Genomic DNA, 106,823 nt, shown 5'->3' on the forward strand with positions numbered 1-106,823 from the left:
TAGTCAAACAACTGGAATCCAATGCCCGCGCGGCCCTGGAATGGATCGATATCTATGGAGACCGCAATGGCGATGGCTATGTCGAATACAATCGTCGCAACAAAGTAACGGGACTAGTGAACCAGTGCTGGAAGGATTCCTGGAACTCCATCCTCTTCGCTGACGGCACCAACTCACGCCTCCCGCGTACGCTCTGCGAGATCCAGGGCTACGTCTACGATGCCAAGAGACGCTGCGCCCGCCTGGCGCGCGACATCTGGGGTGATCCAACCTTTGGCGCGCAGTTGGAGCGCGAGGCGGCCGAACTGAAGGAGCGCTTCAATCGCGATTTCTGGCTTGCGGACAAGGGCTACTTCGCGCTCGCCATCGATGGCAATGGACGCAAAGTGGATTCCTTGACCTCAAACATTGGCCACCTGCTCTGGAGCGGCATCGTGGACGACGACAAAATCGAATCCTGTGTCCGGCACTTGATGGGTAAGCGCCTCTTCTCAGGCTGGGGCGTGCGCACCATGGCCGAAGGCGAAGGCGGCTACAACCCCATCGGCTACCATAATGGCACCATCTGGCCCCATGATAACTCTATCATTGCCTATGGACTGGCGCGCAATGGCTATTGGCAAGAGGCCAGCCAGATTGCCATGGGTATTTTAGAGGCGGCCATCTACTTCAATTACCGGCTGCCCGAAGCCTTTGCCGGCTACGAGCGGTCCATCACCGACTATCCAGTTGAATATCCAACGGCGTGTAGTCCACAGGCCTGGGCCACGGGGGCGCCATTACTGCTACTGCGCGCCATCCTCGGACTTGAGCCAATCGGCGACCATCTGATCGTCAATCCGCACCTCCCCGAGGAATTGCAGGAATTGATGATCTTCAACATTCCAGGTCGTTGGGGAAGGGTTGATGCCTTTGGTCGCAGCAAAGGTAACGATCTACACATAAAGCGGGGCTTACACTCCTTGCGGCATACGTAAACCCGTGGAGTCCGCTCAACCGAAACCAGAACTTGTAGGTGCGCCCCTTGCGGGCGCTTAACTACTTCACGCTCAAAAAACCGCTCCTAAAATGCGATTGCGAGCGGTTCGAATCGATATATAATGTTATCATTGTTTGTTTTTCAAGCGCGAAGGGTAAAAAGCGCCCGCAAGGGGCGCACCTACGGGTTTCATCTTTCTTGTTACTTTATCTTATCATCTTCGCCTAAATCTCATCGCACAGAACTTCTGCTATGATATACTCATTTCATTACACATCTTTTACAGGAGCTTATTTTATGTCAACTGACCAGGGAAGGTCGCTTTCAATTATCAAAATGCGGGTTGAAGAACTACTGACGGAGGTCTGGGGTAACGAGGTGCAACTTGCTCCGAATGCCGCTGATCTTAAGGCCAGTGGTCGCACCCAGGTTTATCGCTTCTCGTTCCTTGAAAAGCCGGTTGATGCCCCGCAGCACGTTATTGTCAAAGCCATGCCTATGATGGAAGGCATATCCGAAGCCTCCAACACAGCTCCAGAAAATTCTTTTCAGCTCTTCTTCAATGATTGGGCTGGATTACAGTTTTTAAGTGAGATCACACCTCATACAGCTCTGGCGCCGCGCTTCTATGCTGGAAACAAAGCGCATGGACTGATCGTCATGGAGGATCTGGGAACAGGAAACGGGCTGCACCAGCTGCTGCTCGCGGATAACCCTGAGGCGGCAGAAGAGGCAGCCGTACAGTATACAGCTACCGTGGGTAAGATGCATGCCGTCACGATTGGTAAGCAAGAGGCTTTCTACCACATTCGTCAGGAGCTTGGGCCAGTAGATATCCCCGACTATGCCTGGATTTCGTCAGCATTGTGGGAGACCATTCATACACTGAATGTCGTACCAGCTGCTGGCATCAAGGATGAATTGAAACAGCTTACTTCCATCATGGAAAATCCAGGGCCATTCTCAGCGTATACGCATGGCGATCCCTGTCCCGATAACATCCTTATTGGCACATCCGGAAAGTTGTTGGACTTTGAATTCGGAGCGTATCGTCACGCACTCATCGAAGGTGTCTATGCTCGCATGCCATTCCCTACCTGCTGGTGCGTCAGTCGGCTTCCTGCTCACATCATTCATCGTATGGAGACAAGTTATCGTATGGAACTGGCAAAGGGCTGCCCCGCAGCACATGATGACAGGCTATTTACGCAGGCCGTTGCTGCTGCCTGCGCCTACTGGACAATCGATGATTGTCGCTTTCTGCATCGTCATCTGGAGCAAGATTGGCAGTGGTCGCCAGGCCTTGCAACAGCTCGGCAGCGTTTCCTGCTGCGCTTCAATGTGGCAAGAGAAGCCATTGAAGCCAGCGAGTACTTGCAAGCTATTGGTGAGACATTTGAGCGGATTGCGAGCAGATTGCGTCAGCTCTTGCCTCTCGAAGCAGATCAGATGCCTTATTATCCAGCATTCCGCTAGCAATGATCATTGACAGACAAGTAGGCTTTTGGGGGTGTGGCCTACCTCAATCATCTTCGACCAGGTTAAAAGCATTGGGCACATTACCCGACGCAATCGGGCCCAGAGCAACGTTGACGGCAGGCTGCCATCCTGGAAAAAGCTCAGAAAACCGCTGTAGTTAGTGCTAACGCGACGTAGCTCAACAGATCACAAATTTTCTCGCATAAAATCAAGCAATAATGGAGACGGCGCTGAAGAAAGGCAGCGCAAGGGCTGTGTTGCCCTGGGTGCTGGCCCGGGCAAGGGCCTGTTCTCTGGTGAGTCCTTTGGTGAGCAGGCACCAGGTCGTTTGTTGATCAATAGTGATGATGGCGGCAGGCTCAAAGGCTGTGTCCGTGAAAAGGGACCAGGCGGAATGATTGCGCATCAGGAACCAACTGCGTCCAGCCTCGCCGGTTATGCTTAGCTGGATGACCGTGTGCTCAGGCGCTTCGATGGCGCGAAACGTGTAGGGCAACGCCCGCATAAAAGTGTCCAGGACCGGCGTGAGAAAGGCTGCTTCGGTCAGCCCTGGTTGCTGAAGTGCTTCCCGAATGTGCTGCTGATGGTGCCAGCGCTCAGTGTACTCGCGGGCCACATCGAGCCAGATAGGAGCTGGTTCAGGACCCGCCCAGCTAACCGGACCTCCCATTTCCATCAGCGGACGGCTTTTGAAGTACTTCACAACCTCGTGTCCGGTACTATCCAATAACTCGCAGAGCAACGGAGTACTAATGCGGCGCGTAGCTTCCACCCAGAGGGCATTATGTTCGTTAATGCGGCTAACAAGGTCAGGGCCAGGCTTCAGGCTATATGAAGTATCTTTATCGCGACCTCTGGAGAGCTGGCCCATCTCATCACCCAACAAGTGCAGAGCAATATCCTTGACGCTCCAGCCCTCACAAGGCGTAGGGCGTTGCCACTCAACTGCCGAGAGCTGGCGCAGCAACAACAAAAGGCGATCAAGCAATGGCTCAAACAGGTCCACCACAATAATTGGTTCAACTGGCTGCATAACACTTTCCTTCCCGGATACACAAAAAATAATTGATACAGATCACGCTCAATCACATTATGCATAGAAAGGCAGATACAAATCAAATACATATTTAAGCCGCGTTGATGTTTTACGCCAACACGCCCTTGAATCGCCCCCGTTTTTATGTGTCGGTGGGAAAATCGGACGCAAGGTTCGGACCTTGGCATGTGTGCGTTGGTGGTTTTACGGTTCCATCATCACATGGCGCCGAACGAAACATCGGCCATCGAAACGCATCAAGAAAAGGGATATCCATAGGTTCGGCCCTTGCGTCCGATTTCATCATCCACGCACGTAACGTCACCTATCGAATGTTTCGAGACGAAAAGCCAGGGCCGAACCTATGGATCGCTTTTATTGTTGCTTTTACGTATTGAAACAGAAAATCGGACGCAAGGTCCGAACCTATGATTCACCTTTATTGTTGCTTTTGCGTGTTGGAACGGAAAATCGGGGGCGAGCCCCGAACCTATTTTTGTTAATTGTTTTGCATGGTGAAGGTGCCCTTTTCGTTGTGGAAGAGGACGTGTGTGCTATGGAATGAGATTTCCATGTCCTTCTGTTTGCTGTTGGTGGCTGATGGTACGAAGCTGATGTTGATCGGGACCAGGTCGGCGTTATCGCCCCAGATTTGCGGGCCCATGAAGATGCGTGAATGGGCGGGATCGCCTCCGAGGAACTCGATGATTTCAATGCGGCCATGGTCGTTAAGGGCGATAAAATGGCTAGGCGTCTGGCCGCTCTCATGTCCCACAAAGGCATCTGCTTGTACGGTGCGCGGACGTCCATAGAGCATGTCATCATATGCTGTCGTACACCAGTTGATTGCCATTTGTCCCAACCAGAATACGACGAGCATCCCGAGCATCGCTAAACCTGCTGGAAGGGACCAATGCATAGCGCTCAGGGGCCGCGCCGGCGGCTGTTGTAGCTGCCTGGTTTTGGTCAACTTATTGACGGCGGGAGGGCCGCCTGTCGTATGCGGCTCATGCTTGGTGCGCGTCAGCGACGCCCGTGGCTGCACGAAGCGCACCTCTTCAGTCGCAGGCGCGATCGGTCGATGGCGTAACGCGCTTTGCGGCGTAATCTCCGATGTCTTCATGGTTGTTTGCATAGCAATTCTCCTTCTTGATACACATAAACATAGATGTGCGCGCTGAAATAAAGTAGAAAACTCGGAGATGTCCGCATGAACAATTTCTATAGAGGAGTATAGCGGATCAGCCTGCACGGTCACTAGAGGCTTATCCACAACTTTTACAGCAATTGTGTGGAAGCTTTGTGTATAAGTGGCTGGCAGGTGTGTATAAACACCGCAACGCTGTGGATAACCTTATCATATGAGGAGAAAACAAACGATTATAACTGCGGCGGTAGCATAGTGTTCAAACAGTCCCATTGAAGGGATGAGCGATGGATCAATTGATCCATCGCTCAAACGCTTTTTAGCCATCCGCTCGACGTATGTGCAGATTCAGAGTGGCTGAGAGGGCAATCAGCATCAGGCCGCCCGTAATGAGGAGGATGGTGAGCGTCGTACCAGCATTCTGGAGCAGAAACCCGGTTAGGGCCAGACTCACGGGGTTAGCACTAAAGACAATCAACCGGTATACACTATTGATGCGACCCTGCAAGGCATCAGGGATCAGCTCCATACGCCGGCTGCGCTGCACGACATCAAAGATGGGGAAAAGAAAAAAGATAAGGACGAGAATGGTTCCAAGCCAGAACAGGTTGGGAGCCAGGATCAGCAAAGGCGAGAGAATAGCCTGTGCCCAGAGGGTGACGATGGTGATCACAAAGAAGCTCAGATGGTGCTTGAGCCGCGGTGCTATCAGCGATCCTAGCACACCAGCAACGCCTGCGACGGCAAACAGGACACCAAGATCTACCGTCGAGGCATGCACGTGCTGGGACAGCACGATGCAAATCAACGTCATTCCCCCGTTCATCAGATTGAGGCCGCAAAGGATCAGTGCCAGCGAGCGAATAAGCCGCTGCTCCCATAGCCACTTCAGGCCCTCTTTGACCTCTATCCCCAAAGCGCGCGTGGTTCCTGTACGCTCCTGTTGAAACGGGGTCCGAATGAAGAGGAGCGTGAAGACAGAGCAGAGATACGAGACGGTATCGGCGAGAAAAGGAAAGAGCCGACCAGCACTATAGAGGAGGCCACCTAGCGGTGAGCCAAGCAGCATCGCAATATTATAGGTCGCGATATTCTGTGCGCTGGCGGCAGGTAACTGCTCCTTCGAGACGACCTGGGGCAGGCTGGAGACCTCAGCAAGATCGAAGAAGACAAAGAGGATCCCTTCAAGCAGGGAGACCAGATACAGTTGGACAATGGTCAGATGGCCAAGAAGCAGAGCCAATGGGATGCTTGCCATACACAGGAAACGCCCAAGGTCGCAGAAGATCATCACCTGCTTACGATTCCATCGATCCAGCAGGGCGCCTGCGGGCAAACTAAGAAGCAGATAAGGAATGGTACGCAGCGCTGCAGCGATGCCTGCCTGAGCAGGTGAATGCGTTAGTGCAAGAATCAGTAGAGGAAAGGCCAGTTGCGATACCTGTGAACCAGTCACCGAGGCTACCTGACCGCCCCAGAGCAGCAAATAGTCCCGGTTACGCCACATAGGCAGAGGCGTGCTGACTGCTGTTATCTCTTCATTGATCTCGATTTGATCTTGATTACTTATCACGAGAACCGTTCCTTTTTTATAGATAGATAGATAGATAAATATATAGATCGGTAAAATTGTACAGGAATATACCGTACATAGAGTGTTTGTGGAATGCGAATAATAGCGTGGTTGATGCATCTAAAATCAGGCCGATCTGAGGGCTGATAGGATTCCAGACCGAGGACAGCTCAATGAGGTGAACGTGCAGGGATGTCTTAGCAAGTTGCTGGCGTGCCCAATCAGGAAAGGATGCACCAACTTTTGATATATGAAAATTGCTGCATAGTAGTGCCCCTTTCTATTGGATAGATAACGTTTTCATGACGCAGTATAACATATTAGCTCGTCCATTACCAGGGTATAGGAGGGCGTGCCTGGCATTGTGATCCTGGTGTGGATATATGCAGGGCTTACATTTAGGACATGTGAGGGGTTAAAAGATTGACAACTATTTTTATGGCGTGTTATTGTTAGTGCGCTATTAAAATCATTTATTTCTTTAAATGAAACGAATTAATATATGAATGCTTCTGTACGGTTTTGCGATAATTGCGGGACGACGAATCGGCCCGATGCAAAGTTCTGCTATGCGTGTGGTCAGCCACAGATTTCGTATGCGACTACTAATACAGTTACGGGCCTGCTGACTTCTGCTTATGAATTAAAACAGCGCTACCATATTCTACAAAAGCTGGGGCAGGGCGGATTCGGGGCGATCTATAAAGCGGCTGATCTGCTCTTTAATGATACTCCCCGGGCGGTGAAGGAGATGGGTATGCGGGGTCTGGATGAGCAGGAGACAAAAGATGCCATCGTGGCTTTTCGCAATGAGGCGACGTTGCTGGCCAATCTCTCTCATCCCAATCTGCCGCGCATCTATGATCATTTTGAAGAGCATGGTCGCTGGTACCTGGTGATGGATTATATCGAGGGCGAGACGTTGGAGAAGCGGCTGGAGCAAGCTCCGGGCGGCTATCTGCCACTCAAAGAGGTGGTGGAACTGGGTATACAGCTGTGTACGGTGTTGAGCTATCTGCATAGCCATGAGCCGCCGATCATCTTTCGCGATCTGAAGCCGGATAATGTGATGCTGACGGCGGATGGGCAGGTCTATTTGATCGATTTCGGTATCGCGCGCTTTTTTAAACCTGGACAGACCAAGGATACGATGAATCTAGGTACGCCGGGCTATGCAGCTCCTGAACAATATGGACGTATGCAGACCACGATTCGATCAGATATCTATAGTCTGGGCGCCACACTCTACCAATTGATCTCCGGTATTCATCCAGGTCTGACACCATTTCTGCAGCAGCCGCTCGATCTGGATGCGTCGCAGCCTGCCAATGTGGCCCTGGAGAAGTTGGTGATGCAGATGCTGGAGTTGAAAGAGGATCAGCGGCCCCGCGATGCCCAGGTAGTCAAGCAAGAGCTACAGAACGTGCAGCAGATGTTGCAGAGCGCCAGCGTCAAGCGTATCGTTCAACCCATTGCAACAGCCATCCCGGCGAGCACGACGACCGCGCTCAGCCAGGCTACCAGGCTGCTAGCAACGCAAGAACCTCGGCCGAGTATTGTGGTAGCTCAACAGGGCGGCGACTATACCTCGCTGAGTGAAGCAATACAGCAAGCCGAGCCGGGCAGCTTTATCTTTGTACGCGAAGGGCTCTATAAAGAAAATATCATCCTCGATAAGCCGGTCGAGATTATTGGCAATGGACCACGCGCTCAAATTATACTTGAAAGCAGCAACACCGACTGTATCGTTATGCAAACTGCAGCCGCTACCCTGCGCGGCCTGACTATCCGCTGTCTAGCCGGCTCAATGGGCAAAGCAGCCTATGCGCTGCATATTAGTCAGGGCGAGCTCTTCATCGAAGATTGCGACATCACATCCTCCTCATCTGCCTGCATCTCCATCACCAGCGTCAACGCCAATCCCACTATTCGCTACTGCACTATCCATGATGGAGCGGGATATGGCATCACCATCTCGCAAAATGCGCGGGCCACCATCGAATACTGTGAGATCTTCAATCATCCCCGCGCCGGGATACATATCACGACCGGGGCCGATCCAATCCTGCGCCACTGCAATATCTCTAACAGCGAGCGCTACGGCCTGTTTATCATTGAGCAGGGGCGCGGCACCTTTGAGGACTGTGATATTCATCATCATGGCTATGCGGGCGCCACGGTCAGTACGCTGAGCAATCCACTGTTGCTGCGCTGTCAGCTACACGACAACTTGAAATACGGCGTCGAGGTCCTGCAAGAGGGGCAGGGCTCCTACCAGGACTGCGAGATCGCGGGCAGTGGCGTCGATAATGTGTCGATCACAACTGGCAGCACGCCCTACTTCTACCTCTGCCGCATCCACGAGGCGCAACAGCACGGCGTCAAGGTCAGTGACAATGGTCGCGGCATCCTGGAATACTGTAATATCTCTGCCTGCCAGCAAGCAAACGTCGCTATCAGCAGCGGAGGCGACCCACAGCTCCAGCGCGACACGATCAGCCACAGTCAGCAGTATGGCGTCGCTGTCTTCGACGGTGGGCACGGCACGATCGAGCACTGTATCTTGACCGATAACGCCCGGGGCGCGCTCTCCATTGAGCGGGGCTGCGAGGTCGTCAACAAACAAAATACCCTGCACTCAATGGCAAACAGGCATCCGTAGGTTCGAGGCTTGCCCTCAATTAAGCAGGAAATGATCAAAAAGATGGCATATAAATCGTCGTTTCATCGCGTAAAAGCTCCAATAAGAGCGATTACATAGGTTCGGGGCTTGCCCCCGATTGTCGCCCGCCGCAGCGTGGCGACCCGGTTCCCGCACCGCTCGGTACCTATTACATCGACACCTTGGTCCACGCGGTGCCCAATTGGAACCTTCCCCTCCAAACGATATCGCATTAAAATCGACGTCATCGTGGGGGGAGGGGAAATCGGGGGCAAGCCCCGAACCTATGGAGAGGTACGGAATCAATGAACCCGAATCTATACCCGCACCTGCTACAATGTTGGAAGAAACCAAGACAAGCGCTGCTGGTCCTGGCCCTCCAAATTATTGCTATGCTTACCGCATTTGCCCCTGTTTTCTTCCTCAAATTATAGTTTCAAGCTCAACAAGCTGGCTTCACCTGATCGATCAACAAAGGAACAAGGAGTTGATCCGGCTGGTTGTTCCCGGTTTGTTGATACGCAGCATATTGCGTGTGCCAGGGTGTCATGTGAGGTTGACAGGGCCTGCCTCATCCTTTATTATATCCGCATATGATATATCGCAGTCGGATATAGTGAGAGAGAGAATATGGCACAATCTGAAGAACGCGTATCGTTCAGAGCTTCTGTCGCGCTGTTGAAGACCTATCTCAAGCCCCAATGGTTGAAGGTGAGCCTGCTGGCACTGCTGCTGTTTGCGAGCCTGGGGCTTGAGATTCTGGCGCCGCAGTTGTTGGGACGATTTATTGACTCGATTCAGGGTAGTATGGCTGTGCTTATGTATCTTGCCCTGTTTTTTATTGGTCTTGTGATCGCCAACCAGCTTGTGACGGCCTTCGCCGGCTACATCAGTGAGGACATCAGTTGGAAAGCGACCAACGCGCTGCGGACGGATCTTGCGCTGCACTGTCTCAATTTGGACATGTCTTTTCACAAGAAGCACACGCCGGGCGAGCTGATTGAGCGGGTCGATGGCGATGTTGCTCAACTCTCTACATTTTTCTCACGCTTTGTCTTCTCCGTGCTCGCACGGGTGCTGCTCTTGATAGGGGTGGTAGCGCTCACGTTCGCAGTTGATTGGCGCATCGGGCTGCTCCTGCTGGCCTTTACGCTACTGATGATCGGGCTACTGCGCCCGTTACAGGGCATCGCGGTGCCACACTTTCGCGCGGCGCGGCAGGCGAGCGCTGAGTTCGCGGGCTTCTTAGAGGAGCGCATTTCCAGTCGAGAGGATATCGTCGGCAACGGCGCTCAAGCGTACGTGATGCTCAGACTGAGCCAGTTGGCGCGCCGCATGCTGCATACCGCGCGTTTGAGCAGCGTCACAGGGCTGTTCTTCTCCAGCGCCATTGAGATCACGCTGGCGCTGGCGGTCGCGGCCGTGCTGACATTGGGAGCCTACCTGCTACGCGGCGGCCAGATGAGCGTGGGGACGATCTATGTCACCTATTACTATACAACCCTGATCACACAGAGCCTCTATGCGATTACCTATCAGATTGATCAACTGCAAAGCGCGACGGCCAGCATCCAGCGCATTACCGAACTGGCCCATATGCCCAGAGCCATCGTTGATGGTCCTGGCGTGCCGCTGCCAGAAGGGCCGCTGGCCGTTCGCTTCAATGATGTCTCCTTTGGCTACACGCCAGATAAAGAGGTGATACAACACCTCTCTTTTGCGCTAGAGGCTGGCAGAACGCTTGGATTGCTTGGAAGAACTGGCAGCGGGAAGACGACCCTGACCCGTCTGCTCGCCAGGGCCTACGATGTGCAGCAGGGAGCAATTCGCCTGGGGGGAGTCGATGTGCGGCAAGCAACGCTCGACGAGTTGCGCAGCCAGATCGGGGTGGTGACACAGGAGGTGCAGCTTTTTCACGCGAGTTTGCGAGACAATCTGACCTTCTTCGATCCAGGCATTTCGGACGAGCGACTAGAGCAAGTGATAGAGAATCTCAATCTTGGGCAATGGTATGCTTCCCTGCCCGCAGGACTCGACACGCGGCTCGCTGGAGATGGAATGGCGCTCTCTTCTGGCGAGGCGCAACTGCTGGCTTTCGCGCGCGTCTTCTTGCGTGATCCGGCGCTTGTGATACTTGACGAAGCCTCTTCGCGTCTCGACCCGGTGACGGAGCAACTGCTCGAGGGGGCCATTGCCCGGCTGCTGGCGGGCCGGACAGGAATTGTGATCGCGCATCACCTGAAAACCGTACAGCACGTCGATGATATCTTGATACTGGAGGATGGGAAGATCTGTGAGTATGGTGAGCGGGCGAAACTGGCAGCGGACCCCAATTCGCGTTTCGCGCACCTCTTGAAAACCGGACTGGCGGAGGTTGTAGCATGAACTTGCGTAAAGCGCTCTGGCAGATCATTGCATTTACTCCCTGGCTGCATGCATCCAATATCGTCTTGCAGCTCTTTCGCAGCCTCTTTCTGCTGTTACCTGGGCTGCTTATATCGGCCATCTTTAATATGATCAGCGCCAACAGGCCGGTTGGTTGGGATCTCTGGACGTTGGGCGCGCTGCTGGTGGGGGTTGCCATCGCGCGTGGCGCGGTGAGGCTGTGTAACAATGCAACGGATGCAACGTGTGTTGGATACGCAGGCACCCTGATTCGGCGCAACATCTTTCAGCAATTGCTCACGAAACTGGGCGCGCGGGCGCTTCCGTGTTCGTCGGGCGAACTAATCAGCCGCTTCAACGTTGATATTACCACTATCACAGAAACAATTAGATACGCGAACGTTGTGTTTGGGTCCGCTGTTCAGGCGGTGGTAGCGGTGGTGATCCTGCTGACGATAAACCCGCTGATCACGCTCGTCATCTTTCTACCCCTGGTGGGAGCAAGCGTAGTGATGAACAGGATGAGCATCAAAATTCAGAGGTATCATCGTGAGAGCCGCAAGGCAGCGGGCGAAGTCAGTTCTTTCATTGGAGAGATATTTAACACGACCCAGGCCATTCAGTTCGCCAACGCGCAGCAGCGGGTCATAGCGCACCTGAACAAGTTGAACGACGAGCGCCGGCAAACAAGTCTCAGGAGTCTTTTCTTGACGGATGTGGTGCTTAACTCTGTCGTGCAGAATGCAGCGAGCCTGGGGACGGGGGTGCTGCTGCTACTGGCGGCGCAGGCAATGAAAAGTGGCGCTTTTTCCGTTGGCAGCTTCGCGCTCTTCGTGTCCTATCTTGACGAGTTCGCCATTTTCAGCGGGCTGTTTAGCCATAATCTCGCGCTGTACAGGCAGGCGTTGGTCTCTCTTCAGCGGCTCCAGGCGGCACTGCCGGTTGAAGTTCCCCAGGAGACAGTTGTAGAGCACGCGCCAGTATACCTGAGAGGGGCATACCCGTTGGTGAGGGAGCCACAGAGGCAGGCTGATCCTCTTGAGCATATGGAGATTCGGGGACTCACCTATCGTTATGAGCAGTCGGGCGGAGGGGTAGAGGCGATTGACCTGAAGCTGCGGCGCGGCACTTGCACAGTGATTACCGGGCGGATTGGCTCAGGAAAAACAACGTTGTTGCGTGCGCTGCTAGGATTGCTGCCCAGACAGGCAGGCGAGTTTTTCTGGAATGGGCAGCGGATCGAGCGGCCTGAGCAATTTTTTGTGCCACCGCAGAGCGCCTACACGCCTCAGGTTCCGCGTCTGTGCAGCGAGTCGCTCAAAGATAATCTGCTGCTAGGATATCCTGAGGAGCAGAAGAAACTTGCAGCCGCCATTCGGGCCGCCGTGATGGAACAGGACATACGGGCTCTGGAGAAGGGACTGGAAACCCTGGTGGGGCCGAAGGGGACAAAACTCTCAGGCGGGCAGATTCAGCGGGTAGCAGCCGCAAGGATGTTTCTGCGCGACCCCGACCTGCTCATCTTTGATGACCTCTCAAGCGCGCTTGATGCCGAAACGGAGCAGCAGCTCTGGAAGCAACTATTCGCCAGGCAAGACCGCACCTGCCTGATCGTCTCCCATCGCCGCTATGCCCTGCAGCACGCCGATCATATTCTTGTGCTGAAGGATGGACGGATCGTGGCGCAAGGAACGTTGCAACATCTGCTGGAGACCAGCGACGAAATGCAGAAGCTCTGGCGAGGCGAAATCGAAGGGAGTCCAGAATAGATAAATAGGCAAGAATATTTATTATCCCTTTTACATATAGAGATTGATCGCGCAAGCTTTGCGCGCTTTTTAAATTTATGAAAATCGATTGAATTTTCAATGCATTTCGTTTAAAATGCCCATATGATCAATAAAACATGTATTGCTTATTGATCTCATTATCACCGAATATGTGGAGGAGTCGCAGAACGTCATTAAGTTTCCATTAAATATTATCCGGCTAATACTTCTGCCACGAATATTTCCGCTTTTTGCATCCATGTCTGGAATAATACTTGTAAGCGCAAATTCATAAATTATGCGCTGTTACAAATCAAAGAGCCAGTCCGGCAAAGCAGAATAGAATCGAGTATAGTATTGTCGCAAACAGCATACAGTATCAGAACATGACTACCCCGCACGCTCACCCTTCAGGGAAGCGCGACATCTGTCATCCCCACACACTATCCCCCCGTGCATACAACACAGTAGAAGGAGTTTACAACAATGAAAACTACATCCTTAAAAAGACTATATGACCAGCCAGCTGGCTCAGACATCGATAAGTGGGAACGAATCGATGCTAGCAGAAAAGAAGTCCTATTGAAAATTTGCTCGTCCGGCGTGGTCGCGCTATACAAAAAGATGCTGATGCAGGCCACTATTGAGCATACTGCCGAGCAAGGAATCATCGCCGTGCTGACATGTTCCACCATACGGGCGCTGGCTCGCTCGTTACATCAAGGCTATGACTTCATCCTGCGCTGCATCTCCATTTTTAAGGCGCTGGGCCTGCTGCAACATGTTACCAGTCGTAAGCACGGCACCCGCCTCCATTTTCCCCTCGGCTCATATCTGCCGCTGGCCTCGTTGGCGACCCTCAACAACTTGATTGTGAGTACGCGCAACAGGCTTAGCCGACTGGCCAGACAAACCAAAAATCTCTATATTCAACATTATGGAGATCCCGAGCGCTCTAGCTATTCCAACACCATCCAGCAACTCAAGGCCGCCTGCGAACAACTGCTACAGGGTCCATTAAACCAGGAAAGTACACAGCTACTCTATGCACAGGTTTCTAACCTGGTCGCTTGTTTTCAGGATGCCCCGCAGCAGGGAGACCTGAGGGCCGTTATGGGAGACCCAAAACCCCAAACCGACCAGCATTGCCCCCGACCGCAGGGAGACTCGTCATCCCCAAACGGAGACTTTTACACCGCACCAGGGAGACCCGTTCTCCCAGCACTAGAAGACCCGTCGCCTCAAAAAGGAGACTTTTACACCAAAAAGGGAGACCCATCGCCTCAAAAAGGAGACTTTTACACCAAAAAGGGAGACTTTTATATCTCGAAAGAGGACTTTTATACGTCATTTGAGCTCAAAAAAGGAGGTAAAGTGGAAGAAGTGGAGACTCAAGTATCCTCTGTATCGATTAACGATATCGTAGATAATAATATAATATTAACTTCTTCTAGCTCTAACGATTACGTTATCGATAGGGAGCTGGCGACGTTTCTCAAAAATGAGCCACCTGCCAATCGGCGTCTGGAGGCCGAGCAGATTCGCAGTGAAGCAATGGCCCTGGCCATGTTTGTGGAAAATACGCCCCGCAACGTGGCGTCGTTTATTCGCAAGCTGTCAAGCAATCCCCTGGCCACGCGGGCGGCGGTCATCGATCTACTGGTCCAGACCTACATGCCCGACTATCAGGGCAAGCCGCGCAATCGAGGCGCCTGGCTGAACAGGGCCTACGCCCGCTATACTACCCCTGGCGTGCTCTTCCCCCTAATGGTCAAGCGCTGGCTCTACACCCAGGAAACCTGGCAGGAAATCGAGCAGACACTGGCGCAGGAGACAGGGCAGCAGAGTCCTCCCATCAGCAAAGCAGCTCCCACGCCCTCACAGCAACCTACCATCCCCCCACTTCCCCCCTCGGATCCCACCAAAAACTGGCTGGATGAGATCGACGCCATACAGCTAGCGGCACAAATCGTTCACGATGGCGCCGAGCATGGCTATATGCTTCGCACCGAGGTCGTGCCCGACCAGGCGGTCTGGCTGGTGCGCGTCAGGTGGGCGGACCACACCCTGAGCATCAGCAGCCAGGAACATTGGCGCAGCGAGTTCGCGGAGATCCATGCCATGCTGCAAGCTCGCCGACGCATCCCCAATTAATAACTACGCAAGGAGATTTTACTAATGGAAAACAACAAAGACCTGATCAGCAACAAGTCCCAAGAGATCCAAATCTGTTCAAGCGTCTGGAGCAGCCGCGAGATAGTGGTTCCGGCTGGAGCAGCCGAGCTAGAGCTGGACGAGGAGGAAGACATAGACCATGAGCAAGCGGCCGCACGAGCGGCGGAGGTAGAATATAATCTGCGAGCCCATTTGAGCATCATTCACCCAGGTTCGGTGGCGCCAAAAGGATTGGTCAACTATCCAGTGGACGAGCAGTCAGAAGGTTGCCCGCAGTGCCATGGGCGGCGCTATTTCCGCCTTGATGTACCCTTTGAGCATCCCCTGTTTGGCAAGGCGGTCCCGTGCAACTGCCTGCGCGAGCACCAGCAAAAGTTGCAGCGCCAGTATCTGCGCCAGATCTCCAACCTGGACACGCTGGAAGAGTTTCGCACCAAAAGCCTGCATACCTTCGACGGCTTTATTCCTGGCTCGCGCATCGCTTTCCAGCAAGCCACCGACTATGCCAATCAGCCCGAGGGATGGTTGATCTTCATTGGCCGCAACGGCTGCGGCAAAACACACCTGGCCGTTTCCATCGCCCGCTATCGTCTGGAGGCCGGAGACAGCGTCCTCTTCATGGTTGTCCCCGATTTGCTGGACTACCTGCGCGCCACCTACGCCCCCACTGCGAAGGTACGCTATGACAAGGTCTTCCAGCAGATGCGTGAGACGCGGCTGCTGGTGCTTGACGATCTAGGCACAGAGCAAAATTCACCCTGGGCCAGCGAAAAGCTCTTCCAGTTGCTCAACTATCGCTACAACGCCCATCTGCCCACGGTGATCACCACCAACCTGATCGGACTTGAGGGCATCGAGCCGCGTATCCGCTCGCGCATGAGCGATAAGCGCCTGGTCCGCATCATCTCGATGGATAACGTTCCTGACTATCGTCAGCAGCCAACCAAATAGGTGCGCCCCTTGCGGGCGCTTTTACCCAAGATTTTTAGCCGAGCAGGAATTATGCCGTGATACGTGAAAAAATGAGAAAATCCATAGGTTCGAGGCTTGCCCTCGATTTGCCCCACCGTTTGTGGGGCCCTGTGTCCTCGCCGCTCGGTATCTCGTGGCTCATACCTCGGCCCACGCGGTGCCCAAAAGGAAGGTCCGCTTTTGGGCACCGCGTGGGCCGAGGTAATGGGAAAAAGCGGAGCCTGGTCATACGGACACAGGGCTGCCACGCTGCGGCGGGCGGCAAGCGGGCGCTGAGGCCCGCACCTACGCATCGCTTTTCTTGGTGCGTTTTGTATGCTTTGTTATTAAATTGAATTTAAATTGTATCTTTCGCCCGATTTATTCTTTGACGAGCGATGCCGCTCCCAATCATATGGGGTTCTCGAGGCTAAAAGCCATATAAGCTAGAGAGAAAATGCAACCGGCGGGGGCTTCGGCCGTCTAAAGTAGTAGAGATCATTCAGCGAGGGATAACAATTCAAAAACTATGGAAAATTTTACTGATTATTACGCTATACTGGGGGTTAAGCCCAATGCTTCGGCCGAGGTGATCAAGAAAGCATTCAAGCATCTGGCCTTGCAATACCATCCAGATGTCTATAAAGGTGAAGATGCAGAGGAGAAGACGCGCGAGATCCTGCTGGCCTATCAGACTCTGAGCGATCCCGAGCGACGGCGCAGCTTTGATTTGAGCCGTCGCAGGCATGTGCCTGGCAGCGTCGCGACAGCTGGCTCAGCCAGCACCACGTATGAAGAGCCGCGCAAGCCCAGCCGCGCCTTTGCCTTTCCTCCCCTTGATGAGCATTCCCCGGCGCAGATCGACCTGGGAGATATCACGTATCTGCTGTCGGCCCACGAGGTGCGCAAGCTCAAGGATCTGGGGATGTTGCGCGGCGCTAAAATGCCATCGCATGGCGATACATATTATTGTCATCGCTGCCACCATCGCTGGCAGACCAAATCGCGTCCAAAGGTATGTCCGAATTGTCAGGCGCAGGACTGGAATGAATATCTGCTGCTGCGTTGCAAGCATTGTCAGGCCGTTTTTGAGAGCGAGCAGATTCGCAACGAGGTCGGCTCCATGCGCTACGGCGACGGCTCGCTCTGTCATCCCTACGAGCTCTTCCCGCTCTGCCCGCAGTGCGGCAAAGCCGAATGGTGTCCAGCTGAAGAGGAGCGCCTGTGGAACGTCCGCGATCGGTCCTCCCGCATCGCCAAGTGGCGCCGCCGCTTTGGTCTGGATTGACGCGCTACCAGGATGCATGGATAGCATTACAAACGTCGTATGCGTCAGACTGCATAGGATGCAGATGGGGCGCGGCGTTCGACGACATCTAGAAAGATAGGCTCATGTTACCTCTCACCGCACCGCTGCCGCTGACGACCACAGCGGCCGAGCTACGCTCGGGCCAGCGTGACTTACTGACATATATTCATGCAATATGTGATCGCATTGATGCGCTTGAGCCGCAGATCCAGGCGCTTTTACCTGAGCCAGGACGCCGTGAGCGTCTCCTGATGGAGGCCACCAGGTTGCAACGGCGTTTTCCCTATCCTGAGCAGCGTCCGCCGTTGTATGGGGTGCTGCTAGGCGTCAAGGATATCTTCCGAGCCGACGGTTTTCCTACGCAGGCAGGATCACAGCTACCCACGGGCCTTTTTGAGGGTCCGGAAGCTAGCTGCGTCAGCAGGTTACGTGAGGCGGGTGCGCTCGTGCTGGGCAAAACCATTACAGCGGAGTTCGCATCAGACGAACCAGGGGCAACGCGCAATCCACACCACCTTGAGCATACACCAGGAGGTTCGAGCAGTGGTTCTGCCGCGGCCGTCGCCGCTGGCTTCTGTCCCCTGGCTCTGGGCACGCAGACCATGGGCTCCGTCATTCGTCCGGCCGCGTTTTGTGGCGTGGTGGGTTTCAAGCCCACCTATGGGCGTATTGCGACCGATGGCCTGATTCTCTACTCGGCCTCGGTCGACACCATCGGTATGTTCACCCAGGATGTAGCAGGGATCGCGGCCGTAGCCCCGCTGCTCTGTACTGATTGGCAGGAAACCGCTGTAGTAACCCACCCCCCGGTGCTGGCCGTCCCAGAGGGTCCTTACCTGGCCCAGACAGAGCCAGAGGCGCTGCAGAGCTTCTGGCAGCAGGTATCACAACTTGAAAAAGCTGGCTATACCATCAAGCGTGTGGCAGCCTTCAACACTATTCAGGGCATCAAAGAGCAGTCTCGCTACCTGACCAGCGCGGAACTGGCCCAGGTGCATGCGCACTGGTTCGCCACCTATGAGTCGCTCTATCGCCCGCGTACGGTGGAGAAAATTCGCAGCGGGCAACAGGTAAGCCCAGAACAACTGGCACAGGCGCGCGCCGGACGCGCCGTCCTGCGGGCCGAGATGGAGGCATTGATGCGGCAAGAAAGCTTCGATCTATGGATTTGCCCGGCAGCCATCGGGCCTGCACCAGCAGGGATCGCCAGCACCGGCGCCACAGTGATGAACTCGCCCTGGTCGTATGCAGGTATGCCCGCCCTGTCCCTGCCCGCGGGAAAGGCAAAAAATGGCCTGCCGCTTGGCTTACAGGTGGTCGCCCCAGCCATGGCCGATGAACAACTCCTGGCATGGGCAGAGCCACTGGCTGAAGCGCTAATGGAGGATTATCATGTCTGATTTAAGAGCCATTGTTGAAACCGAGCAGGTGTTGCAGGTGCTCAGCCAGCATTTCTCCACACCCATCACTGACCTGGCTCCGGTCGAGGGCGGGTTGATATCACGTACCCTGACATTTCACAGCGATGGCGCTGACTATATTATCCGCTTCAACAAAGATAATATGCTGAACTCCAACCTGCCCAAAGAGGCCTATCTCTATCAGAAACTGGCGCCGGCCGGGGTCCCGATACCAGAAATTCTATCCACCGGGCGCCTGGAAGAACACTATTATGCGATCTCGCGCAAGGCTCCGGGAAAGATGTTAGAGCAGCTTCCCATCAAGGAAGTTGAGCAACTGCTGCCCCAGGTAATTGAGATTGTGGACACCATTCATCATATAGATATCAGCAATACGACTGGATATGGAGGATTCAACTATCAAGGTAAAGCCTTAGCCAGAAGCTGGCGCGACGTGTTCTTGAAAGTTAGAGAAGAGGAGGATGACAAAGACTTCTTTGGCAAATGGCATCACTTATTCGACGATAGCTTTCTGGAACGGCCATTCTTCGATGAAATCTATCAGCACATGTGCCAGCTGCTCGACTTCTGTCCCAATGAGCGCTACCTGCTGTATGGAAATCCCTCTTTTCGCAACCTGCTGGCCCAGGATGGCAAGATCACGGCGGCCCTCGACTGGGTAGATGCCATGTATGGCGACTTTGTCTACGACATCGCCTACCTGGATTTCTGGTGTCCTGAACTGCGCATATCCGACCGCTTCCTGGCCTATTACCAGCGGCAGATTCCGGTCCCCGCGTACGCGGAGCGGCTCCTCTGCTACCACTGCTATATCGCCCTCAGCGGCCTGCGCTTTTACGCCTTTACCAACAACGAACCCGCCTACCAATGGTTGCGCAACACCATCCAAACCAAACGTACAAGCGCACAAAAGCAACAAGAAAAGCGATTCTATTGACTACTCACCATAATTCAATTAATATATTACATTATCTATTTAAGCCAACGTATGAAAATATATCGTGCAGAAAGGATAGCATGATGTTCGTACTTCAAAATCATCGCACAGCCCTGGCCACGATACAGCAGCGTTATCCTGGGGCCAGTATCATTGATGTGACATCCAAAGGGATTGAGCCATGGATACGCTTCAGTCCGTTTTATCCCCATGGAGGTATTCCGGTTCCTTTCTCACCCGGCTGGAGCAGCGCTAGCGTCGAGGGGATCTGGCAAGGACTCAAAGTATTTGAACAGGCCGATGTGGATATAAGTAAGTTTGCTAACGCCACGATGAAAAGCCTCAAACGCACTGTGCGCACGTACGGCAAGGTGCTTGGACACCGCGCGGGCGTCAACGGCCAGGAGCTTTTACCCTATCTCAAAGCCCGTCAGCAGATCTATCTGCCCTCGTATCAATGGGTGCTAGACAACCACCTCCAGGAGCAACTGGCCGAGCTACGCAGCCTCGAACAGCAGCACGGGACAGTTGTCCTGCTCGACTATGAAACCAACAGCAACCTCAACGACAGCAGCAAACCTCTCTCCCACGCCAGCCTGATCATCCGCCACTTAACATAATGTTCTGATTCTTTAAAAATGCCATTGAGGAGGAGAAGCTGAATCGAAACAAGCAAGCCTCACCGTCTAGCGTGGTTCCCGAGACTCATTCCAGAGTTTCCCTGCAAATCGTGCCACAGCATCACCGATATCGATAGCTGGTGTAGAAAAATCACTAAGATTACAGATTTCCATAGCGCCGATACTCTTGCTCCATATGGGTCCCCATTCAGGAAGATACAAGCCCTTTTTTAGTGCTGGCGCATCTGGATGAAGCCAGGCAACCAGCACTAGCTTCTCTCGACCATAAAGTGAAGTTCGGCGCATAATACATATCTCTTCTACCTGCGACCACAAAATCTGGTGTTGACGTAATCGTGGCAGCGTCGACGTCGTCAGTCCCGAAGTGTCGATGCGAAGCCGTGGCGGCATGGGGATATAGATCAGCTCCATTATCCCAACCAGACCGAAGATCCCCGCGCCCCAAAACGCCAGCAAGGAGAAACACCCAACAAAGTGGGATATGACAATAAAGACGAGAGTAACACCAACGGCGATGAGGCAACGTCTCGTCCATACCTTGCGCGAGGTTATGAAAACAGCTGATTCTCTCTCTGACAATGTAAGGTCGGCAACAGATTGATCCCTCATTCTATCCTATCCTTCGTTGTAATCATTTACAGAGGTAACGATCCACCATGATTAATAGAGGGAGCGCACGAGGCCGCCATCGACCTGGATGGTGGTTCCGGTGATGTAGCCTGCGTGGCTCGACGAGAGGTAGGCGACCAGGCTGGCCAGTTCCTCAGGCTGACCCAGGCGGCCCATAGGAATATCTCTGGCCAGATCTTTCAGAGCCTCTTGCTCACTGATGCCCTGGTCGAGCTTCTGTTGCATGCCGGGTCCTTTGCGCAGGCGATCGGTCAAAATACGGCCCGGACAGACGTTATTGATGGTAATGTTGTCGGGCGCCAGTTCGCTGGAGAGCGACTTCGCCAGGCCGATCACGCCGGGTCGAATGGCATTGGAGAGCAGCAGTCCCGCGATGGGTTGCTTGACCGAGGTGCTGACAATGTTAATGATGCGTCCGCTTCCACTTTGCCGCAGATGGGGTAACGCCAGGCGAATCAAACGGACGGTACTCAGCAAGGTCAGCTCGAAGGCGGCTTGCCACTGGGCATCATCGAATTGCTCAAACGAGCCGACCGGTGGTCCACCAGCATTGTTCACCACAATATCCAGGCGACCATATTCACGAATCGTCGCATTCACAATCGCAGCCAGATCCGCTTCCCGCCTCACATCGGTAGCCCTCATCAGGACAGGTACCCCGTAGCGCTCGCGTATCTCTCTGGCCGTCTGCTCCAGCATCTCCTGGTTGCGCGAACCCACCGCAATCGTAGCCCCCTCAGCCGCCAACGCCTCCGCGCAAGCGCGACCAATCCCTTTACTGGCCGCCATAACCAATGCGACCTTCCCCTGTAAGCCTAAATCCATGACATTCTCCTATATCTTCATACATTGACACAATTCAATCAAGCATATAAGATGGCTTTAAAAGCTGCAATGGTTGCCACTGCAGCTCGCATTGCTTTTCTTGCTGCTCTTTGAGGTTTGGAATGGATATCGTCTTTGGTTTACTCTCGGCACTGAACTTTGGTAGCGCAGACTTCATAGCTCGCTTTTCCACACGCACCCTGGGCGTCAATCGTACGCTCCTCTATATGCAAAGCTTCGGCTTATTCGTCCTGACGCTGTATCTACTTCTCACCGGTGATCTTGTTCATTATACGACACAGGCGTCATGGCAGATCTGGTTCTGGGGAATTGTATGCTCCATAACTTATACACTGAGCTACCTCTGCCTCTATCGCGCCTTCGCTCTGGGGCAACTGGCGATAGTCGCCCCGATCGCCTCCAGCTACGCGGCCATCAGCGTGCTGCTTTCGGTGATCAGTGGTGAGCGACTGGTGCCACTCCAATGGCTAGGGATCGTCGCCGTACTGGTGGGGGTCGTGCTGGCCGCGCTACAGAGGTCCGAGACGCCACAGGAAGCAGATCAATCCAGACCAGCAACAATGTCAGGGCGACATCTGCCAGCCGGAGTTTTCTGGGCCCTACTGGCCGCCGTTGGACTGGGCGTCACCTTCTGGCTACTGGGGTTCGCGGTCACACCCGGGATGGGAGTGATAGTGCCAGTCTGGTTATTTCGCCTGGTCGCGGTATGTGTGATCGCTCCCATGATGTGGTTCAGGTGCGAAAGCCTGGCACCGCCACGCGGGACAGCCGTTGGACTGGTTATTGGCATCGGCATACTGGATATGGGAGGTATAATCTTCAGCACCTTTGGCTTCGCCGTGGGCAGCATCGCCATCGTCAGCGTGCTCTCCTCACTCTACAGCGCCGTCTCGATCCTGCTAGCCTGGCTCTTCCTGCACGAACGGCTGCAAAAAATCCAGTGGTCAGGCATTGCCCTCTTGCTCACAGGCATCGCCCTGACCAATCTCTAGACGCAAGCAGACAGACAGGCAGGCGAAATTATAGGTGTACCTATTTAATCTTATCGATAACCACCACGGCCACAATAAAAATTGTCAGGCAAGCGGCACAGAAACTGATCCAACCACCTGTGCCACCGACGATGATCAAGCAAATCACAGCACACACAATCAACGCCACCAGTGTCATCCCAAATGCGATCAGGCGGAGCACATTCTTGTTATCGGGCACAGGTGGATATAGCTTACTGGCCGGCTCCTCGCGTAGGGGCCGCTGGTAGGACGACTCAAACTGCTGATACGCATAGGCGGTCTCGCCCTCATATTTACCATAGGTTGAATCTGCTTGCTCATGTAGCGGATCATTGGCTTCTTGCTGCGGCATCATATATACTACTCCTCTGCCTAAAGCTTTTTAGCATCCTGCCTTTTCTCAAGAAGATACGCATGAAAGAACACAAAGTTGTACAGTACAGATTACCCGTTACCGGCTTTGCGCACGCTAGAAAGAATAAAACATCTGTATTGCCGTGTTTACAGCGCCAGCGAAATGAAGAGAAACACAGCCATCACATATTTCGTCCGAGCAGAAAGTAGCGCAAGAATGGACCAGTGGAACGTATTTTCGTCTGCTATACTCCCACTATCACTGAAGAGGAGAGCACCATGGACTATCTCAGGTGTATCCAGGACAGCATCGATTATATTGAAGAGAACCTGCAAGCTTGCATCACTGTTGATGAGCTAGCGAAGATCGCGGGCTTCTCGCCCTATCACTATTATCGCGTGTTTAACGCTTATGTGGGTATACCTGTGGTGGAATACATGAGGAATCGACGCCTGGCCCATGCGGCAACCGAGCTGGCGTGCGGCCGACGTATCAGCGATATTGCTATGGCCTACGGCTTCGATACCTATAACGGCTTTGCGAAGGCCTTTCGTAAAGTGTATGGCTGTTCTCCCGAAAAATATCGTATCCATGTTTCGGGGCAGCCGCCCCAGAAAGTAAATTTGCTCCTTTTGGCGCAATATAATTTGAAAGGATCAATTGTCGTGGAACCAAAGATTGTGATGAAGCCAGCAGCCAGAATTGCAGGTTTTGAGCTCAAAACAACGTGTGCCGACGGCAGAAATATGCGCGAGATACCAGCCTTCTGGGGAAGCATGATGCCAGAAAAATTTGACGTGTTGCATAAACAACTGCACGTCGTCCATCACAATGAGATCGGTGCATGCCTTCCACCCGACCCGACAACCGGCGACTTCTCCTATGTGATTGCGGTTGAGGTGCAGGACTACGACGGGGTCGCGCCAGACATGTTTCGCGGCGAGATACCAGAGGCGACCTATGCCGTGTTTAGGGTACCTCCCGTTGAGTCAACAGAAGGACCAGAGTTCTCTAACGCAATCCAGGGAACGTGGAAATATATTCATGGCACCTGGTTCCCCAACTCTGGCTATGAGTTCGCGGAAGGGAAAGTAGATTATGAGCTCTATTACGAAGGCACCAAAGTTGAGATCTATATCCCGATCGTAAAAAAAGCATAATACAAAATACAAAAGCAACAAGGATAGCGGTCCGTGGGTGCGCGCCCCATGGACGCTGCTGCCCTTCTCGCTCATACAATTATGATCCACAACGGAGAGTGTTTGTAATGGATACTATTATCTTTTCCAGCACCACCGAGCTGGCCGCCGCTATCCGATCCGGTCGCGTTTCAGCTACAGAGGTGCTACAGGCTCACCTGGCGCAGATTGAGGCCCACAACTCCATGCTGAACGCAGTCATTACACTCGATGCTGAGCGCGCCTATGAAAGAGCTCGCGCAGCGGATGCAGCCCTGGCTCGCGGCCAACTCTGGGGACCACTGCATGGCGTACCCTTTACGCTGAAAGATGCCCATGCAACAGCTGGCATGCGCACCACCACCGGATTTCCGCCGCTGGCTGACTACGTACCAGATAGCGATAGTCCCGTTGCCGCTCGTCTCAAGAAAGCCGGCGGTATCCTAATGGGCAAGACAAATGTACCTGTGATGCTATCCGATTACCAGACCAGCAATTCCATCTTTGGTCAGACGAATAACCCCTGGAATAGCGAGCGCACGTCGGGTGGCTCCAGCGGTGGCGCCGCAGCCGCGCTGGCCGGTGGGATGACTCCTTTTGAAATCGGCACCGACCTGTCAGCTTCGATCCGCATCCCGGCACACTTCTGCGGCATATTTGGCATGAAACCTACGGAACAGCGCGTCCCCCTAACTGGGTTGATCCCTGGTCTGCCCGGACCTCGGCCTATTCGTATCATGTCCTGTATCGGACCGATGGCGCGCACCAGCGAAGACCTGGCACTGCTCTACTCAATCATCGCGGGACCGGATGGACAAGATACCGAAGTAGCACCTGTGCCGGTTGACGAGGTGCCGCAACTCGCGCTCAAAAACCTGCGCATCGCCATTGCACCAACTTTTCCAGGCATTCCAGTCGCGGCAGAGATACGTGCCGCGATCGAAGGGCTGGCGAAGCAGCTCGCCCCTCTGTGCGCGGCCGTTGAGGAAGCGAAACTACCACCAGTGGACATCAATCAGGACCTCGCACGAGCCGGAGCATTGATCAGCATGATGACCGGCGCAGTCCAGCCTGGAGAGCAGGAACATCCTACGACGCTCGCGCAATACCTGGAGGCGCTTCACATGCGCGACCAGTCCATCCTCGCCTGGGAACAATTCTTCGACAAGTGGGATATGCTACTATGCCCGCCCTCAATGGTAACGGCGTTCCCGCACTGTCAACCAGGATCGCCACTACAGGTTGACGGGCAGGACGTCAACTACTATATGACCGCCGCTCATGGCACGGTGTTTAATTACACCGGCCACCCGGCAATCATACTCCCATATCAACGGAGCCACGAAGGATTGCCTATCGGCATCCAGATCGTAGGTAAACGCTGGAGCGAATCGCGCCTGCTAGCGATGGCACAGGCCCTCGCCGAAGTAACCGGCGCATTCCAACGCCCGGCTGGCTATTAACGACCGACCGTTAATAGAAGCGCCCACGAGGAGCGTACCTACGCGTGGAGCGAGGTTTGAAGCGCCCGCAAGGGGCGCATCTACGGACGCCCGGCGATTGCGCGCTTAATACAGGCGCACGCCGTTCGCTTCATACCAATCGTATTGGGTGGTCTGGCCATCGAGCTGCCAGCTGGCGGGACAGGTGGTGTCGAGCCAGTCAAGCGGCTCGGCCGGGATACGCTCCTGGGCAGCCAGCGTAAAAGCCTGGATCAGTGCTTCGCGCTGCGCGGGGCCCACAGCATCGGGAGCAGCCGACACAAACAGTGGTGTACCGCTACGGGCCAGCAGGTCGAGCCAGCGCTGGTTCAGTTCCCAGGGAATTTGATTGGTCAGCCCCACACAGTCGGCGTCAGCGGCAAAGAAGGTGTTGTGCTGCGGCATCCGAAAGGCGAGCGTATTGATGCCCATGAAGCGCGTACGCTCCCATTCACGACCGCTGGTGTCATCTCCCGTCCGTTGCAGCTCAAAGAGGCCAGCAGATAGATGTCCAATCGTGTTGCAGCCAATTATCACGGAATCGGCGGACGCTTCAGCGATAGCGCGATAGAACGAGAGGATAATTTCGGCGCTGGTACGGCTGCGATCAGCGAAGTGCCAGCCGGGCTCAGTAAGCTGCGCTCCCATCTGGAAGCCCCAGCGACCAAAGAGATCGTAGGTGCTGAAATCATGTTTGATCAGCTCAAATCCCCAATCATGCAGGCAACAAATATCTTCCTGCACATGTTCAAGCACTGCTGGCTGGCTGGGGTCCAGCACCAGCCCAACATTATTCTGAGAGCGATGCTCCACCTTCAGAATCCATTCCGCAGGCACTTTTTCCAGGGTAAGCAAGGGACGCATCCAGATGCCGGGACGAACGCCCATCTCACGCATCTCCCCGGCTAAGCGCCCCATGTCGGGAAAGAGATAGTTGCCCTGCCGCCAGGGTCCACCGTTATAACTTGAGAGGGAACAGAGCTGCCAGCCATCGTCGATAACCATATAGGGCCGGTTTTCCTGGTTGGGTGCCAGCTCGGCCAGCAACTTTGTATCCGCGAGGATCTCTCGATGCGAGCTGTTGCCATAGGCATAATACCAGTTGTTGCTACCATACACCGGCTGCTTCGGCAGCACCGGCCGCTCACAAAGCTGTGAGCAGAAAGCCCGGGCAGCCTGGAAGGCGCTTTCTCCAGAACGTCCCTCACGGCTCACGATCTCAGCTACCGGCAACACGCGCTCGCCCAGTTCGACACCAGCGCCGCCATTGCGCACATCCAGCCACAGCGTCACCCCACTGGCATCAACCTGCCAGAAGCAAATGGCCCGTGCCCCCGTCTTCACGCCATAGCCATGAGTCTCCTGACCATTAAAGGTCAAAAAATACCAGGGCAACAGCCGCTCAGGTACCAGGCCGCGCCACTCCAGATCTCCATAGCCACGATCCCAATGATCGCCTAGAAAGCGCAGCCGCGACGAAACGGGCTGACGCCAGCGCAGCGCCACCCGCAACACCGCCATCCCCGGAGCCGACAGGCTAATCGCCTGCTGCCCCTCCCGAAACTCCGTAAGGACCTCAATGCCCTGCTGCTGCCAGCGTTCCTCACCATGCTGCAGCAGCGACACCCAACTATCCTCCAATTGCACCGTCACCGCATCTGGCACCCTTCTCACATCTAAATAATCCATACTCCAACATCCTTTGCTACAAATTTCGATTGCATAAACATACACGCTCGATTGCCGCTCACCAAACATTATATGCACATGCATCACATTTTTGATAAGGAACCTCCATAGGTTCGGGCCTTGCGCCCGATTTGCCACTCTGCGCACGAAAACATTTTTAATCATGCATGATGTCCGAAAGAGAGTATAATCCATTGAAATATAAAAATGCTTGATCAATAAGTTTCCCTGTTAAACTTATACGTTTGGATGATATGATATTTGCTGGACAGGCTTATTTTGTGGCATGATGGGAAAGGAAGTATCAATAGCAGAGCGTAAAGTCGAGGAAATGTATGGCAGTACGGCCTTTCACCATTGAGGTTCCTGAAGCGGTTCTGCTTGACCTGCAGCAGCGCCTGGCTTTGACGCGCTGGCCGGATGAGATCGAGGATAGTGGGTGGGATTATGGGACGAACTTGAATTACCTCCAACAGTTGGTCGCGTATTGGCGCGATGGCTTTGACTGGCGTGCTCAGGAGCGCTTGCTGAACTCTTTTCCCCATTTTAAGACCGAGATCGATGATCAGGAGATCCATTTTATTCACGTAAAGGGTAAGGGTCCCAAGCCGCTGCCGCTGCTGATCTCGCATGGCTGGCCGGGCTCTTTCTTTGAGATGTACAAGATCATTGGACCCCTGACCGACCCAGGCTTCTATAGCGCCGATCCCCTGGCGGCCTTTGATGTGGTGGTACCCTCGCTTCCAGGCTATGGCTTCTCCGGTCGGCCTCGCAAACAGGGCATGAACGTGGCGCGCATCGCAGAGCTATTCAAGGATCTGATGACCAGGGAGTTAGGCTACCAGCGCTTTGGAGCCCAGGGCGGCGATTGGGGTAGCGGCATTACCCTGTGCCTGGGGCAAAACTATCCGGAGCACCTGGTTGGCGTGCATGTGAACATGGTGCCGCTCAATCTGGAATCGAGCGACGAGAAGCCAACCGAGGAGGAACAACGCTGGCGCGAGCAGTTGCAAGTCTTTCAGACCGAGGGCGCCGGCTATAGCCATATCCAGAGCACACGGCCACAGACGCTAGCTTATGCCTTGAATGAGTCTCCGGTCGGGCTGGCCGCCTGGATCACCGATAAGTTTTGCGCCTGGAGCGATTGCCATAACATGATTGAGCAGGTCTTTACACGGGATGAGCTGCTTACCAACATCATGATCTATTGGGTTACACAAACCATCGGTTCATCGATACGGCTCTATTATGAAGCAATCCATAGCGCTCACGTGCCTTACAAAGTTGAGGTGCCAACCGGCGTCGCGCTATTCCCAAAGGAGATTTCGACGCCCCCACAGACGCTGGCAACGCGCCAGTATAACATTCAGCGCTGGACCATCATGAAAGCCGGTGGACACTTCGCAGCTATGGAGCAGCCTGCGGCCCTGGTCCATGAGATCCGCGCCTTCTTTAAACGCCTCAGGCCCTGACTGACTGAGCGCCTCGTTATCTTTATCCTCACGTCACCAATCATCTAGATTGACTGTTATTCGTATTTGATATCCATCACCGTTCTGGAATGTTTCTTATCCAAAAGGATGGCGAATCACGGTGCGCATCTTATCCGGGGCAATTCTCCGTAGATCGTTCAGATAGATCTCGTGATGTTTCCCGCGAAAAGTATATCCATGTTCCTCCAGAAAACGGTCAAGCTTCTCGAGCGTTGGCCCTTCATCTGCAAATGGACCAACATGCATGATCTGGGCCGCTGTTCCCTCGTAGAAATGCTCCAGACGTATCTTCTCCAGTGCAGGCAGGCTCTTCTTTCGCTGCGCCTGCCTGCATGCCTCGGCAAACCAGACATCCGTCACACAATCCGGCTGCATAATCATCGTCGTCCATTGCCAGTTCTCGCGTGGAGCCTCCCGGCCACCATCAGCCCACCAGAGTCCCTCAAGGGGCATCACAGGATAGTCAATAGCTGCTTCTTTCTTGAGCAAGAACCTGGTGGTATAGGCAACCGTATACAGTGCCTCAATTGCATCTTTATACTCCTGTGCCGTATTGGGATCGCCTTTTCCCTCCAGCATCAGAAACTGCATTGCAGGAACCTCTACGATCACGACCTCCTGCACAGGAGGGGTATAGAGGTGTTTCAGATCCGTTTTCAGATCCAGTTTGGTTGGCTCAATGTTTCTGCTCATAAACTCCTACTTTCTGCGTGTTCTTTTCGCCCAAAAAGCGAGATGGACGCAATAATCAGGCGCTACTCCCAATGCCAGCAACGGCTCAACACGCTATCTTCATCTCATAAGATACCTGATGCTCCCTGACATCTTTTGTCAGGGAGCGGAAGAGCTGGTACACTGAGTTGAAAATTCGGAAAAATCAGAGAGGAAGAGAGATGAGAGCTGATCGTTTACTAACCATTTTGTTGCTGCTACAGGTACGAGGGCGCATGACTGCCCAAGAACTGGCAGAACGTCTGGAGGTTTCGGAGCGGACCATTTATCGAGATCTTCAAGCGCTCAGCCAGGCCGGTATTCCTGTCTATGCAGAAGCAGGGACAGGAGGAGGATACTCACTCGTCGAACAATATCAAACGCGCTTGACGGGGTTCACGAAGTCCGAAGTACGTGCACTAGCACCTTCGCAATCGCCTGGACCTCTTCACGACCTGGGTCTGGGATCGGCTTTGGAAGCAGCATTCCTCAAACTTGAAGCAGTGCTCTCGCCGCATTGGCATGGAGATATGGACACAGTCAAACGATCAATCCACCTGGATTCTACAGGCTGGCTTTGGGCAAATGAGCCTGTACCGTTTTTACCTCTATTGAATGAGGCGCTCTGGCTGGGTCAGAAAGTGGAGGTTGACTACTGTCGCCACGATGGTCAAATCCGTCAGCGCATCATTGATCCGTACGGGTTTGTGGCAAAATCCACCGTCTGGTATCTGATTGGCGCGGTTGATGACCAGATTCGGCTATTCCGCGTTTCGCGTGTGCGCGCGGTGAAGCTCCTGGCAGAAAGCAGTCAGCGCCCGCGAGATTTCGATGTGCGGGTGTACTGGGAAACGTGGAAACGTACCTTGGAAGCGAGTTACACTCCCTATGTTGTTCGTCTTCGTCTTGCGCCAGAGGGAATCCAGAAACTCTTCGAGATAGTAGATGAAACGGTACGAACCTCGATGAGAGAAGAGCCAATCGGCGACGATCAGGGATGGCATCTCATTTCGATGACGTTTAGTTCTCTTCTCCATGCGCAGGCAGTTGCTATGGGCATCGGGAATCTCCTGGAAGTCTTAGAGCCGTTGGAGCTTCGTGAGGCCATTCGCGCGCAGGCCCAGCAAATTGTTGCCCTCTATGAATGAGATGAAGGTGTAATAGGCGATCTTTCTGGATAAGGTGACAGGCATGGGAACGTGACATGGAACGCTTTCTGTGTTTTTCCTTCATTCAGTATCTCTTCCCTGTCTATTTCGATCTGGACTGACCACTAGGTAACGATAGGGGCCTCGGTAGGATAGCGTTCGTAGAGGCGCTCGACCACAATGTGTTTGAGCCGCTGGACCGTCTGGTGGATGTCGCGATAGGTGGTGTAGAGCGGGGTGATGCCCAGGCGGATGTTGTCGGGCGCCCGGAAATCAGGTAGGACATGCATGTCATTGATCAGAGCCAGATCGATACGCAGTCCTTCGGCGTGCCCCAGAGAGATATGCGAGCCCCGGTAAGCCTGCTCACGTGGGGACTTCAGCGTGAAGCCGAGCGGCTCCAGCTCTGCCTCCCAGAGATCGATCAGATAGCTGCTCTGGCGCAGGGATTTGGCGCGCAGCTGCTCAATACCTGCCTCACGCAGCAGGTCTACGCCCGGCTCGATCAGGGAGAGCGAGACCACCGGCGGAGTCCCGGTCAGGAAGCGGCGCAGGCCCGGCGCGGGCTGATACTTCAGGTCAAAGCCAAACAGGTTCTGCTGCCCCATCCAGCCCGTAAGGGGATTAATGAGCCGCTCCTGCAGGTCGCGCCGAATATACAGAAACGCCGGCGCCCCTGGTCCACCATTCAGATATTTATAGGTGCAGCCGATGGCCAGATCCACGTTGGCGGCATTCAGGTCCACGGGCACCGCGCCCACCGAATGGCTGAGATCCCACAACACCAGCGCGCCAGCATCATGGGCAGCCGAAGTCAGGGCGGCCATATCATACATATAACCACTCTTAAAGACGGTATGCGACAGCGTGAGCAACGCCGTCTGCTCATCCAGGCGCGCCCGCAGGTCCGCTACTGGACCATCGATACCATCAACCGAGGGAACCACCTGCAGCTGGTGCTGCTTATCCAGCATATCAATCGCGCCTTGCAGGATATAGAGGTCTGAGGGAAAGTTCAGATCATCGGTCACGATCTGCGAGCGGCCCACCTGGAAGCGTAGCGCCGCCACCACCAGCTTAAACAGGTTGACCGAAGTTGAATCAGCCACAATCACCTCGTCCGCCTGCGCCCCGATCAGGCTGGCGATCTTAGCCCCGATACGCTCAGGGGCCGTAAACCAACCTTCATTCCAGCTCCGAATCAGCCGACTCCCCCACTGCTGCCGCACCAGGTCAGCAGACTGATCCACCGTCGCATACGGAAGGCGACCCAGCGAGTTCCCATCCATATAAATCAGATCATCATCTTCGATCAAAAAACGCTCACGAAAATGCGCACAAGTATCCTGCGCATCCAGCTCCTCAGCATAGGCAAGATCATTTGAAACCGTCATAAACGTATTATCCCTTTACACATATACGAAAACACCGTAGGTTCGGCCCTCGCGGCCGATTGCGCCTCGCCGCACGATAACACACGGCCCTTGCGGCCGATTTCTCCCTTCACGTATGATACCTATAATTGGGAACGAATCGCCCAGAGGTCGGGGAAAAATGGCTTAAGGGTGGTGCCCAGGTAGGCCGCGCCAGGTGAGCCACCGGTGCCGATCCTGCCACCGATGGTGCGCTCAACCATCTTCATATGCCGATAGCGCCATTCCTGCAGGCCTTCATCGATGTCGATCAGGTTTTCGCATACGTTGCTCACGGTAGTATTGTGGCGATAAACCTCGACCAGTTGTGCCTGAATCTCGGGAGATGCTTGCACGGGACACGTCACGTCGCGTTGCAGTTGTTGGGGCGGAATAGCATAACCGTTCAGCGATAAATACCGCAAGAATGCATCCCAGAGCGTCGGCTGCTCATAGCGCCTACGCAACCGCTGCAGAGCCTCCTCAACATCCGCCATATGCTCCATCATGTTTTCACGCTTATAGCCCAGGATAAACTCTAGCTCGCGGAACTGAGTCGACTGAAAACCGCTGGCCGATTCTAAAAATCCACGAAACGAATTAAACTCCAGTGGAGTCAGGGTCTCTAATATATCTAGCTGCGCCACCACTGTTTTGAGAATGGCCAGAATGCGCCGCGTCGTATGGGCGGCCCGACCCGCATCATTATCACACAACAACTTCTGCAAATACTCGATCTCATGCAGCAGTTCTTTAAACCAGAGCTCATAGACCTGGTGAATAATAATAAACAGCAGCTCATCATGCTCTGGTCCGCTGCTTCTAGGTGTCTGCAACCGTAATAGCTCATCCACCCGAAGATAGTTGCCATAATTAAGGGCTTTCGACATGGCACATACATTCTTTCTATCGTTACATCATTGTAGAATGCGGCCGCGTAACGTTGCGCTCGCTATTTGTATTGTACAATGAGAACTCAATTTTGCAATAAATTATGGGCGATGACGTACGGCGAGGATGGAAGCGCCCGCAAGGGGCACTACATTTCATTCAGGAGCAGGGCATATAAGCAAAAGCAACAAGAAAAGAGAAAAACCCGTAGGTGCTGGCGAGGATGTCCCCGACATCCTCGCCAGCACCTACGGGTTTCATGTTTCTTCTTGCATAAATGAAATGTATTGCCCACAAGGGGCGCATCTACGGCGGCGGTATGGCAACGAATTTATTTTGCTTGCCGATAATTTTCGATGTAGACTTCAGTGTAGCGCTCAAACGTAGCTGGCTTAGGAAGTCCCGAACGAGCCTGCGCTTGCTGTACCTCCGGTCGTTGCGTGAACGCCTGCGCACCTTCGATGGATTCCCATATATTGATGGTGATAAGACCATCGGCCTTTCTGGCTGTAATACTCGTGATTGCTCCATATTCAGGTGCAATCTGATTTACAACCGGGTCCATATATTCCTGCTTCTTCTGCAGCAGATCATCTGGATTACCGGAAAGTGTATGGATGGAAAGAAATGGCATAGGAATATCTTGCCTCCAATTCTGCAAATTTAACTCATCCGTAACTTATCTTTGTCAGTATAACATAGTTCGTATGTTCTAAGCAAATCTTTTTAGTACTTATTACTCCACAGCTGCTTTCTCTGCTTCGATTGCTCAATGCTGCTCCTCGAATTAATGTTTGCGTTTCCTGGAGGAATGAGAGACGCGACCACTGACTTTGATTTTGCTCCTGGAGGTAATCTGCTGGCCCGCAGGCGCGGTCGACAGCAGACGTTGAGCCAGTTTGAGGGCAGCCTCTGCATCCTCTACCTCTGGCGCCTGAACCGTCACCTTCTTGCCATCGACTTCAACCACAAAAGTAATGCCCTGCGACTCCCCTTCAGGCTGTTTCTTCTGCGTATCCTTGAGCTGTTTCAATAGGGAAATAATACCTGTACATACAGAGATAGTGGTACCCGTATACTCCAAACCCTGCTCGATCGCTGCTCGTTGCTCCCAGAGATAAGTAGCAGCATTGGTCAGCTCCATCAACACGTGTACGACAAAGCTATCAACGCCACGCACCTGCTCATCGCCATCGTAAAGCACAGTATAATCGCTGGCTGGTAGCGCCCGGATAAAATTCTGCCCGAGCCTGCTAACGTCTAGCGTTCTCCATTCATCAGCATTTTCAGGTTCCAGCTCAATAGTTATAGGAAAAGGGATCTTCCATGTCTCATCATGTGTGTCGGCCACAGGTCGCTCCTTCTTATCCATGATCAATGGAACTATAGTTGTATTGTGCATCAAACATATCTTGCGACAGGGCGGGGCTGGCTACATGCATCTTACATAGCACAATAATGTAATGCCCACATAAAAAGAAACGTAAACAAATCCATTATTACAAATGATGAGCTAACGAAAAAAAGCATATCGTCGTTAGCGATAAACTTTTGATGCGAGGATATAGAAAGCTCCCAGAGTAAGCGCAATAATTATAAAGGAGAAAAAGATATTAACGCGAAGAGCCATCAAAGCCATCGCCAGGCCAATACCACCAAGAAAGAGGCCATAATAAAGGCGTCCAATGCTTCTATAAAGATAATTTATGCGGTGGACACGCTGGCGTCTCTTCACCTGCTGCAAATATTGCATAACCTCAGGCGCATAAGTATCCGAGGGATCTAACTGCTGAATTGTCTGATAGATAGGTAGAGCTTCTTCATAACGTTGTAGAGTTAGCAAGACACGCCCTTTATTTTTGTAAGAGGCCAGATCAGCAGGATCGAGCTGCACAGCCTTTTCAAGGGCAAACAGAGCTCCTTCTAAGCGTTGCAGGCGTATCAAAATAACGCCTTTGAGCCTATAAATGGAGGCTCTTTCTGGCTCTAGCTGCCTTGCTTCTTCAGCAGCCACCAACGCTTCCTGGTAACGCTCAAGCTTATACAATGCGGCCGCCTTTTCATAAAAAGTTCGCCCGCTGGCAGAACCAGCTACGATACCGCTCTCACATGCGGCTAATTTCTTCTCTAATGCCTGTGTATACGTTTCATCCATGATACGTTTAAAAGTCCTTTTCTTTTATATACTTTAGATTACATTCTATCGTACCTTATCTGATATGATGTATTAGATCAGCACATTTACTGGCGCCGTGATGACTGGCTTTTTGCAGGGAAGGCCCAATTTAGCCGGGCCGGTGCGCCGATTAGATAAAGCGGGACAAAAACTGTTCGCTCCGGCAGGCATAAGCATCAGGGTCGACGTTGAAGGCCAGGCCATGGCCGGCCTCGGGCACCAGGAATATTTCTTTATAGCCCGGGCAGGCCGCATAGAGCTGGTGCACCATCGCGGTCGGCACAAAGGTATCCTCTTCACCGTGGATGAAAAGAATGGGGAGATCGGTCTTCTGGACCTGTTTCAGGGCAGACGCCTCTTCAAAAAAGAAGCCGGAGCGCAGCTTACAGACCAGGCTGGTCATGGTCACGAAGGGGCAGGCAGGCAGGTGGTACATACGCTTACCCTGGTAGGCCAGAATCTCGTAAGCCGAGGTATAGGCGCAATCGGCCACCACCGCCTTGACCTGCTCGGGCAGCGACTCACCGCTGGTCATCAGGACGGTCGCCCCGCCCATCGAGATACCATGCAGCACAATCTGCACGTCCTCGCCCAGCCGCTGCATCAATAGATGAATCCACTTCACATAATCCAGACGCTCATGCCAGCCAAATCCAATATAGTTTCCTTCGCTCTCGCCATGGCCGCGAGCATCGGGCATCAACACATTATAGCCAAGCTGCTCATGATACATCTGGGCAAACGGCCCCATGTTCAATTTAGCGCTGCCCGTATATCCATGGGCCAGCACCACCGTCTTCGTAGTCGGCTGAGGAGCAGGCAAATAAAAACCACGCAGCAACAAACCATCCCAGGACTTCATCTCGATACACTCAAACGGCTGCTGCTCCACCCAGGGCACATCAGCGATCGGCAAATCCGAAGTCAAAATCTGCTGTAGATCGGGATTATCAACCAGAAAAGCCTTGGGCTGGCGATAGACCGCCACGCGATAAAAATACAAACTGGAAGCCACCAATACCAGCACTACCAGCACAACTATAACCAGAACAACGATTCCAAAGATTGACATAAATGCCGCCGCTCCTTTAATTGAGACAAGTAAAAATTTATATTCATTGTTTCATAGTGCAAGCCAAAAAAATAAACGCTGGCAGTAGTATAATCCATCCATTCAAGAATATTCAACGCAACAAGAAAAGCGGAAAACCTCATAGGTTCGGAGCTTGCCTCCGATTTGCCCCACCGTTTGTGGGGGCCCTGTATCCTCGCCGCTTGGTCCCTCGTGACATCACACCTTCCTCCACGCGGTGCCCAAAAGCGACCTTCACTTTTGGGCACCGCGTGGAGGAAGGTGGTGGGCAAGAAAGGAGTTCCGTCATAGGGATCCGGGGCCCCACAAACGGTGGGGCAAATCGGAGGCAAGCTCCGAACCTATGAGGTTTTCCGCTTTTCTTGTTCGTTTCGATGGCTTGCTTTATAATATGTCCATGTTTATTGCTCTGCTAATTTTTTGTAGCGTTAAGAACTATTTATATAAGGAAACAATCAGGTAGAACCTGGGGCGAACGCAGCTATCGCGACCTCTCGGCGCGCATTCTGTCCTGGTTTGATCAACATCTCAATACTTATGCAAGGAAATAAAATAGCATGGATAGACAAAGTGCAGACATGATACTCAGGCAGGCAGGTTTTACGCCGGAGTTTGTGGCCGCGGGCATGGAAGGTTTCGTGTTTGCGGTCGGCAATGACATGCTGGCTAAAGTGTGGCTGCACAAAACTGAGGCAGAGGTGCAGCTATTAGCCACGTTTTATGCCCAATTGCGTGAGCAGCTGCTGCCGTTTGCGACCCCACTGATACACAACGTTTTCAGCACATCTCAGGGTTATATCATCAGCATCGAAGAGCGACTGGCCGGAGTGCCGCTCAAGGGCATGCTTGAACGCGATCCTGACAACATCAGATTACGCCAGCAGGGCATGGCCGCAACGGTCGGCGTGGTAACCGCGCTCGCATCCGTCGAAGACCTACCAGCCGCCCGAGAGCTTGCCCTGATGGGTGAGCCCTCCTCATGGGATTATCATGCTAGCTGGGGCGCGATCCTGGGGGAGCTGGTAGAGAAGCGGGCCAGGCGCTATCAAACGATCCTTGAACGGGCCGTCTACAACTTCGAGTCTAAATTGACCACTGTGATAGCCGAACTCAACACCCTGCATATTCCCCGTACAGGCATCATCCATGGCGACATCTGTCCTGAGAACATACTGATCGATCCAGCCAGCATGGCTCCGATTGGACTGCTCGATTTTGGCTTCCTGACCACAGCGGGCGACCCCTGCTTCGACGCCGTCCTTGCCACATTATTCTTCGACATGTATTCGCCACACGCTCACGAGGCCCGGCAAGAGCTGCGCACCATGCTTGCCAACGCCAGCGATCCGGGTCCGCGCATCAACCAGCTCTATCCGCTCTACGCGGCCGCCTACGCCCTGGCCGGCAGCAACGCCTACTCCGAGGATGGTCAGGACGGCCATTTCCAATGGTGTATTGACATATTGAATCAGGTACTTCACGCCTAAAACACGAAGATACCCCTGAGGCTGTCATTGAACAACCAAATTGAAATGGTATATTTACCTTCATGCATTTGAGATGATAGCAATATGTTCATCGAGACGATAAATAGAGGCTGATTGCTGTATACCGTCTTGCATCACCACGCGTCATTCTAGTAGAGAGAACTTCACTGTCGAGACAATATTGGGACCGATATTCCTTCAATTGTACATAACTGCTGACAAGCGAGTTTGAATGAAGGCCAGTTCAACTTGCGCGTGTGTACATTCACAGTACAACGTTGGGAAATGCTGGAGACATGAAAGGAGCGTTCACATGAGAATTGTGGTTGATTTGACACGATGTCAGAGCTATGGACAGTGTGTGTTTCTGGCGCCAAAAGCCTTCCGCTTTCATGGCGAAGAAGCCCTCGAATATGACTATACCCCCGATGACCAGATGCGTGAACAGGTCAGATGGGCCGCGGCGGCGTGCCCAGTCCAGGCCATTATGCTGGATTACCTCGATGAGCAACCTGAGACGGTTTCTCAACCAAAGGATGTTGGAGGCAAGGTATGATGAGCAGCCCTCCCCCCTTATGGAACGGTGCCACCAATGGTCACGTGGTGATCGTTGGTGCCTCTCTGGCCGGTTTGCGCGCGGCGGAGACCCTGCGTGCAGAAGGCTTTACGGGGCATCTGACCTTGATCGGCGATGAACCCTACGAACCCTATGATCGCCCGCCCTTGTCCAAAACGGTCCAGGAGGGATGGATCTCGGAGGAGCATACCACCTTGCCCCGGCGACGAGATATCGCGGCAGAATGGCTGATGGGTGCCCCAGCGACAGCGCTCGATCTGTCCAACCGGCAGGTGCAACTTGCCGATGGGCCCCGGGTCCCCTTTGATCGCCTATTGATCACCACCGGCACCCGGGCGCGTCCCTGGCCGGACAAAGAGCAAGCCGCCCTCGACGGAGTGTTCACGCTCCGCACCCGTGACGACGCCGCCCAGCTTTATGCTCATCTGGCGGCGAGACCCAAACGGGTGCTGGTCATTGGTGCTGGCTTCACCGGCTCTGAGGTGGCTTCTGTCTGCCGCGAACTCGGCCTGCAAGTCACCGTCACTGAGCGCAGCGCGACGCCGCTGGCTGGTGCCCTTGGCCAGGCAGCCGGGACCTTTGCCGCAAATTTACAGCGCCGGCACGGGGTGGATCTGCGCTGCAACACCACGGTTCTGGCCCTGGAAGGAGATGCCCAGAAGAGGCTCCGCCGCGCTCGGCTCTCCGATGGAGACGAACTAGACGTAGAAGTGGCCGTGGTGGCCCTGGGTTCCCTGCGCAATACAGAGTGGTTACGGGGCGCCGGGCTGGCCGCCGACGGGCGTGGCGTGGTGTGCGACGCCGCTTGTCGTGCCTTCGATGCCGATGGGGTGGTCACCGATGACATTTTCGTCGCAGGGGATATCGCACGCTGGCCTCATTCCCTCTATGAGGGCGAGCTCCTGGTGGTCGAGCACTGGAGCAACGCCGTCACCCAGGCAGAGACCGCAGCTCATAACATGCTGGCCAATGCAGCGACGCGACGCGCGCATAAGCATCTGCCCTCCTTCTGGTCTAACCAGTTCGGGGTCAATATCAAAGCGATTGGTTTGCCCACCTTTGCTGATACGATCGTTCTCACGCAGGGATCAATCGAGGAGCGTCGCCTGGTCGCCGCTTACGGGCGAGATGGCCGCATCGTCGCGGCGGTTGCTGTCAACGCGCCCAGGTCCTTACCAGCCTATCAAGCGCTGATCGAGGCTCGTGCGTCGTTCCCGCCAGAGTTGCACGCCTCCGACGGGCCAGCCGAGCTGCATCCCTTACCGGCAGGCTTCCCGAAACGCGGGCAGCCCACTCACGATCCGGGTGCAGCAATCACGGGAGCTGGCCCGAGCACGCCGGAACAGCGGGTTGGGGAAGAGGTGCTCAAGCTCTTGGATCCACGTGTCCCGCTTGGTGCGCCACCCCTCATAACGCAGCACGCGAATGAGATCGGCGTGGAGAAGAGATCCCTGGTGCAAGAAGTACAAACAGGAGGAACGCGCTCATGACTCAGACAGTTATTATTCCTCCAGAGAAACTGTTTGCCCAGGTGCTCGACCCGGCCAGCCGGGCCAATCCTTATCCACTCTATACCCGCCTGCGCGAGACGCCTATCTCGGTGCAAGAGGATGGGACCTATGTCGTCAGCACGTACCGGGAGATCAGCTTGCTGCTCCACGATCCGCGCATCAGTTCCGACGAGCGCAAGAGCGCGCACCCGGCTAGAGCCCTGGCTGCTCCGTCAGAAGCAACCACGCCGTCACTCATCTTTACCGATCCTCCTGAGCATACCCGGCTCCGCCGCCTGGTCATGCACCAGTTTACCCCGCAACGGATCGGGGGCATGCGAGAGGACATCGAACAGGTGGTCAATACCTTGCTCGATGCCAGGAAGCAACAGAACCAGCTTGATGTGGTTCAGGATTTTGCGTATCCGTTGCCGGTTATGATCATCTGCCGGTTGCTCGGGGTGCCACCTGAGGACGAACCGCGCTTTCGTGTCTGGTCCTCGGACCTGGTGCGCACGCTTGACCCGACAGAAAGTTTGAGTGAGGCGGAAGTGCAGCAGGCAGCGCAAAGCAGAATCCAGATGCGTGAATACATGAAACAGCTCAGTGAGACACGCCGCGCGCACCCCCAGGATGATTTGTTCTCTGGCCTGGTGGTTGGAGATGACCCGGATGGCCGCTTGTCTGAGCCGGATCTGCTGGCCACTATGCAATTGCTGTTAATTGCCGGCCATGAGACGACCGTCAACCTGATCACGAACAGCATGCTGACGCTGCTGCGTCATCCCGAAGTGTTCGATCGCCTGCGGCGCAACCCGGCACTGGCGATCCCGACGGTGGAAGAGGTGCTGCGCTACGATCCGCCGGTGCAGTTTCGCACACGCACGACTCTTACCGATGTGCCGATCGCTGGTGTGACCATCCCGCAAGGAGCTTCAGTCGTCCTATTGCTTGCGGCGGGTAGCCGCGACCCTGCTCGCTTTGTCGATCCCGATCGTTTTTGGCCTGAGCGCGATGACAATGAGCATCTTGGCTTTGGCGGCAGCGACCACTATTGTATTGGCGCGCCGCTTGCTCGGCTCGAAGCGGTGACGGCTTTGAAGGCACTCGCGCGCCGTCTCGAGGCTCCACGACTGGTCACCGACCTGCCCCCCTATCGAAAGAATGCTGCCCTTCGTGGCCCGGAACACTTGCAGATCGCCTTCGATCATCTCAGCGACTAAGAGAGATCTCGCAATGCTGCGAGCATTGCGAGATCTCTCCTCTACCAGGCAGTCAAGCAATAGCCAACGTTCGTTAGAGAATGAAAAAAATATGCATGTATGCGTTAATCATTTTTGATAACAAGATCAAAAGATGAGCGCGGACGAAGATGGGTGAAATAGTAATCTTCGGCGACATCCCATAACTGATGCCACCGATCCATGAAAGCCTGACCTTCTCGGGCAAGCAGGCGCTGGCGGCGCGTTGCATCGTCTACCTCGACCAGTATGGCCAGGTCAACCAGGTCGGCAAACTCGGGCCGCGCGGAGTATGCGCCATCCAGGAGAATCACCGGCGCCGGTTCGAGCCTGACGATCTCGTCTTTCCAGCCGATCCAGCCAACTCCGGGCTCGAAATCAAGCGGATGCCAATATGCTGGCTGGTTGGCAAGCAACGGCTCCAGCACCTGGGCGCGCATCCGTTGCCAGTCAATCACCCTGTCTACCTTCTCCCTGGCGCTGCACCCATACCAGGCATCGTCGTTGCCTCCGGCAAAGAAGTCGTCGCCCACCACGATAACGCTCTCGACGCGATCGGCGATCGCCTGCGCGATTGTTGATTTACCGGTGCCGCTACGACCATCGAGCGCCACCAGCAGCGGCTCCTTGCTCTGCAGCAGCCTGCTGATCTCAGAAATAATTGTGTCCAATTCGCTTTTTAGATTACTATTACTATTGTGCATGTGTCAGATAGAGCCTTACAAAATATGTGTAAATAACGTCTCAATAGCAGAGAAAGCGACCTGGGAGGCTATGCCCTGGCCCACGCCTCGGCAACCTTGAGCATCTAGAGGCCAGCCCGCTCCTGCCCCGCCTGTATAAGAAAAAGTCCAGTGGACATAGACTGAAGGAATCCCCATTGCCAGATGGCTTGGGAGTCAATTGTACAGTATCACACCCGCAATCACAAGTTTTTATGTTAGCATCCAATAATATGTTCCACAGAGCACCCAAAACATCACGCATTTTTAACCGAATTTATCGAGAACCACCACTCTTTATAGAATGCACCAGATGGGTTTGCGCACCTGCCATGCTCAGGATATCCTTTTATTGTTAGTGCATCAGGCGCGTGAATACGCGCCTGATGCACTAACAATAAAAAAGAGATTGGGGACGCCTGCGTTCCCCAGGCCCAGGGGGCGCTCAGAGGAACCAGGAAAACGAAAAGATAATTCTGTATAGCTCTAATACCTTCTGATGCGATACAATTCTTTTATAGAGAGGTCACTCTTATTTATATTCTGGTTTTTGCTTCTTAATGAGATCTATTTGGATATGTTATACTCAAGGTTACTTCAACATCGATAGAGAAGAGGGAAAAAAGTGAGTCAGGAAGCATTAACGCCAGCTTCTTTGGGTTTTCTGCGTGTGGCAGCAGTTGCGCCCGAGTTGCAGGTGGCAAATATTCGTTACAATACTCGAGTAATTATTGATAGCTTGCAGCAAGCGGCTGCGCGTGGATGCCAGTTGGCCTTGTTTCCTGAGCTGTGTATCACGGGCTATACCTGCGCCGATCTGTTCTATCAGTCTCTGTTACAGCAGCAGGCCAGAGAGGCGCTGCTGGAAATAGCCGAGGCGGCCGGGGAAGCGCAGATAGCGGCGGTCGTCGGACTGCCCTTTGAGATTGGTGGAAAGCTCTATAATTGCGCCGCGCTCGTCAGCGACTATAGCGTACAGGGTATCGTGCCCAAGACATATCTACCTACCAACAATGAATATTACGAGGAGCGCTGGTTTACATCGGCCAGAGATTGTCCGCTGGATGTTATTCAGCTCGCCGACCAGACTGTTCCATTTGGCACCGATCTGCTCTTCTCAGCGCTCAATTTTCCAGGGTGCATAATGGGCATTGAAGTGTGCGAGGACCTCTGGGCCGTGCAGCCACCAAGTGGGGAGATGGCCCTGGCGGGCGCTACGGTCCTGCTGAATCCTTCGGCAAGCGATGAGGTTCTGGGCAAGGCTGACTATCGGCGCGGCCTGGTACAGCAACAGGCGGCACGCTGTCTGGCCGCCTACCTCTATGCCGGAGCGAGCCCGGGCGAATCAACGACCGACATCGTCTTCTCCGGTCATTGCATGATCAACGAGAATGGCATTATGCTGGCCGAAACGGAGCGTTTCCATTTTTCGACCCAGATGGCGGTGGCAGATATCGATGTCCAGCGTATGAACCATGAGCGTCTGAGGAACAGCAGTTTCTCAGCCGCGCTGCCCAATCAGTCGTATCGCAACATTCCATTCAACCTGCCAATGGGAGCGGCCACCGCCGAGGCAGAGACACTGCTGCGACCAGACCTCTCGCCAACGCCCTTTGTGCCTGCCAATCCGGCGCAGCGCGCCAGGCATTGCCAGGAAATTTTCCATTTGCAGGCCGTCGGACTGGCCAAACGGCTCAAGCATACAGGCGTCACACACGTCACGCTCGGCCTGTCCGGTGGGTTGGATTCGACACTGGCCTTGCTAGTTACGCAGCAAGCCTTTGAGATCCTGAAGCTGAAGCGGGAAGGGATCGTGGCCATCACCATGCCCGGCTTCGGCACCACCAGCCGCACCCTGAACAATGCTGAGCAACTGGCGAAATCGCTGGGCATCACCCTGCAGCAGATCCCGATCAAGGAAGCGGTCCTGCAGCACTTCAAGGACATCGGCCACGATCCCAACGTGCATGATATAACCTACGAGAATGCACAGGCCCGGGAGCGCACGCAGATTCTGATGGATATGGCGAACCAGATTGGCGGCCTGATGGTAGGTACGGGCGACCTCTCCGAGATGGCGCTGGGCTGGTGCACATACAATGCCGACCATATGTCCATGTACCACGTCAATGCTGGCGTACCAAAGACGTTGGTTCGCTACCTGATCGAGTGGAGTGCCGACAGCGTCTACAGCGGCACCACGGCCGAGGTCCTGAGGGATATCAGCGCCACACCCATCAGTCCTGAATTGCTGCCGTTGGGAGAGAACGATGCGCTGTTGCAGGAGACCGAGGCTACCATCGGCCCCTACGTCCTGCACGACTTCTTTCTCTTCTATGCCGTACGTCACGCCTTCGCACCGCGCAAGATCTTCTGGCTCGCCTGCCAGGTCTTCAAAGCCCACCACACGCCAGCAGAGATCCTGGATTGGCTGCGCACATTTTACCAGCGCTTCTTCGCTTCACAGTTCAAGCGTTCAGCCATGCCCGATGGCCCTAAAGTTGGCTCGGTCGCGCTTTCTCCCCGTGGAGATTGGCGCATGCCCAGCGATGCCAGCAGTGCCCTATGGATACAGGAAATCGACGCCCTTAAAGAGCAGCTCGACCACAAATAATCGTCCCCATACAATCTACACCCGGCGCGTTGCGTACGCGCCGGGTGTAGATTCGATGCACATATACATATATAGAAATGGCATCACGTTTCACACCACCATGCAAGCCATCAAAGGCATCGCCAGCTTGCTACAACCAGCTTAACCCGAGCAGGCATATCAAGGCCTTTTATTCTGTGCTGAAATAGGCTACTATCATACATAACATCCCACAAAAAGCGAACAGAACAACAGAGATGGAGATATATCGTATGACTAACGAATCCGAGGCCGTCCGCAAGCAGATTAACAAACTAATGGCCCAGACCTTCGCGCTCGTCGAGGCCTGTCCCCGTGGCCGCGTGACAACGTACGGCTGGATCAGCAAGGCCCTGGGCTATCCACGCAGCGCCCGCATGATCGGCTGGTTTATGCATGAGGCCAGCGAACCAACGCCAGCACAGCGCGTAATCAACAGCAAAGGCGAGCTCAGTGGAAGCCGCGCCTTTGGACAGATCGGCCGCATGCGCCAGCTTCTGGAAGCCGAAGGCGTCACGTTCCTCGAAGATGGACGCGTAGACCTCAAACGCTACGGCTGGGACCCCTCGCGCGACCTGAGCGAAGAAGAGCGTCAGCAAATCCTGGAGGAAGCGACCGCGCACCCGGTAGAATCCAATGCCCGCACACTCAACATAGTGCTCACCGATCCAGCCTCGCCCTTCAAGAGCGAATAGCTTCCAAACGGCGAACCGCAACAATACCGTGGGTGCGGCCTTCAACAGCCGCTTGTCGCCCGCACACGTGGCGACCTGGTGGCCGCGCCGCTCGGTTCCTCACTTGTCTGACACCTTGCCACACGCGTTACCCAAAAGAAACGTGAAAGAAACGTGCGCTGTAGCGCACGTTTTGCTTCAAAGGTTTCGTATTTCTTGTCGCATTCTCTCGCTTGATGTTTGTAAAATGCATTGAGCACGAAAGACGCACACGCTTTTTGTATCTATTGCTGTATTATCTAAAAATGAGGCTTTAAAAAGCTTGTTATCGTATTCAATAATAGATACAATTATATTTATGATTCTCTCTTCTTCGAGTTTACAAGATAACTGGGTTTTTTATAAAGTCACGCACCACTATGCATTTCGGAATTTGATCGAGTCAGCAATAAAGCAAGGATGTGAAATCAGTATATGAATCATTTTAGTAACACGGCCTTTACTCCAGAAGATCCGCAGATAACCACACAGAGCCAGATGCCAATCACAGTGCTATTAATTATGTATGGATTTATAATCGTTATAATGTGTTCCTCAGTGATAGGGTTTATAATAACGGCTTCTCCAAATCTAGCTAGCATCTTTGTAAATCGCACCTTCTTTAGAGATACGTTTCTATGTCTAATATTCTTATTAAACTTCATCGCACTTCTACGTAACTCGTATTTGCCGTCACGTTACTGGAGCAGGTTGCAAAAAAAACGACAGCTAGCATTTTGGCAGCCAGAGCGCTATCTGGCCCTGCATCAACCTGTCGCATCGTTTGAGCTGCCGCAGCCCACCCGAGTTGCGGTCAATATACACATGAGTGTTTTTTTTCTAATCCTTTTACCGTATTGCTTCATTTCAATGGCATTATTCTGCATATTATATATCGAATTGTCCTTATTCTATACTTTATTGATCAGCATTGGAGTCGCTCTGCTATTAAGTATATTTCTACTCACTGTGACATATGTGCGGCGGAACAAGCCTAAATGGCCCTATGTGGAAGTGCATGAGGACGGCATCGCCGCCGCGCTGGATAAGATCGGGGAGCCATTACCATGGCAAGATATCTGCTTCTTCGCTACCTACAAGGGACCGCCCACACCATTCGCGATTGGTACCAACAAATATGCCCGCTATTATGAACTGGCCAGTCACCAGAGGATCATACGCTGGCGACACCACCCCAGGCTCTCGCCCTGGATGGCAACCCGGCCTGTACTAGACCAGGCCGCTTATAATCGCTGGCAGCAACAGTTGCTCGGCTATATCAAAGAACGCACCAGCCTGCCTCTGGTCGACCTGGACAGCGTACCGATGCCATCCGAAGAAAAATAAGAGCACTATGTATGTCCACGTATGGATGGGAACTGGTTCATGTTTCGGAGGCGTGTGTGTTTATAGGTTATGTAATAAATGAAAGTGAGCTTATATATGGATAAGCAACACACAGACGGGAACGATACCATTGTGTCCTATCCGACGCCATATGCGGATGTCAATGCGGTGCTGCACGATTTTGCGGCTAGTTTGCAGGCGCTCTTAGGGAGTCACTTCAGGGGCATGTATCTGTATGGGTCGCTGGCCCTTGGTGATTTTGATCCGCACAGTAGCGACATTGATTTTATCGTCGTGACCGATGCCGAGCTTGCGGATGATCTCTTTAAGGGGCTTCAGGATCTGCACGAGCGCTTTGATCACAGTGGCTCACCGTGGGCGGGAAAGATAGAGGCGGCCTATATTCCACAGGATGCCCTGCAGCACACCACTGCAACCACTGCCTGCTATCCCCAGGTCGAGAAGGAGAGGCCGCTCTTCAAAGGTCCCCTCGAAATTGGCTGGAGTTTTCAACGTCATACCCTGCGCGAGCATGGAGTGAGAGTAGTGGGACCCAATCCACACCAGCTTTTTGCCCCCGTTGATCAAAGCGATCTATGGCAGGCGGCGGATGCCATCGCGCGAAAGGAGTGGCTAGAGCGGGTAGATGATCCCGACTGGTTAGGCTGGGCGCGACAAAGGGGAAGCCAGTCCTTTGTCGTTTTGATGCTCTGTCGCTTTCTGTACACACTCGACACGGGTGGAGTAGCCTCTAAGCTTGTGGCTGCACGCTGGGTCCAACGGGCGCTGGGAAAACGCTGGTCCGTGCTGATCGAGTGCGCCCTGGCAGGGCAACATGAGAGCGGCGAAGCGCCTGATAGCGACATGCAAGACACCATAGCCTTGATCAGATATACGGTCGATCAAATAGAGCACCATCATAGGTTCGGGGCTTGCCCCCGATTGTCAAGCCCATCATAGGTTCGGGGCCTGCCCCCGATTGCCAAGCCCATCATAGGTTCGGGGCTTGCCCCCGATTGTCGCCCTCCGCAGGAGCGGCGACACGGTGCCCGGCCGGTTCGGCTCCATCACCGTCGTCCCCTCGACCAGAGAGAGGTCCCCGCGATGCCTTGGGGAGCACCCGCAGGACGTCGCCGCGAGGTGCGTTCGGAGGAACTCGTGCCCGGTGGCCGGATCATCCAACCCCAGCAAAGCGCCCGGATACGGGGCCGCTACTCTTGCGGAGGGCGGCAATCGGAGGCAAGCTCCGAACCTATGGGCTTCGTTTCTCGGGTGCCTTCTCTCCTGCGCGTCCTTGTCGTCTGGATATTGTCTTTCCGAGGCTACCAGCGCTCTTTTTATAAACATCGGGCGCCCGAAATGGGTAAAGCCGGATAACAGGAAGATAGGGCCAACATATAAATAGTTTGAAGAACCAAAAGACAGGAATTCAAATTTTCGCATGTTGGTCTGCTTTTCCGACACAGCGAGAGCGCTTAATCAAGCTGTTGATGCAAGAACTCAATGGTACGTTCCCAGGCCACGCGAGCAGCCTCAGCGTCATACTCGGGGCGATTCTCCTCGAAGAACCAATGTTTGGTCCCTGGATACGTATGGACAGTGACCGGCCTTCCCGCAGCCTGGAGCTCCTGCTCCATCTGTGCAGACGACTCAGCCGGCTCGAAAGGGTCATCCTCCGCGAAGTGGCAGAGATATGCGGCCTTTGAGCCGCTGTAGTCCAATCCGCTGTAGGAGGCATAAAAGCTCACGACTGCGGCGATCTCCTCGGCCAGGTTGACAGACATGTCGAGCGCGTAGGCACCTCCCAGCGAGAAGCCGACGAGGGCAAGCTTGCCGCGACCGCCCGCCGGATGTGTCGCAGCGTGTTGGCGCAGAACCTGTATCGCTCCCGCGAGGTCGCCGCGCACCCTCTCCACATCCTGATTCAGTGCCGCGACCAACGCTTCCGCTTCCTCGACCGACGCGGTCGTCTTGCCGTGGTAGAGGTTGGGGGCGAGCGCTACAAAGCCTACCTCCGCGAGCCGGTCGCAGACCCGTTTGAAGACGTCGGTGAGGCCCCACCAGGCATGCAGGACCAGCACCCCTGGTCCGCTGCCATGTTCGGGAACGGCCAGATAGGCGCTGATCGTTCTCCCATCAGCTTGGAATTCTCTCATAACTACTCTCCTTAAAAAAGCAAGAAATACGGTGCTTCAAGGAGCAGAGAACACATATTTTGTACACCGTTGTCCAAAACTTCCCTGTTTCTGGGCGGAAGCCATGAGCCGTGTTCGGTTCCTGCATCTCTCGACACCTGCCTGGCGCAACTCGCCGGACAGCAACCTATTCTCTCACGCAACGGCAAAAACGGTAACATGTGTAGCGTCATTTCCACGCTCAGGAATCCCTCCTCGTGGGAAGGGTCACTGTAGGGGAATGGCATTGATCAGCGTGTCACATGACGAGGGAGTAGCACGCCTGGTTTGCTTTGTCTTCGACATACGGTCAACCTCACTTCCACATGTCCACATCCCTGGTGGCGAATATGCGTACCTGCTCTGAAGTCAAGAGATCTAGTGGAATAATCTGCTACATCCGAGAGAACAAGCAAGCTAGCGCTTCGTATTCCCGGTCAGCCGCTTATGGTTGGGGTCAAGTGCTCATGTGTCGGCTCTTACACAATCCAGGTGAAGATCGTTTCAGCATCGGCCCCGCGCAGTGTGGTATAGTGATCAGGTACAGATTGTCCAGCCATCAAACATACCGATGGCAAACCTCTCCAGGAAAACAATGCGAGATTCGATACAGATCAGACCAGCACAGCCAGGTGACGCTGAGGTAGCAGCAGTTCTGCTTGCCTCAGCGTATACGCATACACCTGTCACCTATCCTCTGCGAGAAGAACACGAGAACGGGTGGATCAAGCGTTTACAGGACTTCTTCCGCCAGGACGGCAATCGTTTTAGCTATCAAAACATCCAGATCGCCGAACAGGGCACAGAGGTGATCGGATTGATTTTGAGCTTTGGGGGTCGAGATGAGGCACGGCTCAACGCCGCCGCTGGCAGCTGGCTCAAACGTGAGGCTAAAGACGACGAATGGTATGTCGATGCACTCGCGGTGCTCAAAAATTGGGGCCGCAAGGGGATCGGCACGCGCCTGCTGCACACTGCGGAGCAGCAGGCGCGCCAGCACCACTATCCCAAAATTGCTCTGAATGTCGCTCAAGGGAACAAGCAGGCATTGGACCTGTATACGCAACTGCACTATGTTATCACCCAGCAGACCTTCCTCTATCAACGTCCCCATGTACGCATGGTAAAAACATTGGAAAACGGGGAACAGAGAAACGACGGCAATGTTAGCGAAGACGGGAAAGCAGCCTGGACGTGATTAGCCAGGAAATCCACTATGTCTTGATCAAGTTTCATCTGGATTTATTTGAATCCAGATGATTTGATCGACGTGACAAGCTGGCGCTGAAAGAGAAAGAAAAGTAACAGGGTAGGGAGAGCCGCTATCGTGGAAGCAGCCATAATATAATTCCAGGAGCCTGCATACTGCGTTTGAAAGTTTTCGATACCAATCTGTACCATCCACAGACTCTGGTTATTGGTAATCGTCAGAGGCCAGAGAAAACTATTCCAGTTCGCCAGGAAAAAGAAGACAGCGAGCGCAGCAAGAATTGGTTTGCTCAAAGGAATAATCAGACGCCAGTAGACTTGCCAGTGGTTGCAGCCATCCAGAATAGCCGCCTCGCCTAATTCTTTAGGGATGCCCAGGTAGAACTGCCGTAGCAGGAAGATCCCGAAGGCATTAAAGAGCGCTGGAATAATCAGACCTCCAAAGTTGTTGAGAAGTCCAAGCATTTTCACCAGGATGAATAGTGGCACGAGAATCACCGGGAGAGAAACCAGAAAGGTCGCGAAAATACCCAGGAAGATGACATCTCGGCCAGGGAAGCGCAGCCACGACAACGCGTAGGCCGCCATTGAGTGAAAGAGCAGCGCCCCCATAGTTACACTACCAGCGACAATAAAACTATTGAGCATGTAACTCAGAAACGGAACCTGGGTGAAGACGTAAATAAAGTTCGCCAGTGTAGGAGCAGAAGGAATCAGGCTCATACTCATTTCATCTGACGACCCCTTGAACGCGCTGGATAACATCCACAAAAGCGGGAAAACGACCAGTATCGCCAGCACAGCAGTTAAAAGAAAGAGCCCGATCTTGCCAGGATGCAATCGAAAGGCCTGCGAACGAGTAGTCGTAGAGTGATTAATCAAACTCAAAGCGTCCTCCTTTGGTTACCGTGAACATGAGAATGGTAGCAACCAGCAGAATGACGACAAGAAATGAAGCCATCGCTGCGGCATATCCATAGTTACCGAATTGAAATGCCTGTTGGTAGATATAGAAAATACCCAGAGAAGTCGAATTGGCTGGTCCACCTTGCGTCATCACAAAAATCAGATCGAAACCCTGGGAACCAGCAACAGCCGAAACGAGAGACACAAGAAGCACAAAAAAGCTTGTAGGTTTAAGGAGAGGCCAGGTTACATACCTGAATGTGCTCCAATGACCTGCCCCATCTAAACGAGCGGCCTCGTAATATTCCGGAGATATCTCTTGCAATCCAGCCAGGAAAATCACCATGTAGTAACCCATCCAGAACCAGATGGTAACCACCAGAATGGTACCCAGAGCAAGCTTTGGATCGCCCAGCCACGAATTGCCGCTGATTCCTACCATCTGCAAAAGTTGGTTGATCAGGCCAATCTTGTCGATCAGTAAGAACTTCCACACAAAACCAACGACGACAAGGCTGACAACATTTGGTAGGAAGAACATACTGCGAAAGACGCCAACCAGAGGAATTTTCTGCTTGACCAGTATCGCGAGGAACAGGCTGCACACAAAAAGACCAGGCACGAAGAGAAAAATGTAGAGTAAGGTGACGCGTAAACTTCCCATAAACTGCGCGTCGGAGAACATGGCCGTGTAGTTTTGCAGCCCGACAAAGGTGATGTTGCCAAAGCCATCGACATTAAAAAAGCCCATGCCCAGAGCCATTACCATCGGTATGCCCAGGAAGATAAGCAGTCCGAGCATATCTGGCAGCAGAAAGAAAGACGCTGCAATCCATTCACGATGCTTACGTGAGAGGCCCCTGGGCCGGGAGCCTCTCACCGCTTGCATGTCTTCCTTCTCTTTTACTAGGAGAGATGGAAAGCTCATAGAATCGCCGCTCCATTATATCCACTAAGAAAGCTGTCGATAGTCTTGGAAGCCGTCTCAGCCGCCTGGCGAGGATCAGCGCCGTTCAACATACAAGATTGGATAGCGTCAGAAATAGCTTTGTAGACCTGCGCCGGGTAGCGCGGCTCGCCACGTGCCCCTGGGAAGACATCATCCTTAAAGACTTTCATCGGTCCGCTAGAAAAGGCTCCATTCTGAGTCGCCAGATCCATGACCGATTTGCGTGGAGCAACATCGGATTTCACTTTACTAATCCAATCTACGCCGCGCTGGATGGAATCCGTTTTCGTTGAGGCTAGTGCCCAGGCGCAAAACTTCGCGGCTTCCTGCGGATTTTTTCCCTTCGCATTCACGACAAAGGCCCAGCCGCCAGCGACCGTCGTGTAGGTGCCCCCCGCAGGTATGGGAAGTTTGAACACGCCATACTTGAAGTGTGGAGCATTCGCCTTCAAGTCAGCAATTCCCCAGATGCCTACGTTTTGGATCGCGCAGTATCCGGCCGCAAGGTTCCCCACCAGATCACCTCCACCTGTACCCAGCGTTGTACGAGGCGAGATACCCTGTTTGACAGCATCTTGCCACAATTTGAGCGCCTGGATCGTCCCCGGCGAATTGAAACTGCTTTTCTTCGTTGCCAGGTCGACCGCATCTGCTTTGCCTTGCCACATGAAGGGATACCAGGTGAAATTCTGATAGTAACCTGGAGCAGTCTCAAACAAGATGCCGTAGCGTTTGTTTGTTTTCAGTTTCGCGCCCACTTCGAGAAGCTGATCCCAGGTCTTCGGTATATCGCTTTCCGAAAGCCCGGCTTTTTCAAAAGCATCAATACTGTAATAGAAGGCCATTGGCTCAACTTCCATGGGAATACCATAGATTTTACCATTGACCATGCGCGTCCCCATCACTCCTGCAACGAGATCCGACTGTGCGTCGCTGGCGATATAGGGTGTGAGGTCATAGAGTACTCCGCCATTATAATAGCGCAAAAAGTCGCCGGGACTGATGAGGAAAATATCTGGCCCTGACCCGGAGGCAAAGGCGGTCTGAAGTTTCGATCCACCAACATAATCTGTCGTCGGAATGTATTGTAACTTGATCTGTGTCCTGTTCTGCTTGTTCCACGCGCTTGTCGCATCAACAAACCACTGACTCTGCGCCTTGACCTGTCCTCCAGGTCCATAGAAATTCCAGAATGATAGAGGTTCAGAAGACGCCTGCCCCCCGCACTTCCGCCACAACTGGTCAGCACGCTTGCGATGCTTCCTGCTCCCAGGGTGGCAATGCTGGCAGCCCTGCTGCCTTTCAAGAAATCTCGCCGCGAAAAATTGTTGTTTTTCAACTTTGAAAAGAGAGATACATCCGTATCCATGCGTTCTCCTTTGTGGTAGTGGTGTCTTCCAACAAGAGAAGACAAATTACGAGTCCAGTCCGTATAACGAGCAATTTGCTCGTTATACGGAATGCTGGATGTCTAAATGAGAAGAGGACCTTCTCCCCTTACTTATTAATAGGCTCCGGAGAGAGCAGTGGTTTGCCAATAATTGTCGATGTTTTGCCAGCCGGTGATGGGCGGACCTTGATAGAGCCAGATCGACCCATCGTTATGCAATTGGTAGAGGTCCCCATTGCCATCGGCGGCAATGGCAACGGCCGCTGGATTGTTATCCACCTCCAACCAGTTCGTCATGGGTGTGCTCTGGTACTTCCAGATCGATCCATCACTATGCAGCACATACAGGTTCCCCACGTTATCAGCAGCAAAGGCAATGTTGCCACTCCAGTTATCCAGTTCCTGCCAGCCGGTCATGGGTGTGCCCTGGTAGAGCCAGAGTGTGCCATCATTATGCAGTTGATACAGGTTGCCCTTGCCATCAGCTCCAATATCGATGGTCGCCGGATTGTTATCAAGCTGCTGCCAGCTATAGGGCGTGCCCTGGTACTTGTAGATCGATCCATCACTATGCAAGAGATACAGTCCTCCCAGGCCATCAGTGGCCAGCTCAACGTTGCCGGACCATTTATCCAGTTCCTGCCAGCCGGTCATCGGAGGGCCCTGATAGAGCCAGACCGTTCCATCGTTATGTAATTGGTAGAGCTGACCTTTCCCATCGACGGCAATCGCCGTGGTAGCCGGGTTGTTATCGAGCCGTTGCCAGCCACAGAAACAGTTTCCGCTCATGGGAGGGCCTACGTACTTCCAGATCTCCCCGTCGCTATGTAACTGGTACAGCCCACCATTCCCATCAGCCGTAATGGCGACGGTTAGCGGGTTGTTATCAAGCTGCTGCCAGCTTGAAGGGGAACCATTATAGAGCCAGATCGACCCATCGGTATGCAACTGGTATCGATCTGTACCGAACTGACTAAAACCGGGCATATGATGAGTGGAACTCCCAGCACGGTTATAGAGAGTTGCGTCAAACTGATCGGTGTCAATGTTAATGGTCACGCCGTTATACGTTTCATTGTGACCCCCTTCGTATTGCTTAATGCGCTGATGATGTGACCAGTCCTGCGAAGGAATAGCTGAGTCGCTGGTGGTTGCAGCGCCATCCCACCTGGCAAAATAGATCGTATCAGGCTCTTGTATGCTCCCAGCATAGCTGATCAGATCACTGATGCCGGAGCTTACGCTACTATAGACACCGGAAAGGTAGTTTCTGGCATGCAACTCTTGTGTCCAGGCACTTAAGAAGGTCATGACTGTCTGGCTGCACGAACCGCCCCTGCTATAATTTTCCATATCGAATGTAATCAATGTACCAGTGGGCAGGCTAAACCCCCTCGCCAGGTTCACCGCATCGTCAGCCGCCTGACTTCCCTGCGCAGCGGCTTGATTGGGATCAATGGTGGCAAAGCTAGTACAAGGCGCTTGCAACCCAACGTAGAGCGGCATCAGGTTCCAGCCGTTGCTTGTCACTGTATCCACCCAGGAACTGGAGAGGTTCCCATCGCCACAAGCGCGGTTAGCTCCCCCAATATAAATGCCAATTGCTCGATAAGGAGAACTCAACCAGGCCGACATGGCTCCTGTCGAGGGAGCAGCACAGGTGTCAAACCCCTGGCCCTGATACACACCTGAGTACTCATTGGGTGGGTTAACAACGTGCGGCTGCACGTGAGACCCTTTTTGCGTGGTCGTTGTCGACGTACTGGTGGACGGCACTGGCGTGCTGCTGCTCTGCGCGGAAACCTGCAATGTGCCTAAAATCTGCCGGGCCTGGTTGGGAGCTTGTTTATACGATACGTGTATCACCACGCCAGCGTTGGCAAGGACGACGATGAAGGTGTGGTTGAGGCGAGTGGACGGGTTGACTTTCGCCGGCACGTCAGCCACAGTTGTTGCAAGGGTTGCCGAGCTGATCGTGGCCGGGTTAGCCGTGGCCAGAGGCTCAATCTGGAGCGCCTCGCCCTTGCCAATAGCATGAGCAGGACAAAGAGCGTCTGGCCCCTGCTGCCCCAAATACATGGCGTGAACGTTGAAAAGCACGCAGCGTTTATGCTGAACGTTGAGATCATACACTGGCCAGGAGGCAGGGACAGCGAGACTGACGCTGCCATAGTGTACCGTTTGCCAGCCTCCAGGTGTTGGTTGCGGTGGGATAGGGAACTCAGACGAGGAAGACGGCTGGGAAGCCGCCATCGCTGACGCAGATATACTAAGATAGCTCAGCGTAAGGCATATGAGGAGAAATACCCTAAAAAGTCGAAAAGAAGGAGCGGATCGAAGCTTTTGTACAGCGTTACTGGACAGAAGCCTTGCAAAAATCTCATCCATGAGTTACATCCTTTTATCGTCCAATAATAAAACTATCTGCTAAAGCAGCATGCCGAATGCTCCAATGACGCGCAGGTAATTGCCTCCTTGATGTTCACATAAATTCATACAATAATCTGCATTCTGCCTCAGCCCCCTCCGTAGACCGTGGCAGTAACAATAGATGCGTTTCGTGAAGACATGGTCGCAACACGTGCTGCATGGGCACGTATGAAGAGGATGCCTACCATGACGACGAGCATGGCAGTACAGAAGATACCCGTAAGACATTTAATCAATGAAAGCCTCCCTGCTTATTGAAAACATTCTCAACATTTACCGAAAACATTTTACACAGCTCTATGTGAAAACGTTTTCACATAAAATATCGTAAAAATAGTACCCGATCATTATTGGATTTGTCAATAGATGTATGAAGCTAATTTCTTCATGATAATTCGCTTTTTTTCTCTGTTGAGCGGGATGTACATCTCTATTTATCCCGCGAAGAGGTGTATGGATGCCAGGATATCATGAAAAGGATTTCTTATGTTTTTGCAGTCGGCGAACGGTTTGTCATAGCGCTTGATTTTTGAGAGGGTATTGGTTACGCTTGATGCTAAGTACCAAGCTCGTTAAATGCCCTATGGTCGTCCATATAGTGAGTGAAACTTTGTCGCTGAAATTTCCACAGAGATGAAGGAACCATGACAATGTCGCATGAGAACTCTAATGCCGTATCTACACGGTCTTCTATTCCACGCCTGAGCTATACTAGTGCTACCAGTGACACCCCCCTGCTCGGTTTGCCGATTGGCGATATGTTTGATCAAACAGTCGCGCTCTATCCCGATAATCCAGCTTTGATTGTTCGTCAGCAGCAGATCCGATTGACCTATCGCGAGTTGCAGGCGCAAGTCAATCAGTGTGCTCGAGCATTATTGCAGCTGGGTCTGACAAAGGGACAGCGTCTGGGCATTTGGTCTCCCAATCGTGCTGAGTGGTGTATAGCGCAGTTCGCTACCAGCAAGATCGGCGTTATCCTGGTCAACATCAATCCTTCGTATCGCCTCAACGAACTGGAGTATGTCCTCAAGCAGTCCGGTTGTCGGGCTTTGATCCTGGCTCCCGAATTTAAAAGTTCTCACTATATCGAGATGGTACAGATGCTGGCCCCTGAGCTCAGCACGTGCGAGCCCGGCCAGTTGCAGGCAGCGAAATTGCCCGCTCTGACCACCGTCATCCATATGGGCACACATGAAGTCGCGGGCATGTATCGCTGGTCCGACATGATGGCCCTGGGACATGAGGTTGACGCCGTGCAGTTGGCAAGCGTGCAGCGGCAGCAAGAATTCGATGATGCAATTAACATTCAATATACCAGCGGCACCACTGGTTTTCCCAAGGGAGCGACCCTCAGTCATCATAACATCCTCAACAACGGCTATTTCGTCGCCCGGCTGCAAAACATCACCAACCAGGACAAAATGTGCATCCCGGTCCCGCTGTATCACTGCTTCGGCATGGTCATGGGCAACCTTGGGTGTATTACCCATGGAGCGGCCATGGTCTATCCCTCCGAAGGCTTTGAGCCGCTCGCGGTTTTACAGACGGTCCAGGAGGAACGCTGCACCTCCTTATACCCACGAGTTGCGCAACGAGCTAAGCCCAAGTAGCGCTCACCCCGAAAAATGTGCCTCCCTACGAAAGGAAATGGAAAAAACAACTCGCCTTTCCGTAAGGAGGACTCATGACCAGTATCGCGTATTCTTCGATCAACATCCAGTCCTGTGCTCAATCGGCTCCAGCGCAGCCCTGTTGGTTCGGCGAACTCACCGTGATCGTGCATCACATGCAGCGTCACGGCGTGCTTGCCGCCATTGAAGAGCAGGTGCGCTTTGCGCGTCGGCGTTTCGGCCACTACGACGTGATTGATTTTGTCGCCGTGCTCTTTGGCTACGCCATCAGCGGTGAGCGCACCCTCGAAGCCTTTTACGAACAGATGACTCCCTGGGCCAGCCCCTTCATGGCGCTCTTCGGGCGCGATCGCCTGCCTGCTCGTTCGACCCTGAGTCGCTTTCTCGCCTCCCTCGACCAGGCTCCCGTTGAAGCTTTGCGCACCCAGTTCCTCGCTGATCTGCTGGCTCGCCCTCTGACCAGCGAAGAACTGCCAGGTGGGTTGTGGGACCGGCAAGGGGACCATCTGCTGGTCTTTGATGTGGATGGCACCCGAGAGGCGGCTCGCCAACGAGCCTTGCCGCAGACGGCGGATCGGCCCGCCCCAGTCCGACGACTCCAGCAGCTCTGTGCACCAGGCTACACGGGACGCAAGCGGGGGGAAGTGGTCCGCAGCCGAACGACCATCCTGCAAGCCCATACCCATCACTGGTTGGCCAGCTTTGGCAACCCGGGCAATGGCCAGTACCGTCTCGAGTTGCGTCGGGCGCTGACGGCCATCGAGACCTATGCTCAGGCGATCCATCTGCCTCCTTCACGCCTGCTCGTGCGCCTTGACGGTCAATATGGCACCAGAGCGGTCCTCACTGATCTGGGAGAGATGCGCTACGTCACACGTGGCAAAGACTATCACCTCCTGGATCAAGCCGAGATCCAGGCACGCCTTTGCCTGCCCCCCGATCAGCCGTTCACGCTGCCAGAAAGCGGGATGGTGCGCACGCTCTACGATTGCCCAAATCTGCCCCTGGACGGCGGCGGGAAGCGCTACCGGATCATTGTGGCCACCCACCCGGCAGGCACCACGAAAAGTCGGATTGGCATCACCCGTGATGGCGTGGTCTACGAGCTCTTCTTCACCAATCTGGCACCGACAGCTTTCACGGCGGCAGATGTCATGGCGCTCTATCTGCATCGTGGTTCCTTTGAGCCAGCCCTGTGGGATGAAGATCTCGAGCAGGACCCTGATCGTTGGTGTAGCCATGCCCCCTGGGGGCAAGAAGCCTGGCAAATCATCAGTCAATGGATCTGGAATCTGCGTCTGGAACTGGGTCAGCAGTTGCTTGCCGAGCCGGTCCGCACCACGGAGTTTGCGCCAGCCCACCAGGAGCAGGCGCCTGGTTCTGCTTCCGGCTATGCTCCCGCCACCGCCGCCTCGTCCTGGAAAGCGGGTCGTTTCTCAGGCAAGGACTTTGCGCGCCAGCCCGATGGGACCTTACGTTGTCCTGCGGGAGCGTCACTGGTGCTGCAAGAACGGCGCCCGGAGGCCAATGGGAGTCTGCGCCTGGTCTATGGAGCCAGTATTCGCAATTGTCGTCCCTGCCCGTTGCGAGAGCAGTGTCAGTGGGAGGGACATGCCACCGCGAAGCCGCGCCAGGTGAGTCTCCTGTTGCATCCCCGGGCGATCGGCGAAGAGCCGCTGCTGTGGCGGGATTGGAGTCGCAGGCGCTCGCGTCGAGCCTGCATCCAGTTGGTCCGTTATCAACGCCTGGATGTGGCGGTTCATCCTGCGCTTGTGCCTCCCTGCGACGCATCGTCGGGTGTGCTTTCTCGCGCCCAACGGGCGCATATGCGGCTGACCTTTCACGAACGGCGGGCTCGCAATGAACGGACCCCAACTGCGGCACTGGTAAGGATCACGCTCTTCGGCATTCCCGAGGCCTTTGCTGCGTTTCTCGGTCTTGAGAGCATGTAACGTTCGATCTCTGTCACCACGATGCTGTGCGTTCTCGGCGGAACGGCCAAGCATTCCGTGTGGAATTCCTGTGGCCTTTTTTCCTGGTTTCCCCGCTTTCACACTTCTTTTCGGTCATTTTTCTGCCAGGAAGCGTCATCTCCTCTCGGCTTTTATCTCATCTACGAGTGATAAACTCTTCTACAGGCTCATTGCGCAACTCGTGGGTTATATGGCGTGCCGACCATGTTCATCGCCGAGTTGAACCATCCTGATTTCTCGCAGTTTAACCTGACCAGTCTGCGCACCGGGGTCATGGCCGGTTCTCCTTGCCCCATTGAAGTCATGCGCCGCGTGATAGCGCAGATGCACATGGATGAAGTCGAGATCTGTTATGGCATGACCGAAACCAACGCTGCGAAATCACTGCTCAAACCCCTCCAGGATATCTACGAGATGCTCCCCAATCTGAAGATGCTCCTCAACTAATTCAAGGTGTACCGAGGCTGGCGCGGAAGGTTTACTATCGCTCATTTCAAATACGAATTCGTTGATTAGCAATATCTAATTTGGCATAGTATGCGTTGCGAGTAAGATATGCGCATACTTTTCTTATTTTTGGAGCAGCAACATGGCTAATATGGAGTTTAGTGAGAGTCAACGCGCCGCTTTTAATCATTTAATCGTCGAAGCCATGGCTGAGCGTGGTTGAAAGCAAAAGAATCTGGCAGAAGCTGCTGATGTCAATGAATCCCTGATCGGCATGTTTATTCACTCTATTTCTGAGCGAGTCTCTATCTCGACATTTGTTCCTCTCGTGCTGGCGCTGGACATCCCTCTGATGAAGGCCGCCCGCGTGCTCGGCTTAGATCGCCAGATCCGGCAGAATATCGAGAACGGACAGCAAAATCTGTACCCGAACTACCTGACTGAAATCGCTGCTCTCTCCCTAGATGACGGTGAAAAGCTGAGTGAGCTAGATCAACTGCTAAGGGATGTGCCTGCGGATAGACGTGAGCTCTGTAAGAACGCTATTTATGCTTTGGTAGAAAGCTTCAAAAAATGAAGCGCATCTGGATGCATGGAATAGCAAATAACGATGAGGCGGAAAAATAATGGTTTCCCAGACAGAAGACATTAAATATTTATCCCATTTCTTAATGGAACAGGGCTCATTCAGGATGATCAGTAAGGCATGTCGGGAGCAGGGGTGAAATTCTTGTTTGTTGTTCTGGATGGGTGGGGAGATAGATATTATAGCGAGCTCTGGGATTTCCTTACCAGGTTTATGTCAGTATACTTGTATAGAAGGCATGGCTCTGATCGTTCTCTGAATACAAGTCATCCTACGTCTGTGAACGTCTCGCTTAGAACGTAGGATGACTCATGCATCATATTACAAGCCGATGCCGCCAGCTACATCGGCCTGACCGATGACTTCGTGTACTTCTTCCATCTGCTTACGTACTTTGACCAATACGCGTACTTCTTCCGGTGTGAGTTGCTTGAGTGCTTCACGCTCGGCATCGGAGACGCGATCAAAAGAAAGTCCGGCATCTTCCAGGGCTTTGATTGGATCAAATTGGGCAGTCATTGCTCATTCTCCTTTTCATTGTTGATGCTGTAAATAGATGATTCGCGTTACAATGAAGGTTGCTTATCCCGTCATCCTGACGAAATATCGTCCTTCTAAGAGAAGTGTACTGGAACAACTTGCGTAAAGACAATAAAATATTAAACAGGTCTGTATTCTTCCTGCACTCTGGGTGGCTGTTGGATACGCGCTGCCAGGAGATCAATCTCCATGCCCTCGTAGGCGGAGCGGGTAGAAGCAAACTGTTTTCGTGCCTGAGACTCTATCCAATCTAATTTGTCGTCATTATAGGATGGATCGTGGTGAAACAAAATCAGTTTTGCGACTTCTGCCTTACGAGCCATTCCCACTGCCATTTCACTGGTACTATGGCCAAAACCATGTTTTGATGCTTGGTAATCCTCATATGTATACTGGGCATCATGGATTAACAGATCCGCGCCGCGTACAAAGTTGACGCAGGCCGAGGGATAATGATCTTTCCACTCGACATCGGTACAATAGACCAGGCTGCGACCAGCATATTCAACGCGATATATCATGAGTCCATCAGGGCCGTGGTTGGCCGTGTAGTGCGTCGATACGCGTATCTCGGTTGTGGCCCTATCATATTCGTTATGCCTGCCAATGCAAGGAGTGTCCTCTCCGTGATGCCAGGTAATGGCTTCACCCCGGGTCAGTGTATGAAACAGGCGAGTCGAAGGGAGTGTGCGCATATCTACCGGGAAATAGGGAGAAGACATAAGCGGGGTGATCAATTGTTCAACGGTCCGGCCCGCGAGTGAAGGTCCAAACAGGTAAAGGGTGCTACGACCCTCAAATAAGGGCGCGAAGAAAGGGAAACCTGTAAGATGGTCGCCGTGACCATGGGTGAGCAACAAGGAGATAGTGAGATTGCCGCTTGAGCGATGTAAAAGATCCCGCCCTAAACCAATAATGCCGCTACCAGCATCAAAGATAAGGATGTGTTTTCCTACCTGTACCTCGACACAAGCGGTATTTCCTCCATGCCGGATCGTATGTAATCCTGGTGTTGGATAGCTGCCACGCACACCCCAAAAGCGGACAAGAAAATGCGCTTGTTGCTCTGTCGTGATCAATCTGTATTCCTGTTGCATAACCTCTCCATGATCCTTCTTCAGATGTATGCGGCTTTACTGTCTCAATCATCGTTCAGGCCGATCTGCCCTTGCAGAAAAGTGATGGCCTCCTCCAGAGTCATGCGGCTTCCTGTTTCCCAGGCGCTCTTCGCTTCGTCTTCTCCCAGGGTAGACCAGGCCAGATCGAGTCTTTGTTTTCTTCCCTCTTCCCACCAGTCCGGGATAACGGTGAAGCCGAGATTGGTCCGTTGCGACATCACAGCACCTGCCAGGTAAAGCGCGGATTGTGCTTTTCCTTGAACGGATAGGGTCATGGCCAGCCCTTCAAGTGAGGACATGATATTCGCCATTTCTTTCAGTTCCCGGGCCAGTCTGAGGGCGCGTTTATAATAAGAGATCGCCACGCTATACTCTTCGTTCCAGAGCGCTGTATCTGCTAAACCGTGGTTGGTAAATATCTGAAGATAGGTGATGTTTAAGGTTGCAGCTATGGTGTGGGCTTGCTCGTATGCTGCGCGCGCTGCTGTAAAGTCGTGTTGACCACAGGAAGCCTGCCCGATATTGAGTAAGGTAAGACAGATCTGCTCTTCGTCTTTGACGGCTTTCTGCATATGCAATGCCAGCAACTCTTCAGCCCGCTGGCGGGCACTTGCATAGTCTCCCTGTAAGCGTTCAGCGGCGATCAGGCTTTGTAACCCGCGCATGACAGCTGCGCTGTCTCCCAGTTCCTGCCAGATTTCCAGCCCTTGTTCGATCAGGGATTTGCCGGTCTGGAGGTCTCGCTGTATCAGGGCAAAATTTCCGGCACGGATTAAAGCTCGTGCCCGATTGATGCTACGACTGGATGGCAAAGCCAGGGCCGCTGTTAGATGTTCTTGTCCTTCCCTGATATGCAGGCGTGTCAGCCAGAATTCGCTGAGTGCGCCAGCTATTTGCAAGTATCTTTCGTCATCTTCACCATGTGTGTGTGTGCGTATATAACCGAGTGCGGCCCACAGGTTATCGTGTTCTACATCCAGGTGTTGAAACCATGTCGCCTGTTGTTCGAGGTCTGAGGCACTGGCCTGCTCTGCCAGTGAGAAAAAGTAGGTAAAGTGTTTCTCCTGAATGGTTTCCAGTTCTCCGCGTTCAACCAGATGTTCATGAGCATATTCGCGCAATGTCTCGAAGAGGCGATAGCGTAACCCGCCCTGTTCGTCCTCTACTTTTACTACGAGCGACTTATCTACCAACTGGATAAGGAGATCGAGAACATCGATGTCCATCACAATATGATCGTCGATACATATGGTTTCCATGGCTTCCGAGTCCCATCCGCGAGCGAAGACCGAGAGGCGCGTGAAGAGTGTTCGCTCGGCTTCGCTGAGCAGGTTATAGCTCCAGTCGATCAATGCTCGCAATGTTTGTTGCCGTGGCAGTGCTGTACGGCTTCCTCCTGTAAGCAATTGAAGCCTTTTTTCAATCCGGCTGAGAATATGCTCAACGTTTAACACTTTCAATCGCACTACCGCTAATTCGATAGCGAGCGGAATGCCATCAAGCCTCAGGCAGAGCTGCGCCACGGCTGGCGCGTTCTGATTGGTCATCTGAAAACCAGGCTGTACGGCTACGGCGCGTTCAATGAATAGCTTGACCGCTTCGTAATGCGTGAGCATTTCAGGCGAAGGCATATGGTGCAGATCTGGAAGCGAGAGGGGTGGAACAGGCCAGGTCATTTCGCCTGCGATACCGAACGCTTCACGACTGGATGCCAGGATACGTAGTTTAGGGCAGGTATGCAACAGGATATCCGCAAGCCTGGCACTGGCCTCGACCAGGTGTTCGCAGTTATCTAAGATGAGGAGCAGATGTTTGGTACGCAGGAAGTTTATCAATGTATTTTGCAGCGAGCGTCCAGGCTCTTCGCGTACACGCAGGGTGATCGCAATCGCCTGTGGCAGGAGCTGATCATCAGTGATGGGAGCCAGCTCTACCAGCCATACACCATCCTGGAAATCTGGTAATACTTCTGCCGCAGCCTGTAGCGAGAGGCGAGTCTTGCCAGTTCCTCCGGGTCCAACGAGTGTAAGGAGCCGTGGGTTTGGAGATTCCAGCAGGCGCACAATCTCTTTTAGTTCTTGTTTGCGTCCTATAAAGCTGGTGAGCTGGATCGGCAGGTTGTGACTTTGGGTACCCAGGGTTTTAAGCGTGGGAAATTCGGTCGGGAGTCCATCGATGTCGACCTGGTAAATGTGCTCTGAATGTTGCAGGTCTTTCAGCCGATGTTCGCCTAAATCGCGGAGTTGAATCTCTTTCGGCAGGTCATATTCCACCAGTATACGTGTGGCTTCTGAAATTAAGATCTGACCGCCGTGCCCGGCTGCTCCAATACGGGCCGCACGATGCGCATCCAATCCAACATAGTCATCTCCGGCCAGGGTCGGTTCACCTGTATGCAGCCCCATGCGCACATATATTTTTACCGTATCTGACCAGGCGTGTGCTAACAACGCACGCTGCGCTGCCGCGGCAGCGGACAGGGCATCCGACGCACGTGCGAAGGCCACGAAAAAGGAATCCCCCTGCGTATTTACTTCGCAACCATGCCATTCACTAATAGCCTGGCGTAACAGCTGATGATGGTGAGAGAGCGCATCTGAGTAACGAGGGCCCAGCTGCTGGAGGAGGTTCGTTGAGCCTTCGATGTCCGTATAGAGAAATGTGACCGTACCCGTTGGCAACTCAGGCATGACAAGGTATTCCCTTCCTTTATTACTCCAGGCACGCTGCTCGACGATTTACGGCTGCTGGCTGGTCCACCCATGAAGCGGAGTTATTTTTGAGTGTAAAAACCTCCCCAGACTTTGTAGCAGTGTCCGACAGAGCTCTCTTTCACTCTCACCAAGCCAGACGATTTCCTGTAAAAATATCGCGAATTCCAGCGCCTGTTTCACACTTGTATCATCTTCTATTTGCTCATAGAATGTGTGAGCCAGTTGCAATATCTGTTCATGGGAGTGTTGTGCGTCTCGATCAGTTGATCGAAATAAGTCACTGAATAGTCTTGTCAGGTAGTGATGGGTATGCGAGAGCTCAATAGCTATGGCTGCTTGATTGGCAAATGAACTTACCAGACTCATATCATGCTCATCAAAAGGTTCGTTGTTCTCTTTATCGAGCAGCTCTAATACGCCGATAACCTGATCCTGGTAGAAGAGTGGCACACACAAAATACTGTCTGGCACGTAGCCGATGCTCCTGGATATATCACTGGCATGCTGAGGATTGGTACCCGCGCCTGTAATGGCTATTGGCTGGCCGCTCACCGCTACAAGGCCAGCTATACCGTGGCCTAGAGGCAGGCGATATTGGGAGACTTCGGCTGCCTTCGGGCCGGTGGCAACTTCAAATACGAGTTCCTGCGCTTTGGTGTCGATGATGAAGAGCGAGGCTGCCCGCGCCGACATGACGGTCGCGGCGGTTTGAACGATCATATCGAGGAGATGGTGGTGCGTGATAGGGTCAGCGATGGTCTTTGTGGATACTGTAAGGCAATAGATATCGCGGAGTGTCTCCAGTTGTCGGGCATCTTCAAGCCGCTGTTGGAGTTCTTCAATACGTTGCTTTTGTTGCTTGATAACCTGGTATGCCTGTGCCAGGTCATCAGCGGATCCAGAAAGAGCATCCTGACTCATCGATATGTTTCCTTACAACGCCTGGATAGAGCAGGCTTTTTCCTCGCTAATAGTTGACCTACGATGTTGTCTGTATCTGTCGCCTGGAGGTCAATGACCCCAGGCGCGTAAACCTTGCCGTGCATACGATCAGTTTCAGGAGTTACACCTGTCCCACTGGTTCAAGCTGTTCCACTACTTCTCTCAATGATTGAGCGGCAAGATGAACCGTCTGGATGGCACTGACGGTTATGACCGCTGTGTCTGACGGGGTGAGAGGCAGTTTGTCAAGCATTTTATTCATATCGTCTCGATGGTGAATATCAAGGTTGGCATGCTTGATGAGGGTGCGGAACGCCTCGCGTGGAAAACCGGTCTTTAGACGGATATCATCGATCATTTCCAGCGTATTTGGATATCCTTCCATGACCGCGATATATCCAAGCAGGGCGATGGGGTGATAATGGTAAATCCAGTAATATTGTGAGCCGACCATTTCGGAGACGGTAGACGATGGTATTCTTTTCAGTATGCTTGCACGGTCGGCGCCAAGCACTTCTAGATCGTCGAGCAACCAGTCATCATGATGGAGTTCCTCGCGAATATGTTTGGAAAGGTAGTCCGCAAAACCCGCTGCGGCGGGATCTTTATCTGCGATGGCTGATGCACGTTCGAGGGATGTTTCCATGAGGGGGACGCTCGCCCGCATCATGGTATGCAGTGTAAAGAGATAATCTGTGTAGAGGTTGGCGATTTGTGGATGTGTCAGCAGGGTGGCTGCTGCTGATTGTAACTCTCCGAGGGTCAACCTGATCTTGTAACGCAATTGCTGGCTGTTACTGAAGGCGTTCATTGATGCGTTCCTCTCTAAAGAGATGCGATCTCTTGCTCTTTATATCCCAGTTTTACGAGGTGTGCGTAGGCCGCAATATCAGAGTAGGCAGCGTGCCGTTGTTCTTGCAGCATTGTGAGCTGTCGTTCAAGATACCCTGTGCTTGGGCGCGCCATGATCTCTTCTATGCGCTGTGTGATGACTGGATCATCTGGTAGCTTACGGCAGGTTTGGCAATAGCCCTCACAGGCTACTTTCCCGCTGCCATACTGCTGGTTTAGATATAGTGGACCGAAGGTGCGGAGGGCGCGATACAGAGATGTCTGCAGGTGACGATCTCTGATTGTTTGCCAATCCTCTGTCACAATATGGCCCAGGCGCAGATGCGGTGCATGAATCCCGTCGACGACATCCTCGTTACAGCAGGCTGTGATTGTACCGTCCCAGGTAACGACCGGCCAGGATATCATGACACATGGCGATGCTTCTGTTGTGGGCAGGGAGTTCGCAGGCTTGAATTGATGGGATGTTTCCATTTGCCTGGCTCGCCCTAAATATTTGATTGTCTCTACCAGCATAGGAACACGGTCACCCAGGTGCTCTCTGACACTGCTTATGACTTCAGGTAAATAAGGATCGTGTTCATTCCACCCAGCGATCTGGATGCTGACATCCTTTCCATTATCGACAAGTGTCCGCAGCACGCGCAGCACATCTACCCGTGGAACCTGGCGCTCATGGAAGATATCCAGGCTCGTCATAAGATGATCCGTTTCGTTGAGCACTTCTTCGATAAGGCGTGGTATCTTTTCCTGGCGAGCGAAGAACATGCCGGTAATCATGACAACGCGGGCACCACAGGCGTGAGACTTCTCGATAATCTGGCGCACCAACCGTGGCCGGAGCAGGGGTTCCCCACCTGACAGAAATATGATGTCTGGTCGACTGGTTGGAGTGAGCGTATTGACAAAACGGAGTATTTCGTCTTCCGCAGCCTCCTCACTGGTGAGCGTAGAATTTGTAGAGCAGTGGTCGCAGAGTAACGGGCAGCGCCGCGTCAGCAAGAAGTAGAGCCCTCCCGCTGGCTTTGAACGCAAGGTCAGCAACTCTATGAGATGCATGATGCTATACCTCCTGTGAAATGTCTAATAGGTCTGCCCTGGATACATCCTCTCATTGTAGTGTATGAATCTTCTGTTCATTGCGCTATAAAACGTTGAACAGGGCGAAATTGTGCGCATCTCTTCGGTTATGTAAAAGTAATATGGAGATATTTCAGGTTATGAAAGGCAATGCTTGGTGTATATTCGTATTTTTCCAGTTGTATGTGTGGCTGAATGAGACGTTGAAGCAGGGTATTAAAGGCGAGCTCGGCTTCGAGCCGGGCAAGGGGCGAGCCAAGACAGAAGTGGGCACCATAGCCAAAGGCCACATGCCGATTGTCTGTGCGGCTCAGGTCAAGATGATCAGGATCGGGAAATTGCGCCGGGTCGTGGTTGGCCGCTCCCAGGCCAAGCAGCACCGACTGACCTTTTTTGATGTGCTTGCCAGCAATTTCGAGATCGACGATTGGTATGCGTTCAGTACTCTGGGTGGGACTATCATAGCGCAAGAACTCCATGACCGCCGATGAGATCAGGTCTGAATTCTGTTTGAGTTGATAAAACTGTTCTGGATTCTGCAGCAGGGCGAGCAGGCCGTTGCCGATCAGGTGGGCTGTGGTAATGTGTCCTGCCGCGATTAAGAGCGCGAAGTTCCCGAGCAGTTCGTCCTCGTTGAGACGGCCTCCCTGCTCCTCGGCATTAATCATGGCTTGCATGAGATCATCTTGAGGGTCACTCTTATGTTGATCCACAAACTTTCGGAAATAATTTGTAAACTCTGAGAAGCTCTGTAGTAAACAAATCACATGTTCGATCTGTGATTTGTTTCCATCGATCAAGGCACCGTAATCGTCTGACCATTTCACAAACTTGGCATGATCTTCCGGGGGTATACCAAGGAGGGTCGCGATGACCGTGCTGGCTAGCGGATAGGCTAGATCGGCGATCACCTCCATGCCTCCTTTTGGCATAATGTCATCTAACAGCGTATCGACCTCGTGCTGGATAGAGGCGCGCATGTTTTCGACAACACGTGGCGTAAAGGCTCCAGAGACGAGGCTGCGCAAGCGCGTATGGTCTGGATGGTCAAGAAAGAGCATCTGGCGATTTAGTACTCGTACAGGCTGACCGAAGGCCGCAAGGAAATCTTCTGATTCCCAGAATGCATCTTGAAATGCACGTTTCGCAGTAAATCTGGGATCGCGTAATACGGCTATGACATCGGCGTGGCGCGTCACTACCCAGCTTTGAAAGCGCTGATCCCAGTACACTGGATCGTGCTCGCGCAATTGGTGATAGAGCAGATAGGGATTCAGCGTATATTCGGGCTGTAGCAGGTTGAGAATGCTTAATGAGCTGTCGCTTTTCTGCTGCATTGCTGTTACTTCTCCCAGGATGTGGATGCTGCCAGGCCTTATTCTTCCTGCAAGGATAGAATAGGGTTCCTCTGCTAGTAGCGTACCAATGCAGATCCACAGAACACAATAAAATATTAAACACTGCGATTTTTTCTTGCTCTAATCCAGGCAGTGGAGGAGTACTACACCTATTATGGGTTTAAGATGTAAAATATTTTAAACATGCTTGAGAATTGCTATACTTGATATTTTGTAAAGCATGTGTTAGTATTTTTTTGTGATCAAGCTTACTATAATTGTATTTAGTGATTTTGGTTAATATCGTGCCTTATCCTTGTTTTCCTTTACAGATGAAGTGCACGAGTTTGCGCACCATAGGTGCATGCAGGGAAGAATGGGGAATCCTGCGTTGTCCGCGCCCGGTTCTAATGGATTGAGGAGGGGCAAGCATACTCTACAACACTCTAGCGCTCACGCTAGATATTTTCATGCTCTTGAGTACTGGTCGAGCAGCATGATGAGAAATCAGGAGGAGTAAGGTGAATTCTTCATGGAGCAAGCCATTTACTACCACGAACTTACAATACTTTCACACCTTGCCTGCAATAGAGGACATTACCCCGGATTGGGCATGGGGAGGTAGTACAGGTAAAGGTATTAAAGTTGCTGTCATTGATAGCGGTGTAGATGCGAGCCATCCAGCATTGAGTGGGGGAGTTAATGGGTATATGGCTATTCGCGAAAGGCCCGATGGGCTGATTTACGATACCGAACCCCATGAAGATGATTATGGTCATGGCACTGCTTGTGCTGGTATCATTCGTAGCTTCGCTCCGGAGTGTGAAATTTATAGTGTAAAAGTGCTGGGGCCAGCTCTGGCCGGGCGTGGGAGTATCTTTACTGCCGGGTTACGCTGGGCTATTGAGAATGGCATGCATATTTGTAATTTGAGCCTGGGAACACCAAAAAAGGATTTCCTGGCCCCTTTGCACGAACTGGCTGATCTTGCTTATTTTCGCAATATTATGCTCGTCGCCTCCGCCAATAATATGACGCTTCCTCTCTTTCCCTCTATTTTTGCTTCTGTTTTCTCGGTGGCGTCTCACGATATCAATGATCCGTATGTATTTTATTATAATCCGAGTCCGCCCGTTGAATTTGGTGCGCTTGGAATCAATGTGCGGGTTCCCTGGTTGAATGGCAGCTGGACGACAACGACCGGCAACAGCTTCGCTACTCCGCACATCGCCGGCATCATCACCTTGATTGTCGGTAAACATCATGGCATTACCCCTTTTCAGGTAAAAACTATCCTGCATGCCCTGTCGAGTAATACTGCTCATACGATGCCCACGGACCGGGTTCAGGCACAGAAGGATGGATAATTTTGAGCATTTGTTACGGTGTGGTGATACGTTCCAGTGACTACTGAGGAACTTCAACTCATAGTGAAAATGCGCTTCCTAACGCGGCTCTGAGGAGACGATAACCGATGCAAAGCATATCCACCCTTACCCTTTCCGAACTTCCCCTCTTTCGGGGGCTGACTGTTGAGGATCTTACAAAGCTGAAGTGCCACCTCCATCTGAAGACAGTTTCAGCCGGTGCGAATATTAATCTGGTTGGGCAGAGCGATCAGGCGCTCTATATTATCCTCTCTGGTGTTGTTCATCTCCAGATAGATCAATTGAATGGCACGATTGTGATTCTGGCTACCCTTGAGCCTGGCGAGATCATTGATAATTTAGGTATGACTGATAAGCTGGAGTATCCTACGAGTGCGGTTGCCAGGGAAGATACCACCCTGTTGTGGATGAACTACTCTGTCTTCCGCGAGCATCTGAACACTATGCCCGTGCTGGCCTTTAATCTCATTGGCATGATGACCAATCGGTTGCACGTTATGTATAAAAAGCTTCAGTTGCTGGCTGCACGGGAAGTGCACGAGCGGGTTGCTGGTCATTTAATAGCTCTGGCGGAGAAGTATGGTCAGCAGCGCGACAACGGCGAAGTGTATGTTCCTCGGCGTTTCACACAAAGCGAGCTGGCTGACCATGTTGGGGCTTCTCGTGTACGTGTGAATCAGGCCGTGGCTCTATTCAAGCGCTGTCGCTATATTTCGATTGATAAACATCTCTATATTACCATTTACGACGTGGCGGCCTTGGCCGCCATCGCCGGATATATTGGTGCCCCTTTGTACAACTTTTAACTGCGAACCAGAACTCCTCTGAGTACAATTGGAGAAGTTGATGCAATTGAGAGGTTGTGTCCAGTCCTGGAAGTTGCTCAAGTCCGGAGATTGCTCGGGGTGTTCTGGTCGCTTCATTGCTACTGAGCAATGCGAGATTATCAGTGTCATCAATAACAAAGGGAGCATGAACAACATATGGATATGCGACAACAGACTGCAGGTATGTTGGAACAGCAAGATCTGCAGAAGCCGGTTGATGTTATTCTCGTTAGCATGCCCTTTGGACCACTCCGGCAACCGTCTATGGGCTTAAGTCTGCTGAAGGCAACGCTTAATCCAGATCATATTGCTACGAAAATTCTCTATTTTACCTTGCCGTTTGCGAAACTGATTGGCCCGGCCCTCTATGAATACATTGCGGCTGGTCATCCTAATACCACTGATCTTGTCGGGGAGTGGATTTTCTCTGCTACGCTGTTTGATTCCTCCGATTGCCATAGTCAGGCGTATATTGAGCAGATATTGCGCCAGGAGGCGCGAATGTATCAGGAGCTGTTTGGGAAGAGAGTTCGCGCCGCCGATGAACTTGTTGACGATGTGTTGATGGCTCGCACTCAGGCTGAGGATTTTTTAGCTGCGTGTGTACAAGAAGTTCTGGCGTATAAGCCTCGTATGGTTGGCTTTACCAGTGTGTTCCAGCAGCATGTTGCGTCGCTCGCTCTTGCCCAACGCTTGAAAGAGCGCCTGCCTGATCTCTGCGTTGTCTTTGGCGGTGCGAATTGTGAAGGCGTGATGGGGGCTGAGCTGATACGCCAGTTCCCTTTTATTGATGCTGTCGTTTCGGGAGAAGGGGAACAGGTCTTTTCTGCACTTGTAGAGAGGTGCCTGGCGGGTGCGCGCTTCGATAATCTGCCTGGGGTGTATACCCGGCGCAATCTCTCTTTTCTTTCTGCCAATAGTCGGTACTCGAATGCTCCCTCTGTGCGCGATATGGACGCTCTCCCATTTCCGCAGTTCGATGATTTCTTCACACAATGGGAAGCTGTTGCACTCGATACAGGTTTGCCAAAACTGCTCTTTGAAACCTCCCGTGGCTGCTGGTGGGGTGAGAAACACCACTGTACTTTTTGCGGGCTCAACGGTCAGACGATGAGCTTTCGGAGTAAGTCGGCCCGGCGGGCAATTGATGAGATCGTGCATCTTACCAGTGCATATCCTCATTCTTCCATTGCTGTCGTCGATAATATTCTGGATATGAAATATTTCAAAGAATTTCTACCAGAACTGGCCACAAGACAACTCGGCCTGGAACTCTTTTATGAGGTGAAGGCGAATCTGCGCAAAGACCAGCTCCAGTTGTTGCGTGACGCAGGGGTGCGCCAGATCCAGCCCGGGATTGAAAGCTTGAGCAGCCAGGTGCTGGAGATTATGAACAAGGGGGTTAAAGGCCTCCAGAATATTCAACTGCTCAAGTGGTGCAAAGAGCTGGGCATTATTCCGCACTGGAGTATTATCTGGGGATTCCCAGGTGAGCCTCCTGAGGAATATGCGAGAATGGCCGAGCTTATCCCGCTCCTGAGCCATCTGACACCTCCAATTATGGCGGGTACCATTCGCCTTGATCGTTTCAGTCCCAATTATGATAATGCAGAGCAGTTGGGTTTCCTTGATGTAACACCCTATCCTGCGTATGGATATATTTATCCTTTTTCAGAACAGAGCCTCGCCAACCTGGCTTATTTTTTCACCTATCGCTATGAAGATGATCGAGACATTATTAGCTATGCGCGCCCTATCCATGAGCGGGTCCTTGAGTGGCAAGACACGCATGCGCAGAGTGAATTGTTTTCGATCAATAAAGATACCCATTTACTGATTCGTGATCGACGCCCCATTGCACAGCGGCCTTTGGTTATCCTTTCTGGTCTACAGCGTGTCCTGTATTGTGCCTGCGACGGTATTCGCAGCCTGGGACAGCTCTACCAGGTTGCGAAAGACCATCTGGAGCCGGAAGAACTATCTTGTCGGCAGGTTGAGGATGCTCTGCAATCCCTTGTTGAACAGCAATTGATGATACGCGAAGGGGATTTGTTTCTCGGGTTAGCTATCCCGTATTCAGTCTCGAATCAAGATTTGTAGAGACGCCCTGAAAGTGGGTTGTCTTCACGCTTTGGCGACCAGCGTCGATTGGAGGATCAGATGAAGCCGCATGACGTTCGTTATTTACTTATTAATGTGCCTCTGACTGACCCGACTGTTCCATACCATTCTATTTCTTACCTGGTGGGGGCTACCGCTCACGCTGGATATACTCATTTTTCCTGCCTGGATGCGAATATTGAGGTGTTGAACTATCTGGCCCGCCCGGAACATCTTGCGAACCTGTTGCGTGATTGTGAGGATATTCGGACTCGATTAGAAAAAAAAGGTCGGCTTACACGTTGGGAGCAACTTCTCTATCGTTACGCTCTGGGTGGTGTCGGTTTTCAATCCGAAGCGGTCAGCCAGGCCATAGCCATTATGAGAGATCCGCACCTCTTTTACGAATATACTACATATCGCCAGGCGGTGATGGTGCTGCAACGCTGGCTGAATTTGCTCTCGGTCTGGGGATTCCCAGGACAGTTTACTGGCTTTGGCCTGCTACCAGGTTCGATTGGGAATCTGGCGAGTATAGATGATCTGACCGACCCGGCCTATCTGAACCAGCTGATGAACCCTTTTGCTCTGTATTTTGACGGTCCATTTACTGAGATGATACAGCGCTGTCAATGGGACCTGGTTGGGTTGTCGGTCAATTATGCCAGTCAGTTGCCGTTTGCTTTATGTATGTCGAAGCTGATCAGAAAGCTCTGTCCTCAGACTGTGATTTGCATGGGTGGCACAGAGATTAGCGATGATCTCAAGTTTCTGACCGACCCATCACGCATATGGGAGTTGTTTTCTGACTGCGATGCCTTGGTGGGGGGTGAGGGCGAGACCGCGCTGGTCGATATTCTGGATGCCATTGCCCGTCAAGAGCCCTTGCCCGCGCAGCGACCAGGCATTCTCTTACCTGGCGCTTGTGAAGCTCCAGAACAGCTAGCGGTAAGATATGAAAATCTGGCTACCCTGGCCGAGCCCAGATACGATATCTGGAATTGGCAGCAATACTGGATACCCGAGCCGGTGGTGCTCTATTCACCCACACGTGGTTGCTACTGGAATAAGTGTACGTTTTGTGATTATGGATTGAATACCACCTCTCCCACTTCTCCTTCGCGAGCGAGGCCCTTGGAACAGGCTATTCAAGAAATACAGCATATCTCGTCATTCGCCAGAACGATCTATTTTTCTGTCGATGCTATGTCGCCATCATATTTGCGCAGGCTTTCCCATGCTATTCAGGAAAACCATCTCGTTATCCGCTGGGGAGCCGAGCTACGCCTGGAGCGCGCCTTTATGAAAGATCTGGCGAGTGCTTTGAAGCAGGCGGGATGTGTCGCGATCTCCTTTGGCTACGAATCTGGATCGCAGCGGGTGCTGAATATGATTAATAAGGGTGTCAATTTGCAACAGGTTCCGGGTGTCTTGCAAGAGCTCGCGCATGTTGGTATCGGCGTCCAGATGATGGGTTTTATCGGGTTCCCCGGTGAGACGGCTGAAGAGGCTTATGCGACCTTTGAGTTTCTGCGCCAGTATAGAGAGTACTGGACGTTAGCGGGTATCGGAAATTTCATCCTTACAAAGGGTTCTATCGTTGCCAAAAGGTTTCAAGACTTTGCTATCCAGGATATTCATCCTTATAGCGGTGACGATATCGCCCGTGAACTCTGCTGGATTGATCATACCGGTCAGGAGCGCACCTATGGTGATATGCGCGATCCGGCCATTGATGAAATCGCCAGAGTAGCGAAGCCATTTGCGGATGATCGTCCCTTCGCTGGAGGTATAGACAGCAGTCATAGTATGCTCTACTTTGCGAAATACGGTCCATCACTTGTGCCGATGCAGCTCCGTTCTCTTCAACCTTCCATATCTATTGTGGAAACCATTCGCTATCAGACACCCCTCAGACATGTCGAAGACTTTTTAGATAAAGGCGATATCCGCGATTATTATGACCAGCATCGTTCGCAGGGCCAAAGCTTGAAGTTCGCTCAACTGATGGACTGGTTAAAGCAGTATTCGCATAGTTTAGATGCAGAGGATGGAAATAGAAAACAGGAATGCGAACTGTTAGAAATATATCCAAATGGCCAGTATATTGCTTGTAATTCGCAGATGCTTGAAGTAGAATACCAGGAAAGTGCAGCCTATCAAATGGCGAAGAAAATGATTCTTCGATCATTTGGAGCAGTTTAAAATTGAGGAGAAAAGATCTACAGCTATCTACATTTGCATGAGCCTCTACAAGCTGAATATTGGATCCAGAATTGGAGAGTTTTGAACGTATGGATGCGATGACCACGAAGACCCCTCCTGTATCTAAATCGTCTTTATTTATCAACCGGAACTTTGGCTTGCTCTGGTTCGGTCAGGCTATTTCAAATCTTGGCGATATGATTTACCTTGTTACCTTGAGTCTCTGGATCGCGACTATCATCGCGGAAAATCAGCCCTGGGCACCTGCTGCAGTGAGCGGAGTCATGTTTGTTGCCGCGCTTCCGACGCTGTTGCTTGGCCCTGTGGCCGGGGTGTTCGTGGATCGCTGGGATAAGCGCCTGACGATGATGCGTGCAGACATGATTCGTGCCGTTTTAATTTTTCTTCTCATTCCTCTCACTGGACTTATGCCGTTGCCATTTGTGGCTGAACCGTTGCCTGCGTTCTGGCAAATCGGAGCAGTTTATGCGGTCGTCCTTGCCGCCAGTATCTGCTCACAATTCTTTTCTCCGGCACGCTTTACGATTCTGAGCGAGATTATTCCTGAATCTCAAAGAGCCCATGCCAGCTCTATGGAGCAGACCTCCAGCAGTTTTGTGAAGATTATTGGCCCCTTTCTGGCTGCGCCTCTGCTCTTTGTGTTAGGCATTCAGTGGGCACTGGTGGCGAACGCTCTTTCCTTTGTGGTCTCTTTTGTGGCCATTCTCCTGGTGCGTATCCCGGTTGAGAATCAGAAAAGCCACGAAGAGAGAGTTTCGGTAGGTTTCCTGCGCGAGTTTAAAGAAGGCATGGAATTTTATCGGAAGAGCCGGTTGATGTTCACCTTGCTTGTTGCTGTGCTCATTGTCACGCTTGGCACAGGAGCATTCGATGCGCTGCTGGTGTTCTTCTTTCAGAAGAATTTGCATGCGCCAACCAGTCTCTTTGGGACGTTGCCAATGGCAATCGGCGCAGGCTCGGTTCTGGGTGCTATTCTGGCGGGATTGCTGGCAAAATATCTGCGCTTCTCTGTTATCATGTGGCTTAGTCTCTACATCATCGGCTTTTTACTGATCCTTTTCGCGCTCCAGAATACTCTCTGGCTGGCCCTTGTGCTCCTGTTTCTGGTGGGCCTGCCGCTGGGAACACTCAATACAGCCTTTGGACCTCTGCTCATGGAAACGATTCCGCATGAGATTATGGGACGCGTAATGAGCGTTTTTTCCACCAGTCAGACGATCAGCAGCCTGATTTCGGTCTCATTGGCAGGTCTTCTTGGCACTCTTCTGGTAGGCCTGCATATCAATGTGTTGGGAATGGCCTTTGGACCCTACGATACTATCTACGTTGGAACTGGGATCTTCTTCATTCTAGGTGCATTCTATGCCATGGTGAATCTGCGCCAGGCGCAGGCGCAGCTATAATGACCCAAAGATTTCAGACAAAGTTTGTGAGGGTTGGAAGAGAAACACACGCGCATGCAAAAGCAGAAACGGAAGCAATATACAGCAGCATTTAAAGCCAAGGTCATCAAAGAGATCTTGAGGGAAGAAAAAACAGTCAGTCAGCTATCAGCGGAATATGGGATTCATTCGAGCCAGCTCTATAAATGGAGGGATCATGCTTTAGCTGGCTTACCCGGCTTGTTCGATGAGCAATCAGAAAAAGCACTGGTCGAGAAAGAGATCGCATGGGAGAAAGAGCGGGAAGCTCTCTATGCTGAGATTGGACGATTAACCACAGAGAAACTGTGGCTGGAAAAAAAATCTCGAACAGTCTATAAAGAGAGATGAGCGGCAAGAGCTGATTGATTGGGAACACAAAGAACTGCCGGTGAGTACCCAGGCCAGGTTGCTTCATCTGAATCGAAGTAGCTTGTATTATCAACCGCGGCCACCGTCAGCAGAAGAAGTGGCACTCAAGCATCGAATTGATGAGATTTTTACGCAATGCCCGTTCTACGGATATCGCAAAATTGCTGAGCAATTACATCGAGAAGGGCGAAGCGTGAATAAGAAAACGGTGGCAAAATATATGCAGAAGATGGGACTGATGGCCATTTTTCCCGGCCCCAATCTTTCCAAACGCGCTCATCAGGCTGGAATCTTCCCCTATTTGCTCAGGAATCTGAAAGCTGAGGTGTCCGATCACATTTGGGGCGTTGATGTGCGCCATGTCAGCGCGAATGGAATCCCTGTGGAAACAGGAGAGGATGAAACCAACGCTGCGAAATCACTGCTCAAACCCCTCCAGGATATCCACGAGATGCTCCCCAATCTGAAGATGCTCCTCAACTAATTCAAGGTGTGCCGAGGCTGGCGCGGAAGGTTTACTATTGCTAAGTTCAAATACGAATTCGTTGATTAGCAATCCTAATTTGGTATAGTATGCGTTGCGAGGTAAGATATGCGCATACTTTTCTTATTTTTGGGCACCACTGCACCACACATGTGCATTTTTATGCATGCCTTTTGCGTGTCATTAATGTATGCTACACACACTGACGAAAGAGGTAAATAGATATATGAAAGCAGTAGGAGTAACATCATTCGGTGGACCCGAGGCGCTGCAGGTTGTGGAGTTGCCGGAGCCACATGCGGGGAATGGCGAGGTGCGTATTCGCGTGTATGCCGCGGCGGTGAATCCGACCGATACGGGGTTCCGCGCGGGTCTGCAGGCGGCGCGACTGGAAGGACGGCCCGGACCCTATATTCCCGGCATGGATGCAGCGGGCGTGATCGATGAGTTGGGTCCCGGCGCCGATGGTCGTCTGAAGATCGGTGATCGCGTGGTGGCGCTGATAGTGCCGAGCGGGCCGCATGGAGGTGCGTACGCTGAGCAAGTCGTTGTGCCAGCCGCCTCGGTCGTGCACGCACCGGCCGGCGTAGACTTCCCGGCCGCCTCGACGCTGCTGATGAACGCGATGACCGCGCGCCTGGCGCTCGATGCACTGGCGCTACAACCGGGACAACTGCTGGCGGTTACGGGGTCAGCGGGTGCCTTCGGCGGCTACGTTATTCAGCTGGGCAAGGCTGATGGTCTGAGGGTGATCGCGGACACCGCGCCGTCCGACGAGCAACTGGTGCGCTCACTGGGCGCGGACTACGTGCTTGAACGCGGCGATATGTTCGCGTCACTTGTGCGTTCAATGGTTCCGGAGGGCGTACCCGGCCTGGCCGATGGCGCCGTGCTCAACGGACGCGCGCTGCCCGCGATCGCCAATGGCGGTGGACTGGCGGTGATCCGCGGCTGGGAGGGTCCGAGCGAGCGCAATATCACGATCCACAGGATCATGGTGATGAGTGCCGCGACCAATACCGCGGCACTCGAAAAGCTGGTGCGCCAGGTCGAGGATCACACGCTGACACTGCGCGTGGCCGATGTGTTGCCAGCCGAGCGGGCCGCGGAGGCACATCGCCGCTTCGAGTCCGGTGGCGTACGGGGACGCCTGGTCCTGGAATTCCGTTCCTGAGGCTCTCCGGCACGAATCTGCCGGAGATCAATAAGAAGCAGAGGTGCACGATCATGTTGCGATGGTTGTGCACCTCTTTTTTTCAGCTCAAAGAGGACCTTCGGGTGCAAAACACCTGAGCCTCAATAGATAGTGGAGCAACGGAACGACCAGCCGTAGGTGATCGCCCGCTTGCTCTTCGACAGGTTGTGCACCGGTTGGATCGTCCGATCTGCCGAGGTGCGAACCGCTGGTCGGGCGATGCTGCTGGCATCAATCCCAATCCAGAGCCGGCTTCCCTGCTGGGGGCACAGGCAGATAGCGAACAAAGACCTCTTGCAACCGCTTGCGGTCAATACACCCATCTTCAAAGACTTCGTAGAAACCAACGCTGCGAAATCACTGTTCAAACCCCTCCAGGATATCCGCGAGATGCTCCCCTATCTGAAGATGCTCCTCAACTAATACAAGGTGTACCGAGACTGGCACGGACAGTTTAAAATCGCTAATTTCAAATACGAATTCGTTGATTAGCAATACCTAATTTGGTATAGTATGCGTTGCGAGTAAGATATACGCATACTTTTTTATTTTTGGAGCAGCAACATGGCTAATATGGAGTTTAGTGAGAGTCAACGCGCCGCTTTTAATCATTTAATCGTCGAAGCCATGGCTGAGCGTGGCTGGAAGCAAAAGAATTTGGCAGAAGCTGCTGATGTAAATGAATCCCTGATCGGTATGTTTATTCGATCTATTTCCGAGCGGGTTTCTATCTCGACGTTTTTTCCTCTAGTACTGGCGCTGGATATCCCTTTGATGAAAGCTGCACGAGTGCTTGGCTTAGATCGCCAGATACGGCAGAATATCGAGAACGGACAGCAAAATCTGTATCCGAACTACCTGACTGAAGTCGCTGCTCTCTCCTTAGAGGGCGGTGAAAAGTTGGGTGAGTTAGATGAACTGTTACGGGATGTGCCAGCGGATAGACGTGAGCTCTGTAAGAAGGCTATTTATGCCGTGGTAGAAAGCTTAAAAAAATGAAGCGCATTTGGATGTATGGAATAGCAAATAACGATGAGGCGGAAATATAATGGTCTCACAGACAGAAGATATTAAATATTTATCCCATTTTTTAAAGGCGTTTGCTGCTGAGCACCATACAGTGATGGGAGAGTTAATAGAGAAGTACAATGTCCCTCCGAATACTGCTTACAGGCTTTTGAATGGCCGATATACGAAAATCAATTTAGAGCATCTCCTGCTGATTGCTACAATTACGAATACTGATCCGGTAGAATTGTTTACGGAGCTACCCAGCGTGAAGGCACAAAGAACCGCTGGAAAAGAATAGGGAATCCTCTGCCGGATCGTTGACTCTGCTACCAGAAACCCTGCATCTGTTTCAGATGAGCGCCATTCTTACAGTATCCTCTACCGGATCGTTCGTTGCCTCTGCTACTTTGTCAAGACAGATATAGGTGCGGATAGCCCGGTCTTACAGTATCCTCTAACAAATCATTACCTCTACTACCTACGAAACCTTAGATGAAGCCTTACAGGCCGTCACTTACAGTATCCTCTAACGGATCGTTGCCTCTGCTACTGCCAATTCTCGCTGTTCCAGCGGAGCAGTTGGTGGTCTTACAGTATCCTCTAACGGATCGTTGCCTCTGCTACAATATAGAGTCCCGCTCGCTATGCCTGCTCTATAACTCTTACAGTATCCTCTAACGGATCGTTGCCTCTGCTACCATGCGCATACCGCATCCCTCATTCGAGGTTGGATCGACTTACAGTATCCTCTAACGGATCGTTGCCTCTGCTACTACCTTGCCAATACGCTGGTCCTCTGTGAGCAGTATTCACTTACAGTATCCTCTAACGGATCGTTGCCTCTGCTACGCCCTATAGTTCGTCCTGAACCCCAACCTATTATTCTTCTTCTTACAGTATCCTCTAACGGATCGTTGCCTCTGCTACCAGGAAACCCATATCCAGGAATACAAGATACTCCACTTACAGTATCCTCTAACGGATCGTTAGCTCTGCTACCTTGATCCCATTGTGCCTGATCGGCAGCCAGACAGCGACTTACAGTATCCTCTAACGGATCGTTAGCTCTGCTACAGAGAACTATGATGTCTCTCATATCTCACACCTGCACTTACAGTATCCTCTAACGGATCGTTAGCTCCGCTACACCCATTATCCAGGCGATCCATACTTGTCTTAAAGAGCCTTACAGTATCCTCTCCCGGATCGTTGGCTCTGCTACGCTTCCAGATGCAAGCAACCCGCAGGTTGCGGTCCACTTACAGTATCCTCTCCCGGATCGTTGGCTCTGCTACGAGCATGTTCACTGTTACGGATTATCTGGAGTCCAAGGCTTACAGTATCCTCTCCCGGATCGTTGGCTCTGCTACCTCGTCTTTAATCGCCGTGGACATACCACCATCGCCTTACAGTATCCTCTCCCGGATCGTTGGCTCTGCTACCTCGTCTTTAATCGCCGTGGACATACCACCATCGCCTTACAGTATCCTCTCCCGGATCGTTGGCTCTGCTACGCTATGATATGCGTTCCATTGTCGATGCGCTCGGTGCTTACAGTATCCTCTCCCGGATCGTTGGCTCTGCTACATGGAGAAAGTGACTTCAGCGTCTTCGGGGGAGGTAACTTACAGTATCCTCTCCCGGATCGTTGGCTCTGCTACGCTAGGGGGGCTTGTCTTAATCCTGACCGTTTCCGCACTTACAGTATCCTCTCCCGGATCGTTGGCTCTGCTACCGAGGGTGTCAGTAGCAACATTTTTGATGTATATGACCTGATGCTTGTTCACGGCCCCGTTTTTGGCCTCTCAGCGCTACGTGTTCTCTCATGTTATACGCGATTTTGGCCTTGCGGTCAAGTAGTTTCGAAAATCGTTTTTTGTCTGAAAACAGGGGAGATTTTCGAATGATATCATGCTTCTAAAGCACTAAAATATAATCCTTAATTCACTTTTGCATTAATAAATAGAGACCGTATCTGCCCTTATTTATTTTGGTGTTCTGATTTTGATAGGAGATTTTCGAAGTGACTCACTAGAGGGCGTGTTTTTTGGAGGTTGTCTGAGCTCGGACTTTCATTCGTAGCGAATTTTTTGAGTCACACTGCATTTCCGATGATTCTGGGGTCATCAGCAAGCTATGCTTGTACTATCGATGCTGTGCGCGGTGTACGGCACGCTGAAAATTGTTTGATGAAAGATATAAGAGGCAGTATGTATGGATGTAATCATTGATGGGCATGGATTGTTTGTGGGAAAGCACCAGGGGCGCATTCGGGTATTCCGGGAGAAGAAGGTAGTTCAGGAGACGCCAATTGTCCATATCAAGCAGATTGTGGTCGTTGCGCGTAGCGTGGGCATTTCAAGCGATGTGATTCAGATCTGCTGTGAAGAGGGGATACCTATCCATTTCCTCGGGCGAACAGGAACGCCGCTGGCTGCACTGTACGCGGCCGGACTAACAGGCACAGTGCTCACGCGCCGGGCTCAACTACTGGCCTACACGACGTCCAAAGGTGTAGCGGTCAGCAAAGCGTTTGTAACCGGCAAGCTCGGCAATCAGATGAATCTGCTGCGTTACCAGGCCAAGTCGCGTACAGATGAAGCCTATTTGCAAGCAGTCCGACAACATGTTGATGACCTACGCGCAGCTATCCAGGATGTCGCGGACCTCTCAGGTAACGTCGTCGATGAAATGCGCATTTCGCTCCTGGCAATCGAGGGACGAGCCGCGCAAAGCTATTGGAAGAGCATCAAGGCCGTTCTTCCTGCCGAACTTGCCTGGGAAGGACGCGAAACGCGTGGAGCCCAGGATCTGTTCAACTCGCTACTCAATTACGGCTATGGCGTGCTCTATACACAGGTCGAGCAGGCCATCTTGCTGGCTGGACTCGATACCTATGCTGGCTTTCTGCACGCAGACCGACCCGGTAAGCCCAGCCTGGTCCTGGACCTGATCGAAGAGTTCCGCCAGTGCGTGGTTGATCGCACCATTATCGGCTTGCTCAATAAGCATGTGCCTCTAGAGCAGGATGAAGAGCATCGTTTGACCGAAACGACGCGCCGCAAGGTCGCCGAAAAAGTCCTGGAGCGACTAGATGCCAGCGCAGAATTATATGAAGGAAAGCGCCAGGCGTTGCGCTTCATCTTGCAATGTCAGGCGCGACACCTGGCTAGCTTTCTGCGCGGCGATCGTGAGCAATACACACCTTTTGTGGCTGGCTGGTAAGAGAGGAGAAGAAAAAAGAAGCGATGCGTTATCTGCTCATCTATGACATCACGCATGATGGTACGCGTACCAAAGTTGCCGATGCCTGCCTGGATTACGGTCTGGCCCGCATTCAATATAGCGCGTTCCTTGGCGAGCTGTCCGCGACCCATCAGCGCGAACTGCTGCTCAAGATCAAGCAACGCGCCGGGACCCATGGTCTGAACGTGCACCTATTCCCACTGGATGAAAAAGCCTGGGAGAAACGCCAGGTCATCGATCGAAAGGAGCCTGGTACCGATGAGTGAAACCTGCCTTCTCGACGTCACGGACCTCAAGCAATACGTTTGTTGTCCCCGACTGATCTATTATCGCTATACACTGCCAGCGATCAGGCCACTTACCTACACCATGGAAATCGGTATCCAAAGCCATCAACAGGAAGAAGAGCGCGAGGTCCGCCGCAGCCTGAAAAACTACGGCATTGAGCACGGAGAACGTCTCTTCCGCTATCCAGTTAGTTCAGATACGATAGGTATCAAAGGCAATGTCGACCTGGTGCTTATCGTGCCAACCTCAAATGGCGAGAGCCAGGAAGCCATTGTGGTCGAATACAAGCATAGCGAACAGAAAGTCGGCCCACATTTCAAGCTCCAGCTAGCCGCCTATGCACTGCTCATTGAAGAGCAACTCGGCATTCCTGTGCTCCACAGCTTTATCTACTCCATCCCGCTGCGCAAAACCGAAAAAATCACGCTCACCCCGGCGCTACGTAACAAAGTCGGCACAGTTGTGCGCGAGATCCGCAGTATCATGGACAGCGAACAAATGCCACCGCCCACCAGAAGCGCCCGCCGCTGTCCCACCTGCGAATTTCGCCGCTTCTGCAACGACATCGTATAACCCAACACGAAAGAGGGTAGACGCCGGAGCTGGCGTCTACCCTCCCCTCGCCACACAACCCAACAACCTCGCACTAAGCTCATCCTAGTCTTGCAGTATCCTCGTTTGGATCGTCACCTCTGCTACTCGACTTCTTATCATGTACTACTCAAAATAAAAACGGACTTACAGTATCCTCGAACGGATCGTCGCCTCTGCTACGCGTAGTAGCTCTGGAGGTAGCTATCTACCTGGCCAGCCCTTACAGTATCCTCGAACGGATCGTCGCCTCTGCTACATTTTTCAAGTCACGGCAAACGGCGTCACTGTCTCAACCTTACAGTATCCTCGTTCGGATCGTTGCCTCTGCTACTACCACTTATCGACTGCATAGCCAGAGAGATCGGTGCCCTTACAGTATCCTCGTTCGGATCGTTGCCTCTGCTACTTTTATAGTCCGCAGCTATCACTTTCCCATCGTAGCTTACAGTATCCTCGTTCGGATCGTTGCCTCTGCTACCGATCTGGTCACAATCCGTGGCGACGGCCGTAAAGACTTACAGTATCCTCGTTCGGATCGTTGCCTCTGCTACGTGATTTTAGCGATAGGATAGATGGCCCAGTTGCAATCTTACAGTATCCTCGTTCGGATCGTTCCCTCTGCTACACTGCCTGGATACGGATACATTCGCGCTGAGGATGGACTTACAGTATCCTCGTTCGGATCGTTGCCTCTGCTACGCTGGACGTTCGTATAAGCATTGTACGGTCCCAGCCTTACAGTATCCTCGTTCGGATCGTTCCCTCTGCTACGCCCAATAAGCGCCAGCAGGCCGAATATCGAGACCTCTTACAGTATCCTCGTTCGGATCGTTCCCTCTGCTATGACCACGCATCGATATTACCGCAGAAGAGTTTCGGAACTTACAGTATCCTCTAACGGATCGTTATCTCTGCTACCCATACGGACTTCGTATTGCAAATCATATTTCTGTCATCGTCTTACAGTATCCTCTCACGGATCGTTATCTCTGCTACAAGCGATGGCGTACATATGCTCTGCGTGACTTCAAAGCCTTACAGTATCCTCTCACGGATCGTTATCTCTGCTACAAGCGATGGCGTACATATGCTCTGCGTGACTTCAAAGCCTTACAGTATCCTCTCACGGATCGTTATCTCTGCTACAAGCGATGGCGTACATATGCTCTGCGTGACTTCAAAGCCTTACAGTATCCTCTCACGGATCGTTATCTCTGCTACAAGCGATGGCGTACATATGCTCTGCGTGACTTCAAAGCCTTACAGTGTCCTCTCACGGATCGTTATCTCTGCTACATAACTATTCCCCGCTGCCTATTAACCCCTATGTTCTACTTACAGTATCCTCTCACGGATCGTTCCCTCTGCTACGAACACGTAGTAAGACCATTGGACAAAGATAACATTGACTTACAGTATCCTCTCACGGATCGTTCCCTCTGCTACGTACTAGTACATATCCAGCAAAGAGACCGGGACCGCGTCTTACAGTATCCTCTAACGGATCGTTCCCTCTGCTACCCAATATGCCTGGTTTGGCTATGCTAGTTCAGCATCCATACTTACAGTATCCTCTAACGGATCGTCCCCTCTGCTACGGTGTGAGTGCCTGGCCGTCCTCGCCTTTACACCTGGCTTACAGTATCCTCTAACGGATCTTTGGCTCCGCTACCTGTGAGATTGCATTTATTGTTAAACATTGGATCATTCTTACAGTATCCTCTAACGGATCGTCGCCTCTGCTACGAAGCATTATCGCGTCTTAGGAACGAAACAGCCTCCTAACTTACAGTATCCTCTGCCGGATCGTTCCCTCTGCTACCTACGCTCTTATACTCGTTGTCTAAACGGAAGTATAGCTTACAGTATCCTCTACCGGATCGTTCCCTCTGCTACAGGAGGTGCAAAATAATCATCGGGATCCAGTAATCAGACTTACAGTATCCTCTACCGGATCGTTCCCTCTGCTACTCTGATCCAGTGATCACAGTCACAGCGATTGAGGACTTACAGTATCCTCTAACGGATCATTCCCTCTGCTACCTGCTATTTCAAGGACACGATGGAACTGGTGTACGACTTACAGTATCCTCGTTCGGATCGTTCTCTCTGCTACGCTATAGTGCCAGTCTGGAAGTCTGTATCTGGCGAATCTTACAGTATCCTCTACCGGATCGTTCCCTCTGCTACTCCATCAGGGTCAAGAGCTGCCCAGAGACACACAACTTACAGTATCCTCTAACGGATCGTTGCCTCTGCTACATCCCAATAAAAACAAATAGCTCGGATAAGGTGGCCCTTACAGTATCCTCTAACGGATCGTTGCCTCTGCTACGCGGATTGGCGGAGTTGCAACATTAGCGCCGTCTGTCTTACAGTATCCTCTAACGGATCGTCGCCTCTGCTACTTGACGTGGCTGGCGGGGGCACCAAACAGGTCGGCTCTTACAGTATCCTCTAACGGATCGTCGCCTCTGCTACATATGCACATACTTGGCGCCACGCTCGGCGGCGGCAAACTTACAGTATCCTCTAACGGATCGTCGCCTCTGCTACCGAGACCAACTGGCCTTGGAGCAACAGAAGAAGAGTCTTACAGTATCCTCTAACGGATCGTCGCCTCTGCTACCGAGGGTGTCGGCGGCAGGTTTTTTGATGCATATGACCTGTGACCATGGCAAAGGCCGTTTTTTTGGCATCTCAGCGCTACGCGTTCTCTCATGTTATACGCGATTTTGGCGTCCGGGTCAAGCGGTTTCGAAAATCGTTTTTTGTTCGAAAACACGGGGGGATTTTCGGACGCGATTCCTTCCTATACATAGCCTTCTCGTGCTCAGCACAGGCTTCTCACTCGATAAATGAGGACATGGACTGTCACTATTCATTTTTGGTGTCCTAATTAAAGCGCCGATTTTCGAAAAGGGTCGCGAGAGAGGCGTTTTTTTGGGGATTCTCTGAGCTCGTTTTTTGAATTTGATGAATTTTTTTGGGGACGCGGACTTTTCCGATGAATTCGGGGTTGGTCAGACTTTATACTTGGCTTATCACTATTTGGAGGTGCTGAGATAAAGACAGATAGTTTCAAGCGGCTGGAACGAATGCTGCTGATGATGAAGTTGTTTTCTGAGAAGCCAGCGTGGCGGGTTAAAGAGATTGCCACTCGTCTAGGTATTAATGAGGATACCGCCGCTAATAATTTAAAAGACCTTAGCTATTCTGGTTTGTTGCCACTGGATACCGAGAAACACGTATGGAAGTTGATAGAGGGCTCAGTCGTTCCTCAGTTGACGATTTCGTTGAGCTATGCGGAGGCGGGCGGGCTCTACCTGGCAGGCCGTTTGCTGGCGCAGATCCAGGATGAGCAGAACTGGCATATCTCGATGGCGCTCAAAAAGCTGCTGGACGCGCTACCGCCGACGCTCCAGGAGCAGCAGCAGGAACTGCTAAGCCTGCTGATGTTCTCGGATGACGCGCTACCAGCGGAGCAACGCCAACGAGACATGTCGCAGATCTTTCAGGTTCTAACAAGCGGCTGGATCACGCGCCACCGTATCCGCTTGACCTACCAACCGCCGAAGAGCGGAGCGTTTGAATGCTTCTTTGAGCCGTATCTTCTTGAACCTTCAGCGATCGGGCGCACCATCTACGCCATTGGCAAGAGTAGCATCAAAGATCAGCTCCGGACCTTCAAGCTTGAACGCATCCTGAAGGCCGAGTTGATGGATGGGTCCTTTGTCGTACCCGCCAATTTTGATGGGCCGAAACTGCTACGCTACGCCTGGGGCGTGATGTATGGCGATGAAGAGCCTGTCACGGTTCGGCTTCGCTTTCATGCCAACGTAACCAAACGGCTCCACGAGACGCGCTGGCATCCAACACAATCTATCCAGTTAACAACCTATGGCTGCGAGTGGAGCGCCCAGATCGGCGATATCACGGAGATTGAGCCCTGAGTGCGTGGCTGGGGAGCCGACTGAGAAGTATTAGAGCCACTAGAGCTACGTGAGCGCGCCATCATTCATGTACGTCGGGCATTGCTACTATCCTCCATGCCTGCCCTTACAGTATCCTCGTGCGGATCGTCTTCCCTACCACATTAACCGGGATGTACGCCAAAGCTTTCGTAGCGCCACTTACAGTATCCTCTAACGGATCTCTAGCTCTGCAATGCGAAGAGATACACAGCGAAAAGCGCATCACCTGCTTTTACAGTATCCTCGCTCAGATCGTTAACCCTGCAACCGAAGATAGCATACACCGGATGAAATGATAGTATCCTCAGCGGATTGTGTAAATGAATAACCATTCATCCTGACAAACAGGAGGGAACACTTACAGTGTGCTCGACGCATCGCTACTATTATATCCGCATAATATGCCGCTTGACAAATCGGTATATGCGCAAACATAATCACACCCCTGGAACTGATTGCTCTATATTATATACCTCTCTCACTTGTTTTAAATAGGAGAGAACAGGGATTGACTAATAGTCTTGCAAAAGTTACACTAAGAGCATCAAAAACTTGTTTTATACCCCTAGAAAGGTAAAATTATGCAAAGCCACGATAAGGACAATGACTCAGAGAAAAATCAACAGATTCCTACCGCTGTCGCAAAATACATGGGGAACGCTTCCATTGCAGTTCGATTCGAAGCAATCGGAGATCGTAGCCGTTTTCGTGTACTACTACAACATTTTCGATTTCAATTTGTATTGGCTCGATGTGAAGAAATAGATAATCTCAAATGGTGGTTGATCACTGAAAGTCAATTCAAGATTTTTACAGACTTTTGCAGCAATCATGGTTTAAGATTAATCACCGCCTAGAATACAATCGACAGAAAGGATGAGCATCGCGAAAAAATGACCATCCCGATTTTTTCCTTGCTTTGTTGCGTTACTTGCAACAAGTAGCTTGTACACTTGAAAAGGATGCAGCAGTGGTCACTTCTAAAGCAATTCGTAAGGTCCATTAGTTGCTACTTTTGTTATAAGGATGTCAAAGGAAAAGGAGTTGTATGAGCCACGCAGAATCAAAAAGTGAACTTCTCGATCAGGTAGAGTACTTGCTCTCCACAAGTGCGGTACCAATGAGTAAAGCTGAGATCGCAAGGCGCTGTGGAGTAGATCGCTCCACAATTGGGCGATTAGAAGAGAGCCTTCTTAAGCGTGGCGTACCGCTTCGTTACAATGAGGCTGGGCACTGGTATATAGACCGCCATGCGTATATAACGCACGTCAAGCTTACGCATAATGAAGCACTCAGCGTTTACCTAGCAAGCCGTTTACTTGCGCGTTACAGTGACAAGCCTAATATCCACATCATTGGAGCGCTCGAAAAATTAGGGGGCGCTCTCGGCAGAATCTCACAACCCCTCGGAAAACATATCTATAAAACGACTCAGGCACTTCGCACGCAACTCCCCACGTCGCCTTCATCTCATCAGCAAAAGTTGGAGATTCTTGGGCAAGCCTGGGCTGAAGGTCGGGTTGTCGACATGGTCTATCGACCACTTCGAGCAAAAGCAGCATTTCGCCAGCGGTTTGCTCCCTACTTTCTCGAGCCATCTATGCTCGGCTTCGGAACCTACGCAATTGGGTATTCTGATCCACCTGGAAAACTCCGTACCCGAAAATTGGAGAGGATTGAAAGTCTTATTCTGACAAATGAGACATTTTCAGTACCAGCAACTTTTGATCCACTCCATTTGCTGGAAGGAGCCTGGGGAATCTGGTTTGATGAAGACGAGAGGCCAATGCCGGTAACCCTGCACTTCAGCCTTAAAGTCAAACGAAGAATCATTGAAAGTCGGTGGCACCCCTCACAGCGTATCGACCCTCAACCAGATGGATCGCTGCTCTGGCACGCAGAACTCGACGCATTAGAGGAATTCATCCCCTGGGTACGGAGTTGGGGCATGGATTGCAAAGTACTTGAGCCAGTGGAATTACAACAACAATTAGCAGGCGAAATCTACCAGCAAGCCAGACAATACGGATGGCATGTTACAAAAAAGATACCTATTGAAAAGGTGGACCACGCACTCTTCGATGATATTTTTGGAGGAAACTCATGAGCCTGTTTAGATACCAAAAGCAGGTCTTTGAGGCGCTGCAAAAAGGCCAGAAGGTTATTCTTCAAGCACCTACAGGAAGCGGAAAAACGCGAGCCGGTACCTATCCTTTCCTGTACGCATGGGTTGAGCCAGAACTGATTGATCTGCCGCGTCAATGCATTTATAGCGTTCCCTTACAGACGTTGGCCCGCCAGTTCAAGCACGAATATACGCACATCGTAAGAGCGCAACGAAATGCATCCTCTCCCTTACGAAATCTCAAACATGTTGCTTTTCAAACAGGAGATAATCCTGGAGATCCGAAATTTGAAGCAGATCTGCTCTTTACAACTATTGATCAAACGCTTAGCGGCTTCCTCTCGATCCCTTACGGATTGAGTAAGGCATTGGCAAACTTCAACGCAGGGGCAGTTATCGGCTCCTATCTGGTATTCGATGAATACCATCTTTTTCCGCTCAATAAATCAGGAGGCGGGGCACTTACGACGACGCTACACATGCTTCAACTTTTGCGGGATATCACGCCCTGGACTCTCATGACAGCAACCTTCTCTCGCACACTCTTGCGTGGATTATGTGAACGTTTGGGAGCAACCGAGGTATCCTTGGACACAAGTGATTTCTCTGACATTCCTAGCCAACAGGGAAAACAGCGTTTCTTTACGATTCGTGAAGAACCTTTGACTCCTGAGCATGTATGGGATGACATGCGAGAACACAACCGGCAACGAGCGCTCGTCATTTGCAACACAGTTGAGAGAGCAATGACTATAGCGCAGAAATTACGCGATCTCACCCCGGACGATGTGAGTGTCATCGTCTTTTACAATCGCTTCTTTCAACAGGATCGTGAACGCATTGAACAGAGGTTGGCGCAAGAGTTTGGTGAAGACAAAAGCAAGTACAGCCTCCAGCGCATGATACTCGTAGCAACCCAAATCGTCGAGGTAGGGTTGAACATCACCAGCCCGGTGCTGCATACCGATCTGGCTCCGGCATCCAGTATTATTCAGCGTGCGGGCCGAGTTGCTCGCTTTGCGGGAGAAACAGGGCAGGTGTACATCTATGATGTCCCGCGAACGAAAAACGGTGCACCTGATTATGCTCCTTATTTTGAGCAACAAGATGTATGCGCATTGAGTTGGAAGTCCTTTCAGCAATACTCTGGGCAGTCGCTTGATTATGCCACCGAACTCGCAATAGTTGATTACGCCCATCACGCATTTGATCAGCGTTTACTTGACCAGTTCCAGGAGCAGGTACCTGAACAACGTCGCCTCATCAAAGACGCATGGACCCAATGTAGGCGTGACCTTGCCCCTAAACTTATCCGAGAGATTGACAACGTAACATTGCTCATTCATCCAAATCCGACAAGAGAAACGCTTCCTCATCCGTATGAGTATCAGGGGATTAGCATGCGCCGCAGCATACTCAAGAAGGCATGGAGTTACCTACGAGACACAGGCGGGGAGCTTGAGTGGCTCCTCGCTATTCCACATGAAAAGAATGTGGATACCCAGGCTTTCGGGCAATCTCCCAACCCGCCCTATTCCTGGGAACACCGCCTGGACGCTCAGGCAACGGTTGCTGATATCGATGGCGTAGATCTGCTAGCCATCAATCCCGCACTGATTTCCTATGACCATGTGTTAGGGCTTCGTTTTGAGCCGGGGAAGGATCTGCACTTGATCTCACCAGCACAGAAGGCTAATACAGAGAGAAAGCCAAAACGAGGGGCCGACATATACACGTATGAAACGTACCAGGAGCATATCAAAAAGATGCTATTCGTATACCAACGTGATCTTGCATATCAAGGAGTGCATATCAGGCGCTCATTTGAGCGACTCTTGACGTTACCTCAGGGTTCACTTGAGCAAGCGCTGCGGCTTCTATTCGCGATACATGATGTTGGAAAACTCAGTGAGGGCTGGCAACGCTGGGCACATGCATGGCAGTCAGCCGTTCGCTCACTCAATCCTCACGCATCTTCTTCATCTACCCATGATGCCATTGCGCATACTGACCTGGATCGTCGGGATAGTCAGCAGCGACAACTCCACAAGACCATTACTGCTACTATTGGCAGGTGTCCCAATCATGCAGCAGAAAGCGCATTGGTCTGTCTGCCTCTCATTCGACATGTAGCGCTCCAGCAGGCAGCAGAAAATGTATACGCAGCGGAGATACTCTCTAATGCCATGGTGTCAGCAGTCGTACGTCACCACCACGCGCTGACCGAGGGAAATGCCACTGCGTTTCAAGGATATCCTGTTACGAATCAGTCGCACACTGATCGCCAGGCATTGAGCGCTGCTTTACAAGCAGTTTTTCTGGATGATCTCTCCACGATTCCGCTTATTTGGACCCCCCCACAGACCATGCTTGCCGATGCGATGGTCAAACCACATGAATCAGAGATGGCAACACTGCTGTATCTTTTTCTCGTTCGCCTCTTGCGCCACGCCGATCAACTCGCGCTCCAAGAGGAATCATGGGAGGATGATTAATGTCAACGTGGCCAATAACACTATCCGTCGATAAACAGCAATCAACCTACTCTTCCGCTCTCATCACCTGGGGAATTGCCCGTTTGCTCGCGGATCTGTTTGAGTATATACCAGTTAACGATAAGCGCATTACTATCTGTGATATAGGAAGCTGTTTTCATATACGAATCTCCACCGGCTTTACGCTTTCTGATGTCCCCTTTATTCCTTTGTTACGTCAAATTCGCACACAGAAGCAATCAGCAGGGCTCCAGGAAGACGCTTATGACTATGAAAGGTATCGAATGCAAGAGCAACGCCACTTTGACGCCCTAGCCAGTCTGAAGAAGGAAGGTATAACACTTGCGCAACTCCCACAGGGTAGCGAGAGACGACAAAACATCGAGGAAAGTCAGCTTGGGACGGAATGGCCCATACTCAAGATGATCAATCAGATGGGAGCGTTGAATGTGTACAATGAGGTCGCGGCAACGTGGCGAGGTGGGCAGATTGCCTTCGCAGATGTACTCCAGATCCTGGTTGATGCATTTGCAACATCGCCAAACCGCCTGAGTGAAGCGGAAGAGGCATGGAAGTCCCTCCAAAGGCTGCATGCACTATCAGGAAACAGTAAAGTGACTGCATCGCAGGTGGTCAACCCCGACCAGGGCAAAGGAGCAAACCGTCCGAAAGCAGACTCACTTACTATCCGCAACATGGACTCATTTTGGCTTCTCGAAGCACTCAAGTTCGCAGGATGTTTTGAAGCGGTTGTTCATCATACTATCAAAGGTCGTAAAGACCGCAAGACCTATGTAGCACTTCCACGCAAATTAGTGCTTGCAAACCACCGCAACGTTTTTCCTGCCTTCCAGCAACAGTTTTGGACAGCAACTGCAGTCAAACTGGATATTCTGGCGACATTGCGTTATAGCGCGACATTCATCGCCAAGTGGGAGGAGGTTCATAGTGGGGTAAGCTTGCATCCTCGGCCCGACAATTATATTGCCGGTTTTGCGACAGCGTTTTACAAAGATCTGGGGAACGCTGTGGCTGTGCTCAATACATCACATATTTCTTTACCCGCCTGGGCTCCGCCACTGAACGATGTCGCGACGGCTCAAGCACTGCGGCAGATCCTACGAGAATGCATCACCATTGTTTCGCAACTTGACGAAAGGCGTGGCGAGGAAGAAGCACTGTTGCGCGCATTCCGTGAGTTTATTACACGTCGTGACCCACAGATGGAAGCCTTTTTTGATTTCACTGGAGGCTACGCAACCTATCTCATGCAGCAGATGTCTCGTCAATCACGAGTCACCTGCACACCATTTTCTACAACAACCTTGGAGGATTTCATTATGACAACGGATATCCAACGGCAGCAGCCGTGGCTCCCCCTCGTCCAGAACCCAGGATTTCAAAACATTGCCGACGCACTTTGGCGTTCTACCATCCAGCCACAACGGCTCAAAGCATCGAAAGGAGAGCGAACCTATGAGATACGGTATGGATTGGTCAACGAACTTAAACAGCATGCACGGTATCCTGCGAAATTTCTGGATACACTCTCGGACTTTGTACAGAGTTACAATCAAGAAAATGTTCGTATCTATGAGCGCGAACACAAACAATATCGCAAAGACATTACACGGGAAGACCTGAACCAGCTCATCACACTCATCGATGCATACAATGCAGAGACAGTTTGCCGATTACTTATCGCCTTTGGCTCAAGCCGCAGCACGCGGGAATCACAAGACACAGCACCCGATATGCAGATAGTAAATAATGAGACCGACGATGATATCGAAGCTGAAGAGATGTAGTCAATTATCGCTTTTGCAGAAGGAGCTAGCAGATGCCATTACCTATTTATTCACTTTCTATCGCCGCTAGAGCTATTCTTGACACCCATAGCCTCAATAACGAGGGAGGCGAGGGGAATCAGATTCAAACACGAATGCTGGATATTCTTGACTATAAGGGCACACTTCATAATGTCAATGCCATTTCTGGCGATATGCTCAAGCACATTCAGACGGAACACTTGTTTGCAATCGCTCGCGAACAGGGATGTGCGCTTTGCGCAGGGTGTCAGCAATTTAGTGCCAACCGTATCAATGCAGATGAAGCTTGGATGGCACATATCAAAGAGAAGAGCGATGTTGAGGCGCTTGATAGTTTACTGACTACCTGTGTCATGGACGATCTCGCTGGTATTCTGGTCACCGCAGGAGGACGTTCTCTCCCACGCAAGTCGGTTGTTGAATTTGGTTGGGTTCTTGGGCTACCAGAGACAACGCATACGGATAATTACTTTCACGTCAAATACGCGAATGAACGCAGCGATGCGCAGCGTGAGCGTGATGCAACGCGTCGCGTGAGAGAGAACAGAGAGACAAAAGAGAAAACCGGAGGTGGGAATCTCCAACAAGCTATCTTCCATCGTCCTACATCCAGTGGCATCTACGCCTTTGTGTGTAATGTGGAGTTTGCTCGGATTGGCTACAATGATATCGCACAGCGCTATACTCTGAGCGAAGAAGAACGTTTACGCCGGGGACAATTACTTCTACAAAGCGTGCTCTACACATTTGTCCAGTTGAACGGAGCAATGCGCTCCACACAACTCCCGCATTTAGTCTCGCTCGAGGGCGTTCTCTCCTGGAGTACCAAGGTGCAGCCAGCACCGCTTGTAAGTCCGCTCATGGGAGGTCAACAGGACCGCGAGACGTATCGGTCACAGACTGCAGCACTTGCAAAAGCGCTCGGAGATGAAGGGACGATCCAAGCGGTGAACTTTGAATCTCTCGCAGGCTTTGCCGAGGAGATGAGCACATTGCGGAAGAACGCTCAGCCATTCACTTTGCGTGTGAATAGCTCCAGAATGGACGGATAAAAAATGTGGTACGTAGCAGCTTATCAACAAACAGCGCTGTTCTCTCTGCGCCAATCGCTTTCTACGAGTTCTGGAGAAACAACGTTGCTTATCCCCACTCCATTTGCACTCAAAATGGCACTCCTTGATGCTGCGATCCGTACACAGGGGAAAGAGCAGGCAACCCTCCTCTTTCCCATTCTTCGTGATTTACAAGTCGCAGTGCGATTACCAGAACAGATGGTCATTATCAAGAGTTTTCTGAAAATTGTTCGACCAAAAAAGCACGGATCATCAGATGACACAGGAAGCGGGCTGCAAACTCCATTGGGATCAAGTATCGCAAATCGGGAGTTCGTTTTCTATAGCGAACCATTTGGGCTTGCCCTCTCAACACAGGATAGCAACTCATTATCATATGAACTTGTCCAGTTACTGGCCCAAATCAATTACATCGGAAAGCGAGGAAGCTTTATCCAGTTGCTCAGCGTGCCGCAACAACAGGAGCGCTTGGATGAGCAATGGACCGTGCTTACCACACCTCAAACACGTTTTTTTATGGACGGAACACTCCAGATGCTTGATGATTGCGGAGCAAAGCTTCGTTTTGAACAAGTAGATGTGACTAGCGGAATTCGCCTCGTAGTAGGAAAGGATCGCATTCAACGCGCAATTGTTTTGCCATGTCGTCAAGTACAATATGGCCGGGGGTTTACCCTTTTTCAACACATACATGCGAGTGAGATCCGAGAGGGAGACAGCGCGACATGGCAGAGTTAACAATCTACCCCCTCCTGTTTCATACGCAAGTGACTACGCCATTAGAACTAGACAAACATAGTGGCGCAGCATTACGAGGAAATCTTTTTGCAGCCGTCTGGCAACGTTTCTGTCACAATAAAGCAGCACCGTCGTGCGCGGCCTGTCCACTCCATACCATGTGCCCAGTGAGTGCTCTGGTTGCACCGCTGCGTGAAGAGCATATACGGGGGCGTGATATTCCACGCCCCTATATTCTTCTTCCCCCGTTAGAAGGGAATCGCCGCATGGAGCCTGGCGAGACACTAACGTTCGGCCTCACACTTTTCGGAAACATCATTGCACTGTTCCCTTACCTCGCCTTGATAATCAACTCGTTAGAAATTGCGGGATTGGGAAAACGTCTGCCTGATAATCGTGGACGACGAGGAACCTTCAAGATCCAACATATCGAGGCATATAACCCGGTCAACGGCACACGACAGACGCTCTCTCAAGCGGGGAAACAACACATAGAGACACCAACGCTTCATGTCACACGAGTCGATGTGAAGCAACGAGCAGCAACATTATCAGCAGAACAAATCACGATCCGTTTCCTTACTCCTACGCGTTTACAGCATGAAAAAGGCCTGGTTCGTGATCCAGCGTTCCAACCGTTGGTTGCACGCTTGCTCGAGCGCCTTGCCTTGCTTGAACAAGAATATGGGCAGGGAGACGGTTTGAGTCCCAGCCAGCAGTGGAAAGAACTGATGCACTTGGCAAGCGAGGTCATTTGTACGAACAATCAGACGCATTGGGAAGATGTAGGCAGCTACTCTAGCCGCACCCGGTATATGACTCAAATTGGGGGGATCTGTGGCTCAGCAACATTTACGGGCAATTTAGCCCCATTTCACGAACTATTGGTATGGGGAGAGATGGTGCATGTGGGCAAAAATGCCGTGAAAGGGAGCGGTTGGTATCGCATTGAGAGCTCACCAAATCGGATAAACCACGAAAAGCCACAATAGATCTACCAGAAAAAGGAATACCATTGGCAAAGTATTCAGCGATTGTTCTTTCTGTGCCAATGAGCGATACAAAAGCATGGCAAGCAAAGCTACCCGTTCTCCTCTTGTGAGAAATGATCCACAACGTTTTTGTACGCTCTTTAATAAGCAGAAGTAGAAAGAGAGACATAGGATGCAGAACATGCTTCGATCCGCCGAGCTCACCACGACCCATCTCTGGTTTACCGTACGCGCCACCACCCCGCTAGCTCTGGACATGTATAGCGGGGCTGCCCTGCGTGGCAGCTTCTTTCACGCGCTCTGGAGCCGCTTCTGTACCAACAAGAGCGCCACTACCTGCGCGGCCTGTCCGCTCAATGAGATCTGCCCGGTCAGTTCGATCGTCGCCCCGCTGCGCGAAGATAACGTAGGAGGTCAGGATATCCAGCGCCCCTACGTTATCATCCCGCCACGCGAAGGCGCGCATTATTATCAACCTGGAGACATATTCTCCTTTGGCCTGACGATCTTCGGCCACATCGTCAACCTGCTCCCCTATATCATGCTGTCCATCTCCGAACTAGAGGGGGAAGGGCTGGGGCAGCGCCTCGACGAAAACAACGGCCGCCGTGGACGCTTCCACGTTGAGCAGGTAGAGGTCATCCATCCTTGGACCCAGCAGCGCCAGACTATCTACACCGCCGGCAATACCGTAGTCAACGCTCCCATCATCAGCATCAATGTCGCCGACTGCATCGACCGGGCCGCACAGCTCGACCATCGTAGCATTACCCTGACCTTCCTCACACCCCTCCGCCTGGTCGATCGCGAACACCTCGTCAAACGTGCAGACCTGCGACCACTCCTGCAACGTCTGCTCGAACGCTACTACGCCCTCGAACGCCACTATGGCAACGTCGAACTCGTCCTCAACAAAGAGGACCGGGACCACCTCCTCCAGCAGGCCGAAGCCATCACCTGCAGCAATGACCAGACCACCTGGCAAGATCTCCGCAGCTACTCCAACCGCCAGAAGCGCGCCACCCCCATCGGCGGACTCATCGGCCAGGCCACCTTCACTGGAGACCTCACCGAACTTCTCCCCTACCTCCTCATCGGCGAACTCATCCACGTCGGCAAAAATGCCGTCAAAGGCAACGGCTGGTACCAGCTCGAAGCCAGCCACTAATTTGAAAAAAGGAGCGTGTAAAGGGCAATCTGTAAAATATAATTGCCCTCACACGCTCCCTTTTCACTACTCCTAACGCCAATTATGAAGATATCCGTCTATACCTGGCTTTCCTTGCACTCCGCTTTTTCGACTTCAAAAACCGCCGACCAGTTGTCTCAGTATAACGCTGTGCTTGCAACCTACGCTGCTTAGGTGTCAGTTCAGTTACACCATGACGCTTCTTCAACCAATTCCCCAGCCTCCCAACACCCACACAACAAACACTAACAGCCAGAACAACCGCCACGCCGCCAAGAATATACAACCAGGCCATACACCACCTCATCAGAAAAACAAATGCATCAATATCAAAAATCCACACACATCAATATAACTTCATTATCACAATCTCATCTGGCCACATCCCCTACACGCCCCCCTTTACGAGGTCGGTGATATTCTCTTAAACACTACAATATCTTCCTATTATTACTCGGGGAAACGATAGGGTTCTCCGCGGCTACGCTGATCCAAAAAATGGAGTAACATGTGAAACCCAGGCTGTTCTGCGATAACTGTGTAAAGAGTTGGATCACCTACCAGCGTAAATTCTATCTTATTAGCGTGTTGATTGCGTACCCGTATCAAATCAAGAGGGAATGCTATACCATCAATTAGAACATACGCAAGCCTTGGTTTGTAGGTTGCAGGTACCTCTGGCATGCCTACTATAGAAGATTCGTTAACAACACCTTCTCGGCAAAGTAGTTGGAGTGCGGCTTCCACAAGCAGAAGATCCCATCCTGTCTGGTCCGCAATATCGCGTGCAGTCAAACGCCCATTTCTCTCAAGATGATAATAAATCTGGTGCACAATTCCTGTATGCATAATCGAATCCTTTCCACGAATACATATCTCTACTGCTACCACATTCTCACAATCAAATCCAGCCACTCGAACTAAAACGCTTCACTGGTACAGATTATTCTCTCTACTACACGTACGCCAGTGATCTACTTGATGTCCGAAATATAGACTTACAATATCCTCTCACGGATTGTTGCCTCTGCAACGTCTCCTCGAAGAGGAACCACGCGCTGCCCCCCAGCAACTTACAGTATCCTTGTTCGGATCGTTAGCTCTGCAACAAAGGGGTACACCATGGCCCGAAAGTCCGTCACAATAGCTTACAGTATCCTCGTTCGGATCGATACCTCTGCAACTTGGTTATCTGACCACGGCGCAACAACAAACAGCACTACTTAATCCTCGTTCGGATCGATACCTCTGCAACGTCACCCAGGTCGAGACCAAGTATGGCAGGAAGAACGTCTTACAGTATCCTCGTTCGGATCGATACCTCTGCAACGCCTAAGAACATCGGTCAAGCCCTGGTTATGCGCAACTTACAGTATCCTCGTTCGGATCGATACCTCTGCAACTCAGTTACCAGTATGATATCAACAGCGCCTACCCTAACCTTACAGTATCCTCGTTTGGATCGTTAGCTCTGCAACAAACGCGAATTGTTAAAGTTGCAACGAGATATTATTGACTTACAGTATCCTCGTTCGGGTCGTTAGCTCTGCAACATGGAGATGATGAACCAGGATCGATTGCCTCCTGTTCTTACAGTATCCTCGTTCGGATCGTTAGCTCTGCAACAGCCAGAGCGCTTTCTTACTTTGCATCAATTGGAAACTTACAGTATCCTCATTCGGATCGTCAGCTCTGCAACGTCTTAGGCTCGTCCTCCTGGCCCTCGTCCTCCTCCTGCTTACAGTATCCTCATTCGGATCGTCAGCTCTGCAACATATCTGCTTGCGCGGTCGTTCGCGATAGTATTCACTTACAGTATCCTCATTCGGATCGTCAGCTCTGCAACAACTGACCAGCGCCAACACCTTGCAGGTCAGCTACGTTCTTACAGTATCCTCATTCGGATCGTCAGCTCTGCAACACTGGCGCCACAAAGCGCAAGCTCTACCGCACGAAAGTCTTACAGTATCCTCATTCGGATCGTCAGCTCTGCAACGTCGTCGCGTGGTTGCGCGAGGGAGAGCGACGATATTCTTACAGTGTCCTCATTCGGATCGTCAGCTCTGCAACATTGCCTCCCTTGCTGGTGCTGTCCTCCCTTATACCTCTTACAGTATCCTCATTCGGATCGTCAGCTCTGCAACTTGCAAGGTTGAAACCATCAACCGTTCTTCCAAAGCCGCTTACAGTATCCTCATTCGGATCGTCAGCTCTGCAACTCTCGCAGCGTTGAGCCATCAGTACACACGAAGTCGCTTACAGTATCCTCATTCGGATCGTCAGCTCTGCAACCTGCCCGATCCAGTTGACAATACCGTTGACCATATCGCTTACAGTATCCTCATTCGGATCGTCAGCTCTGCAACGGTCCGACCACAACATCTTGCGTGATGTCCAGCGTGTTCTTACAGTATCCTCATTCGGATCGTCAGCTCTGCAACCTATTTAATGTGTGCTAATGCCCATGAGTCACCTAACTTACAGTATCCTCATTCGGATCGTCAGCTCTGCAACTTATGGAGGTCCCGGCCTTTGATGCCGGCTATGCCATCTTACAGTATCCTCATTCGGATCGTCAGCTCTGCAACAAACGGACTGCTGTGATACCGAGTATGCCGTAAAAATCTTACAGTATCCTCATTCGGATCGTCAGCTCTGCAACCCACTATGCTATTAATGATGCACAAGTGCACTATGACTTACAGTATCCTCATTCGGATCGTCAGCTCTGCAACGGTTGACCCTATCGCCTCCCGCTACGGGGTCCCTACCTTACAGTATCCTCATTCGGATCGTCAGCTCTGCAACTGTTATTGGCGTAGTTCTGTACTTACATTGGAGAAACTTACAGTATCCTCATTCGGATCGTCAGCTCTGCAACCCATCTTTTTTAAGAGCCGATCCTTTAATGAAATGATCTTACAGTATCCTCATTCGGATCGTCAGCTCTGCAACCCATCTTTTTTAAGAGCCGATCCTTTAATGAAATGATCTTACAGTATCCTCATTCGGATCGTCAGCTCTGCAACCGCGACCATTACCCTGGTAGCCCGGCGTGATCCCGAAGCTTACAGTATCCTCATTCGGATCGTCAGCTCTGCAACACCAGGCATAGCTAGCCAACCCATCTGCCGGATGACCTTACAGTATCCTCATTCGGATCGTGAGCTCTGCAACCTGGTGCTCATTGGAGACACGACATCCCATTAAACCCCTTACAGTATCCTCATTCGGATCGTCAGCTCTGCAACGTGATGATCTTCTTTTTGTGCGGATCTGCGGGTAAAGCTCTTACAGTATCCTCATTCGGATCGTGAGCTCTGCAACTGTTGTCTTGGTTACTCCGCCTTTCACGTTCGTAAACTTACAGTATCCTCATTCGGATCGTCAGCTCTGCAACGCATCCATCGGACATTTCAGAAGACTTTTTAATAGAAACTTACAGTATCCTCATTCGGATCGTGAGCTCTGCAACGTTAGAAGGGGATGAGCTCAGTTTTTACTACGAACATCTTACAGTATCCTCATTCGGATCGTGAGCTCTGCAACAAGTTGCGGGTATGGGGAACGTTAGGGTACGAGCTCTTACAGTATCCTCATTCGGATCGTCAGCTCTGCAACCCTGACCTTAGATTACAGATGAGCGACGAAGAAAAAGGCTTACAGTATCCTCATTCGGATCGTGAGCTCTGCAACCGAAGAGTTAAAACAGGTACATATGAGTAAAAGAAAGCTTACAGTATCCTCATTCGGATCGTCAGCTCTGCAACCCCGGGTATATTTAAGATATTCATGCTGCGCTACTTATCTTACAGTATCCTCATTCGGATCGTGAGCTCTGCAACCCGCATTGACTGCATACGTGGCACCTGTACCGGCTGCACTTACAGTATCCTCATTCGGATCGTGAGCTCTGCAACCGAAGGTGGTGTGCGCGGGGCAAGTGGATAGATTCTCCAAAATTTGGTTGCAGGGCGGTTTGTTGGGCTTCTCAGGGCGCCGCTTCTTCTCTATTTATAGGGTATTTTGCCACTTCTGTCAACCCGTTTCGAAAATCGTTTTTTGTTTAAAAATGGCGTCGATTTTCGAGAGGTTTTTGTGCATTTCAATGCATATTACCGGCATTATTAGGGCGCCAATAGTCCTGATAATGCCGGTTCATGTCGGGCGACCAAACGATTTTCGAAATGGCTCTTTCTGAGGGCCTTTCAGGCTGTGGTCGCCGCTTTAGCTGCTGGCATTTGATCGCTTTCTGTTCAGAGATGGCATGTCGAGCAGGTCGCCGGGCTGATAGCAGTCGGTGCGTGAGTAGACAATGATGGCTTTGTTCATTGATGCATAATGGGTGGCAAGCCAGGGTATGTGCTGGTCGCGATAATGACGGACAACGGCGGTCAGTAGCCAGTAGGGAATGCGACCGTCGATGATCAGTCCTTGCTCAGAGGATATAGGAGGTAGTGGAAAGGGCTCTGGCTGGAAGTATTCCAGACGCGTCGTGGGAATCTGGATGCTCACAATCGTGGCTATCTCGGAAGTGTACACATCTACCCGCGCATCGGGATGTTGCCTGGCGCTCGTCTCGACGGCCAGGGGCTGGGCCCAGCCAAACTGCAAGCTGGGATCAAACTGGGTAAGCGGTTGCTGGCCCGTGGCAGCCGCGGCCGCGGCATAGACCCACAACGGTGCCGCGCCATAGAGTGATAGAGGAGTGCCAGTCGGCAGGTTAGCGAGCAGATGGGGTAACATTTCAGGCTGCCAGCGCTCTCTGGAAGAAACAAAGGTGTGCAGATTGATCAACTCACCAGTCGCCTGCTGAAAGAAGGACTGCTCCAGATCGACAGGCGTATACGAGCGGAAGAGCGTCGCGACGAGCTCTACCAGCTGCTCAAAAGCCGGGCCATGCTGTCTCTCCAGATGGTGCCGTTCTAGGCCGGTAATCGTTCCCTCCAGGATCGGCTTCAATCTGGTGATCTGCGCCTCCTTTTGCTGAACGGAATAGAGCTGAGCCAGCGGCACCACGCCATTTTCCTGGATGAAGCGCTGCCACATCGCTGTATCATCTGGCTTATCCTCGCGCAACAGCAAGATCGCGTGCGTGCAGCGGCGGAATAGTTGCAGTTGGGTACCACGCGGCCGGCCTCCCATATCGACAAGAAATGGCAGACAGCGATGCTCAATATCCTGCGTGATACGCTCTACAAAGCTTGGCGGCCACTCCGTCTTGACGCTCAAGCGGATCTGGCTCACCGTCTCTGGCTCTCCCTCCTGCGACCAGTTCCCTTCTCCATCCAGGCATGCACGAATGGCATGATGAGGAATATGACGCTCACGGAGCGCATGTGTTAGACTATAGAAAAGTACCGATTTACCGGCATGTGGTGGACCACCAATCAGAATGGCGGGTAAGAGATTCATACGCGCAACAACTCCTTTTGTCTCTAATAGAAATATGAAAGGTAGGAATGGGCTCGTGTCAATGCATCCTCATGTTCTTCTGGCAACGCTAGGCGGCCAGCCTCAGGTCGTCACCTTTACCCTGGACCTCCTGCTCAAAGAATTCCCCATCAGCACCGTAATGGTGCTGCATCCCAGTACAACCACCGAAAAGCTCCAGCGCTCATACAACCAGTTGCAGGCAGAATTTACTGGTGACCACTACTCCGCCGCCGGGCGCACCATTCACTTCCGTCCACAGGTCCTAAGCATGGATGGTGAGGCTATCGAAGACATTGTTGATGATCTGCATGCCGATGCCACCCTGGAAACCATCCATCAAGTGATTACTGATCTTAAGCGCCAGGGATACCACATCCACCTCTCCGTAACCGGTGGCCGGCGCCTGATGGCTCTGCTCGCCATCTCGGTTGCCGCCCTCAACTTTGATCGCCACGACCATATCTGGCATATCTATACCCCTGAAGAAACCGTAGCCCAGGCCAAGAATGGCGCCCTCATGCATGTGCCCCCGAAGCAGGCGTCAAATTGATTCGTGCCCCCTTTATCACGCTCGGAGCCTACATTCCACCCGCCAATACTCCATTCAAAACAGCCGAACAGGAGCAGCAAGATCTCCTGGATCAACAAGAACGAGAGCGCTGTCAGAGTGTGATAGATCAAGCCACGCCCAGTCAGTTCAGGGTTCTCAAAGCCTTCGCCAGAGGACTACGCACCTCACAGGTCGCGGAAGAGCTCTCTATCAGCGAAGCCACTGTCCACACCCACAAGGGCGTCCTGCTTCAATATTGCCGCAGCGCCTGGAGCATTCCACTCACCGAACCCATGGACTACCACTTCTTCTACCAAAAATTCAACAACTACTTCGATAACAACAACTAAAGGAAGTATAGCCATTACCACCACAAAACACATCATCAATCCTGTTGAATCTATTCATTAGATTCAAGTATAGATAAGTAGCACTGGACAGAATAAGACCAGAGAGAGCCATTGCAGTGTAACAATAGCTCTCTCTGATATTTTGCTAAAGTAAAAATAGGTTTACTGGCGCTTGAGGCGTGCCTGTTCGCGGATATTTTGCAGATTGAGGATTTCGGCTACTTCAAAGGTGGTGATAGGACCGTGTTTTGGCCGCATGCGAATAAGAGACGGAAAGTGACCAATGCGACCATGAAGCATGGCCAGCAGCACAAAGGCTGCCGACGCATAGCCCGGTGGATTGATCAAAAGCTCGCGCGTTTGCCACTCCTCTGATGTTAACTGAACCGCATCGACAATAGCAGCGAGTTGAGGCTCTAGTGGCTCTCCCTGATTGATCTGAACAGCGACAGTTTTTACTTCCTCGATGGCTTGGCCTGCAAGTATTTGAATTTGCTCTTTTTGTGGTTCTGTAAGCGGATGAGAAAAGTTAAGAATGACAACCATTATTCGATCCCCAATAATTCCTGAATTTTTTGAGCGACTTTTAGAGTTTGTGGTTCACCTTCAGCTGTCGTGTGTATCTGGATCTTTGCAGCTTTCCCCTTCTCTGATAAATAAACTTCAATGGAACCATTAGGATAATAGTGTCCCATACGTGGCTTGCTTACATTTGCAAAATGCTTTGCAATAACTAATTGTACACAATCGAGTTGCGCAATTTTTAAACATTCCTTTTCTGTCCATTTAGGGAAATCATGACCATGATTAAGAATAGAATGCGCAATTTTGTCCTCGATATTGGGAACATCTACAGCAGCAGGCCATCCAACTTTTTGAGCCTCACTTATTTGTTGATCGAATTTTTTGGTGAGTATTTCTCCTGCAGGGGATAAAAGAATATATCCCTCTTCAGGAGGTGCCAGAAGTGACTCTATAAAACCTCGATCTGGCTCTGAGATTGATTTAAGCCGTTCATTGACTTCTTCATATGTATGGGCATCTGCTCTTAACCACTTAAAAAACCACTTATATGAATGAAGTAAGCTTGTATCCCAATCTAAGGCTACTGGATTGAATGTCACAACCTTGTGAAATGTCTCATAGAAATATTTTACAGGAATCCTATAAATCATTCCAATCATTGTGCTGTACACAATTTGCGCTTTCAACCCAGCTGTAGCATTAATAATAACTTCTTGCTGTGTATCTTGTGCCTTTTTCACTTCAGCCATAAGCACATCAACTAAATTTCGTATACCACGATTTTCAATTTGATCTTCATCATTTTGAAAACGTAGCTCAATTAGCTTTACTTCAAAACCACGACACTCAAAAAAATCACCCAATATCTCTGCACAATCAACTGCTTCACTTGTTTGAGTGTGTAAAAAAACAAGGCTATCTTTCTGCTTTGCAAAGGACAAAAGGGAATTTATCTCAGCTGAAGCACGGTTTGGATCAGACTGTACAAACTGTTTCATTTCTTCTTTGCTAGGTGCCCGATTGTTCTTATGCTTAAAGTTGAGAAATATTGAAATTCCTGTTGTTGTGAGAATTACAGTCATGGCACTATCCCCCTTCACAAACAAGTCTCATTGTAAACTTCTTATCAGCTCTTGATACCAGGCTTTTTTCTGCTTGAGTTGGGTGTAACCGGTTTGCTCAATCTTTTCGATGATTACTTTGGCGATAATGCGTTTGTCGTCGTCGGTTTTGAGTTTCAGCCACTCCTCATATCTTTGTTGTATCTTTGGATTGACCTCTATCTGCGGCATATCCTGGATCTTCTTTTTAAGTTCTTTGCCTTG

The 106,823-nt window shown here is 52.0% G+C and carries 86 protein-coding genes, 2 pseudogenes and 2 CRISPR repeat arrays; of the genes and pseudogenes, 54 read left to right on the forward strand and 34 right to left on the reverse strand.

Translation table 11 applies throughout. The features are described from left to right. Together JMI88_RS33340 and JMI88_RS33345 are read left to right on the forward strand one after the other, a co-directional pair. The coding region (locus JMI88_RS33340; protein WP_201366355.1) for an amylo-alpha-1,6-glucosidase at positions 1-977 on the forward strand (977 nt) is incomplete at its 5' end. Between the two features lie 299 nt (positions 978-1,276). Next, a complete protein-coding gene (locus JMI88_RS33345) occupies positions 1,277-2,455 on the forward strand; it encodes a phosphotransferase (RefSeq protein WP_201366356.1) in 1,179 nt (392 codons plus the stop codon). A 211-nt stretch (positions 2,456-2,666) separates the two neighbouring features. Here JMI88_RS33345 and JMI88_RS33350 read toward each other — a convergent pair whose 3' ends face one another. The 3 genes from JMI88_RS33350 to JMI88_RS33360 all read right to left on the reverse strand — a co-directional run bounded on the left by JMI88_RS33350 (position 2,667) and on the right by JMI88_RS33360 (position 6,214). Then, positions 2,667-3,491, reverse strand: coding sequence for a maleylpyruvate isomerase family mycothiol-dependent enzyme (locus tag JMI88_RS33350; RefSeq protein WP_201366357.1), 825 nt, complete (start codon positions 3,489-3,491; stop codon positions 2,667-2,669). Positions 3,492-3,993: 502 nt separating this feature from the next. Further along, complete coding sequence (locus JMI88_RS33355) at positions 3,994-4,629, reverse strand: hypothetical protein (protein WP_201366358.1); 636 nt, start codon at positions 4,627-4,629, stop codon at positions 3,994-3,996. A 331-nt stretch (positions 4,630-4,960) separates the two neighbouring features. After that, the gene (locus tag JMI88_RS33360) at positions 4,961-6,214 is read right to left on the reverse strand and encodes an MFS transporter (protein WP_201366359.1); all 1,254 of its coding nucleotides are present in this window, start codon (positions 6,212-6,214) and stop codon (positions 4,961-4,963) included. A gap of 502 nt (positions 6,215-6,716) precedes the next feature. Between JMI88_RS33360 and JMI88_RS33365 the strand changes: the two genes are divergently transcribed. From JMI88_RS33365 to JMI88_RS33405, 9 genes are all read left to right on the forward strand, one after another. After that, on the forward strand, positions 6,717-8,876 hold the full coding sequence (locus JMI88_RS33365; protein ID WP_201366360.1) for a protein kinase domain-containing protein: 2,160 nt from the start codon (positions 6,717-6,719) through the stop codon (positions 8,874-8,876). Positions 8,877-9,506: 630 nt separating this feature from the next. Next, the gene (locus JMI88_RS33370) at positions 9,507-11,261 is read left to right on the forward strand and encodes an ABC transporter ATP-binding protein (RefSeq protein WP_201366361.1); all 1,755 of its coding nucleotides are present in this window, start codon (positions 9,507-9,509) and stop codon (positions 11,259-11,261) included. Next, positions 11,258-13,030 carry an ABC transporter ATP-binding protein gene (locus JMI88_RS33375; RefSeq protein WP_201366362.1) on the forward strand — a complete coding sequence of 591 codons (1,773 nt, stop codon included), beginning with the start codon at positions 11,258-11,260 and terminating at the stop codon, positions 13,028-13,030. The genes JMI88_RS33370 and JMI88_RS33375 overlap by 4 nt, the downstream gene beginning before the upstream one ends. 486 nt (positions 13,031-13,516) lie before the next feature. Next, complete coding sequence (locus JMI88_RS33380) at positions 13,517-15,184, forward strand: hypothetical protein (RefSeq protein ID WP_201366363.1); 1,668 nt, start codon at positions 13,517-13,519, stop codon at positions 15,182-15,184. A 24-nt stretch (positions 15,185-15,208) separates the two neighbouring features. After that, positions 15,209-16,156 (forward strand): ATP-binding protein, encoded by a 948-nt coding sequence (locus JMI88_RS33385; RefSeq protein WP_201366364.1) that lies wholly within the window; start codon positions 15,209-15,211, stop codon positions 16,154-16,156. Between the two features lie 529 nt (positions 16,157-16,685). Next, entirely contained in the window at positions 16,686-17,444 is a 759-nt protein-coding gene (locus JMI88_RS40430) for a J domain-containing protein (RefSeq protein WP_201366365.1), read from the forward strand. A 104-nt stretch (positions 17,445-17,548) separates the two neighbouring features. Further along, on the forward strand, positions 17,549-18,865 hold the full coding sequence (locus tag JMI88_RS33395; RefSeq protein WP_201366366.1) for an amidase: 1,317 nt from the start codon (positions 17,549-17,551) through the stop codon (positions 18,863-18,865). Continuing rightward, positions 18,858-19,823: an aminoglycoside phosphotransferase family protein gene (locus JMI88_RS33400; protein WP_201366367.1), complete on the forward strand. Its 966-nt coding sequence runs from the start codon at positions 18,858-18,860 to the stop codon at positions 19,821-19,823. The genes JMI88_RS33395 and JMI88_RS33400 overlap by 8 nt, the downstream gene beginning before the upstream one ends. Positions 19,824-19,903: 80 nt before the next feature. After that, a complete protein-coding gene (locus JMI88_RS33405; RefSeq protein ID WP_201366368.1) occupies positions 19,904-20,443 on the forward strand; it encodes a DUF6939 family protein in 540 nt (179 codons plus the stop codon). 66 nt (positions 20,444-20,509) lie between these two features. Here the strand turns inward: JMI88_RS33405 and JMI88_RS33410 are convergent, their stop codons facing one another. Both JMI88_RS33410 and JMI88_RS33415 read right to left on the reverse strand, forming a co-directional pair. After that, complete coding sequence (locus JMI88_RS33410) at positions 20,510-21,073, reverse strand: hypothetical protein (protein WP_201366369.1); 564 nt, start codon at positions 21,071-21,073, stop codon at positions 20,510-20,512. A gap of 51 nt (positions 21,074-21,124) precedes the next feature. Beyond that, positions 21,125-21,919 (reverse strand): SDR family oxidoreductase, encoded by a 795-nt coding sequence (locus tag JMI88_RS33415; protein ID WP_201366370.1) that lies wholly within the window; start codon positions 21,917-21,919, stop codon positions 21,125-21,127. A gap of 122 nt (positions 21,920-22,041) precedes the next feature. Here JMI88_RS33415 and JMI88_RS33420 point away from each other — a divergent pair, with 122 nt between their 5' ends. Beyond that, on the forward strand, positions 22,042-22,932 hold the full coding sequence (locus JMI88_RS33420; protein ID WP_201366371.1) for an EamA family transporter: 891 nt from the start codon (positions 22,042-22,044) through the stop codon (positions 22,930-22,932). Positions 22,933-22,972: 40 nt separating this feature from the next. On the opposite strand, the gene JMI88_RS33425 is transcribed toward JMI88_RS33420, so the two are convergent. Then, complete coding sequence (locus JMI88_RS33425; RefSeq protein ID WP_201366372.1) at positions 22,973-23,308, reverse strand: hypothetical protein; 336 nt, start codon at positions 23,306-23,308, stop codon at positions 22,973-22,975. 278 nt (positions 23,309-23,586) lie between these two features. On the opposite strand from JMI88_RS33425, the gene JMI88_RS33430 reads away from it, so the two are divergent. Together JMI88_RS33430 and JMI88_RS33435 are read left to right on the forward strand one after the other, a co-directional pair. After that, positions 23,587-24,468: an AraC family transcriptional regulator gene (locus tag JMI88_RS33430; protein WP_201366373.1), complete on the forward strand. Its 882-nt coding sequence runs from the start codon at positions 23,587-23,589 to the stop codon at positions 24,466-24,468. A 107-nt stretch (positions 24,469-24,575) separates the two neighbouring features. Beyond that, positions 24,576-25,949 (forward strand): amidase, encoded by a 1,374-nt coding sequence (locus JMI88_RS33435; RefSeq protein WP_201366374.1) that lies wholly within the window; start codon positions 24,576-24,578, stop codon positions 25,947-25,949. Between the two features lie 105 nt (positions 25,950-26,054). On the opposite strand, the gene JMI88_RS33440 is transcribed toward JMI88_RS33435, so the two are convergent. Next, positions 26,055-27,656, reverse strand: a complete 1,602-nt coding sequence (locus JMI88_RS33440) for a glycoside hydrolase family 36 protein (RefSeq protein WP_201366375.1) — start codon at positions 27,654-27,656, stop codon at positions 26,055-26,057. Positions 27,657-27,991: 335 nt separating this feature from the next. Between JMI88_RS33440 and JMI88_RS33445 the strand changes: the two genes are divergently transcribed. Continuing rightward, positions 27,992-29,128: an epoxide hydrolase family protein gene (locus JMI88_RS33445; protein ID WP_201366376.1), complete on the forward strand. Its 1,137-nt coding sequence runs from the start codon at positions 27,992-27,994 to the stop codon at positions 29,126-29,128. Between the two features lie 96 nt (positions 29,129-29,224). Here JMI88_RS33445 and JMI88_RS33450 read toward each other — a convergent pair whose 3' ends face one another. Beyond that, positions 29,225-29,842 carry a GyrI-like domain-containing protein gene (locus JMI88_RS33450; protein ID WP_201366377.1) on the reverse strand — a complete coding sequence of 206 codons (618 nt, stop codon included), beginning with the start codon at positions 29,840-29,842 and terminating at the stop codon, positions 29,225-29,227. A gap of 200 nt (positions 29,843-30,042) precedes the next feature. On the opposite strand from JMI88_RS33450, the gene JMI88_RS33455 reads away from it, so the two are divergent. Next, entirely contained in the window at positions 30,043-31,008 is a 966-nt protein-coding gene (locus JMI88_RS33455) for a helix-turn-helix transcriptional regulator (protein ID WP_201366378.1), read from the forward strand. 125 nt (positions 31,009-31,133) lie between these two features. Here the strand turns inward: JMI88_RS33455 and kynU are convergent, their stop codons facing one another. The 6 genes from kynU to JMI88_RS33485 form a co-directional block, all read right to left on the reverse strand. After that, on the reverse strand, positions 31,134-32,402 hold the full coding sequence (kynU, locus tag JMI88_RS33460; RefSeq protein ID WP_201366379.1) for a kynureninase: 1,269 nt from the start codon (positions 32,400-32,402) through the stop codon (positions 31,134-31,136). A 122-nt stretch (positions 32,403-32,524) separates the two neighbouring features. Beyond that, complete coding sequence (locus JMI88_RS33465) at positions 32,525-33,310, reverse strand: tryptophan 2,3-dioxygenase (RefSeq protein ID WP_201366380.1); 786 nt, start codon at positions 33,308-33,310, stop codon at positions 32,525-32,527. Positions 33,311-33,642: 332 nt separating this feature from the next. Beyond that, positions 33,643-33,945, reverse strand: coding sequence for a hypothetical protein (locus JMI88_RS33470; RefSeq protein ID WP_201366381.1), 303 nt, complete (start codon positions 33,943-33,945; stop codon positions 33,643-33,645). 153 nt (positions 33,946-34,098) lie between these two features. Continuing rightward, positions 34,099-34,662, reverse strand: coding sequence for a hypothetical protein (locus tag JMI88_RS33475; protein ID WP_201366382.1), 564 nt, complete (start codon positions 34,660-34,662; stop codon positions 34,099-34,101). A 186-nt stretch (positions 34,663-34,848) separates the two neighbouring features. Continuing rightward, positions 34,849-35,466 (reverse strand): tetratricopeptide repeat protein, encoded by a 618-nt coding sequence (locus JMI88_RS33480; RefSeq protein WP_201366383.1) that lies wholly within the window; start codon positions 35,464-35,466, stop codon positions 34,849-34,851. 151 nt (positions 35,467-35,617) lie between these two features. Next, positions 35,618-36,559, reverse strand: a complete 942-nt coding sequence (locus JMI88_RS33485) for an alpha/beta hydrolase (RefSeq protein ID WP_201366384.1) — start codon at positions 36,557-36,559, stop codon at positions 35,618-35,620. Between the two features lie 578 nt (positions 36,560-37,137). On the opposite strand from JMI88_RS33485, the gene JMI88_RS33490 reads away from it, so the two are divergent. The 4 genes from JMI88_RS33490 to JMI88_RS33505 all read left to right on the forward strand — a co-directional run bounded on the left by JMI88_RS33490 (position 37,138) and on the right by JMI88_RS33505 (position 41,357). Further along, entirely contained in the window at positions 37,138-38,067 is a 930-nt protein-coding gene (locus JMI88_RS33490; RefSeq protein WP_201366385.1) for a phosphotransferase family protein, read from the forward strand. A 313-nt stretch (positions 38,068-38,380) separates the two neighbouring features. Next, entirely contained in the window at positions 38,381-38,623 is a 243-nt protein-coding gene (locus JMI88_RS33495; protein WP_201366386.1) for a ferredoxin, read from the forward strand. Continuing rightward, positions 38,620-40,134 carry an NAD(P)/FAD-dependent oxidoreductase gene (locus tag JMI88_RS33500; protein ID WP_236023180.1) on the forward strand — a complete coding sequence of 505 codons (1,515 nt, stop codon included), beginning with the start codon at positions 38,620-38,622 and terminating at the stop codon, positions 40,132-40,134. Before JMI88_RS33495 ends, JMI88_RS33500 begins: the two co-directional genes overlap by 4 nt. After that, the gene (locus JMI88_RS33505) at positions 40,131-41,357 is read left to right on the forward strand and encodes a cytochrome P450 (RefSeq protein WP_201366387.1); all 1,227 of its coding nucleotides are present in this window, start codon (positions 40,131-40,133) and stop codon (positions 41,355-41,357) included. The genes JMI88_RS33500 and JMI88_RS33505 overlap by 4 nt, the downstream gene beginning before the upstream one ends. A 104-nt stretch (positions 41,358-41,461) precedes the next feature. Here JMI88_RS33505 and JMI88_RS33510 read toward each other — a convergent pair whose 3' ends face one another. Continuing rightward, positions 41,462-42,079, reverse strand: coding sequence for a uridine kinase family protein (locus JMI88_RS33510; RefSeq protein ID WP_201366388.1), 618 nt, complete (start codon positions 42,077-42,079; stop codon positions 41,462-41,464). Between the two features lie 643 nt (positions 42,080-42,722). Here JMI88_RS33510 and JMI88_RS33515 point away from each other — a divergent pair. The 5 genes from JMI88_RS33515 to JMI88_RS33535 all read left to right on the forward strand — a co-directional run bounded on the left by JMI88_RS33515 (position 42,723) and on the right by JMI88_RS33535 (position 48,166). Continuing rightward, positions 42,723-44,711, forward strand: a complete 1,989-nt coding sequence (locus JMI88_RS33515) for an NAD(+) synthase (RefSeq protein WP_201366389.1) — start codon at positions 42,723-42,725, stop codon at positions 44,709-44,711. Between the two features lie 251 nt (positions 44,712-44,962). Continuing rightward, positions 44,963-45,424 carry an MGMT family protein gene (locus JMI88_RS33520; protein ID WP_201366390.1) on the forward strand — a complete coding sequence of 154 codons (462 nt, stop codon included), beginning with the start codon at positions 44,963-44,965 and terminating at the stop codon, positions 45,422-45,424. A 1,026-nt stretch (positions 45,425-46,450) separates the two neighbouring features. Next, on the forward strand, positions 46,451-46,789 hold the full coding sequence (locus JMI88_RS33525; protein WP_201366391.1) for a hypothetical protein: 339 nt from the start codon (positions 46,451-46,453) through the stop codon (positions 46,787-46,789). 96 nt (positions 46,790-46,885) lie between these two features. Continuing rightward, positions 46,886-47,749, forward strand: a complete 864-nt coding sequence (locus tag JMI88_RS33530) for an aminoglycoside adenylyltransferase domain-containing protein (protein ID WP_201366392.1) — start codon at positions 46,886-46,888, stop codon at positions 47,747-47,749. A 144-nt stretch (positions 47,750-47,893) separates the two neighbouring features. Continuing rightward, positions 47,894-48,166 carry a hypothetical protein gene (locus JMI88_RS33535; protein ID WP_201366393.1) on the forward strand — a complete coding sequence of 91 codons (273 nt, stop codon included), beginning with the start codon at positions 47,894-47,896 and terminating at the stop codon, positions 48,164-48,166. Between the two features lie 98 nt (positions 48,167-48,264). Here JMI88_RS33535 and JMI88_RS33540 read toward each other — a convergent pair whose 3' ends face one another. Continuing rightward, positions 48,265-48,945 carry a dienelactone hydrolase family protein gene (locus JMI88_RS33540; RefSeq protein ID WP_201366394.1) on the reverse strand — a complete coding sequence of 227 codons (681 nt, stop codon included), beginning with the start codon at positions 48,943-48,945 and terminating at the stop codon, positions 48,265-48,267. A 613-nt stretch (positions 48,946-49,558) separates the two neighbouring features. On the opposite strand from JMI88_RS33540, the gene JMI88_RS33545 reads away from it, so the two are divergent. Further along, complete coding sequence (locus tag JMI88_RS33545) at positions 49,559-50,161, forward strand: GNAT family N-acetyltransferase (protein ID WP_201366395.1); 603 nt, start codon at positions 49,559-49,561, stop codon at positions 50,159-50,161. 44 nt (positions 50,162-50,205) lie between these two features. Here the strand turns inward: JMI88_RS33545 and JMI88_RS33550 are convergent, their stop codons facing one another. The 5 genes and pseudogenes from JMI88_RS33550 to JMI88_RS33565 form a co-directional block, all read right to left on the reverse strand. Then, positions 50,206-50,937 carry a carbohydrate ABC transporter permease gene (locus tag JMI88_RS33550; protein ID WP_373323995.1) on the reverse strand — a complete coding sequence of 244 codons (732 nt, stop codon included), beginning with the start codon at positions 50,935-50,937 and terminating at the stop codon, positions 50,206-50,208. 109 nt (positions 50,938-51,046) lie between these two features. Further along, positions 51,047-51,967, reverse strand: a complete 921-nt coding sequence (locus JMI88_RS33555; RefSeq protein WP_201366397.1) for a carbohydrate ABC transporter permease — start codon at positions 51,965-51,967, stop codon at positions 51,047-51,049. A gap of 35 nt (positions 51,968-52,002) precedes the next feature. Then, complete coding sequence (locus JMI88_RS33560; RefSeq protein ID WP_201366398.1) at positions 52,003-53,265, reverse strand: ABC transporter substrate-binding protein; 1,263 nt, start codon at positions 53,263-53,265, stop codon at positions 52,003-52,005. Positions 53,266-53,312: 47 nt separating this feature from the next. Further along, positions 53,313-53,396: pseudogene (locus JMI88_RS40975) on the reverse strand (hypothetical protein); the annotation flags it as partial. Between the two features lie 135 nt (positions 53,397-53,531). Next, a complete protein-coding gene (locus JMI88_RS33565) occupies positions 53,532-55,670 on the reverse strand; it encodes a glycoside hydrolase domain-containing protein (RefSeq protein WP_201366399.1) in 2,139 nt (712 codons plus the stop codon). An 827-nt stretch (positions 55,671-56,497) separates the two neighbouring features. Here JMI88_RS33565 and JMI88_RS33570 point away from each other — a divergent pair. The 4 genes and pseudogenes from JMI88_RS33570 to JMI88_RS33585 all read left to right on the forward strand — a co-directional run bounded on the left by JMI88_RS33570 (position 56,498) and on the right by JMI88_RS33585 (position 60,478). After that, complete coding sequence (locus JMI88_RS33570) at positions 56,498-57,460, forward strand: AMP-binding protein (protein ID WP_236023181.1); 963 nt, start codon at positions 56,498-56,500, stop codon at positions 57,458-57,460. 74 nt (positions 57,461-57,534) lie between these two features. Continuing rightward, positions 57,535-59,433 carry a hypothetical protein gene (locus tag JMI88_RS33575; RefSeq protein ID WP_201360255.1) on the forward strand — a complete coding sequence of 633 codons (1,899 nt, stop codon included), beginning with the start codon at positions 57,535-57,537 and terminating at the stop codon, positions 59,431-59,433. 204 nt (positions 59,434-59,637) lie between these two features. After that, positions 59,638-59,862 (forward strand): annotated as a pseudogene (locus tag JMI88_RS33580) (AMP-binding protein); the annotation flags it as partial. A 313-nt stretch (positions 59,863-60,175) separates the two neighbouring features. Next, on the forward strand, positions 60,176-60,478 hold the full coding sequence (locus tag JMI88_RS33585) for a hypothetical protein (RefSeq protein WP_201366401.1): 303 nt from the start codon (positions 60,176-60,178) through the stop codon (positions 60,476-60,478). Positions 60,479-60,808: 330 nt separating this feature from the next. On the opposite strand, the gene JMI88_RS33590 is transcribed toward JMI88_RS33585, so the two are convergent. The 7 genes from JMI88_RS33590 to JMI88_RS33620 all read right to left on the reverse strand — a co-directional run bounded on the left by JMI88_RS33590 (position 60,809) and on the right by JMI88_RS33620 (position 69,070). Next, positions 60,809-61,006 carry an aroma-sacti cluster domain-containing protein gene (locus JMI88_RS33590; RefSeq protein WP_201366402.1) on the reverse strand — a complete coding sequence of 66 codons (198 nt, stop codon included), beginning with the start codon at positions 61,004-61,006 and terminating at the stop codon, positions 60,809-60,811. 140 nt (positions 61,007-61,146) lie between these two features. Further along, positions 61,147-62,124, reverse strand: a complete 978-nt coding sequence (locus JMI88_RS33595; RefSeq protein WP_201366403.1) for an MBL fold metallo-hydrolase — start codon at positions 62,122-62,124, stop codon at positions 61,147-61,149. 44 nt (positions 62,125-62,168) lie between these two features. Then, positions 62,169-64,835, reverse strand: coding sequence for a winged helix-turn-helix domain-containing protein (locus JMI88_RS33600; protein ID WP_201366404.1), 2,667 nt, complete (start codon positions 64,833-64,835; stop codon positions 62,169-62,171). 48 nt (positions 64,836-64,883) lie between these two features. Then, entirely contained in the window at positions 64,884-65,780 is an 897-nt protein-coding gene (locus tag JMI88_RS33605; RefSeq protein ID WP_201366405.1) for a GAF domain-containing protein, read from the reverse strand. Positions 65,781-65,922: 142 nt separating this feature from the next. Next, positions 65,923-66,612: an iron-containing redox enzyme family protein gene (locus JMI88_RS33610; protein ID WP_201366406.1), complete on the reverse strand. Its 690-nt coding sequence runs from the start codon at positions 66,610-66,612 to the stop codon at positions 65,923-65,925. 14 nt (positions 66,613-66,626) lie between these two features. Next, positions 66,627-67,712 carry a radical SAM/SPASM domain-containing protein gene (locus JMI88_RS33615; RefSeq protein WP_201366407.1) on the reverse strand — a complete coding sequence of 362 codons (1,086 nt, stop codon included), beginning with the start codon at positions 67,710-67,712 and terminating at the stop codon, positions 66,627-66,629. Between the two features lie 128 nt (positions 67,713-67,840). Next, the gene (locus tag JMI88_RS33620; RefSeq protein WP_201366408.1) at positions 67,841-69,070 is read right to left on the reverse strand and encodes a cytochrome P450; all 1,230 of its coding nucleotides are present in this window, start codon (positions 69,068-69,070) and stop codon (positions 67,841-67,843) included. A 521-nt stretch (positions 69,071-69,591) separates the two neighbouring features. Between JMI88_RS33620 and JMI88_RS33625 the strand changes: the two genes are divergently transcribed. The 8 genes from JMI88_RS33625 (at position 69,592) to JMI88_RS33660 (ending at position 79,062) form a co-directional block, all read left to right on the forward strand. Then, positions 69,592-70,437: a S8 family serine peptidase gene (locus JMI88_RS33625; protein WP_201366409.1), complete on the forward strand. Its 846-nt coding sequence runs from the start codon at positions 69,592-69,594 to the stop codon at positions 70,435-70,437. Positions 70,438-70,544: 107 nt separating this feature from the next. Beyond that, the gene (locus JMI88_RS33630; protein ID WP_201366410.1) at positions 70,545-71,264 is read left to right on the forward strand and encodes a Crp/Fnr family transcriptional regulator; all 720 of its coding nucleotides are present in this window, start codon (positions 70,545-70,547) and stop codon (positions 71,262-71,264) included. Positions 71,265-71,441: 177 nt separating this feature from the next. Beyond that, entirely contained in the window at positions 71,442-73,385 is a 1,944-nt protein-coding gene (locus JMI88_RS33635; protein ID WP_201366411.1) for a RiPP maturation radical SAM C-methyltransferase, read from the forward strand. Positions 73,386-73,445: 60 nt separating this feature from the next. Continuing rightward, complete coding sequence (locus JMI88_RS33640; protein ID WP_201366412.1) at positions 73,446-75,590, forward strand: B12-binding domain-containing radical SAM protein; 2,145 nt, start codon at positions 73,446-73,448, stop codon at positions 75,588-75,590. Between the two features lie 98 nt (positions 75,591-75,688). Continuing rightward, positions 75,689-77,014, forward strand: coding sequence for an MFS transporter (locus tag JMI88_RS33645; RefSeq protein ID WP_236023182.1), 1,326 nt, complete (start codon positions 75,689-75,691; stop codon positions 77,012-77,014). A 54-nt stretch (positions 77,015-77,068) separates the two neighbouring features. Beyond that, positions 77,069-77,383 carry a transposase gene (locus JMI88_RS33650; protein ID WP_201366414.1) on the forward strand — a complete coding sequence of 105 codons (315 nt, stop codon included), beginning with the start codon at positions 77,069-77,071 and terminating at the stop codon, positions 77,381-77,383. 40 nt (positions 77,384-77,423) lie between these two features. Continuing rightward, positions 77,424-77,888, forward strand: a complete 465-nt coding sequence (locus JMI88_RS33655; protein ID WP_201366415.1) for an IS3 family transposase — start codon at positions 77,424-77,426, stop codon at positions 77,886-77,888. A 226-nt stretch (positions 77,889-78,114) separates the two neighbouring features. After that, on the forward strand, positions 78,115-79,062 hold the full coding sequence (locus tag JMI88_RS33660; RefSeq protein WP_201366416.1) for an NADP-dependent oxidoreductase: 948 nt from the start codon (positions 78,115-78,117) through the stop codon (positions 79,060-79,062). 122 nt (positions 79,063-79,184) lie between these two features. On the opposite strand, the gene JMI88_RS33665 is transcribed toward JMI88_RS33660, so the two are convergent. Further along, positions 79,185-79,397, reverse strand: coding sequence for a hypothetical protein (locus JMI88_RS33665; protein WP_201366417.1), 213 nt, complete (start codon positions 79,395-79,397; stop codon positions 79,185-79,187). A 250-nt stretch (positions 79,398-79,647) separates the two neighbouring features. Between JMI88_RS33665 and JMI88_RS33670 the strand changes: the two genes are divergently transcribed. The 14 genes from JMI88_RS33670 to cas6 (JMI88_RS33735) all read left to right on the forward strand — a co-directional run bounded on the left by JMI88_RS33670 (position 79,648) and on the right by cas6 (JMI88_RS33735) (position 98,616). Then, positions 79,648-80,082 carry a hypothetical protein gene (locus tag JMI88_RS33670; RefSeq protein ID WP_201366418.1) on the forward strand — a complete coding sequence of 145 codons (435 nt, stop codon included), beginning with the start codon at positions 79,648-79,650 and terminating at the stop codon, positions 80,080-80,082. Positions 80,083-80,131: 49 nt separating this feature from the next. Further along, the gene (locus JMI88_RS40980; RefSeq protein WP_444542389.1) at positions 80,132-80,392 is read left to right on the forward strand and encodes a helix-turn-helix domain-containing protein; all 261 of its coding nucleotides are present in this window, start codon (positions 80,132-80,134) and stop codon (positions 80,390-80,392) included. Positions 80,393-80,535: 143 nt separating this feature from the next. After that, a CRISPR array of direct repeats spans positions 80,536-81,829; the repeat unit is 37 nt; unit sequence CTTACAGTATCCTCTAACGGATCGTTGCCTCTGCTAC. Positions 81,830-82,308: 479 nt separating this feature from the next. Next, positions 82,309-83,319, forward strand: coding sequence for a CRISPR-associated endonuclease Cas1 (gene cas1, locus JMI88_RS33680; protein WP_201366419.1), 1,011 nt, complete (start codon positions 82,309-82,311; stop codon positions 83,317-83,319). Positions 83,320-83,342: 23 nt separating this feature from the next. Further along, on the forward strand, positions 83,343-83,606 hold the full coding sequence (gene cas2 / locus JMI88_RS33685) for a CRISPR-associated endonuclease Cas2 (RefSeq protein WP_201366420.1): 264 nt from the start codon (positions 83,343-83,345) through the stop codon (positions 83,604-83,606). Then, positions 83,599-84,201, forward strand: coding sequence for a CRISPR-associated protein Cas4 (gene cas4, locus JMI88_RS33690; protein WP_201366421.1), 603 nt, complete (start codon positions 83,599-83,601; stop codon positions 84,199-84,201). Before cas2 ends, cas4 begins: the two co-directional genes overlap by 8 nt. Before the next feature lie 3,128 nt (positions 84,202-87,329). Beyond that, positions 87,330-88,175: a helix-turn-helix transcriptional regulator gene (locus JMI88_RS33695; protein WP_201366422.1), complete on the forward strand. Its 846-nt coding sequence runs from the start codon at positions 87,330-87,332 to the stop codon at positions 88,173-88,175. A 602-nt stretch (positions 88,176-88,777) separates the two neighbouring features. Next, positions 88,778-89,053, forward strand: a complete 276-nt coding sequence (locus JMI88_RS33700) for a hypothetical protein (protein ID WP_201366423.1) — start codon at positions 88,778-88,780, stop codon at positions 89,051-89,053. Between the two features lie 191 nt (positions 89,054-89,244). After that, entirely contained in the window at positions 89,245-90,303 is a 1,059-nt protein-coding gene (locus tag JMI88_RS33705; RefSeq protein WP_201366424.1) for a helix-turn-helix transcriptional regulator, read from the forward strand. Further along, complete coding sequence (gene cas3, locus JMI88_RS33710; RefSeq protein WP_201366425.1) at positions 90,300-92,816, forward strand: CRISPR-associated helicase Cas3'; 2,517 nt, start codon at positions 90,300-90,302, stop codon at positions 92,814-92,816. The genes JMI88_RS33705 and cas3 overlap by 4 nt, the downstream gene beginning before the upstream one ends. Continuing rightward, positions 92,816-94,624, forward strand: a complete 1,809-nt coding sequence (locus JMI88_RS33715) for a hypothetical protein (RefSeq protein WP_201366426.1) — start codon at positions 92,816-92,818, stop codon at positions 94,622-94,624. The genes cas3 and JMI88_RS33715 overlap by 1 nt, the downstream gene beginning before the upstream one ends. A gap of 32 nt (positions 94,625-94,656) precedes the next feature. After that, positions 94,657-95,697 carry a DevR family CRISPR-associated autoregulator gene (locus JMI88_RS33720; protein ID WP_201366427.1) on the forward strand — a complete coding sequence of 347 codons (1,041 nt, stop codon included), beginning with the start codon at positions 94,657-94,659 and terminating at the stop codon, positions 95,695-95,697. Positions 95,698-95,700: 3 nt separating this feature from the next. Next, entirely contained in the window at positions 95,701-96,456 is a 756-nt protein-coding gene (locus tag JMI88_RS33725; protein ID WP_201366428.1) for a hypothetical protein, read from the forward strand. Then, positions 96,444-97,448, forward strand: coding sequence for a CRISPR system precrRNA processing endoribonuclease RAMP protein Cas6 (gene cas6, locus JMI88_RS33730; RefSeq protein WP_201366429.1), 1,005 nt, complete (start codon positions 96,444-96,446; stop codon positions 97,446-97,448). Before JMI88_RS33725 ends, cas6 (JMI88_RS33730) begins: the two co-directional genes overlap by 13 nt. 172 nt (positions 97,449-97,620) lie before the next feature. Next, positions 97,621-98,616, forward strand: a complete 996-nt coding sequence (gene cas6 / locus JMI88_RS33735; RefSeq protein WP_201366430.1) for a CRISPR system precrRNA processing endoribonuclease RAMP protein Cas6 — start codon at positions 97,621-97,623, stop codon at positions 98,614-98,616. Between the two features lie 471 nt (positions 98,617-99,087). On the opposite strand, the gene JMI88_RS33740 is transcribed toward cas6 (JMI88_RS33735), so the two are convergent. Next, positions 99,088-99,486, reverse strand: coding sequence for a winged helix-turn-helix domain-containing protein (locus tag JMI88_RS33740; RefSeq protein WP_201366431.1), 399 nt, complete (start codon positions 99,484-99,486; stop codon positions 99,088-99,090). Between the two features lie 444 nt (positions 99,487-99,930). Then, a CRISPR array of direct repeats spans positions 99,931-102,557; the repeat unit is 37 nt; unit sequence CTTACAGTATCCTCATTCGGATCGTCAGCTCTGCAAC. Between the two features lie 307 nt (positions 102,558-102,864). Further along, entirely contained in the window at positions 102,865-104,052 is a 1,188-nt protein-coding gene (locus JMI88_RS33745) for a CRISPR-associated protein Csx3 (protein WP_201366432.1), read from the reverse strand. Between the two features lie 61 nt (positions 104,053-104,113). Between JMI88_RS33745 and JMI88_RS33750 the strand changes: the two genes are divergently transcribed. Both JMI88_RS33750 and JMI88_RS33755 read left to right on the forward strand, forming a co-directional pair. Beyond that, positions 104,114-104,623, forward strand: a complete 510-nt coding sequence (locus JMI88_RS33750; protein ID WP_236023185.1) for a CRISPR-associated ring nuclease — start codon at positions 104,114-104,116, stop codon at positions 104,621-104,623. Beyond that, positions 104,620-104,973 (forward strand): LuxR C-terminal-related transcriptional regulator, encoded by a 354-nt coding sequence (locus tag JMI88_RS33755; RefSeq protein WP_201366434.1) that lies wholly within the window; start codon positions 104,620-104,622, stop codon positions 104,971-104,973. Before JMI88_RS33750 ends, JMI88_RS33755 begins: the two co-directional genes overlap by 4 nt. Before the next feature lie 162 nt (positions 104,974-105,135). Here the strand turns inward: JMI88_RS33755 and csx15 are convergent, their stop codons facing one another. The 3 genes from csx15 to JMI88_RS33770 form a co-directional block, all read right to left on the reverse strand. After that, positions 105,136-105,519, reverse strand: coding sequence for a CRISPR-associated protein Csx15 (gene csx15, locus JMI88_RS33760; protein ID WP_201366435.1), 384 nt, complete (start codon positions 105,517-105,519; stop codon positions 105,136-105,138). Continuing rightward, entirely contained in the window at positions 105,519-106,580 is a 1,062-nt protein-coding gene (locus JMI88_RS33765; RefSeq protein WP_201366436.1) for a putative CRISPR-associated protein, read from the reverse strand. The genes csx15 and JMI88_RS33765 overlap by 1 nt, the downstream gene beginning before the upstream one ends. Positions 106,581-106,607: 27 nt before the next feature. Further along, positions 106,608-106,823: hypothetical protein (locus JMI88_RS33770; protein ID WP_236023184.1), on the reverse strand; the 216-nt coding region annotated here is incomplete at its 5' end.

The sequence above is a fragment of the Dictyobacter formicarum genome, from assembly GCF_016587435.1.

Excerpts from the sequence above, each read along its gene's own strand:
- JMI88_RS33345 (WP_201366356.1), top strand. The coding sequence starts at position 1,277 with ATGTCAACTGACCAGGGAAGGTCGCTTTCAATTATCAAAATGCGGGTT.
- JMI88_RS33350 (WP_201366357.1), bottom strand. The coding sequence starts at position 3,491 with ATGCAGCCAGTTGAACCAATTATTGTGGTGGACCTGTTTGAGCCATTG.
- JMI88_RS33355 (WP_201366358.1), bottom strand. The coding sequence starts at position 4,629 with ATGCAAACAACCATGAAGACATCGGAGATTACGCCGCAAAGCGCGTTA.
- JMI88_RS33365 (WP_201366360.1), top strand. The coding sequence starts at position 6,717 with ATGAATGCTTCTGTACGGTTTTGCGATAATTGCGGGACGACGAATCGG.
- JMI88_RS33370 (WP_201366361.1), top strand. The coding sequence starts at position 9,507 with ATGGCACAATCTGAAGAACGCGTATCGTTCAGAGCTTCTGTCGCGCTG.
- JMI88_RS33375 (WP_201366362.1), top strand. The coding sequence starts at position 11,258 with ATGAACTTGCGTAAAGCGCTCTGGCAGATCATTGCATTTACTCCCTGG.
- JMI88_RS33380 (WP_201366363.1), top strand. The coding sequence starts at position 13,517 with ATGAAAACTACATCCTTAAAAAGACTATATGACCAGCCAGCTGGCTCA.
- JMI88_RS33385 (WP_201366364.1), top strand. The coding sequence starts at position 15,209 with ATGGAAAACAACAAAGACCTGATCAGCAACAAGTCCCAAGAGATCCAA.
- JMI88_RS40430 (WP_201366365.1), top strand. The coding sequence starts at position 16,686 with ATGGAAAATTTTACTGATTATTACGCTATACTGGGGGTTAAGCCCAAT.
- JMI88_RS33395 (WP_201366366.1), top strand. The coding sequence starts at position 17,549 with ATGTTACCTCTCACCGCACCGCTGCCGCTGACGACCACAGCGGCCGAG.
- JMI88_RS33400 (WP_201366367.1), top strand. The coding sequence starts at position 18,858 with ATGTCTGATTTAAGAGCCATTGTTGAAACCGAGCAGGTGTTGCAGGTG.
- JMI88_RS33405 (WP_201366368.1), top strand. The coding sequence starts at position 19,904 with ATGATGTTCGTACTTCAAAATCATCGCACAGCCCTGGCCACGATACAG.
- JMI88_RS33410 (WP_201366369.1), bottom strand. The coding sequence starts at position 21,073 with ATGAGGGATCAATCTGTTGCCGACCTTACATTGTCAGAGAGAGAATCA.
- JMI88_RS33415 (WP_201366370.1), bottom strand. The coding sequence starts at position 21,919 with ATGGATTTAGGCTTACAGGGGAAGGTCGCATTGGTTATGGCGGCCAGT.
- JMI88_RS33420 (WP_201366371.1), top strand. The coding sequence starts at position 22,042 with ATGGATATCGTCTTTGGTTTACTCTCGGCACTGAACTTTGGTAGCGCA.
- JMI88_RS33425 (WP_201366372.1), bottom strand. The coding sequence starts at position 23,308 with ATGATGCCGCAGCAAGAAGCCAATGATCCGCTACATGAGCAAGCAGAT.
- JMI88_RS33430 (WP_201366373.1), top strand. The coding sequence starts at position 23,587 with ATGGACTATCTCAGGTGTATCCAGGACAGCATCGATTATATTGAAGAG.
- JMI88_RS33435 (WP_201366374.1), top strand. The coding sequence starts at position 24,576 with ATGGATACTATTATCTTTTCCAGCACCACCGAGCTGGCCGCCGCTATC.
- JMI88_RS33440 (WP_201366375.1), bottom strand. The coding sequence starts at position 27,656 with ATGGATTATTTAGATGTGAGAAGGGTGCCAGATGCGGTGACGGTGCAA.
- JMI88_RS33445 (WP_201366376.1), top strand. The coding sequence starts at position 27,992 with ATGGCAGTACGGCCTTTCACCATTGAGGTTCCTGAAGCGGTTCTGCTT.
- JMI88_RS33450 (WP_201366377.1), bottom strand. The coding sequence starts at position 29,842 with ATGAGCAGAAACATTGAGCCAACCAAACTGGATCTGAAAACGGATCTG.
- JMI88_RS33455 (WP_201366378.1), top strand. The coding sequence starts at position 30,043 with ATGAGAGCTGATCGTTTACTAACCATTTTGTTGCTGCTACAGGTACGA.
- kynU (WP_201366379.1), bottom strand. The coding sequence starts at position 32,402 with ATGACGGTTTCAAATGATCTTGCCTATGCTGAGGAGCTGGATGCGCAG.
- JMI88_RS33465 (WP_201366380.1), bottom strand. The coding sequence starts at position 33,310 with ATGTCGAAAGCCCTTAATTATGGCAACTATCTTCGGGTGGATGAGCTA.
- JMI88_RS33470 (WP_201366381.1), bottom strand. The coding sequence starts at position 33,945 with ATGCCATTTCTTTCCATCCATACACTTTCCGGTAATCCAGATGATCTG.
- JMI88_RS33480 (WP_201366383.1), bottom strand. The coding sequence starts at position 35,466 with ATGGATGAAACGTATACACAGGCATTAGAGAAGAAATTAGCCGCATGT.
- JMI88_RS33485 (WP_201366384.1), bottom strand. The coding sequence starts at position 36,559 with ATGTCAATCTTTGGAATCGTTGTTCTGGTTATAGTTGTGCTGGTAGTG.
- JMI88_RS33490 (WP_201366385.1), top strand. The coding sequence starts at position 37,138 with ATGGATAGACAAAGTGCAGACATGATACTCAGGCAGGCAGGTTTTACG.
- JMI88_RS33495 (WP_201366386.1), top strand. The coding sequence starts at position 38,381 with ATGAGAATTGTGGTTGATTTGACACGATGTCAGAGCTATGGACAGTGT.
- JMI88_RS33500 (WP_236023180.1), top strand. The coding sequence starts at position 38,620 with ATGATGAGCAGCCCTCCCCCCTTATGGAACGGTGCCACCAATGGTCAC.
- JMI88_RS33505 (WP_201366387.1), top strand. The coding sequence starts at position 40,131 with ATGACTCAGACAGTTATTATTCCTCCAGAGAAACTGTTTGCCCAGGTG.
- JMI88_RS33510 (WP_201366388.1), bottom strand. The coding sequence starts at position 42,079 with ATGCACAATAGTAATAGTAATCTAAAAAGCGAATTGGACACAATTATT.
- JMI88_RS33520 (WP_201366390.1), top strand. The coding sequence starts at position 44,963 with ATGACTAACGAATCCGAGGCCGTCCGCAAGCAGATTAACAAACTAATG.
- JMI88_RS33530 (WP_201366392.1), top strand. The coding sequence starts at position 46,886 with ATGGATAAGCAACACACAGACGGGAACGATACCATTGTGTCCTATCCG.
- JMI88_RS33535 (WP_201366393.1), top strand. The coding sequence starts at position 47,894 with ATGCCTTGGGGAGCACCCGCAGGACGTCGCCGCGAGGTGCGTTCGGAG.
- JMI88_RS33540 (WP_201366394.1), bottom strand. The coding sequence starts at position 48,945 with ATGAGAGAATTCCAAGCTGATGGGAGAACGATCAGCGCCTATCTGGCC.
- JMI88_RS33545 (WP_201366395.1), top strand. The coding sequence starts at position 49,559 with ATGCGAGATTCGATACAGATCAGACCAGCACAGCCAGGTGACGCTGAG.
- JMI88_RS33550 (WP_373323995.1), bottom strand. The coding sequence starts at position 50,937 with ATGTTATCCAGCGCGTTCAAGGGGTCGTCAGATGAAATGAGTATGAGC.
- JMI88_RS33555 (WP_201366397.1), bottom strand. The coding sequence starts at position 51,967 with ATGCAAGCGGTGAGAGGCTCCCGGCCCAGGGGCCTCTCACGTAAGCAT.
- JMI88_RS33565 (WP_201366399.1), bottom strand. The coding sequence starts at position 55,670 with ATGGCGGCTTCCCAGCCGTCTTCCTCGTCTGAGTTCCCTATCCCACCG.
- JMI88_RS33570 (WP_236023181.1), top strand. The coding sequence starts at position 56,498 with ATGTCGCATGAGAACTCTAATGCCGTATCTACACGGTCTTCTATTCCA.
- JMI88_RS33575 (WP_201360255.1), top strand. The coding sequence starts at position 57,535 with ATGACCAGTATCGCGTATTCTTCGATCAACATCCAGTCCTGTGCTCAA.
- JMI88_RS33585 (WP_201366401.1), top strand. The coding sequence starts at position 60,176 with ATGTTTATTCACTCTATTTCTGAGCGAGTCTCTATCTCGACATTTGTT.
- JMI88_RS33590 (WP_201366402.1), bottom strand. The coding sequence starts at position 61,006 with ATGACTGCCCAATTTGATCCAATCAAAGCCCTGGAAGATGCCGGACTT.
- JMI88_RS33595 (WP_201366403.1), bottom strand. The coding sequence starts at position 62,124 with ATGCAACAGGAATACAGATTGATCACGACAGAGCAACAAGCGCATTTT.
- JMI88_RS33600 (WP_201366404.1), bottom strand. The coding sequence starts at position 64,835 with ATGCCTGAGTTGCCAACGGGTACGGTCACATTTCTCTATACGGACATC.
- JMI88_RS33605 (WP_201366405.1), bottom strand. The coding sequence starts at position 65,780 with ATGAGTCAGGATGCTCTTTCTGGATCCGCTGATGACCTGGCACAGGCA.
- JMI88_RS33610 (WP_201366406.1), bottom strand. The coding sequence starts at position 66,612 with ATGAACGCCTTCAGTAACAGCCAGCAATTGCGTTACAAGATCAGGTTG.
- JMI88_RS33615 (WP_201366407.1), bottom strand. The coding sequence starts at position 67,712 with ATGCATCTCATAGAGTTGCTGACCTTGCGTTCAAAGCCAGCGGGAGGG.
- JMI88_RS33620 (WP_201366408.1), bottom strand. The coding sequence starts at position 69,070 with ATGCAGCAGAAAAGCGACAGCTCATTAAGCATTCTCAACCTGCTACAG.
- JMI88_RS33630 (WP_201366410.1), top strand. The coding sequence starts at position 70,545 with ATGCAAAGCATATCCACCCTTACCCTTTCCGAACTTCCCCTCTTTCGG.
- JMI88_RS33635 (WP_201366411.1), top strand. The coding sequence starts at position 71,442 with ATGGATATGCGACAACAGACTGCAGGTATGTTGGAACAGCAAGATCTG.
- JMI88_RS33640 (WP_201366412.1), top strand. The coding sequence starts at position 73,446 with ATGAAGCCGCATGACGTTCGTTATTTACTTATTAATGTGCCTCTGACT.
- JMI88_RS33645 (WP_236023182.1), top strand. The coding sequence starts at position 75,689 with ATGACCACGAAGACCCCTCCTGTATCTAAATCGTCTTTATTTATCAAC.
- JMI88_RS33650 (WP_201366414.1), top strand. The coding sequence starts at position 77,069 with ATGCAAAAGCAGAAACGGAAGCAATATACAGCAGCATTTAAAGCCAAG.
- JMI88_RS33660 (WP_201366416.1), top strand. The coding sequence starts at position 78,115 with ATGAAAGCAGTAGGAGTAACATCATTCGGTGGACCCGAGGCGCTGCAG.
- JMI88_RS33670 (WP_201366418.1), top strand. The coding sequence starts at position 79,648 with ATGGCTAATATGGAGTTTAGTGAGAGTCAACGCGCCGCTTTTAATCAT.
- JMI88_RS40980 (WP_444542389.1), top strand. The coding sequence starts at position 80,132 with ATGGTCTCACAGACAGAAGATATTAAATATTTATCCCATTTTTTAAAG.
- cas1 (WP_201366419.1), top strand. The coding sequence starts at position 82,309 with ATGGATGTAATCATTGATGGGCATGGATTGTTTGTGGGAAAGCACCAG.
- cas2 (WP_201366420.1), top strand. The coding sequence starts at position 83,343 with ATGCGTTATCTGCTCATCTATGACATCACGCATGATGGTACGCGTACC.
- cas4 (WP_201366421.1), top strand. The coding sequence starts at position 83,599 with ATGAGTGAAACCTGCCTTCTCGACGTCACGGACCTCAAGCAATACGTT.
- JMI88_RS33695 (WP_201366422.1), top strand. The coding sequence starts at position 87,330 with ATGATGAAGTTGTTTTCTGAGAAGCCAGCGTGGCGGGTTAAAGAGATT.
- JMI88_RS33700 (WP_201366423.1), top strand. The coding sequence starts at position 88,778 with ATGCAAAGCCACGATAAGGACAATGACTCAGAGAAAAATCAACAGATT.
- JMI88_RS33705 (WP_201366424.1), top strand. The coding sequence starts at position 89,245 with ATGAGCCACGCAGAATCAAAAAGTGAACTTCTCGATCAGGTAGAGTAC.
- cas3 (WP_201366425.1), top strand. The coding sequence starts at position 90,300 with ATGAGCCTGTTTAGATACCAAAAGCAGGTCTTTGAGGCGCTGCAAAAA.
- JMI88_RS33715 (WP_201366426.1), top strand. The coding sequence starts at position 92,816 with ATGTCAACGTGGCCAATAACACTATCCGTCGATAAACAGCAATCAACC.
- JMI88_RS33720 (WP_201366427.1), top strand. The coding sequence starts at position 94,657 with ATGCCATTACCTATTTATTCACTTTCTATCGCCGCTAGAGCTATTCTT.
- JMI88_RS33725 (WP_201366428.1), top strand. The coding sequence starts at position 95,701 with ATGTGGTACGTAGCAGCTTATCAACAAACAGCGCTGTTCTCTCTGCGC.
- cas6 (WP_201366429.1), top strand. The coding sequence starts at position 96,444 with ATGGCAGAGTTAACAATCTACCCCCTCCTGTTTCATACGCAAGTGACT.
- cas6 (WP_201366430.1), top strand. The coding sequence starts at position 97,621 with ATGCAGAACATGCTTCGATCCGCCGAGCTCACCACGACCCATCTCTGG.
- JMI88_RS33740 (WP_201366431.1), bottom strand. The coding sequence starts at position 99,486 with ATGCATACAGGAATTGTGCACCAGATTTATTATCATCTTGAGAGAAAT.
- JMI88_RS33745 (WP_201366432.1), bottom strand. The coding sequence starts at position 104,052 with ATGAATCTCTTACCCGCCATTCTGATTGGTGGTCCACCACATGCCGGT.
- JMI88_RS33750 (WP_236023185.1), top strand. The coding sequence starts at position 104,114 with ATGCATCCTCATGTTCTTCTGGCAACGCTAGGCGGCCAGCCTCAGGTC.
- csx15 (WP_201366435.1), bottom strand. The coding sequence starts at position 105,519 with ATGGTTGTCATTCTTAACTTTTCTCATCCGCTTACAGAACCACAAAAA.
- JMI88_RS33765 (WP_201366436.1), bottom strand. The coding sequence starts at position 106,580 with ATGACTGTAATTCTCACAACAACAGGAATTTCAATATTTCTCAACTTT.